Origin of the sequence: Pseudomonas sp. F8002 (assembly GCF_013385495.1) — a bacterium.
Lineage (GTDB): Bacteria > Pseudomonadota > Gammaproteobacteria > Pseudomonadales > Pseudomonadaceae > Aquipseudomonas.
In genome coordinates this window covers 1-115,343 of the sequence record NZ_JACAPW010000025.1, presented here as the reverse complement: position 1 = coordinate 115,343, position 115,343 = coordinate 1, and the positions used below count along the sequence as shown (strand labels likewise).

At 58.6% G+C, this 115,343-nt stretch carries 108 protein-coding genes, 3 tRNA genes, 1 other RNA gene and 1 pseudogene (1 of these 113 running past the window's edge); 81 read left to right on the top strand and 32 right to left on the bottom strand.

What is annotated here, in order from left to right; genetic code table 11:
• The 32 genes from HX811_RS19660 to HX811_RS19510 all read left to right on the top strand — a co-directional run.
• Positions 1-883, top strand: partial view of a replicative DNA helicase gene (locus HX811_RS19660; protein ID WP_177046984.1) — the 3' portion only. It extends 491 nt beyond the left edge of the window; only the last 883 of its 1,374 coding nucleotides appear in the window; its start codon lies off the left edge, out of view; it ends in the stop codon at positions 881-883.
• Positions 880-1,278: a hypothetical protein gene (locus HX811_RS19655; RefSeq protein WP_177046982.1), complete on the top strand. Its 399-nt coding sequence runs from the start codon at positions 880-882 to the stop codon at positions 1,276-1,278. Before HX811_RS19660 ends, HX811_RS19655 begins: the two co-directional genes overlap by 4 nt.
• The gene (locus HX811_RS19650) at positions 1,275-1,886 is read left to right on the top strand and encodes a hypothetical protein (RefSeq protein WP_177046981.1); all 612 of its coding nucleotides are present in this window, start codon (positions 1,275-1,277) and stop codon (positions 1,884-1,886) included. Before HX811_RS19655 ends, HX811_RS19650 begins: the two co-directional genes overlap by 4 nt.
• 138 nt (positions 1,887-2,024) lie before the next feature.
• Positions 2,025-2,516 carry a hypothetical protein gene (locus tag HX811_RS19645; protein WP_177046979.1) on the top strand — a complete coding sequence of 164 codons (492 nt, stop codon included), beginning with the start codon at positions 2,025-2,027 and terminating at the stop codon, positions 2,514-2,516.
• On the top strand, positions 2,503-2,637 hold the full coding sequence (locus HX811_RS32040) for a hypothetical protein (protein ID WP_256344447.1): 135 nt from the start codon (positions 2,503-2,505) through the stop codon (positions 2,635-2,637). Before HX811_RS19645 ends, HX811_RS32040 begins: the two co-directional genes overlap by 14 nt.
• A gap of 1,290 nt (positions 2,638-3,927) precedes the next feature.
• Positions 3,928-4,013: transfer RNA gene (locus tag HX811_RS19640), tRNA-Ser, on the top strand.
• Between the two features lie 20 nt (positions 4,014-4,033).
• Positions 4,034-4,225: a hypothetical protein gene (locus tag HX811_RS19635; protein ID WP_177046978.1), complete on the top strand. Its 192-nt coding sequence runs from the start codon at positions 4,034-4,036 to the stop codon at positions 4,223-4,225.
• A 4-nt stretch (positions 4,226-4,229) separates the two neighbouring features.
• Positions 4,230-4,445, top strand: coding sequence for a hypothetical protein (locus HX811_RS19630; protein WP_177046977.1), 216 nt, complete (start codon positions 4,230-4,232; stop codon positions 4,443-4,445).
• A 220-nt stretch (positions 4,446-4,665) separates the two neighbouring features.
• A complete protein-coding gene (locus HX811_RS19625) occupies positions 4,666-5,037 on the top strand; it encodes a chemotaxis protein (protein ID WP_025856073.1) in 372 nt (123 codons plus the stop codon).
• Entirely contained in the window at positions 5,037-5,354 is a 318-nt protein-coding gene (locus HX811_RS19620; protein ID WP_102368948.1) for a hypothetical protein, read from the top strand. The genes HX811_RS19625 and HX811_RS19620 overlap by 1 nt, the downstream gene beginning before the upstream one ends.
• Positions 5,355-5,408: 54 nt before the next feature.
• Positions 5,409-5,654 (top strand): hypothetical protein, encoded by a 246-nt coding sequence (locus HX811_RS19615; protein WP_177046976.1) that lies wholly within the window; start codon positions 5,409-5,411, stop codon positions 5,652-5,654.
• Positions 5,655-5,721: 67 nt separating this feature from the next.
• Positions 5,722-6,171: a proteasome subunit beta gene (locus tag HX811_RS19610; protein ID WP_177046975.1), complete on the top strand. Its 450-nt coding sequence runs from the start codon at positions 5,722-5,724 to the stop codon at positions 6,169-6,171.
• Between the two features lie 5 nt (positions 6,172-6,176).
• Positions 6,177-6,623 (top strand): structural protein P5, encoded by a 447-nt coding sequence (locus HX811_RS19605; protein WP_177047057.1) that lies wholly within the window; start codon positions 6,177-6,179, stop codon positions 6,621-6,623.
• Positions 6,620-7,075: a lysis system i-spanin subunit Rz gene (locus HX811_RS19600; protein WP_177046974.1), complete on the top strand. Its 456-nt coding sequence runs from the start codon at positions 6,620-6,622 to the stop codon at positions 7,073-7,075. Before HX811_RS19605 ends, HX811_RS19600 begins: the two co-directional genes overlap by 4 nt.
• Positions 7,076-7,115: 40 nt before the next feature.
• A complete protein-coding gene (locus tag HX811_RS19595; protein ID WP_177046973.1) occupies positions 7,116-7,679 on the top strand; it encodes a hypothetical protein in 564 nt (187 codons plus the stop codon).
• On the top strand, positions 7,669-9,351 hold the full coding sequence (locus tag HX811_RS19590; protein WP_177046971.1) for a terminase: 1,683 nt from the start codon (positions 7,669-7,671) through the stop codon (positions 9,349-9,351). Before HX811_RS19595 ends, HX811_RS19590 begins: the two co-directional genes overlap by 11 nt.
• Positions 9,348-9,701 carry a hypothetical protein gene (locus HX811_RS19585; RefSeq protein WP_177046969.1) on the top strand — a complete coding sequence of 118 codons (354 nt, stop codon included), beginning with the start codon at positions 9,348-9,350 and terminating at the stop codon, positions 9,699-9,701. The genes HX811_RS19590 and HX811_RS19585 overlap by 4 nt, the downstream gene beginning before the upstream one ends.
• Entirely contained in the window at positions 9,694-12,027 is a 2,334-nt protein-coding gene (locus HX811_RS19580) for a hypothetical protein (protein WP_177046968.1), read from the top strand. Before HX811_RS19585 ends, HX811_RS19580 begins: the two co-directional genes overlap by 8 nt.
• Before the next feature lie 189 nt (positions 12,028-12,216).
• A complete protein-coding gene (locus HX811_RS19575) occupies positions 12,217-13,158 on the top strand; it encodes a hypothetical protein (protein ID WP_177046967.1) in 942 nt (313 codons plus the stop codon).
• 47 nt (positions 13,159-13,205) lie between these two features.
• The gene (locus tag HX811_RS19570; protein WP_177046966.1) at positions 13,206-14,144 is read left to right on the top strand and encodes a hypothetical protein; all 939 of its coding nucleotides are present in this window, start codon (positions 13,206-13,208) and stop codon (positions 14,142-14,144) included.
• Between the two features lie 63 nt (positions 14,145-14,207).
• On the top strand, positions 14,208-14,882 hold the full coding sequence (locus tag HX811_RS19565) for a hypothetical protein (protein WP_177046965.1): 675 nt from the start codon (positions 14,208-14,210) through the stop codon (positions 14,880-14,882).
• Positions 14,883-14,885: 3 nt separating this feature from the next.
• Positions 14,886-15,584, top strand: coding sequence for a DUF6682 family protein (locus tag HX811_RS19560; protein WP_177046964.1), 699 nt, complete (start codon positions 14,886-14,888; stop codon positions 15,582-15,584).
• Positions 15,581-16,126 carry a hypothetical protein gene (locus HX811_RS19555; RefSeq protein WP_177046963.1) on the top strand — a complete coding sequence of 182 codons (546 nt, stop codon included), beginning with the start codon at positions 15,581-15,583 and terminating at the stop codon, positions 16,124-16,126. The genes HX811_RS19560 and HX811_RS19555 overlap by 4 nt, the downstream gene beginning before the upstream one ends.
• Positions 16,123-17,739 carry a hypothetical protein gene (locus tag HX811_RS19550; RefSeq protein ID WP_177046961.1) on the top strand — a complete coding sequence of 539 codons (1,617 nt, stop codon included), beginning with the start codon at positions 16,123-16,125 and terminating at the stop codon, positions 17,737-17,739. Before HX811_RS19555 ends, HX811_RS19550 begins: the two co-directional genes overlap by 4 nt.
• Positions 17,739-19,502 carry a DUF1983 domain-containing protein gene (locus HX811_RS19545; RefSeq protein WP_177046960.1) on the top strand — a complete coding sequence of 588 codons (1,764 nt, stop codon included), beginning with the start codon at positions 17,739-17,741 and terminating at the stop codon, positions 19,500-19,502. Before HX811_RS19550 ends, HX811_RS19545 begins: the two co-directional genes overlap by 1 nt.
• A complete protein-coding gene (locus tag HX811_RS19540) occupies positions 19,499-19,774 on the top strand; it encodes a hypothetical protein (RefSeq protein ID WP_177046959.1) in 276 nt (91 codons plus the stop codon). The genes HX811_RS19545 and HX811_RS19540 overlap by 4 nt, the downstream gene beginning before the upstream one ends.
• A complete protein-coding gene (locus HX811_RS19535) occupies positions 19,771-20,604 on the top strand; it encodes a hypothetical protein (RefSeq protein WP_177046958.1) in 834 nt (277 codons plus the stop codon). The genes HX811_RS19540 and HX811_RS19535 overlap by 4 nt, the downstream gene beginning before the upstream one ends.
• A gap of 18 nt (positions 20,605-20,622) precedes the next feature.
• Positions 20,623-22,434 (top strand): SGNH/GDSL hydrolase family protein, encoded by a 1,812-nt coding sequence (locus tag HX811_RS19530; protein WP_177046957.1) that lies wholly within the window; start codon positions 20,623-20,625, stop codon positions 22,432-22,434.
• A 10-nt stretch (positions 22,435-22,444) separates the two neighbouring features.
• Entirely contained in the window at positions 22,445-22,909 is a 465-nt protein-coding gene (locus HX811_RS19525; RefSeq protein ID WP_177046956.1) for a hypothetical protein, read from the top strand.
• Positions 22,906-23,595, top strand: coding sequence for a hypothetical protein (locus HX811_RS19520; RefSeq protein WP_177046955.1), 690 nt, complete (start codon positions 22,906-22,908; stop codon positions 23,593-23,595). Before HX811_RS19525 ends, HX811_RS19520 begins: the two co-directional genes overlap by 4 nt.
• Positions 23,595-24,011: a hypothetical protein gene (locus tag HX811_RS19515; protein WP_177046953.1), complete on the top strand. Its 417-nt coding sequence runs from the start codon at positions 23,595-23,597 to the stop codon at positions 24,009-24,011. The genes HX811_RS19520 and HX811_RS19515 overlap by 1 nt, the downstream gene beginning before the upstream one ends.
• Before the next feature lie 4 nt (positions 24,012-24,015).
• Positions 24,016-24,264: a bacteriocin gene (locus tag HX811_RS19510; protein ID WP_177046951.1), complete on the top strand. Its 249-nt coding sequence runs from the start codon at positions 24,016-24,018 to the stop codon at positions 24,262-24,264.
• Here HX811_RS19510 and HX811_RS19505 read toward each other — a convergent pair.
• Positions 24,257-24,670: a hypothetical protein gene (locus HX811_RS19505; protein WP_177046949.1), complete on the bottom strand. Its 414-nt coding sequence runs from the start codon at positions 24,668-24,670 to the stop codon at positions 24,257-24,259. The genes HX811_RS19510 and HX811_RS19505 overlap by 8 nt on opposite strands.
• A 118-nt stretch (positions 24,671-24,788) precedes the next feature.
• Between HX811_RS19505 and HX811_RS19500 the strand changes: the two genes are divergently transcribed.
• From HX811_RS19500 to HX811_RS19485, 4 genes are all read left to right on the top strand, one after another.
• The gene (locus HX811_RS19500) at positions 24,789-26,378 is read left to right on the top strand and encodes a hypothetical protein (RefSeq protein WP_177046947.1); all 1,590 of its coding nucleotides are present in this window, start codon (positions 24,789-24,791) and stop codon (positions 26,376-26,378) included.
• On the top strand, positions 26,378-29,536 hold the full coding sequence (locus HX811_RS32035; protein WP_256344446.1) for a hypothetical protein: 3,159 nt from the start codon (positions 26,378-26,380) through the stop codon (positions 29,534-29,536). The genes HX811_RS19500 and HX811_RS32035 overlap by 1 nt, the downstream gene beginning before the upstream one ends.
• Positions 29,537-29,618: 82 nt before the next feature.
• Positions 29,619-30,335: a hypothetical protein gene (locus HX811_RS19490; protein WP_177046945.1), complete on the top strand. Its 717-nt coding sequence runs from the start codon at positions 29,619-29,621 to the stop codon at positions 30,333-30,335.
• Positions 30,336-30,432: 97 nt separating this feature from the next.
• Positions 30,433-31,200, top strand: a complete 768-nt coding sequence (locus tag HX811_RS19485; protein ID WP_177046943.1) for a DNA adenine methylase — start codon at positions 30,433-30,435, stop codon at positions 31,198-31,200.
• Positions 31,201-31,381: 181 nt separating this feature from the next.
• On the opposite strand, the gene HX811_RS19480 is transcribed toward HX811_RS19485, so the two are convergent.
• A complete protein-coding gene (locus HX811_RS19480) occupies positions 31,382-31,813 on the bottom strand; it encodes a VOC family protein (RefSeq protein ID WP_177046941.1) in 432 nt (143 codons plus the stop codon).
• A gap of 267 nt (positions 31,814-32,080) precedes the next feature.
• Here HX811_RS19480 and HX811_RS19475 point away from each other — a divergent pair, with 267 nt between their 5' ends.
• Positions 32,081-32,650, top strand: a complete 570-nt coding sequence (locus tag HX811_RS19475) for a TetR/AcrR family transcriptional regulator (protein WP_177046939.1) — start codon at positions 32,081-32,083, stop codon at positions 32,648-32,650.
• Between the two features lie 434 nt (positions 32,651-33,084).
• On the opposite strand, the gene HX811_RS19470 is transcribed toward HX811_RS19475, so the two are convergent.
• From HX811_RS19470 to hchA, 3 genes and pseudogenes are all read right to left on the bottom strand, one after another.
• Positions 33,085-33,816: a hypothetical protein gene (locus HX811_RS19470; RefSeq protein ID WP_177046937.1), complete on the bottom strand. Its 732-nt coding sequence runs from the start codon at positions 33,814-33,816 to the stop codon at positions 33,085-33,087.
• 321 nt (positions 33,817-34,137) lie between these two features.
• Positions 34,138-34,789 (bottom strand): annotated as a pseudogene (locus HX811_RS19465) (SOS response-associated peptidase).
• Positions 34,790-35,139: 350 nt separating this feature from the next.
• On the bottom strand, positions 35,140-36,018 hold the full coding sequence (hchA, locus tag HX811_RS19460; RefSeq protein ID WP_177046935.1) for a glyoxalase III HchA: 879 nt from the start codon (positions 36,016-36,018) through the stop codon (positions 35,140-35,142).
• 167 nt (positions 36,019-36,185) lie between these two features.
• Here hchA and HX811_RS19455 point away from each other — a divergent pair, with 167 nt between their 5' ends.
• The gene (locus tag HX811_RS19455) at positions 36,186-36,917 is read left to right on the top strand and encodes a PA1136 family autoinducer-binding transcriptional regulator (protein ID WP_177046933.1); all 732 of its coding nucleotides are present in this window, start codon (positions 36,186-36,188) and stop codon (positions 36,915-36,917) included.
• A gap of 187 nt (positions 36,918-37,104) precedes the next feature.
• Positions 37,105-38,007, top strand: coding sequence for an acetoacetate decarboxylase (locus tag HX811_RS19450; protein WP_177046931.1), 903 nt, complete (start codon positions 37,105-37,107; stop codon positions 38,005-38,007).
• Positions 38,008-38,191: 184 nt separating this feature from the next.
• Here the strand turns inward: HX811_RS19450 and HX811_RS19445 are convergent, their stop codons facing one another.
• The 5 genes from HX811_RS19445 to HX811_RS19425 all read right to left on the bottom strand — a co-directional run bounded on the left by HX811_RS19445 (position 38,192) and on the right by HX811_RS19425 (position 44,690).
• A complete protein-coding gene (locus tag HX811_RS19445) occupies positions 38,192-39,028 on the bottom strand; it encodes a hypothetical protein (RefSeq protein ID WP_177046929.1) in 837 nt (278 codons plus the stop codon).
• Positions 39,029-39,147: 119 nt separating this feature from the next.
• Positions 39,148-39,541: a transfer-messenger RNA gene (gene ssrA, locus HX811_RS19440) on the bottom strand.
• A gap of 102 nt (positions 39,542-39,643) precedes the next feature.
• Positions 39,644-39,928, bottom strand: coding sequence for a hypothetical protein (locus HX811_RS19435; protein ID WP_003212250.1), 285 nt, complete (start codon positions 39,926-39,928; stop codon positions 39,644-39,646).
• A 186-nt stretch (positions 39,929-40,114) separates the two neighbouring features.
• Positions 40,115-42,925, bottom strand: a complete 2,811-nt coding sequence (locus HX811_RS19430; RefSeq protein ID WP_177046927.1) for an FAD-binding and (Fe-S)-binding domain-containing protein — start codon at positions 42,923-42,925, stop codon at positions 40,115-40,117.
• 70 nt (positions 42,926-42,995) lie between these two features.
• Entirely contained in the window at positions 42,996-44,690 is a 1,695-nt protein-coding gene (locus HX811_RS19425) for a lactate permease LctP family transporter (RefSeq protein WP_003212243.1), read from the bottom strand.
• A 261-nt stretch (positions 44,691-44,951) separates the two neighbouring features.
• Here HX811_RS19425 and HX811_RS19420 point away from each other — a divergent pair, with 261 nt between their 5' ends.
• Positions 44,952-45,719, top strand: coding sequence for an FCD domain-containing protein (locus tag HX811_RS19420; RefSeq protein ID WP_003212240.1), 768 nt, complete (start codon positions 44,952-44,954; stop codon positions 45,717-45,719).
• A 55-nt stretch (positions 45,720-45,774) separates the two neighbouring features.
• Here the strand turns inward: HX811_RS19420 and smpB are convergent, their stop codons facing one another.
• Positions 45,775-46,257: an SsrA-binding protein SmpB gene (gene smpB / locus HX811_RS19415; RefSeq protein ID WP_003212238.1), complete on the bottom strand. Its 483-nt coding sequence runs from the start codon at positions 46,255-46,257 to the stop codon at positions 45,775-45,777.
• 168 nt (positions 46,258-46,425) lie between these two features.
• Here smpB and HX811_RS19410 point away from each other — a divergent pair, with 168 nt between their 5' ends.
• Both HX811_RS19410 and HX811_RS19405 read left to right on the top strand, forming a co-directional pair.
• The gene (locus tag HX811_RS19410; RefSeq protein WP_003212236.1) at positions 46,426-46,860 is read left to right on the top strand and encodes a type II toxin-antitoxin system RatA family toxin; all 435 of its coding nucleotides are present in this window, start codon (positions 46,426-46,428) and stop codon (positions 46,858-46,860) included.
• Entirely contained in the window at positions 46,853-47,167 is a 315-nt protein-coding gene (locus HX811_RS19405; RefSeq protein WP_003212234.1) for an RnfH family protein, read from the top strand. Before HX811_RS19410 ends, HX811_RS19405 begins: the two co-directional genes overlap by 8 nt.
• A gap of 62 nt (positions 47,168-47,229) precedes the next feature.
• Here the strand turns inward: HX811_RS19405 and HX811_RS19400 are convergent, their stop codons facing one another.
• Complete coding sequence (locus HX811_RS19400; RefSeq protein WP_003212232.1) at positions 47,230-47,757, bottom strand: outer membrane protein assembly factor BamE; 528 nt, start codon at positions 47,755-47,757, stop codon at positions 47,230-47,232.
• 98 nt (positions 47,758-47,855) lie between these two features.
• Here HX811_RS19400 and fur point away from each other — a divergent pair, with 98 nt between their 5' ends.
• A complete protein-coding gene (gene fur, locus HX811_RS19395) occupies positions 47,856-48,260 on the top strand; it encodes a ferric iron uptake transcriptional regulator (protein WP_003212228.1) in 405 nt (134 codons plus the stop codon).
• Positions 48,261-48,356: 96 nt separating this feature from the next.
• Here the strand turns inward: fur and recN are convergent, their stop codons facing one another.
• Positions 48,357-50,030: a DNA repair protein RecN gene (recN, locus tag HX811_RS19390; protein WP_008436836.1), complete on the bottom strand. Its 1,674-nt coding sequence runs from the start codon at positions 50,028-50,030 to the stop codon at positions 48,357-48,359.
• A 253-nt stretch (positions 50,031-50,283) separates the two neighbouring features.
• Here recN and grpE point away from each other — a divergent pair, with 253 nt between their 5' ends.
• The 8 genes from grpE to HX811_RS19350 all read left to right on the top strand — a co-directional run bounded on the left by grpE (position 50,284) and on the right by HX811_RS19350 (position 60,750).
• A complete protein-coding gene (gene grpE / locus HX811_RS19385) occupies positions 50,284-50,844 on the top strand; it encodes a nucleotide exchange factor GrpE (RefSeq protein WP_003212224.1) in 561 nt (186 codons plus the stop codon).
• A gap of 102 nt (positions 50,845-50,946) precedes the next feature.
• Positions 50,947-52,863 carry a molecular chaperone DnaK gene (dnaK, locus tag HX811_RS19380; RefSeq protein WP_003212222.1) on the top strand — a complete coding sequence of 639 codons (1,917 nt, stop codon included), beginning with the start codon at positions 50,947-50,949 and terminating at the stop codon, positions 52,861-52,863.
• A 316-nt stretch (positions 52,864-53,179) separates the two neighbouring features.
• Positions 53,180-54,304, top strand: a complete 1,125-nt coding sequence (gene dnaJ / locus HX811_RS19375) for a molecular chaperone DnaJ (RefSeq protein WP_003212219.1) — start codon at positions 53,180-53,182, stop codon at positions 54,302-54,304.
• Between the two features lie 10 nt (positions 54,305-54,314).
• Positions 54,315-55,121, top strand: a complete 807-nt coding sequence (gene dapB, locus HX811_RS19370) for a 4-hydroxy-tetrahydrodipicolinate reductase (protein ID WP_003212216.1) — start codon at positions 54,315-54,317, stop codon at positions 55,119-55,121.
• Positions 55,122-55,380: 259 nt separating this feature from the next.
• A complete protein-coding gene (gene carA / locus HX811_RS19365) occupies positions 55,381-56,517 on the top strand; it encodes a glutamine-hydrolyzing carbamoyl-phosphate synthase small subunit (RefSeq protein ID WP_177046926.1) in 1,137 nt (378 codons plus the stop codon).
• A 105-nt stretch (positions 56,518-56,622) separates the two neighbouring features.
• Complete coding sequence (gene carB, locus HX811_RS19360) at positions 56,623-59,844, top strand: carbamoyl-phosphate synthase large subunit (protein WP_003212212.1); 3,222 nt, start codon at positions 56,623-56,625, stop codon at positions 59,842-59,844.
• Positions 59,841-60,317 (top strand): transcription elongation factor GreA, encoded by a 477-nt coding sequence (greA, locus tag HX811_RS19355; protein WP_003212209.1) that lies wholly within the window; start codon positions 59,841-59,843, stop codon positions 60,315-60,317. The genes carB and greA overlap by 4 nt, the downstream gene beginning before the upstream one ends.
• A 28-nt stretch (positions 60,318-60,345) precedes the next feature.
• A complete protein-coding gene (locus tag HX811_RS19350) occupies positions 60,346-60,750 on the top strand; it encodes a hypothetical protein (protein WP_003212207.1) in 405 nt (134 codons plus the stop codon).
• Positions 60,751-60,758: 8 nt separating this feature from the next.
• Here HX811_RS19350 and yhbY read toward each other — a convergent pair whose 3' ends face one another.
• Entirely contained in the window at positions 60,759-61,067 is a 309-nt protein-coding gene (yhbY, locus tag HX811_RS19345) for a ribosome assembly RNA-binding protein YhbY (protein ID WP_003212205.1), read from the bottom strand.
• A 105-nt stretch (positions 61,068-61,172) separates the two neighbouring features.
• Here yhbY and rlmE point away from each other — a divergent pair, with 105 nt between their 5' ends.
• From rlmE to HX811_RS19265, 16 genes are all read left to right on the top strand, one after another.
• Positions 61,173-61,823 carry a 23S rRNA (uridine(2552)-2'-O)-methyltransferase RlmE gene (rlmE, locus tag HX811_RS19340; RefSeq protein WP_003212203.1) on the top strand — a complete coding sequence of 217 codons (651 nt, stop codon included), beginning with the start codon at positions 61,173-61,175 and terminating at the stop codon, positions 61,821-61,823.
• A gap of 200 nt (positions 61,824-62,023) precedes the next feature.
• A complete protein-coding gene (gene ftsH / locus HX811_RS19335) occupies positions 62,024-63,934 on the top strand; it encodes an ATP-dependent zinc metalloprotease FtsH (protein WP_008436840.1) in 1,911 nt (636 codons plus the stop codon).
• Positions 63,935-63,942: 8 nt separating this feature from the next.
• Positions 63,943-64,794, top strand: coding sequence for a dihydropteroate synthase (gene folP, locus HX811_RS19330; RefSeq protein ID WP_177046921.1), 852 nt, complete (start codon positions 63,943-63,945; stop codon positions 64,792-64,794).
• 16 nt (positions 64,795-64,810) lie between these two features.
• Positions 64,811-66,148 (top strand): phosphoglucosamine mutase, encoded by a 1,338-nt coding sequence (gene glmM / locus HX811_RS19325; RefSeq protein ID WP_177046918.1) that lies wholly within the window; start codon positions 64,811-64,813, stop codon positions 66,146-66,148.
• Between the two features lie 66 nt (positions 66,149-66,214).
• Positions 66,215-66,970, top strand: a complete 756-nt coding sequence (gene tpiA, locus HX811_RS19320) for a triose-phosphate isomerase (protein WP_008436843.1) — start codon at positions 66,215-66,217, stop codon at positions 66,968-66,970.
• A 4-nt stretch (positions 66,971-66,974) separates the two neighbouring features.
• Positions 66,975-67,358: a preprotein translocase subunit SecG gene (gene secG / locus HX811_RS19315; protein ID WP_026078118.1), complete on the top strand. Its 384-nt coding sequence runs from the start codon at positions 66,975-66,977 to the stop codon at positions 67,356-67,358.
• A gap of 21 nt (positions 67,359-67,379) precedes the next feature.
• Positions 67,380-67,465: transfer RNA gene (locus HX811_RS19310), tRNA-Leu, on the top strand.
• Between the two features lie 96 nt (positions 67,466-67,561).
• Positions 67,562-67,638: transfer RNA gene (locus HX811_RS19305), tRNA-Met, on the top strand.
• Positions 67,639-67,778: 140 nt separating this feature from the next.
• Positions 67,779-68,237 (top strand): ribosome maturation factor RimP, encoded by a 459-nt coding sequence (gene rimP / locus HX811_RS19300; RefSeq protein ID WP_003235029.1) that lies wholly within the window; start codon positions 67,779-67,781, stop codon positions 68,235-68,237.
• A gap of 47 nt (positions 68,238-68,284) precedes the next feature.
• Positions 68,285-69,766, top strand: a complete 1,482-nt coding sequence (gene nusA / locus HX811_RS19295; protein ID WP_003212187.1) for a transcription termination factor NusA — start codon at positions 68,285-68,287, stop codon at positions 69,764-69,766.
• A 27-nt stretch (positions 69,767-69,793) separates the two neighbouring features.
• Complete coding sequence (gene infB / locus HX811_RS19290) at positions 69,794-72,316, top strand: translation initiation factor IF-2 (RefSeq protein ID WP_003212186.1); 2,523 nt, start codon at positions 69,794-69,796, stop codon at positions 72,314-72,316.
• Between the two features lie 159 nt (positions 72,317-72,475).
• The gene (gene rbfA / locus HX811_RS19285; RefSeq protein ID WP_003212184.1) at positions 72,476-72,877 is read left to right on the top strand and encodes a 30S ribosome-binding factor RbfA; all 402 of its coding nucleotides are present in this window, start codon (positions 72,476-72,478) and stop codon (positions 72,875-72,877) included.
• Positions 72,878-72,880: 3 nt separating this feature from the next.
• Positions 72,881-73,798, top strand: a complete 918-nt coding sequence (gene truB / locus HX811_RS19280) for a tRNA pseudouridine(55) synthase TruB (RefSeq protein ID WP_003212182.1) — start codon at positions 72,881-72,883, stop codon at positions 73,796-73,798.
• A 159-nt stretch (positions 73,799-73,957) separates the two neighbouring features.
• On the top strand, positions 73,958-74,227 hold the full coding sequence (gene rpsO / locus HX811_RS19275) for a 30S ribosomal protein S15 (RefSeq protein ID WP_003177875.1): 270 nt from the start codon (positions 73,958-73,960) through the stop codon (positions 74,225-74,227).
• A 194-nt stretch (positions 74,228-74,421) separates the two neighbouring features.
• Entirely contained in the window at positions 74,422-76,527 is a 2,106-nt protein-coding gene (gene pnp, locus HX811_RS19270; protein WP_003212180.1) for a polyribonucleotide nucleotidyltransferase, read from the top strand.
• Between the two features lie 295 nt (positions 76,528-76,822).
• Positions 76,823-77,443: a BON domain-containing protein gene (locus HX811_RS19265; RefSeq protein WP_003212178.1), complete on the top strand. Its 621-nt coding sequence runs from the start codon at positions 76,823-76,825 to the stop codon at positions 77,441-77,443.
• 331 nt (positions 77,444-77,774) lie between these two features.
• Here HX811_RS19265 and HX811_RS19260 read toward each other — a convergent pair whose 3' ends face one another.
• The 14 genes from HX811_RS19260 to dksA all read right to left on the bottom strand — a co-directional run bounded on the left by HX811_RS19260 (position 77,775) and on the right by dksA (position 97,227).
• Positions 77,775-80,714: a DUF748 domain-containing protein gene (locus HX811_RS19260; RefSeq protein ID WP_177046916.1), complete on the bottom strand. Its 2,940-nt coding sequence runs from the start codon at positions 80,712-80,714 to the stop codon at positions 77,775-77,777.
• Between the two features lie 108 nt (positions 80,715-80,822).
• Positions 80,823-81,839: a class I SAM-dependent rRNA methyltransferase gene (locus tag HX811_RS19255; protein WP_177046914.1), complete on the bottom strand. Its 1,017-nt coding sequence runs from the start codon at positions 81,837-81,839 to the stop codon at positions 80,823-80,825.
• Between the two features lie 43 nt (positions 81,840-81,882).
• Positions 81,883-82,758, bottom strand: a complete 876-nt coding sequence (locus HX811_RS19250; protein WP_177046912.1) for an oxygenase MpaB family protein — start codon at positions 82,756-82,758, stop codon at positions 81,883-81,885.
• 6 nt (positions 82,759-82,764) lie between these two features.
• A complete protein-coding gene (acs, locus tag HX811_RS19245; RefSeq protein ID WP_177046910.1) occupies positions 82,765-84,702 on the bottom strand; it encodes an acetate--CoA ligase in 1,938 nt (645 codons plus the stop codon).
• A 105-nt stretch (positions 84,703-84,807) separates the two neighbouring features.
• Positions 84,808-86,472: a glucose-6-phosphate isomerase gene (pgi, locus tag HX811_RS19240; RefSeq protein ID WP_003212168.1), complete on the bottom strand. Its 1,665-nt coding sequence runs from the start codon at positions 86,470-86,472 to the stop codon at positions 84,808-84,810.
• Between the two features lie 225 nt (positions 86,473-86,697).
• On the bottom strand, positions 86,698-87,549 hold the full coding sequence (gene panC / locus HX811_RS19235; RefSeq protein WP_177046908.1) for a pantoate--beta-alanine ligase: 852 nt from the start codon (positions 87,547-87,549) through the stop codon (positions 86,698-86,700).
• Complete coding sequence (gene panB / locus HX811_RS19230) at positions 87,546-88,346, bottom strand: 3-methyl-2-oxobutanoate hydroxymethyltransferase (protein ID WP_008436874.1); 801 nt, start codon at positions 88,344-88,346, stop codon at positions 87,546-87,548. Before panB ends, panC begins: the two co-directional genes overlap by 4 nt.
• Positions 88,347-88,561: 215 nt before the next feature.
• Positions 88,562-89,059: a 2-amino-4-hydroxy-6-hydroxymethyldihydropteridine diphosphokinase gene (gene folK, locus HX811_RS19225; protein WP_177046906.1), complete on the bottom strand. Its 498-nt coding sequence runs from the start codon at positions 89,057-89,059 to the stop codon at positions 88,562-88,564.
• Positions 89,060-89,063: 4 nt separating this feature from the next.
• Positions 89,064-90,470 carry a polynucleotide adenylyltransferase PcnB gene (locus tag HX811_RS19220; RefSeq protein WP_003212161.1) on the bottom strand — a complete coding sequence of 469 codons (1,407 nt, stop codon included), beginning with the start codon at positions 90,468-90,470 and terminating at the stop codon, positions 89,064-89,066.
• A gap of 711 nt (positions 90,471-91,181) precedes the next feature.
• Positions 91,182-92,621 carry a sigma-54 dependent transcriptional regulator gene (locus tag HX811_RS19215; RefSeq protein WP_003212159.1) on the bottom strand — a complete coding sequence of 480 codons (1,440 nt, stop codon included), beginning with the start codon at positions 92,619-92,621 and terminating at the stop codon, positions 91,182-91,184.
• A 22-nt stretch (positions 92,622-92,643) separates the two neighbouring features.
• Positions 92,644-95,598 (bottom strand): sensor histidine kinase, encoded by a 2,955-nt coding sequence (locus tag HX811_RS19210; protein ID WP_023659379.1) that lies wholly within the window; start codon positions 95,596-95,598, stop codon positions 92,644-92,646.
• Complete coding sequence (locus HX811_RS19205) at positions 95,582-95,758, bottom strand: hypothetical protein (protein ID WP_003176118.1); 177 nt, start codon at positions 95,756-95,758, stop codon at positions 95,582-95,584. The genes HX811_RS19210 and HX811_RS19205 overlap by 17 nt, the downstream gene beginning before the upstream one ends.
• A gap of 62 nt (positions 95,759-95,820) precedes the next feature.
• Positions 95,821-96,708, bottom strand: coding sequence for a tRNA glutamyl-Q(34) synthetase GluQRS (gene gluQRS, locus HX811_RS19200; protein ID WP_177037051.1), 888 nt, complete (start codon positions 96,706-96,708; stop codon positions 95,821-95,823).
• Positions 96,709-96,792: 84 nt separating this feature from the next.
• Complete coding sequence (gene dksA / locus HX811_RS19195; RefSeq protein WP_003212154.1) at positions 96,793-97,227, bottom strand: RNA polymerase-binding protein DksA; 435 nt, start codon at positions 97,225-97,227, stop codon at positions 96,793-96,795.
• Positions 97,228-97,548: 321 nt separating this feature from the next.
• On the opposite strand from dksA, the gene HX811_RS19190 reads away from it, so the two are divergent.
• Both HX811_RS19190 and sfsA read left to right on the top strand, forming a co-directional pair.
• Complete coding sequence (locus tag HX811_RS19190) at positions 97,549-98,721, top strand: pyridoxal phosphate-dependent aminotransferase (RefSeq protein ID WP_008436881.1); 1,173 nt, start codon at positions 97,549-97,551, stop codon at positions 98,719-98,721.
• On the top strand, positions 98,721-99,434 hold the full coding sequence (sfsA, locus tag HX811_RS19185) for a DNA/RNA nuclease SfsA (RefSeq protein WP_003212151.1): 714 nt from the start codon (positions 98,721-98,723) through the stop codon (positions 99,432-99,434). The genes HX811_RS19190 and sfsA overlap by 1 nt, the downstream gene beginning before the upstream one ends.
• Here the strand turns inward: sfsA and HX811_RS19180 are convergent.
• Entirely contained in the window at positions 99,431-99,748 is a 318-nt protein-coding gene (locus tag HX811_RS19180) for a Rieske (2Fe-2S) protein (RefSeq protein WP_003212149.1), read from the bottom strand. The two genes, sfsA and HX811_RS19180, sit on opposite strands and share 4 nt — an antisense overlap.
• Before the next feature lie 207 nt (positions 99,749-99,955).
• Here HX811_RS19180 and HX811_RS19175 point away from each other — a divergent pair, with 207 nt between their 5' ends.
• Genes HX811_RS19175 through HX811_RS19165 form a run of 3 tightly spaced genes read left to right on the top strand, consistent with a single transcriptional unit; the run spans position 99,956 to position 102,635 of the window.
• Complete coding sequence (locus HX811_RS19175) at positions 99,956-100,834, top strand: hemin ABC transporter substrate-binding protein (protein WP_177046905.1); 879 nt, start codon at positions 99,956-99,958, stop codon at positions 100,832-100,834.
• Positions 100,831-101,868 (top strand): iron ABC transporter permease, encoded by a 1,038-nt coding sequence (locus HX811_RS19170; protein ID WP_003212144.1) that lies wholly within the window; start codon positions 100,831-100,833, stop codon positions 101,866-101,868. The genes HX811_RS19175 and HX811_RS19170 overlap by 4 nt, the downstream gene beginning before the upstream one ends.
• The gene (locus HX811_RS19165) at positions 101,868-102,635 is read left to right on the top strand and encodes a heme ABC transporter ATP-binding protein (RefSeq protein WP_177046903.1); all 768 of its coding nucleotides are present in this window, start codon (positions 101,868-101,870) and stop codon (positions 102,633-102,635) included. The genes HX811_RS19170 and HX811_RS19165 overlap by 1 nt, the downstream gene beginning before the upstream one ends.
• Positions 102,636-102,884: 249 nt before the next feature.
• Here the strand turns inward: HX811_RS19165 and HX811_RS19160 are convergent, their stop codons facing one another.
• The 3 genes from HX811_RS19160 to HX811_RS19150 form a co-directional block, all read right to left on the bottom strand.
• Positions 102,885-103,157, bottom strand: coding sequence for a TfoX/Sxy family protein (locus tag HX811_RS19160; protein WP_003212140.1), 273 nt, complete (start codon positions 103,155-103,157; stop codon positions 102,885-102,887).
• 200 nt (positions 103,158-103,357) lie between these two features.
• Complete coding sequence (locus tag HX811_RS19155) at positions 103,358-103,702, bottom strand: pentapeptide repeat-containing protein (RefSeq protein ID WP_008436884.1); 345 nt, start codon at positions 103,700-103,702, stop codon at positions 103,358-103,360.
• A gap of 94 nt (positions 103,703-103,796) precedes the next feature.
• Positions 103,797-105,353, bottom strand: a complete 1,557-nt coding sequence (locus tag HX811_RS19150; RefSeq protein WP_003212136.1) for a bifunctional aminoglycoside phosphotransferase/ATP-binding protein — start codon at positions 105,351-105,353, stop codon at positions 103,797-103,799.
• A gap of 118 nt (positions 105,354-105,471) precedes the next feature.
• Here HX811_RS19150 and mrcB point away from each other — a divergent pair, with 118 nt between their 5' ends.
• From mrcB to msrQ, 9 genes are all read left to right on the top strand, one after another.
• Entirely contained in the window at positions 105,472-107,796 is a 2,325-nt protein-coding gene (gene mrcB / locus HX811_RS19145) for a penicillin-binding protein 1B (RefSeq protein ID WP_102604517.1), read from the top strand.
• A gap of 16 nt (positions 107,797-107,812) precedes the next feature.
• Positions 107,813-108,553 (top strand): M48 family metallopeptidase, encoded by a 741-nt coding sequence (locus HX811_RS19140; RefSeq protein ID WP_008436887.1) that lies wholly within the window; start codon positions 107,813-107,815, stop codon positions 108,551-108,553.
• Positions 108,553-108,882 (top strand): YqcC family protein, encoded by a 330-nt coding sequence (locus tag HX811_RS19135; RefSeq protein ID WP_003212129.1) that lies wholly within the window; start codon positions 108,553-108,555, stop codon positions 108,880-108,882. The genes HX811_RS19140 and HX811_RS19135 overlap by 1 nt, the downstream gene beginning before the upstream one ends.
• A 431-nt stretch (positions 108,883-109,313) precedes the next feature.
• The gene (locus tag HX811_RS19130) at positions 109,314-111,038 is read left to right on the top strand and encodes an acetolactate synthase 3 large subunit (RefSeq protein ID WP_008436892.1); all 1,725 of its coding nucleotides are present in this window, start codon (positions 109,314-109,316) and stop codon (positions 111,036-111,038) included.
• A gap of 2 nt (positions 111,039-111,040) precedes the next feature.
• On the top strand, positions 111,041-111,532 hold the full coding sequence (gene ilvN / locus HX811_RS19125) for an acetolactate synthase small subunit (RefSeq protein ID WP_003176102.1): 492 nt from the start codon (positions 111,041-111,043) through the stop codon (positions 111,530-111,532).
• A gap of 50 nt (positions 111,533-111,582) precedes the next feature.
• Positions 111,583-112,599 carry a ketol-acid reductoisomerase gene (gene ilvC, locus HX811_RS19120; protein ID WP_003212125.1) on the top strand — a complete coding sequence of 339 codons (1,017 nt, stop codon included), beginning with the start codon at positions 111,583-111,585 and terminating at the stop codon, positions 112,597-112,599.
• Positions 112,600-112,743: 144 nt separating this feature from the next.
• Positions 112,744-113,601: a CDP-diacylglycerol--serine O-phosphatidyltransferase gene (gene pssA / locus HX811_RS19115; protein WP_003212123.1), complete on the top strand. Its 858-nt coding sequence runs from the start codon at positions 112,744-112,746 to the stop codon at positions 113,599-113,601.
• A 63-nt stretch (positions 113,602-113,664) separates the two neighbouring features.
• A complete protein-coding gene (gene msrP / locus HX811_RS19110; RefSeq protein WP_003212121.1) occupies positions 113,665-114,678 on the top strand; it encodes a protein-methionine-sulfoxide reductase catalytic subunit MsrP in 1,014 nt (337 codons plus the stop codon).
• Positions 114,678-115,298, top strand: a complete 621-nt coding sequence (gene msrQ / locus HX811_RS19105) for a protein-methionine-sulfoxide reductase heme-binding subunit MsrQ (protein WP_177046901.1) — start codon at positions 114,678-114,680, stop codon at positions 115,296-115,298. The genes msrP and msrQ overlap by 1 nt, the downstream gene beginning before the upstream one ends.
• Positions 115,299-115,343 lie beyond the last annotated feature (45 nt).

Below are 115,343 nucleotides of genomic sequence, written 5' to 3'. Positions count from 1 at the left end.
CGACATCATCGATGCCAAGTTCAACGGCGCCGTTCAGTCGGGGCTCTCCACTGGCCTGGTAGATCTGGACAAGTTAATCCGCGGTCTGCGCAAAAAAACCGTGACCATCGTCGCCGGCCTGCCTGGGAGCGGTAAGACCACGCTCGGCCTGCAGATCGCCCAGCACATTGCCTGCTCGGGGCTTGGCGTTGGCATGGTGTTCTCATTGGAGATGCCCGAGGAAGAACTGGCGAACCGCGCACTGGCTTCCCTGGGCAGCGTAGATCTGCAGGTTCTCGATAACGGCCAACTGCAGGATGACGACTGGCCGCGCCTGACCTCGGCAGTCAACAAGATCCTCGATAGGCCTCTGTACGTCAGCGACAAGTCGGGCCTTACCGTTGCGCGGATCAGGAGCATCTGCCGCCAGGTCAAGCGCAAACACGGCCTCGACGTGGTGGTGATCGACTACATCGGCCTTATCGGATCAGATGGCAAGGCGTTCAACCGTACCGCCGAGCTCGGCAAGATATCGACCGGGATCGTCAACATCGCCAAGGAACTGGAGGTGCCGGTGATCCTGTTGGCCCAGCTAAACCGTGACTCGACCAAGCGGCCGGGCAAGAAACCGATCGCTTCCGACCTGCGCGACTCCGGACAGATCGAGGCTGATGCCCACTGCATCATCCTTGTCCATCGGGACATGGACGACGAGCAGGGCCAGAACGGTGTCACCGAGTTGATCATGCCCAAGTGCAGACACGCACCTGTTGGATCGTGTGTTGTTCAGCAGCAGGGCAAGTTCGCCCGTTTCGTAAATTTCGTGGGCCGCGAGCCCAGCCAGGAAGAGGTTGAAATCAGTCGCCCCTTCGCCAGTCAATACAGGGGGAGAACGAACGCATGAGTACCGCCAACGCAAGGCCGAGCCTTAACGGACCGCGTGAAATGCCGTCCACCCTCGCCGAGTGCGAGATTCTCGACGAGGAATTGAGCCGCGACTCAATCCGACTTGAATGCCAGCTGGGAGTTGTGAAAGGGAAGTCTCAAGCCGATGGCGAATACGCTGATCCGGTTTGGTACCACCGGGCCAATGCCGCGCTAAAGCACATCAGGCGCGATCGCCAGCGGCTACTGGTGCACATGAAGCAACTCAGGACGGAGGCGCGCCGCACCGACCCGTACTGGCAGAGCCGCGAGCAGATGCTGATCCGGGCTCTACGAAACGAATTGCCAGAAGGCCGTTTTGACCAAATCGTCGAAGAGGTCGAACAGATTATCGAAGCGGGGATACCTCAATGAGTAACGTCACTGCGGCATCGCCGCGCAAGATGCTTGCGGATTACAGTCCCGCGATCTACCGGAACGTAATGTCGGCAATCGTCCGGGTACTGGCAGCCGACAACATCGACAACAGTACTAAACAGAGTTGGCAGAAGCTGATCGACTCGGGACCGCGTAATGGCGGTTTCAGGGCGCTACTCTCGGCGCGTGACCAATTTGATTACGACTGCTGTCTTCACGCACTGCTTCACCGGGAGCTAAATACGGCTCACTGGGACCTACTGGTTGGGAAGTACTCGACCAGCAAAGGCAACAGGGTTGGGGCTATTTCCAGGACCATCCCGCGTATTGGTTCTCCTGCGCCGGCACTCTTCATCTACAAGGCAACCACGGTCTGGTTCATCCCCAAGATGAAGGGCAAACAGGGTAAGCGATCTACTGATGTGGCGATCCTCCCTGATGAGTTCTACGACATAAATACCTGGGACACCGAGGCACGGCCGGATTCAACCCGGGGTCGCTGGCGGCTCGGTATTCACAAGTGCCTGGCTGCGATGGAGGAGGCCGCAGTGGTGCATGTCACAGAGATATTGGATCGTGAACAGTTGCTGGATGAAGTCGCTTGACACTGGTGGGTAAATGAGCGAAATTGCCATCCATCATCTGATCCCTGCGCGTTAACGGGATCGAAGAAAAAGCCCGGCCACTGAGTCGGGCTTTTTATCGTAGGCATTTGGCCTCAAAAGGACATGTTGAGGCTCTGAATGGCTGCGTTACGGTTGGATGAATCTTTTGAGGAGGTTCCGCTCCTCGATGAACATTGTGCTATTTTGCACACTATAAGCGTTGATCATTTTGAGTACGGAATCTGGTACCTGCCCTTGTCAGCCGGTCTTTCAGCACACAAAGAGCGCATAGAGGACCAGCTGGGTCGTAAACTTCCCCGAAATTGCTGGGAAATAAAGTTTGCCCTAAAGCGGGACTTTGTGCTTGGAGTGCCAAGCTTTACAGAGCCTGGAACCCATGAAGATCTTGGGTGTCTTAATTACAGGCAGATGATGACGTTAGGTGCAGGGATTTTCCAGTCTTCCTGGATGCTGAGACGACATCGTGAGGTCAAGGGGTTTGTTGCGATTGCCCTTGAAGATCGCCCAAAGCTTGGTCCATACTATGGGCGACTGCTAAATAGCTACCGAGATCAGCTCGGTTACAGTATCTATCCAGTATTAGAGGGATCCGGTTATGCGATCTTCTGAAGTCAAAGAAAAAGCACATATCAGCAAGGCCGAGCGCCTCAATGCTGCGTTGGCTTTGTACAAAGCTGCCAAGGATGCTGGCACGGTTCGTCGCGTACCAATCGGCGCACAACCAGCTTAATCTAATGCTGTGAGAGAAAGCCCGGCCACTGAGTCGGGCTTTTTTATGCCTGTGCCCCATGTCATATTGCTCACTCATGGATCTGAAAGGGTGAGCGCTATGCCTGGCCAAATAGTTAAGCTTGAAGGTGATGCTCTTGGGTACCACCTAAAAGAGGGGAAGGGGTGGCAAGAGGGATATGTGGTCATTCTTAACCTAGCGATGCTCCATAGGATTTTTGCTACTCGGGAAGAGGCTCAGGAATTTGCAAACTCCCTACCTGCCGGGTGGGAGCCTGAGTGGAAAATATCTACCGAAGAGATACCGAAGTAAGTCATGTTCAAGAGCCCAGCCACCGAGTTGGGTTTTTTTATGTCCTGACTTTGTGCGCGACACCATAGCCAGGGTGGGCCTTCGGGCGGGCCTGGACGCGGTACCGCCGGTAGTCACGCGTTACGAAAGAACACCGGCAGCCAATGCACCTATTACCTCCAGTTGATGCTGGGTGATGTTGGCGGGCAGCGTGGGAAAACACGCATTTTTTATGCAGATGAGTCGCAGGCTGAGGCGCTAACGATGCGTGACGATGCCAGGTCGTGGCACGCAAAGCACGGCGGGTTCGGTGACTTGATCGCCGAGGTTCAACCCATCTGGCAGATTGGGGACCACGTCGAAAACCGGAGATCAGTGCCGGCCATCTGCGCCTATTCATGGCGTCAGCACTTGCTGAGGCACAGTTTGACCCCGTGCGAATCGCGCATGGGCGCCGTTTTCATCGGGGTTGATCTACGGGGTTCGGTCCCTCGGGGTCGGGAAACGGTTCACAGTCCGTCCTGGCCCGTAATGGTGACGATCAACCCCCGATGCAGATGCACAAAGCCCGGCCGGCAGCAGTGACGGCGCAGGGGGAACAGTCAGCGTGGGGACTGGGGGGAAGCGCCACGACAGCGATCTGACAGGGTCGCCATCTATATCAACGCACATTGAGCCAGGGTGCGCAGTTCTGCGCAGTCAGTGCGCACCTGCGCAGCTTGCGCAAAAACAGACGCTGCGCGGGTTGTGTGAATGTTTCAGGGGATTGGAATTGCGCATATTGCGCAGCTAATGCCCGATTGTTTTATGCAGGTTATCGCCCAGGCAGCTGGGCTAAGTTGGTAGAGGCGTCGTCTAATCCCGTGCGGACAATGGGCGGCTACGCGATGAGAGGGCAGGGTGCGCGACCCGGCGATCTGCCCCACCAGAGCTGGAGAGTTGCACCAGCCACCTGCACCCATTCAAGAGCCCCGCCAGTGTGCGGGGTTTTGCGTTACTGGAAGGCGGCGCCAAGTGGTAGGCAAACCGGTTTGAACCCGGTGCTGCTGGAAACGGTAAGGGTTCGACTCCTTCGCCTTCCGCCAAACAACAGTCATGTGGGTGAATGCACAAGGATGAGCAATGGCCGGATCAGCAGCATGGATCGCGTCCGGTTGCCCGCGCCTATTACGACCTGGAGATCAGCGCCAATGGCCAGATCGCGCTCGTGATGGCCGCAGAGCCGCCATTCGTTTTGCACGCTGACACATGCCTCATCAACGGCCGATTGATTGCGGGCAGCCAACCAGACAGGTGACACCATGCCTTACGTAGTAATCCCTCAGCCCTTCCCGAAGTCGCCACTGCAAACGCAGTTCGACACAGAGGATGAGGCGAACGCCCGCGCTCAAGCGATGATCGAGCAGGCGCCGCAGCAAGCCGTTTATGTCGCTGAGTTGAAGACGCTGTACCAGGGCCAGGTGACTGTCACCACGGCCCCAGCGGTCACTCAGCCAAAGAATCCCGAGCAGGGGTGATTGCACCGCCACGCCGTGAGGCGTTGCAGCGACGTGCCGTATCGTCGAGATGACGACACTTAAGCACAAACCGCCAGGGTTCGCCCTGGCACTTATTCAGGGCCTCAGCACATGCTGGGGCCTTTTCGTTTTCGGCCCCGCCACACCCTTCGCACTGAGCAGGGAGTGCCGCCGGGGCTGACCTATTGCTGGCGAAGGCCAATTTCTTCATGGAGTGACGATGGATCCTACTGACCTCGGCCCAGGCACAGCTACCTGGCTGGGCGGTAGCGCCACCGTTGTACTGGGCGGCCTGCTTTGGCTGCGCCGGTTCCTTTCCAAGGACGCGACCGACCGGGCAATGGACAGCGCCGATATCGGCACCCTGAAGCGCCTGAACGAGCTACTGAACCAGGAGCGCGCCGCGCGCAAAGAAGCCGAGGCCCGCGCCGATCAGTTCGCGAAAGAGCGGAATGACCTAGCGGCCGCCGTTGGGCGCATGGAAGGCAAGATCGAAGCGCTGACCAGCCAGGTCGCTCAACTTACTGACCGCGTGACGCAGCAGAGCGACGAGATTACTCGCCTGCGCACCAAGCTGGGAGGAATCGCCTGATGGACAGATGCGCATTGGAATTTATCGCACGCCGTTGGTGGCGCCGGGCCGAGGTCTGGGCCATTGCAGTCGTGCTGGTGGGTGGTGGTGCCGTTCTGGGTTACCAGGCTGCCTACTGGTCGCTAGCCGAGAGCCAGAGCAATCAGGTCAAGGGCATCCGCGAGGCGTACGACACCGCGATGACTGAGCGTGATAAACGCCTGGAAGAGCTGACCCGCAAGACCGGTACCGCCGCCGACAAAGCCACGAAGGCTGCAACGACAGCGGCCCAGGCTGCCGACAAAGCGGACGAAGCCCTCAATCGGGTATCGCAGTAATCCGCGCCACGTTTTCGAATGCGCCAAATCGTGGCGCGCAACTGGAGAGAATCCATGACCCCCGAGCAATTTGCATACTGGCTGCAAGGCTTCACCGAGCTGAACCCAGACATGGGTCAGCCCACCCCGACGCAGTGGAAGGCCATCAAGGACCACCTGGCCATCGTGTTCAACAAGGTCACGCCTACGGGCGAAAGACGCTGGCGGCGCCCCCTAAATCCGAGCGCTGACCCGGCCGCCCCAGGCTTTCTGCTCCTCCAGGCGCACCTCAATGGCCAGCCTCCAACTGTCACCTGCTAGGGCGTGGTGAAGAACACCAGACCCTGACGGCGCCTTCCTGCTCACAGACCCACATCACGGTAATTCAATGACGACCATTGCCTACAAAGACGGCGTTATCGCCTATGACGGCCGCCAGGTCCGTAACGATCGAGTCGTTTCCGACAGCGCACAGAAGTGCCAGGTTGTAGATGGTGTCAGCTTCTTTCTGTCGGGCGCCGTGTGCGACGAAAAGGCTTTGATCGCCGCTTACTTCGGCACTCCCTCGCCATTGCCTGTGGAGTGCTCTGGTTATGTCGTCGACGGCGGCAAGCTGCTGATGATCGGTCACGACGACACGACCGGGATATGGAAACAGGATCTTGACCCGTCGAACCCGGACGCCATCGGCAGCGGTGCGCCTTACGCTTTGGCCGCAATGGATATGGGTGCAAGCGCGGAGGAGGCGGTGCGCGCTGCGATGAAGCGGGATATCTACACGGGCGGCACGGTCCGCACTGTCACCATAGCTCCAGGGGAGCCGAGGGCTACGCCATGACCACGATCACAACGCCTCGCGGCGTGCGCAACAACAACCCCGGTAACATCGACTACAACCCGCGCAATGTCTGGCAAGGGCAGCTTGGGCTAGAAGTTGGCGTGCCATCCCCACGGTTTGCACGCTTTGACAGACCTGAGAACGGTATCCGCGCCCTGGGCAAGCTGCTGATCAACTACCGAGGCAAAGACGGAATGCCTGGCGTGGGCGGCCCTGGCATCGACACCGTGCGCGAAACCATCACCAGGTGGGCGCCAGGCAACGAGAACAACACTGAGGCCTACATCGCGGCCGTGGCCCGCCGCCTGGGCGTGAGCGCCAATGACGTGATCGACGTCAGGAAACCCGCCATCTTGGTCCTGATGGTGAGCGGCATCATTGCCCATGAATGCGCGGGGTTTGCTTATCCGGAAACAGTGTTAGCGGAAGGGCTCCGCCGAGCATTGTCATGATCCGATACCTCATCGCTGCCCTGGCTGGCTGCCTGATTCTGATTTATGGCGGCTGGCAGCAGATTCAATCCCAGGCCAAGGATCTGGCCACCGCAACCTATCTGGTCAAAACGTTGAACAAGGCCGCCGAATCCCGGCGCAACACTCAGCGCCTGATCGCCCAGTTCGACACCGACCAAACAAAGGCGCTGACCGATGCTCAGAACACTATCAAGCAGCTGCGCGCTGATGTCGCTTCTGGCGCTCGCCGGTTGTCAGTCCCAGCCAAGTGTCCCGTTGTGCGAGCCACCACCACCGCCGCCGGCCTGGATGATGCAGAAACGCGAGCCGAACTTGACCCCGCGGCTGCTGCACGAATTATCGCCATCTCAGCCGACGGCGACGAGGCCATTCACGCCCTGACCGGCCTGCAGGACTACGTCACAAAGTTCTGTCTGGGCGCCGGGTCGTAACGCGGCACCACCCCGATTTTTAAGCAAAGGAAGCGCTCTCATGGCTGCTAAATGTGATTGGGCAGCCGTCGAAAGGGATTACCGGACGGGCTGCTTTACGAACCGCGAACTGGGCCGTCGGCACAACGTATCGGAAAGCTCAATCCGTAATCGTGCCGATAAGCACGAGTGGCAGAAAGACCTGTCCGAGATGATCCGCCAGCGCGTCCGTGAGAAGACCGGGCGCGCCGCCGCTGCTGCTGTAACAGAGGCAACGAACGACGCCGAGATCGTCGAGCAAGCTGCCGAGGCTGGTGCCCAGTTGGTACGCGGCCACCAGGTGGTGATCGCCAGAACCCGCGACATCACTCAGCAGTATGTCGAGCGCATTCACGAGCAGGTCGCCGCCGGCAAGATCACCGTCATGACCCAGAAGGGTGAGCCGGTCGAGATCGATATTCCGCTGGACTACGTCGGCAAGAGCATCGGCCACGCCACGCAGTCCTTGGAGCGGCTGATCAAGCTGGAACGCCAAGCCCACGGCTTGGACACTGATAAAGAACGGGAAAGCACAGGCAAATCCCTTGAGGATCTGCTGGCTGAGGCAGCTGGTGATGGGGAATGAAACCGACCGCCAACGGCTGATGCGAGAGGGCGACGAGTTCATCGCCCTGCACCGCGCCAAGCAGCTCAAGGGCAACGCTTTGCTGCTGAAAGCCCTGAGCAACAAGTGGTACAGGCTCAACTCCCTGTACAAGATCAAGGACAAGAACGGCAAGGTTCAGCGCTTCAAGCCTAACCAGCAGCAGCGCGAGCGATTCCTCAACGAACATAACCGCGACATCATCCTCAAGGCTCGGCAGTTGGGCTTCACCACCTTCGAGATGATCGACGCGCTCGACGATTGCCTGTTCACCAGGAACTACAGCGCCGGCTGCATCTGCCACACGTTGCCGGACGCCAAAGAGATCTACCGTAACAAGATCAGGTTCGCCTACGAAAAGCTGTCAGGCGACCCCGCATGGACTGCGATCTTCAAGCTGATCGGTATGCGTTTGCCGGTACCGCGCAGCGATAAGGATCAGGGCTACATCTTCGACAACGGCTCCAGCATCCAGGTGTCGACCTCGTTCCGGGGCGGTACCCTCCAGCGCTTGCATGTGTCGGAGTTCGGCAAGATCTGCAAACTGAGCCCGGACAAGGCCCAGGAGATCGTCACCGGTGCTTTCGAGGCGGTGGGCCTGGGCAACCGGGTGACAATCGAAAGCACGGCAGAGGGCCGCGAAGGCTACTTTTTCACGTATTGCGAGTTGGCCAGGGCCATCAAGGACGCCGGCCGCACACCTACGGTGATGGACTGGAAGTTTCACTTCTTTCCTTGGTTCAAAGATCCCACGTACCGCTTGGAGGCATTTGACCAGGTGGTGGTGCCGCAATGGCTGCAGGAGTACTTCGCCGAGCTGTCTGCCAAGCATGGCATCCGCCTCGATCGCGCCCAGCAAGCCTGGTACGCCAAAAAGGCCGAAGCGCTGCACGACGACATGAAACGCGAATATCCGGCCACGCCGGATGAAGCGTTTGATCAGGGCATCAAAGGCGCTTATTACCTCACGCAGATGCGATTCCTGCGGCAACAGGGCCGAATCACCAAGGCGGTGACTCGCAACCCTACGCTGCCGGTATTCACGGCCTGGGACTTGGGTATGGGGGACGCTATGTCCATCGTGCTGTTCCAGGTGGTGGGCCGCCAGGTGCACATCATCGATTACATCGAGCATTCCGGCGAGGGCATGGAGTACTACGGCGATCTGCTCAAAAAGCTGGGGTATTCCTACGGCGCCCACTACGCCCCGCACGACATCGTGGTGCGCGAGATCGGCACAGGGAAATCCCGAATCGACGTGGCAAAGCAGTACGGGATCACGTTTCAGATCGTCCCGCGCGTCTCCCGCAACAGCGAGGGCGTGCAGGCGGTGCGTAACTTCCTGCCGCTGTGCTGGTTCGCTGAGGATGAGCAAGACACCCGGGCGTCGACTGGCGATGCCGATACAGGCAGGCCAAGGACCGCCGGCGTGTCGAGGCTGATCGACTGCATCGACAACTACCGCAAGGAGTGGGATCTGAGGCTGGGCGTGTACAAGGATCAGCCGAGACACGACTGGGCAAGCCACGGTGCCAAGGCTTTTGAAACCCTGGCCCGCTGCGGGGTTTTCGAGGCTACGGGCGGGACTATCCCGGCGCCATCAACGACATCAAACACAGATCGAGCCCGACGCAGCTGGAGCGCGCACACATGACCACTATGTTTATTGAATGGAAGCAGGTCGCCGACGTCATAGCCCGCCTGGTTGCACCGCTCACCGTCCAGAGCTTCCAGCTGCGCCGTGATATTGGCTTGGTCCAGGTCGACGCGGTTGAAATCAAGGAGCCGGACGGTGGGCACCCGGCAGTTCGGGTGCAATTCGAGATGGCTCACGATCTGGGCGTGACACTCAACGTCAAATTGGCCGAGTTTGCGGCTGACCCCGTCAACTACATGCAGGATCTGCTGGCCAACCTGCGGAGGCTCGAGCACAGCGCGAAACTGCGCCGATCCGGCCGGCAGGCTGAAATCAACAACGTACACGAGGCAATGACCCATGGCTGAATTCGGTTTGCTGCAATACAGGAGCGCCGCAGACCTGCATGCCGATGACCTCGCCACTGAAGAGCAGGCGCTGCAAAGTCGACGTGCTCAGCAGGTTCAGTCGTCACTGGCGGCGCACATACGCCGGTGTTTCGAGTCTGCCAAAAATGCCAAGCGTGAGATTGACGACAGGCTGCTCGACTGCGCGCGACGCCAGAAAGGCAAGCACGAGGAGGCGAAACTCCAGGCGATCCGCGAGGCAGGTGGCAGCGAGATCTACCCCAAGCTGACCACCACCAAGTGCCGTGCGGGCGCTTCCTGGATTCGAGACATCCTTATTCCGGTCAACGGTCACCCCTGGGGGCTCGATCCAACGCCGGTGGCAGATATCCCGCCAGAGTTTCTTGCTGCATTTCAGCAGAAGCTCGCCCAACAAATGATGCAAGCCCAGCAAGTCCAGCAGGGTCAACAGGAGCAGGACGCGCCTCCACAGACGATGCCTGACCCGGCTGAGCTTGCGGTCAAGCTGCGCGAGTTGATCCAGGAGAAGGCCAAGGAAGCAAGCGAGGCACATGAAACGCTGATTGCCGACCAGTTGGCCGAGGGTGGATGGGAAACCGCGCTCGAGGAGTTCATCGACGACTTCACGATTTACCCGGCCGCATTCGTCAAAGGTCCCTTGCTTCAACGTGTGCCACAGATTGCCTGGGGCCAAAATTGGCAGATGATCGAAACAGAGGAGATTCAGCCCCTGTTTCACCGGGTTTCGCCCTTCGACATCTACCCGTCGCCAGACTCGACGAACACCGACGACGGCGCGTTCATCATTGAGCGCGAGCGCTACACTCGGTCGCGCCTCAATGCACTGACAGGGGTACCAGGGTATAGCGATGACGCGGTTCGTGCCGTTCTTGCTGAGCACGGTCAGGGCGGTCTGCGCGAATGGCTTGCAACGGATTCGCAGCGGGCACGTCTTGAGGACAAGGCCGGCGACTGGATGATCAATAACGGGGAGACCATCGAGGGCCTGCACTATTGGGGCGGTGCCCAAGGGCTGATGCTCTTGCAGTGGGGCATTGATCCATCCCAAGTGCCAGACGTGCTTGATGAGTACCAGGTCGATGCGATTCTGATCGGAAATCACGTTATCCGCTGTGTGTTCAACCGCAACCCTTTGGGCGGCCGGCCATATCACAAGGCGTCGTTCCAGATCGTGCCTGGCTCGTTCTGGGGTATGTCGATTCCTGAGCTGATGAGCGATGTGCAGGACTTCTGCGGCTCAACAGCCCGCGCGCAGGCCAACAACATGGCATTTGCCAGCGGTCCACAGGTGGAAGTGGATGAAGACCGTTTGCAGCCAGGTGAAAACCCTAACGAGATGTACCCGCTGAAGCGCTGGCGGGTGAAAAGCGGCCAGACGCCAGGGATGCAGGGTGGGGCGACGTCACCGGTGATTCGCTTTTATCAGCCGGTCAGCATGGCTGGTGAGTTGCAGGCGGTCTATGACTCCTGGGAGAAGCGCGCGGACGACGCGACGAATATCCCGCGATACATCTACGGCGCGGAAAAGATCGGCGGTGCTGGTAACACGGCCAGCGGCCTGTCGATGCTCATGGAATCGGCCAACAAAGGGATCAAGGACGCGATCCGCCATATTGACCGCGGAGTGGTTCGCCGCGTCATCGAAGCGTTGTGGTTGTTCAACATGCGGTATTCCGATGACAACGCCATCAAGGGTGACTGCAAGGTTGTGGCCCGGGGCGCAAACGCGATGTTACAGCGTGAGCAAACGCTGAACGCGCGTACGCAGTTCCTGGGTTTCACAAACAATCCGACCGACATGCAAATCCTCGGCCTTGAGGGCAGGGCCGCGATCTTGCGCAAGGTTGCTGAAAGCTTGGATATGCCAGGCCTGATCCCGACGAAAGCCGAGATGAAGGCCCAGCAGGAGGAGCAGCAGGCGCAGCAGGCCCAACAGCAACAACAGCAAGCCGCGGCGGTGGGGCAGCAGGTCGAAGCAGAAACCGAGAAAACCGCTGCCCTAACAGCTGAACTGACCGCGAAGGCCGAGAAAACCCGTGCTGAGGCCCAGCGCCTCGGCATGAGCAACGGTGCCGTGGTTGCCCAACTTCAACATGCAGGTGGCGGAGCCAATGAAACCCAGCAACCAACAGTGGCAAGCCCTGGTCAACCTGACCAACAGCCCGGAATGGAAGCACCTCAAGGAAATACTGAGCAGCCATTTGACGGAAGCGCAGCAGAACCTGGAGGGGGTGAACTGCCTGGAAGCTTTATTCAGAGCCCAGGGCCGGGCGAGCCTGGCCAGGGAGCTGATCAAGTCGTTTGAAGAATCCCGCGAGATGCTTGAGCGAATCCAGGCAAGTGCCTCGCGGCCCACCCAGTAGCTACAGAAAAAGCCGCCCAACTTGAGGCGGTTTTTTTGTGGCCACTCTCCGGTCATTCGGCCAAATGCTCGGAACCAGTAGCACACCCAGAAGCCCGGACCTGCCGGCTCTACCCAAGGAGAATACGATCAATGAGCACGCTACCCCGCAACGTACAGGCGCAGATCGATGAAGCAACGGCGATTCAGGAAGCACTGAACAAGCCGGCCGAGAACCCCGCACCAGATGCGGCTCCGGCAGCAAATCCCGATGCGCCGGTGATCTCAGACCAACAAGCACCCGCCAAACCGGAGCCGGCCCCCGCCGCCCGCAACGATGGGGCTGACTACTGGGAGCAACGCTTCAAGGTCATGCAAGGGAAGTACAACGCCGAGGTACCTGCGCTTCAACAGGAGGTATCCCGACTGACCGCAGAAATGGCAAAGGCGAAACAACCCGCAGGCAATGCCGTGCAGCGCGCCGTGTCGGATCTGACCCCCGAGGAGATCGAGGACTACGGGCCTGATCTCATCGCGATTATCCAGCGCGTGGCTGGCGGGCAGGCATCTGCCGCTAATCCCGCGGAGCTGGAAACGCTGAAAACCGAAATCGAGGGGTTGAAGCAGAACAACCAGCGTAGCGAACAGGAAAAAGCTGAGCAGGCCCGGGAGGATTTCTTCCGGCAGTTGCTCCAGCGAATCCCCGACGCTGTTGAGATCAACGGATTGCCCGCGTTCCATGAATGGCTGAGCCACATGGACACGTTCAGCGGCAAAGAGCGGCAGCAACTTCTGATCGAGGCCCAAACCGCCAACGACGCATTTCGCGCCGCTGCGCTGTTCCAGGCCTTCAAAGACGCGCAGCCCGCTTCGGCAGCACCGAACCCAGATCGCACCATTCCACCGGAAAACGTTCAGCCACGCTCCACTCGCACCGATCCCACGCCTCCGGCGGAGGGCAAGTGGTGGAGCAATACTGAAATCAACGAGTTCTATAAGGATGTGGCGCTGGGCAAGCGGTACACCAAAGCCGAAGCGACTGCGATTGAACAGGACATCTCAGACGCGGTAGCAAAAGGTCGCATTTCGCGATAGCACGCGCTCTGTAACGCCGCGAGGCGTCAAGAAATAGGAGCTACACCATGGCAGGTCCAGCACGCGCCGTAGGGCACCCAAACTACAGCTCCACCAGTGCATCGGGCTTCATCCCGGCGCTCTGGTCGGGCAAGTTGGTACAGAAGCTGTACGCCGCAACCGTATTCGGTGAAATCGCCAACACCGACTACGAAGGCGAAATCAAAAATCAGGGCGACACCATCAACATCCGCACTGTGCCGTCGATTGTCATCAAGGACTACATTATCGGCGGTGGCGTCACCTACGAGAAGCCGGTCAGCGACAAGGTCCAACTGCAAATCGACCAGGGCAAGTACTTCGCGTTCGAGGTGAACGACGTTGATGCATACCAGGCTGATATCAAACTCATGGACGAGTTCAGCACCGACGGTGGCGAACAGATGAAGATCGCTATCGACACTCAGCTGCTCAACCGTCACTACGCCGACGCCGCTGCGGCAAACCGTGGCGACAATGCCGGCGCCAAGTCGGGTGGCATCAACCTGGGCAAAGCCGGCGCGCCCGTGCAGATCACCAAAGACAACATCCTGGATGTGTTGGTGGACTGCGGCACCGTTCTCGACGAGCAAAACGTACCCGAGCAAGGCCGCTGGGTGGTTCTTCCGGCTTGGATGAACGGCATGCTGAAAAAGTCCGATTTGCGCGATGCCAGCATCATGGGCGATGCAACCTCGGTCTTCCGTAACGGCAAGGTCGGCATGCTCGACCGCTTCACCGTGTTCATCAGCAACAACACGACGGCAGTGGATGACGTCGCGGCAGCCAAAAAGGCCAGCAACGTCATGTTTGGCCACAAGAAGGGTCTCACCTTCGCCAGTCAGATGACCCAGATGGAAACCCTGCCGAACCCTAACGACTTCGGCAAACTCGTTCGTGGTTTGAACGTGTTCGGTTCCGGCGTCATCGACCCGAAAGCGATCGGCAACCTGTACTGCAGCCGCTGATCACCCATATCTCCAACCCATAAGCGGCCCTCCGGCCGCTTTTTGCATTTCTCGGAGAAAAACATGATTCGCGAATTGATTGAAAAGGCAAAAACCGCCGACAAACCGGGCTTGATCGAGATGTTGTCCGATCTGGGGGTTAAGGCAGACAACCGCAAAAGCGAGGACACGCTCCGCGCCGAGTTGCTCGAAGGGTTTGAGAAGGCTCTGGCCGATGAGGCAGACGACGAAGAAGTGCCGAACCCTGATCCGGAGCCGGGTAACGCCGGCACTGCCGGCCTCGCTGACCCGAAGACCACCGGCGATCCTGGTGCCGGTACTGACTCGGATGCGCACGTAGCACCTGAAGGCGCCGATCAGGGCCTGGGTACCGACCAGCGCGCCGAGGAAAGCACTGACCGTCAAAGTGCTGCTCTCGAAACCGTGCAGGTCGCTGCCAACCCAGGCCCAGGGCGTCACGTTGGGCCTATCTCCGTGAACGGCGAAGACGGCCAGGTGTACATCCCGCAGGCACTTGTCGATGAGATGAGCATCCCCGGCATCAACATGAAGTTGGTGGCAGGCGATCCACCGAAAGCCCAGCCCGAAGCTCATGCGCCGGACCTCGAAGACGTTGACGATGAGCAGGAGCGTTCGGTGCCCGTCACCGGCAATCGCCTGCTGCGCAACACCAGAACCGGCTGTGAGTTCGTATGGACCACCGAGCTGGCGAAACTTTCCTACATGCAAGAGGTGTAAACCGTGGCCGTGACGACTGTAGGCAACATCCTGACCCGAGCCAAAAAGATCCTGCAGGAAGTCACTTCCAACGGCACCCGGTGGGCAAACACCGAGCTGCTGGACTGGCTGAACGAAGCGTATGCGGCGATCTGCAACATCAAGCCCAACGCAAGTTCTGTCACGGCCGAAATTACTTGTTCCCCGGGCACCAGGCAATCCATTCCCGAGGGCGGTCTGCGCCTGCTGGAGGTGGTGCGAAACATCACCCCCGCGGGCGGTGGGCTGAGCGTGATTCTCACGACCCGGGGTGCCATCGACTCAACCAGGCGGCGGTGGCACGCCGAGCAGCAGGTTGAGGAGATTGAGCAGTACATCTTCGATGAGGCGGCGCCGAGACAGTTCTACGTCTACCCGCCGGCGATGGCCACCAGCAAGCTGGAGATCATTTACTCGTCGGTGCCAGACCCGCACACCCAGGCAATGGCGACCGATTCAGCCGCTGAGAAAATTCGCCTGGACGATTCGTTTGCGCCGGTGTTGGTGGATTACATCCTCTCCAGGGCCTACGCGAAAGACGCCGAACACGCGGCAAACCTCAACCGCGCAACGATGCACTTTCAGATGTTCCAGACTGCCCTGGGCATGAAGGTGCAGACGGATCGCATGCTTGGCCCTCTGCCGGTCGCCGCCACATCTCAGCAACAGGTACCGCAGCAATGAACGTGAGCCAGCTGGTCGACCAGATCCTGCCGAACTTGCCGGGGGTGGTAATCGCCTCCATCCGCGATGGTGTGGCCTGGGCGTTGCGCGAGCTGTGTACGGAGGTGCCGGCCTGGAAGGTCAGAATCCAGCTGTCCGATGGTGAGCAGCAGATCACCGCCGGGCCAGGCCTGGAGCCTATCCGCATCCAGGCGCTGTATCAGGATGGTCGGCCTGCATATTGCCAGGTGTTCCAGCCTTCGCCGGACACGGTCATTGTCACCGGCGGCACTCCGGGGCTGACCGCTGATGTGGTTGTGCGACCCACGTTTGGTTCCTCCGTAGCTGTGCCCCCGGACTGGCTGCTGGATCGTTATTGCGAGGCGCTGACGCTCGGCACCCAGTACTGGCTACGCAAGATGCCCGAGAAGCCGTGGTCCGACATGCAGCGCGCCTTGATGGACCAGGCGGCGTTCTATGCCCTCTGCACCAATGCCCGATCTGAGGCGCTGGCCGGTCACCAGTACGGCAGCACAAGGATGAAAACACCGAGGTTCCCATGACATCGATTGCGATCACGTCTTTCAAGGGCGAGTTGCCAGCACTGACTCCGCGTCTTTTGCAGCCGACCAACGCCCAGGCGGCCCGCAACGTAAATCTGCGCAAGGGTTCACTGCGGGCTGAAAATGCGCCGCTGCCCGTGCTTGGAATTGGCGGTGTGATCAATCCGTCATCTATCTACCGGTACCCATTCGGTAACAATGGCGCCGGGTTCTGGTTTGCCTGGGGCGCTGGCCAGCAGGTCAATGCAGCCAAAAGCCCGCTGGCGAAGGATGCTTGGTCGCGGGTTTATTGGACTGGCGACTCATTTCCAAAAATGGCACCGATTGGTGTCGCAACTCAGGGGGCTGGACCTTACCCGTCAGGCTTTTACCGCCTTGGAGTTCCAGCCCCAGACGGCGCGCCGCTGGTGACCGAGGCCGGCGACAGCGGTACTGCCCCGGCCACAGTGGTCAATGCAACGTACATCGTTACCTATGTCACGGCGTACGGCGAGGAAGGGCCTCCCAGTTCAGCATCGAACATCATCACGCGCTGGGATGGCGCCGAAGGTCAGTTGCCTGGCAAGGTCAACGTTCAGTTGCCGGCGGCTCCGGCAGGCCCTTACAACATCGTCACGAAGCGCCTCTACCGGTCAGAAAGTGGTGGCGAGTTCCTATATCTCGCTGACTTTCCCGTGGCCCAAAATAGTTGGGTGGACGATATCAACAGTGACGAACTTGGCATCGCGTGCCCGTCGCTCACTTGGGATATGCCAGACGCCACGATGGTAGGTTTGGTGGAAATGCCGAACGGCATCTTCGCCGGTTTTTTTGACAATACGCTGTGTTTTTGCGAGCCGTACTATCCTCACGCCTGGCCCGTCGACTACCAGATATCGTTTCCCGACAAGATCGTGGGAATTGGTGTGACCACTGCCGGGTTGGTGGTGGCCACCACTGGGCGGCCTCGGCTCGTTACTGGGACTACGCCGGCCGCAATGACGGCCTCAGACCCTGATGCCGACCGCGTATGCATCTCCAGGGGATCAGTGGTGGATATGGGGGAGTATGTCGTCTATGCCTCAACGGAGGGGCTGGTGGCGGTATCTGGAGGCGAGCCCCAGCTGATCACTGACGGAGTTCTAACACCTGAGCAATGGCAGGCGCTCAATCCATCCTCAATCCACGCCTGCCGGTATGAGGGGCGATACCTGGCCTTCTACAGTGGCGGTTGTTTCGCCCTGGCTCCGGGAGAAGGCATTGAGTTCATCGATGCGGCCGCCGCCAATTCCTACTACGACATTGCTGCATCGTCGCTGTACCTCATCCAAGGCAGCAGCATTTCCAAGTGGCGCGGCGGGCCGCCGATGCAGTATCGATGGAGGTCGAAGATCTTCGAGTTTCCACCTGGAGCTGCAAACTTCAACTGCGGAAAGGTGATTGCCGACGCTTACCCAGTTCAATTTCGGGTGTTTGCGGACAAAGCGCTGGTGCTTGATATGCCAATTGAAGCTGGCGGAATGTTTCGGCTGCCTGCTGGGTACGCGGAGGCGCGTGAGTGGCAGGTCGAGGCGGCAGGCTCTAACGAAGTTTTCTCAATCCAAATCGCGAATACGCCCTCTGAGTTGACCTAATGACGACCAAACGCTCAAGCCTTCCTGCACCAAGCAGCAAGGTTTCGGCGGAGTTGCGCCCGTTTTTCAGTGCTCTCACCGAGATCATCGAAACGGGCGAGGGGAATCGCGGGAACGGCCTCGACAAGAAGCTGACCTTCCGGGATCTGCTGGAAAGCGGGGCGTTCACGCTCCGACCAGGCTGGAAGCCAGGTGGTACCGGTGGTTTGGTTCCAACGCCTGGCATTCCAGATCGCGCAGTACCGCCGGCCCCTGTCGGGTTTCAAGCGGTCGGCGTCTTCGGCATGAACACGCTGACCTGGGAAAACCCCTACAAGCTCTACCGCAACCACTCGCTGACCAACATCTACCGCAGCGAAACCGACAACTTCGGCCAGGCCACGCTGATCAGTCGTGCCACCGGCATGATTTACAGCGATCCGATTCGCGGTGATGCGGTAGATCCTGATGACCCGAAGAAAGGCATCAGCTATTACTACTGGATCACCTGGGTTTCGACTTCAAACGTAGAGGGGCCGCCTAACAGCCCTGACGGCACTTACGTTGAGTCTATGCTTGATATCGACTACCTGCTGGAGCTGATAACAAAGGAGACGAGTCAGAGCGAGCTGGCGAAGGCACTGGCCAAGGCCATCGACCTCGAAGGATTGGACCAGACGATAGCGATGCTTGGTGCAGCCGCCCAGTCCGCGAAATTGATGACTTCGGCCGAGCGCTATCTGCGCGATGATGAGAACGTGCAGATCCGGCGCCAGGTATCAGATCTGCGGGTGCAGACTGGAAAAGACATCACTGCCGCTATCACTCAACTGCAGGAGGTGATTACCTCCGACCAGCAGGCTATCGCGCACCAGATTGACCTGATGCAAGCCAGCATCGGCGAGAACTCCGCAGACATCGTCTCTGAGCGTACCGCGCGGATTAATCTGCAAGAGGCCGCCACTGAGGCGCTGAGCAGCATGTCCTCGCGCCTTGAGGGCGCTGAGGCTGTGCTGACTCAGTACAGCGAAACCTTTGCCAGCGCGATCGAGGCCCAGGCCAGAAATCTGGAAGGACTGGTATCGCGGATGGATAACACCGCGGCCCAGTACCTCAGTGACCAGCAGACCATCGCCAATGAGTTTGAGGCGACGGCGAATTCGATCACCTCACTGCAAAGTAGCGTGAATGAGCAATCTGCGGCCATCCAGCAAACGCTGAGTACGCACACCACGGCGCTTGAGGGGCTTTCCGCTCAATACACGCTGAGGCTCGACGTAAACGGGCTGATCAGTGGTTTCGGTGCGTACAACGACGGCACGGTTGCCGACTTTGCAATCCTGGCCAACCGCTTCTGGATTGCAACGCCAGGCGTGCACGGACCGAACTATGTGAATCCCTTCACCATCGATGGGGAGAAGGTCTACATCAACACGCTGCTGGTGAAAGAGGCATCCATCCAGCAAGCCCAGATTGGACCGATCAGTATCGGCAAGCTCACGGCAAACGATGGTGTAACACCGGTGACAACGGTCGGTGGTCAGCTGCGTGCTGAGGCAATCGACGTTGCCAACATCACTATCGGGTTCGGGCAGGTGTACGGGCAACTCAAAAGCTCGCAGGTCGGCGCCGGTGGCCTGCCGAGGTTCGTGATTGATCCGCAGGCGGGGATTTTCATGAACGGCCTCCTTGGCGGCACCAGAATGGTGATGACCGACAGCTATCAGCGCTGGTACGACCCCGCCGGCGACTTGCGAATTGAAATTGGGGAGTTGCTGCTATGACATCGATCATCCGATGCCGCGACAAAAACAAGCAGGTCACCTTCGACAGTTCGGTGAGGACTATTCGCAAAATGGAGTCGGTCAGAACTCAGAGCAACGCCGCCGGCAGCCTGGATCTGACCCCCTACGCCGGATTGAAGTTGGACATCAGCCTCATGCCCGCCGAAAACGTCGGCCTCTCGCCGGTTCCGCTGGTGGTGGTCAATGGCAACTTGCTTACCTGGTCGGCTGCGCCTGTGTCGTGTTTTCTGATTTTAGGGATTTCGTCATGAGTACCGGTTTCAGGGTGAAAAACGACTGGGGAAACCTTTCGGTCGATGAAAATAACCCCATCTTTGTAGCTGTGGGCGATGGTGCCGGACATATTGATAACGGCGGATGGACAGACGTTCGTCTTTACAAAGAACGGGACGGCATTCCTCCTGTAGCCATATTTTTTGAGTACAGTTTTTTCGGGGTTTCAACCAGCCCGACACCACCTTTAGTGTTCGCACGGCCACGCAACATTGCTTCTCAGGTTGCGACAGTAATCGGGTACATCGCGCCCAAAGGCGCCCCTGGCGCTTGGACGGGCGTAATAGTGGCCTTCACCATCGTTAACTTGCCCGGAAACCCTCAAAACCACGCTCAGCTTTATCCGCTTATGCGCGCTTATATGTGCGAGTTCATGGTCATTGCATCCGGTGGATACATCAGCGGAGAAACCCATGGGATTCGGGTATGGGCGCCTGGTTCTGTAGTCGTGTTTGACTCGGGCAATAACGCGGTCAGCTACAAACGCTCCAGTGGCGTGTGGAACTACAGCAGCAGGGACCAGGTAGAGCCAGACCAATACGTCGAGTTTTGGCAGGGCTCTGATACGTTCGGCGCTCGCAATGAGTGGATGCTCGTCAGCTCCATCGGTACCGGCTATTTCATGCGCTACAACGGTGAAGTGGCTGGCAGCCGACTTTATGTGCCCGGCCTCATCGGCGAGATCATTCCCCGAGTCATCCTGACAGGGCGCTCTGGAACGCTGATTCACATGCCGTTTTTGTTCATCGAAACCAGAAGGCCAGTCGATCAAGGGATCATCCTCCCGGTCGGCCCCGGTCCCGCGTAATCCATCTCAGGAAAACTTATGGCTACCCATATCTACCGCGCCGGAACGGTCTCTATTGCTGCGGGCGCAGTAATTGCGACCGGCGCCGGCACTTCATGGTTATCGAATGCCGTGCGCGGCGACGTTTTGGTGGTGCCTAGTGGTCAGTGCTTCGAGCTGGTCACTGTGGAGACCGACACCCGCGTGACGCTGGACGCCTCACCCAATGCGGAAATAACGAACGTCCCATATGTGTTACTTCGCTTTGTCACAAACCAAGGCATCCGAGATCTGCTGGAAAAGATCGAGGAGTTCCTGAAGGATCGTCAGGTCAATTTGGCTGAGTTCGCCGACTGGACTACCGGAACCGCCGCCGGCGGGCCAAACCACGACGGCAAATACCCGCTCACCGACCGCTATGGGACAGTTACGCTTGCCGAGTGTCCAGCCAAGCTGGCGGCAATCGCTGGACAGGGTGGCGGTGGTGGCGGCTCGGGCACAGTCAAGCAGCTGAACGATGTGCTGCCCAATCCCGAAGGTAAGCTGACGGTAACTGCTGGAGATATCGGCGCCGCCACGGCTGAGCAAGGTTCCAAGGCTGATAGTGCGGTGCAAAAGGCCCAGGCGATGCTTTACCGGCCGTTGCTGACCGATGTGCTGGTGCTGGGCGATAGCCGCGCCTTTCAGTGCACCAAGGGCAACGTGGGCTTCGCTGACTGGGCTGTCTCCGAAACGGGTGGCCTTGCCGCTTTTCCGCTGACCCTCAACAAAGGGATCGACGGCAACACCACTTCTCAAATGGTGGCCCGCCTGCAAGCTGATGTGATTGCCAACAGCAACGCCTTCGACGTAATGGTGCACTTCGGTACGGGCAACGACCGACTGAACGGGATGAGCCTGGAGCAGACGATCCGCAATCTGGAGTACCTGTATGCCGCGCTAATCAAGCGTGGAAAGGTGGTTATTGCCATTGCGGAAACCCCAGTGATCGGGGCAAACGTTGGACTACCTATTCAGCAGACGGCGAACCACTTCGCGGTGCACAACTGGTACTTGAACGTTGCACCGAGCTTGGGTGTCATCGTAGTTAACCCGTGGGATGAGATGGTCGATCCTGCGTCTGGCACGAGCTACTGGCCCAAAGAGGGTATGACGGGAGACGGCCTGCACCCGACACCAATGGGCGCTCGAATCATCGGCCGTAAGGTGGGTGAAGCGTTGAAGCGGCTGTTCACCTTTCCGGCGATCCTTCCAACATCGAGCGTGCTTTACGACGCTGCAGTGGTGCCCGGGGGCAGCCTGATCCCCAACGCGCTGCTGACCGGCACCAACGGCACGCTGGGCGCAGGGAGCAACGCTACGGGCCAATTGGCGACGTCCTGCACCTTGCAGGGCACAAACCTCAATGGTTTGGCTGTGACGGCGTCGAAAGAGGCAGCAGACATCGGGGAAAAGCAGGTTTTGCGTATTACTGGCATGCCAAGCGCAGCAACCCCGACGCTTACCCTCGAGCAGTCTGTGGACGTCTCCAAAGTTGCTGTTGGCCAGCGCTTGCGCGCTATTGCCGGCTGGGAGTTCTCAAGCGTCAACACCAGCGTGCTGCAGGTTGCCCTGCAAGTCGTGGCGGTGAGCGCAAGCGGTACGACCATTGCTCAGATCGGGCAGAACCAGGAGCTCAATAACGCGATGCCAATCGGCAACATTGCCGGAACCCTGGTGACCCAGATTTTGGCGCTGGCCCAGGCGCCCACAAGCCTGAAATTCAGGCTTTCCATCATTTTCAAAACCGGCACCGGCCAAGACGCAACGATAAAACTGCGCCAGGCCGATCTGACCCGTATTTTCGCGTGAGGGCTAATCGATGAGTGAAACACAAGAGCAGCTACTTGCCCGGGTTCTTAAGGGTGACCCTAACGCCATTACGTTTTGCGAAACGCTTTTCGCGATATCGCAGACGCTCGACGACATCGTCGACGGTGACAAAGCTCTCACCACGAACGACATTTACCATGCCTTCTGGCTGGCACTTATCGAGCTGCCGATCAACCCGTTTTACCGCCATTTTGAGAATTTTGTTCGCCCGTTGATGGCGGCTGCGCTTCAAGATTGGCGCGACAGTGTCACGCTTGAGTTGGACGGCGACCATCATGGACGCAGCCTGGCTTTTGTCCTCAGGGACCAGCTTACCGGCCTGGTGGTGCAGTGTGCGTACCTGATTGGAGGTACCGCCTGGATGGCAGAAGTATCTGCCAGCATTCGCCGACACTTTCACGATGAGACCTTTTCTGCCTACAACCAAGACCTGATCAAGCGAGGCGAATTATGAGCGGCGGAAGCAAGACCGATAACTCAATCCAGGATACGCCGGAGCAAAAGTATGCCGCGCAAGTGGCGGCTGAAAAGTGGAACTATGCCCAGGAGCGCCTGGCTCCGGTTGAAAATGCGTACATGAAGCGTGTTGACGACATGGATTCCGAAGGGAGCATGGCGTACGTCCGCGGCAAGACCAACGCCGGGACGCAAAAGGCGCTCAGCTCCGGAATGGAGCAACTGAACCAGGGTGTCACCCAGCAATATGGGCTGAATCCGAATAGTGGTCGCTTCACCTCTGCCCAGGGCGATCTGGCAACAAGTGTAGGGACGGCCGGCGGCGACACTATGGCGCGCGCGCAGTTTGAACAAAAAAGCCAAAAAATCGCCGGGCTCAGCAATGTCGCAGCAATTGGTCAGGGACAATCATCCCAGGCACAGGCCGGCCTGAACACCGTTGCAAGCCAGGCGGCTCAGGATGCCCAAGGGGCGGCCTTCACCAACTTCAACCGTAAGTCAGCGAACCTACAACTCGCTGGCACGGCGCTTGGTGCTGTCGCAGGTGGAGTCTCCTACGGTCTCAACAATATGGCTCCAGCAAGGACAACCGCGGCCAATTCCACCGTTCTCAATCCATCAGGTACCAGCGGCAAGCTTTATGACAATGTCGCAGGCGGTGCCAACTTCGCGGGCTACGCATAATGACCTACTACGTTGATCCGAGCGCCGCGTTTGCCGGCAAACAAGGAGCCTCCAATGTTCTTGGGCAGCTCAGCCGAGCTCAATGGGACGACTGGAAGGCGCGCTTTCAGCCATACGTCGACAAGCTGGCGAACATCGCAACCAGCGATTCTTTTGCCGGCGAACAAGCAGCGACCGCCACCGAGTCGGTGAACAAATCTTTCGATAGCGCGAATCAAGGGCTCCAGCTACAGCAGCAGGGGATGGGCCTCGTCCTGTCACCTACCCAACAGGCCGCGCAAGACCGGAAAATGCAGCTTGGTCGAGCCTCGGCTTCAGTGGATGCGAGCAATAACGCGCGAATCTCCGCGCGTGACCTGCAGGAGCAAATCATGGCTGGCGGCATGGGCCTCAGCGGCCTGAAGCAGGGAGGGTAAGGCTATGGCATACGGATTGGTTGGACTGAAGCAAGAAATGCAGGGTGAGGCGATGCAAGGCCTCTCCCAGCTGTCACAACAGCAGCAACAGGCAAAGCTGGCCGAGGACCAGATGAATCAGCAGGCGAAGGCTAACAAGCAATCTAGCCAAGTAGGCATGGCAACCACCGGTGCAATGGTGGGGTCTGCGTTTGGCCCAATTGGCACTGCGATCGGCGCGGGCGTAGGGTACATCGCCGGCTCATTTATGTAGCTGCACAGCCAGTCTTTGCATTCCCGATGTAAAAAGATGCCTTATTTCGCGATCCAGCACCGGACCTTGCTTGCGTCATGTACGCCTTGCCAGCGTTGGCGTCGATCGACCAAGTTTCAATTACCGCTTGGTCGTTCGGGTACGCATAAAGGAGCGTGCTTTCGTTGATTTTCATCAGTTCGCCGCCTGCGTAAGAAGCCTTGGCGCCGTTCACGGCGATCGAGGGGCTGTGCTCGCTGATGTTCAACCAAAACACGGTGTTGCCGATCTTGTCATCGGTCACTGAGTAGTTGTCGCTGGCGAAGGCTGCTTTCCCCTTCAGGTCCGTGATAATCCAGCAACTGTCGGCAAAAGCCTGGCAGGAGATGAGGGCCGTAGCCCCCAACAAAGCATGCATCCATTTCATGAAGGTGTTCCCCTTTTGGGCCATCTTTTTGGCCTGAACTCATGCAGCTTATGCAATTATTTCCGCACAGACGAATTATCTACGCGGCACCTCAGAAATTATTGTCGGGAGACAACAAATGGCAGGCGGATTAGATACCCGTGGCGGAATGGATGGTTTCGCCCAAGGCTTTGGCCTGGTGACCAACCTGCTCGCGCAGAAGGATCAGAAAGAAATTCAGCGCGCCCAGCTCGCCCAACACGCCGAGGATCGGCAATATGGCCGAGAAATCCAGCAGCAGGAGATGGGGCTGCGAAAGGATGATCTCGCATACCGTCGGGAGACGGATCAACGAAATTATGCTGACACACAGGACCAGCGCCAATACCTTCGGCAGCGTGATGCCGATAACGCTTCACGCCAAGATCGGCAGTTTCAGGCGTCCTATGGTCTCCAGGCGGCGGGTCAGCAGCAAGCAGCAGCACGCATGCAGCGGGAAGATCAGCGCTTCGACATGCAACAACAGCAGTTCAGCCGGCGAATCGACCAGCAAGACAAAGCGCAACAGCAGAAACAGGACGCCTTAATCGCAAAGTCCGCGTACGCGAAGATCGCGGCGGGTGGTGACCTCGACGAAAGCGACCTGCAAGTGTTCAAGCGCAACCCGTGGATGGACCCCCGACACGTCCTTTCTCCACAAATGAAAAGTGACGTTGATACCGCTGGGCGTGTATTTGCGGGCGACCTGAACTCAAATGCGCCGGAGGCCCTGGACGCGGTCAATCGTGTGTTCGGCCCGGATATCCAGAAGGGTGGTGGTGGCCAAAAGAAAATCGTGCAGGTGCTTCCTGGGCAAACCAAGGGCACTGTTGTTTTCGAGCTTGAAGTAACTGGTGAGGATGGCCAGAAATACAATGCACCGATGACCAAGAATCGCGGGACCACAACCGACGGTGATGAGGATGTGTTGGAGGTCCCGATCGAAAAACTGGTCGATCGCGTGTCTGGTTACAAGCTCCTCAACGGTGCTTTCAATACTCCTGAAAACCGTCATGCGGCTTTGCGGTACGGCCAGCAGATGGGTTTGGCGCCTGTGGATGCATCAAGTAAACCACTGGCCGCTCCAATCCAGAAAGCCGAGGACGGCGATCTAGACGCCATCGCCAACGCTCAAACGATGAACCAGTCACTCAGCCGCATCAGCAAGCAGATCTCTGACGGGAAGCTCAATCTTGGCCCGATTGCCAACAGGGTATCCGAAGTGCGCAACTCGACCGGTACCAGCACCGAGGAGTCGCGCAACTATGGCTCGCTGAACGCAACTCTCGAGCGACTGCGAAATGACAGCTTGCGTCTGAATGCGGGCGTGCAAACCGATGGGGATGCCCAGCGTGCCTGGAACGAGCTGGTTACAAACCTCAACGATCCGAAACTGGTCCAGCAGCGCCTTGACGAGATATCGTCCCTGAACGAAAAGGCTATTCAGCTCAAGACGAACATGATCCAGCAGCGCCGCCAAAACGCCCGCGCTGAACCCTTGGACATCGGTACCGTAATTCCGCAGGCGGGTTCGGCTCAGCAGCGGGGCTTGCAATTGCCGCAGGCAACTGCGCCGGCCCGGCAGCAGAGTGCCGCTGCGCCGAGCATCGCGACTGACGATGACTACAACCGCTTGCCGTCTGGCACGGTGTTCATCGATCCGAATGGAAAACAAAGGGTGAAACCATAATGGCCGCTTGGGAAGATGCCCCGCTCTATGACGCGGGTGCCGGCGCAACGGGTGCCGGCAATGTCGCAAAACCGGAAACCGCCTCTACAAGGCCGGCTTGGGAGGCTGCACCGCTCGCAGACAAGGAAGAGCCCCGGGAGCGCGGCTTTATCCAGGGTGTGAAGGAGATGTTCACGGGGTCTGAACGTCAGACGCGCGCCACCAAAGAATTGCCGGAGTTGCAGAACTCTGGACTGTTCAAAGGGCTCGATATCCCAGCTGGACAGCAGGCAGCGCTGTTTGCAGCGCTGCCGACCACAACCGATCCGGGCGAAATTGCAAAAATGCTGCGCTCCAGCTCTCCCTACATCGGTATTTCTCAGGATGAAAAGGGAAACCTGATCGCGGCGAACAACAAGACCGGTGTTCAAGCGGTCATCAACAAGCCAGGTCTAACTGGGCTTGATGTCGCGCAAGCGGTAGGCATTGGCGCTGCATTCACCCCAGCAGGCCGTGTAGCAACATTGGCTGGCGGTGGTCTCGCCCGTCAAGCGGTTGTGTTGGGGGCGGGTTCTGCTGCTACACAGGCGGGGCTCGAGGGCCTGCAAGAAAATGCAGGTGGTAATTTTGACGGCGGTGATATTGCAATTGCTGGCGCGCTCGGCGTGGCAACCCCGTTTGTAGCGAGTGCCGCGGGCGGTGTTGTGGACGCCGGCAAGCGTGCAGTCAGGGCAATGCGAAATCCTGCCCAGGGCGAAAACGCTCAACTTGTTCGAGCTGCCGAGCAGACCAACATCCCATTGATGACTTCCGATGTATTTCCGCCTGAAACATTCATGTCGCGCAGCGCGCAGGTAGCCGGTGAGCGAATTCCATTCGCAGGTACGGCTGGTGCCCGGCAAGCGCAGCGAGAGGCACGGATAGCCGCGGTTGAGGATCTCAATAATCAATACCCGCCGCCCCAGGCTGATCAGATCATGGAAAGCCTTCAGGCAAGGGTGGGACGCCGCCGTAAAGGTGCTGGTAACAGGATTGGCAGGTACGAGGCTGAGCTGGATAAGGTAGGAGTTGTGCCGTATGCCAGAACGACCCAAGCCGCGGATGACGCTCTTGCCGAGCTAAACCGGCCGGGGATTGTAGGAAGCCCGGAGGCGGCGAGCGAAATCCAGCAGTTCATGCAAACGCTGAACGCGGCACCGCAAACATACTCCTCACTCCGGGAGAACCGCACAGCGTTGCGAGACATCGTTAAGTCCTTCGACGGCGCCGCGAGAAGCCAGTTGCCGACAAGGGCTAAGGCATTGCTGACACGATTGCAATCGTCGTTATACGACGATATGAATGATGTTGCGCGGGCGAACCTACCTGCGCAAGACGTGCTCAAGCTTCGCCAGGCAAATGCGATTTATGGCGAGGAGGCCGGGAAAGTCAGCAAGTCCCGCATGAAGTCTGTGCTTGATCGCGGAGATGTCACCCCGGAACTGGCCGAGAGCTTGTTGTTCAGTCGCAAGCCAAGCGAGGTTAGGAACCTTTTCCAGAGCCTCGACACGGAAGGCCGGCAGGCAGCGCGGGCAACCATTATCCAGAGACTTCTCAGAAACTCGCAGGGCGCTGACGGACTGTCTCCCGATCGATTCATCAATAACATGAACAAGATGCCGGCTCAGGCCAACATCTTTTTCAGGGATGCTGACCGTCGGCAGCTTGAAGGGTTGCGGCAGGTTTTAGATGCGACTCGGCGTGCGGGCCAGGCTGGCGTCATGACCAATACAGGGCAGCAAAACTACAGCATCGGAGGTTTTGCCGCTGCGTCCGCTGCCGGTCTCAAGGCGATCCCTATCGCTGGTTCGATCGGTGGGTTTGCACGACTTTACGAGAGCGCGCCAGTGCGAAACGCACTGATTCGTCTCGCAGAGAACCCAAATACTGGGGCGTCCGCTGCATCCGCCCGGGCTCTGGCCGCGAGGTTTTCTCCTTACATCCAGGCCTTACAAGCCGGCGGAGGTGACGAGGACAACTCCGAGGCGACTGAGCCTGTGCAAAGGCCTGCCGCCGACGTGCAGCCCGTGCTGCCAGCATTGCAATCTGCCGATCCGAAGCCGGAGCCGTCAGGAGGAACTGAAGTGCTGCCCAATCAGGGCTTACAGGCGCAAGAGCAAGAACGGCAGGCTGACGATACTGGCTTGCCCGGATCTGGCACAGGTGGCCTGATCACCGCCGGCAACATCGACTTGAACACTAGGCCAACGGTGCGCGATGCGGATGGCTCTATTAGCACTGTGCGCTCTATGTCGATCGGAGTTGACGGTAAGGAGGTTCTAATTCCGACCGTCAGCGATGACGGCAGGATCATGTCTGATGGTGAGGCGATCAGGGCGTATGAGCGAACCGGTAAGCACCTGGGGGTCTTCAAGGATGTACAAAGCGCCGACGACTACGCCCAGAAGCTTCATGAGGACCAGGCGGACCAGTATGGTGACAAGGAAGATACACAGCCGACTGATCTGCTGCCTTCTTCTAAATCCGATCGCGCGAGTTTGCCGCCGGCGGAAGCCTTGGATATTGCTGCGCGTGACGCAGCAACCTCTCCCGACAATGATCTCCCGGAACCCAGCACCGCCCAGAAAGAGGCGGGTAACTACCGGAAAGGCCATATCAACCTGCAAGGGCTGAATATTGCGATCGAGAACCCCCGCGGTTCGGAGCGCAAAGGCGTCGACAAGGACGGCAATGAGTGGTCGCATTCAATGTCAGATCACTACGGTTACATTAAAAGAACCACAGGTGCCGACGGTGACCAGGTCGATGTGTATGTGGGGCCTGAGCCATACAGCCAGCGCGTGTTCGTGGTGGACCAGAAGGACCAGGCCTCTGGGAAGTTTGACGAGCACAAGGTCATGATTGGCTACACAAACCAGGCTGCTGCCGTGAGGGCCTACAAGTCGAACTTTGACAAAGGCTGGAACGTAGGCGATGTAACCGAGATGAAAATGCCAGAATTTAAGGCCTGGCTGAAGTCAGGAGAAACCGCCAAGCCGCTGGCCTCTACTGGCGCGAAGTCATCGACCCAGGCGATAAACGCCAAAATGGCGGCCGTGCGCCTCAGCGGCAAGAGTTCGGCGCAGAAAGACAAAGAGCTGGCCACGCTGACCCAGGAAAAGGAGAAGCTTGCCAGTTGATTGAACCGAGTGGCCTGCCTGTTTCGGGGGGCACTCTTGCCTGACAATCCGGCCGTGAGGCCCTATACCGCAGGTGCTTAATATGCCTGGAAAACCTCCAGAATCCATAACGCCGCCGTTTCAAGACCCTGATCGCATCAGGCCCGGCGAGCCCGAACCAATCGCGAACCTCAAACCTATTCCACTGGCCGGTCAGCAGCTCTGTTCCTGCCGTTGTGGTTGGTTTGGCCCAATGTCTCAGCGCCAGGGGGGCGCATGTCCTGCCTGCACATCAACCAAGGCTCAAAAGCCGAGCAAGGCGTCGGTTCATATCTATGAGGCGATGGTCGGCCTGCTTTGTGCAAAGCAGGACCAGGCGGAGCGCACAAAGGGCGAGTGTCTGTCGCTGCGCTCAATGGTGGATCAATCGGTCAGCAACTGCCGCGCGCTACAGGATGTCCATACCCCACTGATGGAGAAGGCGGCCGCCCTCGACGCGGCAATGCAGCTGATTGGCTTTGCTCCAGATGCGGAGCCCGGCGAGTTGCCCGCTGCAGTGCAATCAATCATGGCTGACCAGCTGCGTTATGCACTGCATCGCGACGTGCTTCGGCTCGACCCGGCGGCCTGGGACAGCATTCAGGACTTCCCGCAACAAAAGGTGTCTGCTGCTGAGTACGACCACGCGACCGATCGTCATATCTCGCGCTGGCGACAAATCCAGCAGCATCAGCAGCGGCTTGAGGCGCTTCGCCAGGAGGAAGCTCGTCAGGCCGAGTTGGCAGAGAGTTTGGGCAATCAGGTGGATGCCGCTACTTAGGTCGAGTAATCACGAGCCAAGGAATTACACCGAAACGGGTCACCGTTTCGGACATTTCGCGTCCAGGAAGGGCGCGTAAACGCAAAGGAGTGCAATGATGGCGAATCCAATCGTTCCATGGATGGGCGGTAAACGGCGACTTTCCAAGCGCCTGCTGGCGCTTTTCCCTGATCACGAATGCTATGTGGAAGTGTTTGCCGGCGGCGCCGCGCTTTACTTCAAGCGCGACCAGCCTGCCCGAGTGGAGGTCCTAAACGACCTCAATGGCGACCTGGTGAACCTATACCGTGTCGTTCAGCACCATCTCGAGGAGTTCGTACGCCAGTTCAAATGGGCACTCAGCTCGCGGCAGATCTTTGAGTGGCAAAAAATGGCGGTGCCGCAAACCCTGACGGATATCCAGAGGGCTGCACGGTTCTTCTATCTTCAGCACCATGCTTTCGGCGCCAAGGCAACCGGACAAACCTTCGGTACAGCTACCACCGGCCGACCCATCAACTTGTTGCGGATCGAGGAGAACCTGTCAGAAGCCTGGCAACGCCTTTCTGGGACGTACGTCGAAAATCTTCCATGGCTCAAGTGTGCGGAGAAATATGACCGACCCCACACGTTCCACTATATGGACCCTCCGTATTGGAAGACCCAGGGCTATGGGGAGGACTTCGGCTTTGAGGAGTACGAGCGAATGGCCGACTTCATGCGGAAGTGCCAGGGCAAGGTGATGATCAGCATCAACGATCATCCAGACGTGCGCCGTGTGTTCGATGGGTTCCGTCTGGAGATGATGGATATCCGCTACAGCACCGCGAATCCAAGGCAGGGGAAAGCTGCGGTCACCGGTGAGCTGGCAATTATGAACTGGTAGATAGGTCGCCTGGGTTGAGTCCTGCTGTTGCCAACACCGCGACCCGCGACCAAGGACTGTTCACGCGACGGCCTGCCAGGGATATATCGGATTGACGCGGATCTGATAGTGGATTGTAAACAGCAGTACCCACCTAAGAGGTGGGTACCGGTGGCGGCTTAGCCTTTCAGTTCCTTAAGGATTAAACCGGCAAACTACCTGTATGACTGGTGTAGAACGTTATGCCATTTCCATCAGGGTCGGTTAATTGGAAGAAATTGTGTCCGAATAATTGATCCTGAGAAATTTCGCCTACGTCTAAACCGCGGCCGACCAAGGTTGATCTGTATTGTTCGAGGTCGCCCTTGGACGAGCCTGCAATCATCAAGTCCAACTGCTCATTGAAGAAGGCGCTTCGCTGGCCCAGGTGGCTCGAACTGATCTTGAAAGGCAGTTCCTCGTGCTTGCTGAAAATCAAGATGTGGGTCCCGCCTCGCAATTCGATAATCGCCACGTCTGGATATTTTGCGAACGGTCGCAGGCCGAGCTTCGTGTAGAACTCGTAGCTGTGATCTATGTTCTCGACTTTGAGAACGAAGTGTCCGATTGCTGCTGCGGGTAAGGTGCTGTTCATTTTTTAGGCTCTAAATACGGTCAATAACGAGTTTGAGTTACGCACTCTTATCCGTGAGTTTTTTTCTGTAGCGACATGGCTTTTGCGATGGTCACCAATAGAGCTTGCCTTCGTTGGGACCTGTCGCCTCGCTCAATGCGGTGTTGAGTCAGCCCTACTCCGAAGGATGAGCAACGCTGATTTGGTACACTCAACCTATCGATGGAACCATCACCTGACGCTAACAGAATAATCCGTCTGGTTAGACGGATAAAAAGAGGCTAGCACGTGACTCGTAAGAAAACAATAGACCCAGATCTCGTTTTAGATGCTGCAAAATCTGTCGTTATTGAGACGGGCGTCCAGCGATTTACGCTTGAGGCGGTCGCGAAACACGCCGGAATAAGCAAAGGCGGTCTGCTTTATATTTTTCCCACCAAGGACCAATTGATTCTCGCGATGCTTGACAGAGAGGTGAGCCGGTTCGGTACCGAAGTGTTGCAGAACGCAAAAAAACACTCGGAAGATCTGCATCCGACTTTGCTTGGCTACATAGACACGGCAAGGAGCGAGGACGTATCAATCGCAAACAAAGCTGCGAATTTGATGGCGGCCTTAATTCACGCCCCAGCAATGCTCGAGCCGGCGCGCTTGTTCTACTTCAAAATGCTTGGGCAATTTGATGCGCCTTCGAGCGCGGGGCGTCGCGGCCGTCTTGCCTATCTAGCCGTCGAAGGGGCGTTTTTTCTGAGGGCTCTGGGGCTGAAGGAAATGACAGAAAAGGAGTGGCTCGAAATTCTGGCAGACGCCCAGGAAATGTACCTTGAGGCAAGGACCCTAACGAAAAGCCCGCAGTGAGCTTATAAGAGTGTCAGGCCTACGTCTGGACTGTTGGGCGCTATCTTTTTCACGTTCTTCGGCTTGAAGGGAAAGGTAGGGGGATGTTCTAAGCCTTTGTTTTCTAATTATTTTATTCGGTGACAAACGGCGCAATGCACAAGTACTGCGGCCTACACGCCTATTCCACGTTTAATACACATTATACCCACAGAGTTATCCACAGGTAGTGCGTTGCCATACCTCTCAAAACGCATTATCTTGTATCTCAATAGCGAAAAATATCTATATGTGGGGTTTTCCTGGAAAACAGTTTCCAGACCATTTTGTTTCGAATTGACGAACAAAACGGATTAACTGAGGGAGGGGGAGTGTATGGAGAAGGTGAAATTGCAGCCTTTTTTAAGGACGAAAAAAAGCCCGGTGATGGCCGGGCTTTTTTTGCGCAATGCGCATCAACCGAAGATCGAGGCCATCGCCGCGTCTAAGCGGGAATTCTCTTCTTCAGTAGGTTCAGCGAACATGGAGTCGCATGGGGCTTGGATTTCTACCGATCCTTCGGCAATTTTCTTCAGCCACTCAGCAACGCGCGGGTCGCTTGCCGCCGCTTGATTAAGCGGTACGGATGCGCTGGTGATTCCTGGTGTGTACATAACCATCCCCTTGTCTAGAAAAGCTTCACTTAGCTTGTCTGCGTTACGGTTGTTTTGCTGATTTCCAACGCCGGTGTCGAGCTCCAAAAATGAAACTGTTCCACCGCTGTAATAATCTCTCGCTTTGGCGCTATCAATTGCACGCTTGCCGCATTTGTTAGCGAACCAACAAACTGCTGCTGGATGGGAACCCGTACCGGCAAAGCTTACGACAGGCTTAGCTTTGCTTGGCAGGGAAATATCCTGCCCATAAGCTTCCACAAATGAGCCAGATCCCATTTTGGCTACAAGCAATGAAATGCCTTTAGCCGACGGTCTCGCGAGCGGTATGCCTGCTTGCGAGGCGCGAATATAGTCTTTCCAAAGCTGGATCACTCCTGCGTTGCCAGCAAAAACGAACGCGTGATCCTTGGATATTTCAATTTTGTCAAAGCCAGTGTCATCTACGTAGATGACCCCAAAATCAGTCAATATGGACCATCGTGAATCACTCGTGATGAGTAGCTTTGATTGGTCATAGACGTTTGTTGTCATCCAGTAATCCCTTACTCTGGCTTCGATAGGGTCGCGAGAATATCAGCGACGCTATCGTTTAGCTATCACTGAGACTACAGCTCGTCGAAAAAAGTCACCAAAAACGTATCTTTTTCGACCAGATTCGCAATTTGCACCTCGCGACCTCTTTCGTGACTGTAGAGGATCCTGACAGAAACTCAATGCCTCCCGAATGAATAATTTGTGTCGTTCCTCTCGTACGTATGAGTCTAAGAGAAGGCGGATGGTTCCGCCTGAATCAAAGCTGAACCTGATTGAGTTCTTTGTAGCAAGTGCCTCAGAGCTCGTACAGGCGTGCCTTTAGGCCTCTATGGGTACGATCAATTCAGCATGGTTGTTCTTCACATTTCCCACTGCCGTATCGACCTTGAACCATTCGAAGGCCTCGGCCGGTTCGCCCTGGTGCAGCACCATATGCTCGGCGCGTTCCTTGGGCGTGGCCGGGTCCAACCATTCCCTGGCCAGGTCCGGCGCCAGCACCACGGGCCGCCGGTCGTGGATGTCCACCATTCCGCCGGCGCTGTCGGCGGTGATGATCACGAAACCGTCATGCTCACCGGGGCCTTCGCCGGCATCGGGCAGGTGGCCTATGGCGGCACACAGCACCGGCGCGCCATCCCGCCGGCGTACCAGGTAGGGCTGCTTCTTCGTCCCGCCTTCGTCCACCCACTCAAACCAGTTATCGATGGGCGTGATTGCCCGGTGTGGCCAGATCGCGCGGAAGAACGGTCCGTGGGCCACCTTCTCGACGCGGGCATTAATAGGCGCTACGCGGTCCTTGGCCCAATCGCCCTGCAGGTGGAGCAGGGCGACTTGGGTTGTCGGGGCGACGTTGTAGCGCTCGAGCGGTGTTTCACCGACGGAGTTCGCCAAGGCATTGTGCATGCTCAGCGCTGCAACGAAGTGCAACGAAGTCGTGAATGCCGCTGTACTGAGAAAGTCTTCCGCACATAATCGTCTCAGCTCGTCGGCCCCAATGAACCGCCAGCAATGGCCAGACTCTACTCGATAGACACTAGACGCGAAAATTTGTTATGCCGATCAACGTCGAACAGATCAACCCAATGGAGGCGTGGTTCCCCAAGGGCAACGATCTTGGCTTCATCTCAGCCACACAGGAGGAGAGCTACTAATCACCCCTCGCCTGGTTGAAGATATGAATGGGCGCGGCGCCCTTCAATATCCAGGCGTTCCGTGCTTGATGTCAAAATCGGGTGTGGAGCATCTGTCTAAGAACCAGTCGCCCCCCGTAAGTCCTGTACACATCAATGACTCTGAGGGGCAGCTCTTATTGTTTAAAAATCACAGGCTAACTTCTTTCAGCAATGCCTCGGCAGCTAGCTTTCCAAGGTTATTGGAAGCAAGGGGGCTATCGCCTGTAAGCAGTTTTCTGTCTTGAAAACACTGTCCAGTAATGCCTTTGTTTAGGATCTCCACGCCGAGTTTTTGCAAGCTTTCGCCAACTAGCCAAGGTAAGGGACCGGGCATATAGCCGATCTCAAGATTTGCTCCTTTATCCAGAGAGTCCGGAAATACGCAAATTTTGTAGCCCTTGAAAAGATAATCTTCTGTTTTTTCATCGACTGCTGCGGAGAGCAGTGAGGCGGGACCATGACACAACGTAATAATGAATTTGTCGTTGTCCATGGCCCATTGAAGTACTTTTTTTACTTCCTTGCTGTGTGGGATTCCAGCCAGAGCGCCGTGGCCGCCGGGAATGAATACAGCGATATATGGGGAGTTTTCTTCGAGACCTTTTGCCAAAATATCCGAGAGCTTTTGTGGTGATTTGAGTTCAGTCAGATATTTCTCGTAGATACTCCTGACGGCTTCGTCTTCACCCGGCATGGCCCACATTTCAAGTTTTACCGGATTGCCGGAAATGGTTGCGACATCGAATTCGAAACCAGCCATGTCGAGGTGGTACATAGGTAACAACATTTCAACCGGGTGATTACCTGTTGAAAACATCGTACCGTTCTGCATCAGGACATACCGTTCGTCGGTAGCGATTACCAAAACTTTCAGCTTTCCTTTGTAAGGATTTGGATAGTTAGCGCCATCGAAGTCGGTCTTTGAAGATGTGTACTGAGTGAGAGAGTAGCTAGAAGGGAAGAATGCGTTCTGCTCTGCCGGATCTGGCGTGGGCTTTTTGCTTGTATCGATACTTTCGGTGTTCATGATTGCTTCCTTTTTTCAGTGGTTGAGGTATCAATGCTTGGGACCCGGATGGGAATTCAGCCCTCAATCAAAACCATATGCGCGCGGGGTAAAATAAGACATGAGGGATTTCCCCTATATGCCTCTGTTCCATACCCATGGATCATAAAAAAAATTCTGGAGGAGCGATGACAGACTTCGCGAAAACCCTGTTCGAAAGCGTAGCACAGGCAAGGAGAGCCCCTGACGCAAAGGCTGTCTGTCAGTGCGTAATCGACTTTTCTGCGAAGTTGGGCTTCGATCGCGTCATTATTTGCGGAATATCGCCAAGGCCGACCGTAGAAAAACTTATCGAGGAGTTGTTCTTCGTGCATGGAGAATGGATTGAGGGGTGCAGTGCAGATGAGCGGGATGCTTACCTCCTGCACTGTCCAATAACCAAGCATATCCTTGAGACGGAAGAGCCATTTTTCTGGTCGAAAAGTCCTTCGCGCAATTCAGACAAAATGACCTATCGCATAGTTAGGGGCGTTCGCGATTTGGGGCGGGTCAACGGGATACAAGTGCCGATCTTTGGTAGGGCAGGTCTGGAAGGTGCTTTTTCGTTCGCCGCTGAGGATATTGACCTGAGTCACGGGGTGAAGTTTAGCGCTCAAGCGTTCTGCAGCATTGCATTTTTGGAGCTAAAACGGCATCGCGGCCCCGGAACGTATAGTGAGATCCAGTCGCTCACCAAGCGTGAGCTCGAGGTATTGCAATGGATTGCACTGGGTAAAAGTCAAGCGCATATAGCAACGATTATGATGATTTCCGAGCGAACAGTGGAAAACCATTTGCGTGCCGCTCGGCACCGTCTAGGCGCATCCTCTACCGCACATGCTGTTGCCCAAGCAATGAAACTGGGGGACATCGAAATTTGAATTGTTAATGACAAAAGTCATAGTCACGCCAGGCTTTCAAACGAACACACAGTTCACGTTTAAATTGCAGGCGATCTAATTAGTATGTGGGCACAGTGTGCGACACCTTTCGTGCCATTTGATTTGCATGGTTTGAATGCAGTTTCTAGTTCATAAAATACATAAAGCCAACCAAGGAGATGTTGATATGAGCAGTCCTATATGCCTTTCCCGCAGAGAGGTACTTGTGACAGCAGGTATCGGCCTTGCTGCAGCGGCGTCACCCCTTCTTGCACAGACCTCGCACGGGGGAACAACTTATGGACGCTCCACGGGAGGCTTATTCCTTCCAAACTTGTCAGCCGGAACGCCGCTAACTTCGGAGAGTATTCGCCAGAAGGCTTTTTCGATGCCGATTCACGCGCCGGCATACGCGCAACCGCCAAGCTGGTTTCTCGACCGGCCCTCGCTAACGATCAGCTATCGAACGGATATCGAGCTCGCACGGGCAATCGTGCCAGAGCCACTTGTCGTAAAGGACGCAATCGTCAGTCTTTCTTTTCTTTCGATGGTTGCGCCAGGAATTGGTGACTATTATGAATTTGCCCAAGGCATCTCGTGCTTCTTGGGTGAGGAAGCGGTTAGCTTCCGTCCTTTGATGGTGGCTGAGAACGTCACCGCAATCATGCTTGGCCGAGAAGTCTGGGGTTTACCGAAGAAGTTCGGACACCCACGTGTTGGTCAGAACAACGAGTCGTATGTCGGAACTCTTGAATACGACGGTGCGCTGGTGGCCCGTGCGAGCATGGCTTACAAATTCAAGGAGGCAGATTTAGCCGAGGCGACGAAGTCAATGCGGGTGCCGGGCGTCGTGCTCAAAATCATTCCAGACGTTGATGGGAAAACGCCACGCATCGCCGAACTGGTTAGGTTCGAGTATTCGACAGTTGATCTCAAAGAGGCTTGGACGGGGGCTGCGAGCTTGGATCTATTCAATCACGAAGCTATACCGATCGCAGCACTACCGATCCTTGAGATCGTTTCTGTACGTCATACGCTCGGCAACTATCTTCTTGAGCCCGGCAAGGTGGTTCACGACTATCTCAAGTAGGTACAGCTAGGACTGTCTAAAACTACCTCAAGCTACCGCGCTTTCATTGACCAAACCCGCAGTTAAATGACGGTAGAGTTTTAGACAGTTGATCTCCGAAAGCCACGAGTAACGTGGCCTATGCACTTCTGCAGCCCATACTGCTGCAATATCGCGGTTTCCACTGCCGGCCGAGCTATCAGCGCTATTCAATCTGAAAAAACGCGTTTATCGCTTTCCACCAAGTTAAGAGAGCGCCAATAACTGTCCCCGTAACTGCGAAGAGTGACACTATCCAATGGCGCTTGATTGAATCGAGGATATAGGCGGGGTGGAGCCCGTTCACATCAAGCCAACTTGCTTCAGTTTTTAGCTTTTTGCGGTGGACGAGCTCAAAGATGCAGCTGAAAATTTCCAGCTTCCTAAGCGTGGATTGTTGCATCTTCAGGTGATCTCCGGATTCAAAAGCTTTCGGCTCGTCATCGCCGCTCAACGCGCCTTTATCACCAATGTTGTTCATCTCGACGAGACTAAAAATCCTTCCCGGTCTGCCGCTTTTCGAGGTGTGGGAGGCGTAATTATCTCCGTAAAGGGTCCAAAGCAACCTGGAGAGATCTACTTTCTGACCATCTCGGACGACAAATGGAACACCGTCCAACGCCCTGTGGCGATGTTCAAGGGCCGAGAATCCGAAATGATCATCTCTCATGTTCCAGTGAACGAAACGACAATCAGGATGCTCATTTAAGAAGCCGAAGAACCCGTCCAGCATTATTTTTTCGAGGCGATTGATATTGGACGGGATTGCGGTAAAGCATCCATCGAGCTCCGCTGATTTGAGAATCGACCACGATTTCGTTTGGCCGTTGTGTAGGTTGCGGATAGCAATCAATACCACTTTGACCGAGCCGGTCGCAGCGTTTTTTTCGAATGACTCGCAAGCATAGTGGATAAAGTAGACTCGGCTAGAGTCCTGATATAAATCCTCAACAGTCTTCCTGCCAGTGGCTCTCGCCCTGATCCGAGCAGCTACCGAATCCATCCTGTCACACCTCTGTATGATGCTGTCATTAAGCTGGCATAACCGAGCCAAAACTACCCATTCAGGCACAAAAAAGGCACTTGCGATAAACGCTAAGTGCCTGATTTGTATAGCTTATTTGGTGGAGCCGGGGGGATTTGAACCCCCGTCCGCCAGTACTCCGCTGTCGGTACTACATGCGTAGCCGTTTCTATTAAGTTAACCCTCAGCGACCCGAAGGGCAGGGTGCTTTGGGCGAGTTGTGTAAGTTTTAGCCGCTTCGTCCACAACGTACTGCACGGCGATTCTGTTCTATATGACAATCACTTTGGGTTTACAGACATCCCCTGATGATTGCTGGACCCGAAGGTACCAGGAGGGAAGGGCTAAGGCTGCTTACGCAGCGAGAGCGTATTCCCCGTAGGTTTCGTCATTGGCAACTATAAGAAGTTGCAACAGTGGATTTACGAGTTCTGTTACCAACTCGGCATGCACCTAAAGTTTCGCAACCGGCGTCGAATCCTAAACGGCCCCGTGCTTGTAACTCGTTGTTTCTTAGTGAGTGACAAGCCTGTGCAGTGTACGTCAATCGGTCACAGAAGGCCAACCCGAAGGTTGGCCTGAGCAATCAGCGAGTTACTGATTGCCGCCTTTGTCCGTGTCTTGCAGGCTTTGCAGGGCCTTGGAGGTGATCTCGATGCATTTCTTGTCATCGCCTGCCGCATGGGCTGCCTTGGCTTGGGAAACGGCGGTGTCGATTTCGCCAGATTTGCCGCTGGTGTCGGTGGCGAGCAACGCTTTACCGTTGTTGATTTTGTCCAGGTTGATTTGGCACAGATCGTCTTTTGTTCCGGCCGCAAACGCGGGGGACGCCAGCATCGCAGCGGTAATGAACAAACCAGCAAGAGCGGAACGCTTCATGGGTATCTCCTTGTGCAAATAGGGCTCGATGCTGCCGGTTTTCCGTGCAGCCAGCGAGGTCACTGATGAGCCTCGTTTGTCGAGGCCTATGCAGATGACTACACCGGCGCGCAGGGGTTCTGTTTTGTCGCTGGATTAGTCGAAAAACCCCGAAATCATTAGGTTTTGCACCCAAAGAGGGCGGCCCTAGTGGGCGCGCGCCTGGGTTACTCGATCCACCAGGTACACCAGGCCGTGGTAATCAATTCCACCGTGTTGTGTCAGGCCAATCTCACACGTACGGCTGGTGGAAATGCCCTCGCTGCAATACTGCACGGCGTCCTTCAGGCTGCGCAGTGAGTGCGCGTTCAGCTCTGGCGTGGTAAAGCCTTTGTCGCCGGCAAACCCGCAGCAATGAATGCCTTCAGGGATCACCACGTTTTTGCTGCAACGCCTGGCCAAGTCGATCAGCGCCTGGCTCTCTCCCAGGTGTTGGGTGCTGCAGGTGACGTGCACGGCGATCGGGGCTTCCTGGGGGGTGAAGTCGAGGCGGTCCATCAGGTGCGTGCGGATAAAGCGTACCGGGTCGTAGAGGTCGAGACGGGTTTCGGCCAGGTCCTGGACCAGGCGCAGGGTGCACGGGCTGGTGTCGCAGTAGATCGGGTCGAGGCCGCCACGGCTGGCGTGGAGCAGGGCGCCGATCAGTTCCTGGCGTTTGTGTTCGGCTTGTTCGGCGTAGCCCTTGGATGCGAATGGTTGGCCGCAGCAGAGGTTGTCCTGATTGTCGGGGAAGACTACCTGGTAACCGGCTTTTTCCAGCAGGCCGCGGGTTTTGTCGTACAGCGACATCTGTTCTTTGTCGCCGGCTGCCGGACCCATCGCACGTGATACGCAGGCGGCGAGGTACACCACGCGGGGGCGCTCATCGCTCACGGCGGGGCTGAAGCGAATGGCCTTTTCCGGTTGCGGCATGGCGTTGGTCCACTGGGGGATTTGCCCCTTGGACAGCCGGGTTACCGTGGCCGAGAGCTTCGCCAGTCGCGGAGCGCCCAGCAGCATGCGCGCACCGTTGGCCACGTGCAGGGTGAAGCGCGCACCTTGCAGTGCCGTGGCGAAGTGCGTCGACAGCCATTCGGCGGTTTTCGTACGGTCGGCGTCGCGGCTGCGCAGCTTTTTCACCAGGTCGCCGGTATTGATGCCTACCGGGCAGCGTTGGGCGCAAAGCCCGGTGGCCGCGCAGGTGTCGATGCCCTGGTATTGATAGGCCGCTTCCAGTTCAGTGGTGTCGATACCGGCGCGTTTCCTGGCCTGGATATCACGCCAGATCACAATGCGCTGGCGCGGGCTCAGGGTCAGTCCTTTCGACGGGCAAACTGGTTCGCAGAAACCGCACTCGATGCACTTATCCACAAGCTCGTCGGCGGCGGGCAGTGGCTTGAGGTGCTTGAGGTGGATTTGCGGGTCTTCGCTGAGCACCACGTCCGGGTTGAGAATGCCATTGGGGTCAAGCAGGCGCTTGAGCTGCCACATCAATTGGTAGGCATCGCTGCCCCATTCCAGTTCGACAAAGGGCGCCATGTTGCGACCGGTACCGTGCTCGGCCTTCAGCGAGCCGCCAAACTCCACGGCCACCAACTGGGCGACGTCGTCCATGAACGCCTGGTAGCGTGCGACTTCTTGCGCGCTGTTGAAGCCTTGGGTGAACACAAAGTGCAGATTGCCTTCCAGGGCGTGTCCGAAAAGGATCGCTTCGTCGTAGTGATGTTTGTCGAACAGCTCGATCAGGCGATTAACGCCAATGGCCAGTTGTTCCACCGGGAAGGTCACGTCTTCGATAATCACGGTGGTGCCGGTTTTACGCACGGCGCCTACGGCGGGGAAGGTGTCTTTGCGGATCGCCCACAGCCGGGCGTTTTCCACCGGGTCTTCAGTGAAGTCGACTTGTTTCTCCACCGGGAAGCTGGCCAGGGAAGCCATGATCAGCGCCAGTTGCTCATGCAGCAGCGAGGGCGAGGCGGCGCGGGATTCGATCAGCAGGGCGCAGGCATTTTCCGATAGCTGCTGTACGAAAGCCGGCATGCCGGGTTTGTCCTGCACCGAACGCATGCTGCGGCGGTCCAGCAGTTCAACCGCTGAAACAGGTTGGGTTTTGAGTACGGTCACCGCGTTGCAGCAGGTTTCCACATCCGGGAACACGATCAGGGCCGAGGCTTTGTTCGGGTGGTCGATCACCGTGTCGTAGGTCACTGCGCTGATAAAGCCCAGGGTGCCTTCGGAGCCGACCAGCAAATGGCTGAGGATATCCAGTGGCTCGTCGAAATCCACCAGGGCGTTGAGTGACAACCCGGTGGTATTTTTCAGACGGTATTTGTGGCGGATTTTTGCAGCCAATTCGGCGTTGGCCCGGGTTTCGCGACCCAGGGTTGCCAGGCGTTCAAGCAGGTCGCCGTGACGTTGGCGAAAGGCCGCAACACTGGCCGGATCTTCCGTGTCCAGGCGGCTGCCGTCGGCCAGCACCAAGCGAATGCCCGCCAGGGTGTGATAGGTATTCTGCGCCGTGCCGCAGCACATGCCGCTGGCATTGTTGGCGACGATGCCGCCAATCTTGCAGGCATTGATCGACGCCGGATCCGGACCGATCTTGCGCCCGAATGGCGCCAGCCAGGCGTTGGCTTGCGCCCCGATCACGCCGGGCTGCAAGCGGATTTGTGTGCCCTGGCCGCGAATCTCGCGCCCGTTCCAATTGTCCCCCAGCACGATCAGTACCGAGTCGCTGATGGCCTGTCCCGAAAGGCTGGTGCCCGCCGCACGAAAGGTCACCGGCACGCGGTCGCGCTGGGCCAGTTGCAGCAGGGCCACCACTTCATCTTCCGATTCAACCCGGATTACCAGTTGTGGGATCAGTCGGTAAAAGCTGGCGTCGGTGCCGAAGGCGAGGGTGGAAAGTGGATCGTCGAAACGACGATCTTTCGGGATCAGTTGTGCGGCGTCGCTCAGAAAAGCAGCAGGCAGGCTCATCGGTCCTCCAGAAATAGCAGACGCCGGAATCGCTGCCCGGCGTCGGTTCTTACCCTATCGCGTGCAGGTCTTAGTGCACCAGCATACCGGTGAACCAGTAAGCCTGGGCCAAGGTGATCAGCCCGACGATCGTCGCGAAAAACAGGCTGTGCTTGAGGGTAAAGCGGAACAGGTCGGATTCCTTGCCCACCAGGCCAGTGGCGGCGCATGCCACGGCGATCGACTGCGGCGAGATCATCTTGCCGGTCACGCCGCCGCTGGTATTCGCCGCTACCAGCAAGGTGTCGTTGACGCCGATCTGGTGCGCGGTAGTGGCTTGCAGCGAGCTGAACAGCGCGTTGGACGAGGTGTCGGAGCCGGTCAGAAACACTCCGAGCCAGCCAAGGAATGGCGAGAAGAACGGGAATGCTGCGCCGGTAGCCGCCAGCACCAGGGCCATGGTTGATGACATGCCCGAATAGTTGGTGACGAAGGCAAAGGCCAGCACCATGCCGATGGAAAGGATCGGCCAGCGCAGCTCATAAAAGGTTTCTTTCAAGGTGGTCAGACCAGTTTTGAAATCGATCTTCAGCACCAGCATCGAAACCAAGGCGGAGAAGAAAATCGCCGTGCCGGTTGCCGAAATCGGATCAAGCTTGAATACCGCGGGGATGGCCGTTGGCGTAGCAACGATGGGCGCAACCTTGATCACCAGTTGATCCAGGTGCGGGATCGCAAAGTTGAATACCGAGCTGTACATCGCGCCGCCGGCGGCAAACATCGCCTTGAACGGCTTGAGGGTCCAGATGGTGACCAGCACGGTCAGGATCAGGAACGGCGACCAGGCCTTGAAAATTTCCCCCAGGCTGTAAGGCGAAGCCAGGGTGTTGCGAGGCAGGCCAAAGCCACCGGCGCTGGCAGTGACGGCAGTGCCGGACGTTGCGCCAACGATTTGCGCGCCGGCACTGCGCTTGGGCTGCCAGACTTTCAGGAACAGGGTCAGGGAAATCAGGCTGGCCAGGGCCGAGGTGATGTCCGGCAGTTCCGGGCCGATGTAGTTCGAGGTGAAGAACTGGGTAACGGCGAAGCTCAGGCCTGCAACCAGTGCGGCTGGCCAGGTTTCCTTGACGCCGCGCAGGCCGTCCATCATGAACACCAGCCAGAACGGCACGAACAGCGACAGCAGCGGCAGCTGGCGACCGGCCATGGCGCCGATCTTGAACGCGTCGATCCCGGTCACTTGCCCGGCCACGATGATCGGAATCCCCAGTGCGCCGAACGCAACCGGGGCGGTGTTGGCAATCAGGCACAGGCCGGCGGCGTACAGCGGGTTGAAACCCAGGCCTACCAGCAGTGCGGCGGTAATCGCCACCGGTGCGCCGAAACCGGCGGCGCCTTCCAGGAACGCGCCGAAGCAGAAGCCGATCAGCAGCACTTGCAGGCGCTGGTCGTCGGTAATCGACAGCACGGAGCTGCGGATGATTTCGAACTGGCCGCTCTTGACCGTCAGTTTGTACAGGAATACGGCGGCGACGATGATCCAGGCGATTGGCCACAGGCCGTAGGCGAAGCCATAACCGGCGGCGGCGAGCGCCATGTCGACCGGCATCTGGAAGGCAAAGATCGCCACCAGGATCGACAGTGCCAGGGTGATGCTGCCCGCAACGTGGCCTTTGAGGCGAAACACCGCCAGGGCCAGGAAGAAAAATACGATGGGAATGACGGCGGCCAGTGCGGACAGGCCGAGGCTGCCGAGCGGGCTGTAGAGCTGTTGCCAGGTTTGCATATGGGGTGGCCCCTAATTGTTGTTGGTCAGGCACTGCTTGGATGATTTGGATAATTGGTATTACCAATTTACAATCACCGTTGGCTAGGTTAAAAGCCTTCTGGGGGATGTGTCAATTTGCCGCTTGTGAATCTTTGGTCGTAGGTCGGGGTTGATGGGTGCTGATTGGCTTAAACGAGGGCGTTCTGATAGGTGCCGGATACGCGGCGATAGGCCAGAATAGGGGCCCCGGCGAGTGGTCGGGATGGTGGAGAGTGAGTTATGGGGTTTGATCAGGTGCGTCAGCGCCGTTTGTCTGACGACATCGTCGAGCAGCTTGAGGGCATGATCCTTGAGGGCACGCTGAAGTCGGGCGAGCGCTTGCCGGCCGAGCGCGCACTGGCCGAGCAGTTCGGGGTGTCGCGTCCGTCGTTGCGTGAGGCGATCCAGAAGCTGGTGGCAAAAGGTTTGCTGATCAGTCGCCAAGGTGGTGGCAATTATGTGGTGGAGTCGCTGGGTTCAACCTTCAGTGATCCGCTGCTGCATCTGCTGGAAAATAATCCGGAGGCTCAGCGTGATCTTCTGGAGTTTCGTCAGACCCTGGAGGCCTCGTGCGCGTATTACGCAGCGTTGCGTGCCACTGAGGTGGACCGCGAGCGGCTAACGGCAGCGTTCGAGGAGTTGCAGGATTGCTACACGCGGTCGGATGAAGTGAGCCGGGCGGAAGAGGGCGCGGCGGATGCGAGGTTTCACCTGGCCATCGCCGAGGCCAGCCACAACGCGGTATTGCTGCACACCATTCGCGGCCTGTTCGACCTGCTCAAGCGTAATGTGGTGACCAATATTGGCGGCATGTACCAGCAGCGTACGGAGACCCGCGACATGCTGATCAATCAGCATCGGGACCTGTACCTGGCGATTATCGAGGGGCGCGCCGAGCAGGCACGGGAAGTCTCAACACGTCACCTGCTGTATGTGCAGGAAGTGCTGGAGGAAGTGCGGCAGGAGGTTCAGCGCATGGCCCGGGCGGAACGGCGCAAAGGGATGTAGCAAATGCTGTGGATGAGGGAGCGGGCTCCGTCATCCACATCAAGTCACAAGAAAGTCAGTCTTCCTTGCCCTTGTTGCGCACGGCACGCTGCAATTCCCGGTTGGAATCGCGCTCGCGCTCGGTATCACGCTTGTCGTATTCCTTCTTGCCCTTGCCCAGTGCGATCTCGCACTTGACCAGGTGCTTGCTCCAGTACCACGACAGGCAGACACAGGCGTAGCCCTTTTGCTGCACGGCGGCGTGGAGCTTTTCAAGCTCGCGGGCATTGAGCAACAGCTTGCGCGTGCGCACCGGGTCGGCGATCACGTGGGTGCTGGCGGTCATCAGCGGCGTGATATGACTGCCGAGCAGCCATGCCTCGCCGTCTTTGAGCAGCACATAACTGTCGACCAGCTGCAGCTTGCTGGCACGCAGACTTTTTACTTCCCAGCCGGCCAGGACCAGACCAGCCTCGAAACGATGTTCGATGAAGTAATCGTGTCGCGCCTTTTTATTTTGCGCGATGGTCCCTGTTGGGTGTTTCTTTTGTTTAGCCATAGGGGCGGCATTATAGGGAGTTGCGAGCGCGTCGGCTACGGTCAACCTGCGTGCTTGAGCGTGTTGAATGAATCCCGGACAATGCAGGCTGGTTTTTGATTTTTTTCTTTCGCGAATCCTGTTGTCCTTTCGCGATGTTTGCCGCTCAGCTGTGGAAATAACGCTCACATGACGACGCATATTCAACGTTCGGCCCTGCTGCCTTATCCGGCACAGGCGCTCTATGACCTGGTCAACGACGTGGCGCGTTACCCGGAGTTCCTGCCTTGGTGTTCGACTGCCGAGGTGTTGGAGAGCAGTGATGAGCACATGGTTGCCAGCGTGGGGGTGGCAAAGGGCGGCTTGAGCCAGCACTTTGTCACGCGCAACACGCTGGTGCCCGGGCAGTCCATCGAGATGAATCTCGAAGAAGGTCCGTTCACTCAGTTGCACGGTGTGTGGGTGTTCAAGGCGTTGAACGAGAAAGCCTGCAAGATCAGCCTGGACCTGTCGTTCGACTATGCCGGCCCTATCGTGCGTGCCACCCTGGGGCCACTGTTCAATCAGGCGGCCAATACTCTGGTGGACGCGTTTTGCCAGCGCGCCAAGCAAATGCATGGCTGAGCCATTGGTTGAAATCGAGGTGGTGTACGCCGCGGTGGATCGCCAGGTGTTGATGAGCCTGGCAGTAGCGCCGGGCTCAACCCTCAGGGCTGCAGCGTTGGGCTCGGGGATGGCTGCGCAATTTCCGGAGCTGAATCTGCAGGATTGCCCCTTGGGGATTTTCGGCAAGGTGGTGGCAGACGCTGACGTGCGTGTGGTGCAGGCTGGAGACCGAATCGAGATCTATCGGCCATTGCTCGCAGATCCGATGGAGATACGTCGCTTGCGTGCGGCCAAGGCTGCCAAGGCAAAGCAGCAGAATTCATAGCTTGCGAAACAGCAGGCAACAAAAAGCCCGGCATGCCGGGCTTTTTATCGAGCGCTGCAAACTTATTGCGGGCTGGCATCCAGGGGTTCTGGAGTCGGCACCGGAACGGTTTGTACGCCGTCGACGCCCTTCTGGATCTCGTCCAGCAAGGAGCCGGGCTTGGCCGGTACCTCGGACTTGGGCTTCTCCTCGTTCTGCGCGGGCGCAGGAGCGGTGGTGCCGTTGTCCTTGCCCAGCAAGGCTTCATCGCGGCTTACGCCCGGTTTGAAGTCCCCCGACAGGCTGACGAGCTGGTCATTGCCATTGAAGATGACACTGACCCGCTCCTGCTGGCGTTCACCGCCACCAGGTTGGATGCTATAGAGATAATCCCAGCGATCGGCATGGAATGTGTCGGTCAGCAGGGGATTGCCCATGATAAACCGTACTTGCCGTCGGGTCATTCCCGGGCGTAACTGGTCTATCATGTCCTGCGTGACGACATTGCCCTGCTGGATGTCGATTTTGTAAACCCCGGGGAATGAACAACCGGCGAGTGCGAGCAGTCCCACAAAGGTGAAACTGGTTAGCAAGAGCTTGGTGTTTTGCATCGGTGGGCGACTTCCACTATCTTGGCTGGGACAACGTAAACGCCGATCATACCCGTATTAAGAGAAGCTGCGAAGCAGCATCCGCGAGAAAGCTAACCATGGTTGAAAATAGCGAACTACGCAAAGCCGGTCTTAAAGTGACTCTGCCACGAGTCAAGATTCTACAAATGCTCGATTCTGCTGAGCAGCGCCACATGAGTGCCGAGGATGTATACAAGGCGCTGATGGAGTCTAACGAGGACGTCGGCCTGGCCACGGTTTACCGTGTTCTGACCCAGTTTGAAGCAGCAGGACTGGTGGTTCGTCATAATTTCGACGGCGGTCATGCAGTGTTCGAACTGGCCGACGGCGGTCATCACGACCACATGGTTGACCTGGATACCAATGAGGTTATCGAGTTCACCAGTCCGGAAATCGAGAAGCTCCAGCACATGATCGCTGAGCAGCATGGATTCGATTTGGTGGACCACAATCTGGTTCTCTACATACGTAAGAAAAAGTAAGAAAGCTACGCAGATTCGCTCTGCGAAACGATCGAAGGCGACCCTAGGGTCGCCTTCGTGCTTTCTATAGAAAGAAAATACTCAGTAAGCCAGGCTTCAGGCCTTCGCGGTTACCACCATTTTCTTCGCGTGAGCCAAGGACTCCTTGGTCAAGTCGATGCCGCCGAGCATCCGCGCCACTTCTTCTACCCGTTCGGTCTTGTTCAGCTTGGACACGGCGGTATGGGTCGCATCGCTGCCTCGCACCTTGTGCACGAACAAGTGCTGATGCCCTTGGGCAGCTACTTGTGGCAAGTGGGTAACGGTCAGTACCTGGCCGCGATCGCCCAGCCGGCGCAGCAACTGGCCCACGATCTCGGCAGTCGGGCCGCCGATCCCTACGTCCACTTCATCGAATACCAGTGTTGGCACGCGAGAGGTCTGGGCGGTGATCACCTGAATCGCCAGGCTGATCCGCGACAGCTCGCCGCCGGAAGCTACCTTTGCCAGTGCCTTGAGTGGCTGGCCCGGGTTCGCGCTGACCAGCAGTTCTACCTGTTCAAGGCCGTTGGGCAGCAGTTCATTGCTGGTGTTAGTGTGCAACTCGATGGTGAAGCGCCCGCCGGGCATGCCCAGGCGCTGGATTTCCTGCTCCACCGCGCTGGCCAGGCCGGTCGCTGCCTGATGGCGCAGGTCGCTGAGTTCTCGGGCTTTCTCGTGATAATGGCGAGCAAAGGACGCCAGCTCTTCACCCAGTCGCTCGATGGATTCGTCGTTGGCGTTCAGGGTTTCAATTTCATCCAGCAGCTTTTGCTGCATGGTTGCGACTTCGGTCGGCTGGATCCGGTGTTTGCGCGCCAGGGTGTAGATGGTGTCCAGGCGCTCTTCTATATCCTGCAGGCGGGCTGGGTCGGCATCGAAGTGATCGAGGAAACGGTTCAGTTCGCCCACGGCTTCTTCTACCTGGATTTGCGCGCTGGTCAGCAAGGTGGTGGCTTCGTTCAGCGAGCCTGATGCGTTATTCACGCTGGACAGTCGGTTCAGGCTGGCAGTCAGGGCGTTGAGCACATTGCCGGAATCACTTTCGCTGCACTGCTCCACCACTTGCCGGCAGATACCCAGCAGGGTTTCGGCGTTGGTCAGGTTCTTGTGTTCCTGTTCCAGTTGCTCCAGTTCCGTCTCGCCGAGCCCCAGGCTTTCCAGTTCTTCCAGTTGGTAGCTGAGTAACTGGTGACGGGCGCGCTGCTCGTCGCCGGAGTTGGAGAGGCGCTCCAGCTCCTGGCGGGTCTGGCGCCAGCGTTGCGCGGCCAGTTGCACTTGGCGCGCAAGGTCCGTGGCGCCGGCGTACTCGTCGAGGAGTCGGCGATGGGTGTCGGTTTTCAGCAGGGACTGGTGTTCATGCTGGCTGTGGATATCGATCAGCAGTTCGCCGAGGGCTTTCAGGTCGCCGAGCGGGCAGGGCGTGCCATTTATATAGCCGCGGGAGCGCCCTTCGGCCGTGATCACCCGGCGCAGGATGCACGGGCCTTCATTGTTAAGGTCGCGCTCGGCAAGCCAGGCCTCGGCTTCCGGGATATCGGCCAGGTCAAAGGTGGCGAGGATGTCGGCCTTGTCGGCGCCCGGGCGTACCACCCCGCTGTCGGCGCGATCACCCAGGGTCAGGCCCAGGGCGTCGAGCATGATCGACTTGCCGGCGCCGGTTTCGCCTGTGATTACGCTCATCCCGCGATCCAGTTCAAGATCCAGATGTTCAACGATGGCGTAGTTATGTACGGACAGGTGCACCAGCATGACGGCCGCTCCCAGGCTTTAGGTCTGGTTATTTATACAGTGTTTTGTTTGGAGGTGACAATCCTGATGCTTAGTCCGATTTGCTTGAATAAATCGCTTTTTAAGCGCAACAGGGAATGATTGATAAGAATTGATCCAGGACAAGTGAAAGACTTTTGGTAACGCCTCAACCCTTGAACCTGAAAATTGTGGCCCCATATACCGGAACAGAAGCGCGAGTCGAGTTCGCGCATGATTTTGAAAGGAGAAATCTATGGCTGACGAACAGACGCAGGATACGCAAAATCCAGACGCCAACCAGGCCGCAGGTGAAGACCTGGCCGCTCGTGTGCAAGTGCTCGAAGAGCAATTGGCAGGCGCACAGGATCAATCGTTGCGTGTTGCCGCCGATCTGCAGAACGTCCGCCGCCGCGCCGAGCAGGATGTAGAAAAAGCTCACAAATTCGCCCTGGAAAAATTTGCCGGTGATCTGTTGCCGATCATCGACAGCCTGGAGCGTGGCCTTGAGCTGTCCAACCCGGACGACGAAAACATCCGCCCAATGCGCGAAGGGATCGAACTGACCCTGAAAATGTTCCAGGACACCCTGAAGCGTTATCAGCTGGAAGCCATCGATCCGCAAGGCGGCGAGCCGTTCAATGCCGAGCATCACCAGGCAATGGCGATGCAGGAAAACGCTGATCTTGAGCCGAACAGCGTATTGAAGGTGTTCCAGAAGGGTTACCAGCTCAATGGTCGCTTGCTGCGCCCGGCAATGGTTGTGGTGAGCAAGGCTCCTGCACCGGTTGCACCTTCTATTGATGAGCAGGCTTGAAATAAGTCGTAACGGCCCCATCTATAAGTCAAGCGTTTAAGTACTGCCGCAGTTAGCCACCACTGCTGCGGCAAAAAAATCTAAGTTTCGGGAGAGTAAATCATGGGCAAAATTATCGGTATCGACCTGGGGACTACCAACTCCTGCGTCTCCGTGCTGGAAAACGGCGTATCCAAAGTTATTGAAAACGCCGAAGGCGCACGCACTACTCCGTCCATCGTGGCTTATGCCAACGACGGCGAAATCCTGGTGGGCCAGTCCGCCAAGCGTCAAGCTGTGACCAATCCGCATAACACCCTGTACGCGGTGAAGCGTCTGATCGGTCGTAAGTTCGACGAAGAAGTCGTACAGAAAGACATCAAGATGGTCCCGTACAAAATCGCCAAGGCTGACAACGGTGACGCCTGGGTTGAAGTGAACGGCCAGAAAATGTCGCCGCCACAAATCTCGGCTGAAATCTTGAAAAAGATGAAGAAAACCGCCGAAGACTACCTCGGTGAAGCCGTGACTGAAGCGGTGATCACCGTTCCGGCCTACTTCAACGACAGCCAGCGCCAGGCGACCAAAGACGCCGGCCGTATTGCTGGCCTGGACGTGAAACGTATCATCAACGAACCAACCGCAGCCGCTCTGGCCTACGGTATGGACAAGGCCAAGGGCGACCACACTGTGATCGTTTACGACCTGGGTGGCGGTACCTTCGACGTTTCCGTAATCGAAATCGCTGAAGTCGATGGCGAGCACCAGTTCGAAGTGTTGGCCACCAACGGTGACACGTTCCTGGGCGGTGAAGACTTTGACATTCGTCTGATCGACTACCTCGTTGACGAATTCAAGAAAGAAAGCGGCATGAACCTCAAGGGTGACCCGCTGGCCATGCAGCGCCTGAAAGAAGCCGCTGAGAAAGCCAAGATCGAACTGTCTTCGAGCAATTCGACCGACGTGAACCTGCCGTACATCACTGCAGACGCTACCGGTCCTAAGCACTTGAACGTGAAAATCTCCCGCGCCAAGCTGGAAGCGCTGGTAGAAGACCTGGTTCAACGCACCATCGAGCCTTGCCGCATTGCGCTGAAAGACTCGGGTATCGACGTTGGCGCGATCAACGACGTGATCCTGGTGGGCGGTCAGACCCGTATGCCACTGGTTCAGAAGCTGGTGACCGAGTTCTTCGGTAAAGAAGCGCGTAAAGACGTGAACCCGGACGAAGCAGTTGCCATGGGTGCTGCCATCCAGGGCGCGGTATTGGCCGGCGACGTGAAAGACGTTCTGCTGCTGGACGTAAGCCCGCTGACCCTGGGTATCGAAACCATGGGCGGCGTGATGACTGCGCTGATCGAGAAAAACACCACGATTCCTACCAAGAAATCGCAAGTGTTCTCGACTGCCGACGACAACCAGGGCGCCGTGACCATTCACGTGCTGCAAGGTGAGCGTAAGCAAGCCGGTCAGAACAAGTCCCTGGGCAAGTTCGACCTGGCCGAGATTCCACCAGCACCACGTGGCGTGCCACAAATTGAAGTGACCTTCGACATCGACGCCAACGGCATTCTGCACGTAGGCGCCAAAGACAAGGCCACCGGCAAGACTCAGTCGATCGTGATCAAGGCTAACTCGGGTCTGTCCGAGGAAGAAATCCAGCAGATGATCCGTGACGCTGAAGCCAACGCTGACGAGGACCGCAAGTTCGAAGAACTGGCCGCTGCCCGTAACCAGGGTGATGCACTGGTTCACTCGACTCGCAAAATGATCGCTGATGCTGGCGACAAAGTGACTGCCGAAGAGAAAACTGCAATCGAAGCTGCAGTGGTCGCTCTGGAAGCCGCCGTTAAAGGCGACGACAAGGCTGCCATCGAAGCCAAGGTTGAGGAGCTGTCGAAGGTCTCCGCACCAGTCGCTCAGAAAATGTACGCCGAACAAGGCCAGCCGGCTGATGGTGCTGCACACCAGGCAGAACCTGAAGCCAAGCACGACGATGTTGTCGATGCCGAGTTCGAAGAAGTCAAAGACCAGAAGTAACTTGGTCGCCCGGTTGACCGCTCACAAGCGGTGACTGGTAGGATGTCGCCGCGCGGGAGCTTGCTCCCGCGTTGGCGTGTCTGGGGTACGCGAATTTTTACAGCATGCGACAACGCTCGGATGCTGGCGGTGTGATCGGGAATGCTCCTGCTTTCCGGACGACAGTCACCGCGTTTTTGGCCGGTTTCCGGTTGAAAGCAGTAACGACCAGGATCGTTGAATTGACGTGAGTTGGGTCCGGGCCTGTATTGGGGCTCAACGAGTTTGGCAAGGCTCAGGAGGGTTTTGCCGGACGTCCTTAAGAGTGCAAAGACTTATGGCAAAGCGTGACTATTACGAAGTGTTGGGTGTGGAGCGCGGCTCCAGCGAAGCGGACCTGAAAAAGGCTTACCGTCGTCTGGCAATGAAGCACCACCCGGACCGTAATCCGGATAGCAAAGAATCCGAAGAGCTGTTCAAAGAGGCCAATGAGGCCTACGAATGCCTGTGTGATCCGAACAAGCGCGCCGCTTACGATCAGTATGGCCATGCCGGTGTCGACCCAAGCATGGGTGGCGGCGGTGCCGGTTTCGGTGGGCAGAACTTCTCCGATATTTTCGGCGACGTGTTCAGCGACTTCTTTGGCGGCGGCCGCGGTGGCCAGCGTGGCGGTGCCCAGCGTGGCAGCGACCTGCGCTACACCCTAGAGCTGAACCTGGAAGAAGCGGTGCGCGGCACCAGCGTCAATATCCGTGTTCCGACGCTGGTCAACTGCAAGCCGTGCGACGGTTCGGGCGCCAAGAAAGGCTCCTCGCCGATCACTTGCCCGACTTGCGGCGGTATCGGCCAGGTACGCATGCAGCAAGGCTTCTTCTCGGTGCAGCAAACCTGCCCGCGCTGCCACGGCCAGGGCAAGATCATTTCCGATCCGTGCGACTCGTGCCACGGCGAAGGGCGTGTCGAAGAGTACAAGACCCTCTCGGTGAAAGTGCCGGCGGGTGTTGATACCGGCGACCGCATTCGTCTGTCGGGCGAAGGCGAGGCGGGCACTCAGGGCGGCCCGACGGGCGACCTGTACGTGGTGATCAATGTGCGCGAGCACTCGATCTTCCAGCGCGACGGCAAGCATTTGTTCTGTGAAGTGCCGATCAGCTTTGTCGATGCGGCCCTGGGTGGCGAGCTTGAGATTCCGACGCTGGACGGTCGGGTCAAGCTGAAGATCCCTGAGGGTACGCAGACCGGCAAGCAATTCCGTATCCGTGGCAAAGGCGTTGCGCCGGTGCGCGGTGGCGGTGCTGGTGACCTGATGTGCCGTGTGGCGGTAGAGACGCCGGTGAACCTGGGGCGTCGTCAGCGCGAACTGCTGGAAGAGTTCCGCAGCTCCCTGGCCGGCGATGACACTCATTCGCCAAAGACCACCGGCTGGTTCGAAGGCGTGAAGCGCTTCTTCGGCGACCTGTAAGGAAGTGAGTATGCGACGTATCGCGGTGATGGGCGCTGCCGGGCGCATGGGCAAGACCCTGGTCGAGGCCGTGCAGGCGCGCTCGCCGGCCTCCGGGCTGACGGCGGCGATTGTTCGTCCCGGCAGCACCTTGATTGGTGCGGACGCCGGTGAGTTGGCGTCCCTGGGGCGGATCGGCGTTTCGTTGTCCGGCAATCTGGAGCAGGTTGCCGACGAGTTCGACGTGCTGATCGATTTCACCCTGCCGGACGTGATGCTGAAAAACCTGGCGTTCTGCCGCAAGGCGGGCAAGGCCATGGTGATCGGCACAACGGGCCTGAGCGCCGAGCAAAAGCAGCTGCTGGTGGAGGCGGGCAAGGATATTCCAATCGTGTTCGCGGCCAATTTCAGCGTTGGCGTCAATCTGTCGCTGAAGCTGCTCGACATGGCGGCGCGCGTGATGGGTGATGAGGCTGACATCGAGATCATCGAGACTCATCACCGGCACAAGATCGATGCGCCGTCCGGTACGGCATTGCGTATGGGCGAGGCGATTGCCGATGCTCTCGGGCGGGACCTGTCGAAGGTGGCGGTGTACGGTCGCGAAGGTCACACCGGTGCCCGCGCTCACGACACCATCGGTTTTGCCACCGTTCGCGGCGGTGATGTGGTGGGCGATCACACGGTGTTGTTCGCAACCGAGGGTGAGCGTCTTGAGATCACCCACAAGGCCTCGAGCCGCATGACGTTCGCCAAGGGTGCCGTACGTGCGGCGCTGTGGCTGGAGGGTCGTGCGCCGGCCCTGTACGACATGCGCGACGTGCTGGACCTGCATTAAGAAGTAGCTAAAACGGGGTCTCAGGAATATGCTGAGGCCCCGTTTTTACCCGCTAGGCGACGTCCTGTCGCATTCCCCTGCCTTTAAGGCTCATTAGCGGTGGACCAAAAAAGCCTTTTTCTGTAAGCTACAGCTTTAGTGTGTCCACTAAAAGCGCGCAGAATAATTCAGTGAAGAAGCGGGGTGACGTGTCCATACGTCACTCCGCTTTTTTACAACCTGCGATCGCCCTTTCAGGCTTTATTTACGGGAGGTCTTCTTGACTAAGCCAGCCATACTCGCCCTTGCTGATGGCAGCATTTTTCGCGGCGAAGCCATTGGAGCCGACGGTCAGACCGTTGGAGAGGTGGTGTTCAACACCGCCATGACCGGCTATCAGGAAATCCTTACTGATCCTTCCTACGCCCAACAGATCGTTACCCTGACCTATCCGCACATCGGCAACACCGGTACTACACCGGAAGACGCCGAGTCTGATCGTGTCTGGTCGGCTGGCCTGGTCATTCGTGACCTGCCACTGGTAGCGAGCAACTGGCGTAACACGATGTCCCTGTCCGATTACCTGAAAGCCAACAACGTTGTGGCGATCGCCGGTATCGATACGCGTCGCCTGACACGCATCCTGCGTGAAAAAGGCTCGCAGAACGGCTGCATCATGGCCGGTGACAACATCTCCGAAGAAGCAGCGATTGCAGCGGCCCAAGGTTTCGCTGGCCTGAAAGGCATGGATCTGGCGAAAGTCGTCAGCACCAAGGAAACGTACGAGTGGCGCTCCACCGTCTGGGACTTGAAGACCGACAGCCACGCGACCATCGAAGCTTCCGAACTGCCGTACCACGTCGTGGCCTACGACTACGGTATCAAGCACAACATCCTGCGCATGCTGGTCGAGCGCGGTTGCCGCGTGACCGTGGTGCCTGCGCAGACCCCGGCCAACGACGTACTGGCCCTGCAGCCGGACGGCGTGTTCCTGTCCAACGGCCCGGGTGACCCGGAGCCTTGCGACTACGCCATCAAGGCGATCAAGGAAGTGCTGGAAACCGAGATCCCGGTATTCGGCATCTGCCTCGGCCACCAGTTGCTGGCCCTGGCTTCCGGCGCCAAGACCCTGAAAATGGGTCACGGCCACCACGGTGCCAACCACCCGGTGCAAGACCTGGACACTGGCGTCGTGATGATCACCAGCCAGAACCACGGTTTTGCGGTGGATGAAGCGACGCTGCCGGGCAACGTCCGGGCGATTCACAAGTCGCTGTTCGACGGTTCCCTGCAAGGTATCGAGCGCACCGACAAGAGCGCGTTCAGCTTCCAGGGCCACCCTGAAGCAAGCCCGGGCCCGAACGACGTAGCGCCGCTGTTCGACCGTTTCATCAATGAGATGGCCAAGCGACGCTAACTGAGCGGCCTGAGGGCGGCCCGGGAAACCGGCGGCCCCCTCGGGCTCTTCAAAGATTGTTCAAGACGGCTTGCCGACTGACCTGCGGATTTGAGTGACAAACCCATGCCAAAACGTACAGACATAAAAAGCATCCTGATTCTCGGCGCTGGCCCGATCGTGATCGGCCAGGCCTGCGAATTCGACTACTCCGGCGCCCAGGCCTGTAAAGCCCTGCGCGAAGAGGGCTACCGCGTCATCCTGGTGAACTCCAACCCGGCCACCATCATGACCGACCCGGACATGGCCGACGCCACCTACATCGAGCCGATCAAGTGGCAGACCGTTGCCAAGATCATCGAGAAAGAGCGTCCGGACGCCCTGCTGCCAACCATGGGTGGCCAGACCGCCCTGAACTGCGCACTGGACCTGGAGCGCGAAGGCGTCCTGGAGAAGTTCGGCGTAGAGATGATCGGCGCCAATGCCGACACCATCGACAAGGCTGAAGACCGTTCGCGTTTCGACAAGGCCATGAAGTCCATCGGCCTTGATTGCCCGCGTTCCGGTATCGCCCACAGCATGGAAGAGGCCAACGCGGTCCTGGAGCGCCTGGGCTTCCCGTGCATCATCCGTCCGTCCTTCACCATGGGCGGCACCGGCGGCGGTATCGCTTACAACCGTGAAGAGTTCGAAGAAATCTGCGCCCGCGGCCTGGACCTGTCTCCGACCAAAGAGCTGCTGATCGACGAATCCCTGATCGGCTGGAAAGAATATGAGATGGAGGTTGTCCGCGATAAGAAGGACAACTGCATCATCGTCTGCTCGATCGAAAACTTCGACCCGATGGGCGTGCACACCGGTGACTCGATCACCGTTGCGCCGGCACAGACCCTGACGGACAAGGAATACCAGATCATGCGTAACGCCTCGTTGGCGGTATTGCGTGAGATCGGCGTGGAAACCGGTGGCTCCAACGTCCAGTTCGGCATCTGCCCGGACACTGGCCGCATGGTTGTGATCGAGATGAACCCGCGTGTATCGCGTTCTTCGGCGCTGGCATCGAAAGCTACCGGCTTCCCGATTGCGCGCATCGCCGCCAAGCTGGCGATCGGTTACACCCTGGACGAGCTGCAGAACGAAATCACCGGCGGCGCAACACCGGCTTCCTTCGAGCCGTCGATCGATTACGTCGTCACCAAGCTGCCACGCTTCGCTTTCGAGAAATTCCCGAAAGCCGACGCCCGCCTGACCACTCAGATGAAGTCGGTTGGTGAAGTCATGGCCATCGGCCGGACCTTCCAGGAGTCCCTGCAGAAAGCCCTGCGCGGCCTGGAAGTGGGCGTTTGCGGTCTGGACGAGAAGCTCGACCTGAGCAACCCGGAAAGCATGAGCGTGCTCAAGCGCGAGCTGACCGTGCCGGGTGCCGAGCGTATCTGGTACGTGGCCGATGCTTTCCGCGCCGGCATGACCGTCGAAGACATCTTCGGCATGAACATGATCGACCCATGGTTCCTGGTACAGATCGAAGATCTGATCAAGGAAGAAGAGAAGGTCAAGACCCTCGGTCTGTCCTCCATCGACCGCGACCTGATGTTCCGCCTCAAGCGCAAAGGCTTCTCCGACATGCGTTTGGCCAAGCTGCTGGGCGTGACCGAGAAGAACCTGCGCACCCATCGCCACAAGCTGGACATCTTCCCGGTCTACAAGCGCGTTGATACCTGTGCGGCCGAGTTCGCCACCGACACTGCATACATGTACTCCACCTACGAGGAAGAGTGCGAAGCCGCGCCGTCGGGCCGCGACAAGATCATGATCCTGGGCGGCGGTCCAAACCGTATCGGCCAAGGCATCGAGTTCGATTATTGCTGCGTACACGCCGCTCTCGCCCTGCGCGAAGACGGGTACGAGACCATCATGGTCAACTGCAACCCGGAAACTGTTTCTACTGACTACGACACTTCCGACCGTCTGTACTTCGAGCCGGTAACCCTGGAAGACGTACTGGAAATCTGCCGTGTCGAGAAGCCAAAAGGCGTGATCGTCCAGTACGGCGGCCAAACCCCGTTGAAACTGGCTCGCGCACTTGAAGCTGCTGGCGTGCCGATCATCGGTACCAGCCCTGACGCTATCGACCGTGCCGAAGACCGTGAGCGCTTCCAGCAGATGGTTGAGCGCCTGAACCTGCGTCAGCCGCCAAACGCCACTGTGCGCAGCGAAGACGAAGCGATCCGCGCGGCCAGCAAGATTGGTTACCCGCTGGTGGTGCGTCCGTCCTACGTACTGGGTGGCCGGGCGATGGAAATCGTCTACGAAGAAGACGAACTCAAGCGTTACCTGCGTGATGCGGTGAAAGTGTCCAACGACAGCCCGGTGCTGCTGGACCACTTCCTCAACTGCGCTATCGAGATGGACGTGGATGCGGTCTGCGACGGCACCGACGTGGTGATCGGCGCGATCATGCAGCACATCGAACAGGCTGGCGTTCACTCCGGTGACTCCGCTTGCTCGCTGCCGCCATACTCGCTGCCTGCACACATCCAGGACGAGATGCGCGAACAGGTCAAGAAAATGGCCCTGGAGCTGGGCGTGGTCGGCCTGATGAACGTACAGTTGGCGCTGCAAGGCGAAGACATCTACGTCATCGAAGTCAACCCGCGCGCCTCGCGTACCGTGCCGTTTGTTTCCAAGTGCATCGGTGTTTCCCTGGCAATGATTGCTGCCCGTGTGATGGCCGGTAAGACCTTGAAGGAAATCGGCTTCACCAAGGAAATCATTCCGAACTTCTACAGTGTGAAAGAGGCGGTGTTCCCATTCGCCAAATTCCCTGGTGTGGACCCGATCCTGGGCCCGGAGATGAAGTCCACCGGTGAAGTGATGGGCGTGGGCGATACCTTCGGTGAAGCATTCGCCAAAGCCCAGATGGGCGCCAGCGAAGTGCTGCCTACCGGCGGTACTGCGTTCATCAGCGTGCGCGATGATGACAAGCCGCTGGTTGCAGGCGTGGCCCGTGATCTGATCAACTTGGGCTTCGAAGTCGTGGCCACTGCCGGGACCGCCAAGCTGATCGAGGCTGCCGGCCTGAAAGTGCGTCGCGTGAACAAGGTGACGGAAGGCCGTCCGCACGTGGTCGACATGATCAAGAATGACGAAGTCACCCTGATCATCAACACCACCGAAGGTCGCCAGTCGATCGCGGACTCCTACTCCATTCGTCGTAACGCCTTGCAGCACAAGATCTACTGCACCACCACCATTGCTGCTGGCGAAGCTATCTGCGAAGCGCTGAAGTTCGGTCCTGAAAAAACCGTGCGTCGCTTGCAGGATCTACACGCAGGATTGAAGGCATGATCAAATACCCAATGACCGTCCAGGGCGCAAAAGCCCTGGAAGAAGAGCACGCCCACCTGACCAAGGTCGTCCGTCCAAAGCTGAGCCAGGACATCGGTACGGCCCGGGAATTGGGTGACCTGAAGGAAAACGCTGAATACCATGCTGCCCGCGAGCAGCAAGGTATGGTCGAGGCGCGGATCCGTGACATCGAAGGCCGCCTGCAGAATTCGGTGGTTATCGACGTCACGACTATCCCGCATACCGGCAAGGTGATTTTCGGCACCACCGTGGAAATCGCCAACGTCGAGACTGACGAAAGCGTGGTGTACCACATCGTGGGTGAAGACGAGGCCGACTTCAAACTCGGCAAGATCTCCGTCGGTTCGCCGCTGGCCCGCGCCTTGATTGCCAAGGAAGAGGGTGACGTGGTGGCCGTCAAGACGCCTGGTGGCGTGATCGAGTACGAGATTGTCGAAGTTCGTCACATCTGAAAGGCGGCGCCCGCTTCGTGCGGGCGCCATGCTTTGGCAGTTTGCCCAGATGCTTTGGGTTGGCGGCCTATGGCTGTTACATATTGGTGTGCTGCCGGCGCTGGGCCTGATTGGCCTGGCACCGTTGCTGATCGATGAGGTCAGCGGATTATTAAGCGCGTTGCTGGTAGGTTTTGCAGCGGCGTGCGTGACGCTTCAGGCGCTGGTGCTGATCAAGGCCGAAGGCTTGGGGAGTCTGTGGCGGGATATTCGCGGGCAACTGCTGTTGATGGCGCTGTATGCGTGCGCAATGTTTTGCGTGGTGCGCATCTTTCTGCCGGAGGCGTTGCGCTGGCAGCTGTTCAGCTATCTTGTGCTAGGGTTTTCCGGGTTGGTGCTGGTTGTACAGCCGGCGCCAGGATGGAGTGGCAGGGCGTGCGAAGCACGCCCGTGACCCTTGTTTCACTTGAAGCGGTGTACGTTCGACAGTTGCTTGTTGGCGCTGAAGTTCTTGCGATACAGCAGCGCCATCTTGCCGATGACCTGAACCAGGTCCGCTTTGCCAGCCTTGCACAGTTCTGCAATAGCTGCCAGGCGCGCCTCGCGATCAAGGATGCTGACCTTGATCTTGATTAGCTCGTGATCGCCCAATGCGCGTTCAAGTTCGGCTAACACACCTTCAGTCAAACCGTTGTCAGCCACAATCAAAACTGGTTTCAGATGGTGGCCAATGGATTTGTACTGTTTCTTCTGCTCTTGAGTGAGCGGCATAATCTGACCCCTGCGTCTGATCTTGTAAAAAGCGGCGGCCAGTTTACCCGAGCGAGTCCGGGACCGCCCAGTTAATCACGACCCGTTTTATTTTCGAGGTGGCCCGTGGCCCGTTCCAAAACTAGCCTTAAGTGGCTGCAAGAGCATTTCAACGACCCTTACGTCAAAATGGCGCAAAAGGATGGCTACCGTTCCCGGGCCAGCTACAAACTGCTGGAGATCCAGGAGAAGGACAAGTTGATCCGTCCTGGCATGAGCGTTATCGACCTGGGTGCCGCCCCGGGTGGCTGGTCCCAGGTGACCAGTCGTCTGATTGGTGGACAAGGTCGTTTGATCGCTTCCGACATCCTGGAAATGGACAGCATCCCTGACGTGACCTTTGTTCACGGCGATTTTACCCAGGATGAAGTGCTGGCACAGATCCTTGAGGCCGTCGGAAATTCGCAGGTAGACCTTGTGATTTCCGATATGGCCCCCAATATGAGTGGATTACCGGCTGTTGATATGCCGCGAGCCATGTTCCTGTGCGAATTGGCACTGGACCTGGCAGGACGGGTACTGCGTCCGGGTGGTGACTTCCTGGTCAAGGTCTTCCAGGGTGAAGGCTTCGACGAGTATCACAAGAACATCCGCAAACTGTTCGACAAGGTACAGACACGCAAGCCTGACTCTTCCCGGGACAGGTCTCGCGAGCAGTATTTGCTGGGTCGCGGCTTCCGTGGCATTGAAGGCGCTGCCAGTGAAGAGCGTTTTTGAGAAATTTGACGGAGGCGATAGGTTTTTTTATATCGCTTTCGTCATGAAGCTTTACGAATATTGTGTAGTCAAAGTTTCACAAAGGGTTACAGACGGCGCCTGCCAGAGTTGTAGGTAATGTAGTAAGTTAGGCCGGTGAATATCATGCGAAGCACGCGCCAGTAGCGGAGCTTGCTTCAGAGGGTAGTTAATTGAACGATATGGCAAAGAATCTGATCCTGTGGTTGATCATCGCGGCTGTCCTCGTGACGGTGATGAACAACTTCTCCAGCCCTAACGAGCCGCAGACCCTCAACTATTCCGACTTCATCCAGCAAGTTAAGGATGGCAAGGTCGAGCGCGTAGCGGTTGATGGCTACGTGATTACCGGCAAGCGCAACGATGGCGACAGCTTCAAGACCATCCGTCCGGCAATCCAGGACAATGGCCTGATCGGCGACCTGGTGGATAACCACGTGGTTGTTGAAGGCAAGCAGCCTGAGCAGCAGAGCATCTGGACCCAACTCCTGGTGGCCAGCTTCCCGATACTGGTGATTATCGCCGTGTTCATGTTCTTCATGCGCCAGATGCAAGGTGGTGCGGGAGGCAAGGGCGGGCCGATGAGCTTCGGCAAGAGCAAGGCGCGCCTGCTTTCCGAAGATCAGGTGAAAACCACCCTGGCTGACGTTGCCGGTTGCGACGAAGCCAAGGAAGAAGTGGGCGAACTGGTTGAATTCCTGCGCGATCCGGGCAAGTTCCAGCGCCTGGGTGGCCGTATTCCTCGCGGTGTGCTGATGGTTGGCCCGCCAGGTACCGGTAAAACCCTGTTGGCCAAGGCCATTGCCGGCGAAGCCAAAGTACCTTTCTTCACCATTTCCGGTTCCGACTTCGTCGAAATGTTCGTCGGTGTAGGTGCCAGCCGTGTTCGCGATATGTTCGAACAGGCCAAGAAGCACGCTCCGTGCATCATCTTCATCGATGAAATCGACGCCGTTGGTCGCCATCGTGGCGCCGGCATGGGCGGCGGTCATGATGAGCGTGAGCAGACGCTTAACCAGTTGCTGGTTGAGATGGACGGCTTTGAAATGAACGACGGCATCATCGTGATCGCCGCAACCAACCGTCCAGACGTACTCGACCCCGCTTTGCTGCGTCCGGGCCGTTTTGACCGTCAGGTCGTTGTCGGGTTGCCAGACATCCGTGGTCGTGAGCAGATCCTGAAAGTGCACATGCGCAAAGTGCCAATGGGCGACGACGTGGCTCCGGCCGTGATTGCCCGTGGTACTCCAGGCTTCTCCGGTGCCGACCTTGCCAACCTGGTGAACGAGGCGTCGCTGTTTGCCGCCCGTACCGGCAAGCGCATCGTTGAAATGAAGGAGTTCGAGCTGGCGAAAGACAAGATCATGATGGGCGCCGAGCGCAAATCCATGGTCATGTCCGAGAAAGAGAAGCAGAACACCGCTTATCATGAAGCCGGTCACGCCATTGTTGGTCGCGTTGTGCCTGAGCATGACCCGGTCTACAAGGTATCGATCATTCCTCGTGGCCGGGCGCTGGGCGTCACCATGTTCCTGCCGGAAGAGGATCGCTACAGCCTCTCCAAGCGTGCCTTGATCAGCCAGATCTGCTCGCTGTATGGCGGCCGGATCGCCGAAGAGATGACCCTGGGCTTCGATGGTGTTACCACCGGTGCCTCCAACGACATCATGCGTGCCAGCCAGATTGCACGGAACATGGTGACCAAGTGGGGCCTGTCGGAGAAACTCGGTCCTTTGATGTATGCCGAGGAAGAAGGCGAAGTATTCCTGGGTCGCGGTGGTGGTGGTCAAGCTGCCAGCTTCTCCGGCGAGACAGCCAAGCTGATCGACTCCGAGGTGCGCAGCATCATTGACCAGTGCTACGGCACGGCCAAGCAGATCCTCACCGACAACCGCGACAAGCTCGACGCCATGGCTGATGCCCTGATGAAGTACGAGACCATTGATGCCGAGCAGATTGACGACATCATGGCCGGTCGTACGCCTCGCGAGCCTCGCGATTGGGAAGGTGGTTCGGGTACTTCGGGCACGCCGCCAGTGGTACAGAACGAACGCCCTGAAGCCCCGATCGGCGGCCCTGCTGCTGACCATTAAGGTTTGAAATGACTTCTGCGTTGTCCTCGACCCGGTTGCCTTGCGGCAGCCGGGTTCTTGATTTGGCCCATACACACGTTATGGGCATTCTTAATGTAACCCCTGATTCCTTTTCCGATGGTGGTCGCTTCAGTCAGCTTGATGCTGCGTTGCGCCATGCGGAAGCGATGGTGGCTGCCGGTGCGACTCTGATTGACGTCGGTGGCGAATCAACCCGGCCCGGCGCGCGCGCAGTTTCTCCCCTGGAGGAACTGGAACGGGTTGCTCCGATTGTCGAGCGCATCCATCAAGAGCTGGACGTCATCATCTCTGTCGACACCTCAACCCCTGCCGTTATGCGCGAAACTGCGCGGCTGGGTGCAGGGTTGATCAACGATGTGCGCTCTTTGCAGCGCGATGGCGCTCTGGATGCGGCCGCCGCGACGGGGCTGCCGGTTTGCCTGATGCATATGCTTGGCGAGCCGGGCACGATGCAGGACAACCCGCATTACGACAATCTGGTCGGTGAAGTGAAAGGTTTTCTTGCCGAGCGCATGGCTCAATGCGCGGCAGTGGGGATTGCTCCCGAGCGGATAATCCTCGACCCGGGATTTGGCTTTGCCAAGACCTTGCAGCACAATTTAAGCCTGTTCAAGCATATGGAATCCCTGCATGCCCTTGGTCGCCCCTTGTTGGTCGGGGTTTCGCGCAAGAGCATGATAGGTCTGGCGTTGAATCGTCCCGTGGGTGAGCGGCTGCATGGCGGCCTGGCACTTGCGGCACTTGCCGTGGTCAAGGGTGCGCGCATCTTGCGCGTGCATGACGTGGCCGAGACGATAGATGTAGTGCGGATGATCGCAGCGGTTGAATCAGCCGAATAAGAATGATGGAGCACTTATGACTAAAAAGTATTTTGGCACCGATGGCATTCGCGGTCGGGTCGGCGAATTCCCGATTACTCCCGATTTCATGCTCAAGCTGGGCTGGGCCGCCGGCATGGCGTTCCGCAGCATGGGGGCCTGCCGTATCCTGGTGGGTAAGGACACGCGTATCTCGGGTTATATGTTTGAGTCTGCGCTGGAGGCAGGTCTGTCTGCTGCCGGCGCTGATGTGATGCTGTTGGGGCCGATGCCTACGCCGGCGATCGCTTACCTGACGCGTACCTTTCATGCTGAAGCCGGTATCGTGATCAGCGCTTCGCACAATCCCCACGATGACAACGGCATCAAGTTCTTCTCGGGCCAGGGCACCAAGCTGCCGGATGAGATCGAGCACATGATCGAAGAGTTGCTGGATGCGCCGATGACCGTCGTCGAATCGAGCAAGCTGGGCAAGGTTTCGCGGATTAACGACGCTTCCGGCCGTTACATCGAGTTCTGCAAAAGCAGCGTGCCAAGCAGCACCAATTTTGCCGGGTTGAAGGTCGTCATCGACTGCGCCCACGGCGCGACGTACAAAGTCGCACCGAGTGTGTTCAAGGAGCTTGGCGGAGACGTTACTGTACTGTCGGCGCAGCCGAACGGCCTGAACATCAACGACAACTGCGGCTCAACCCACATGGGTCAGTTGCAGGCGGCTGTCCTGGCTGAGCATGCCGACTTGGGCATCGCGTTCGATGGTGATGGCGACCGCGTATTGATGGTCGATCACACTGGCGCGATCGTCGATGGCGACGACCTGTTGTTCATCATCGCCCGTGACCTGCATGAGCGTAACAAGCTGCAAGGCGGCGTCGTCGGTACCTTGATGAGCAATCTTGGCCTGGAGCTGGCCCTGGCAGATCTGGGGATCCCGTTTGTGCGCGCCAATGTCGGTGACCGCTACGTGATTGCCGACCTGCTGGAGCGTAATTGGCAGGTGGGTGGCGAAAATTCCGGTCATATCGTCTGCTTCCAGCACACGACTACCGGGGATGCGATCATTGCGGCGCTGCAGGTGCTGCTGGCGCTGCGTCGCCGTGAAGAAAGCCTGGCCCAGGCGCGGCAGGCGTTGCGCAAGTGCCCGCAAGTGCTGCTCAACGTGCGCTTTGCAGGCGGTGACAACCCTATCGAGCATCCGGCTGTCAAAGAGGCCAGTGAGCGCGTGACTGCCGCCATGGCGGGGCGTGGCCGGGTCTTGCTGCGCAAGTCGGGTACCGAGCCTTTGGTGCGTGTAATGGTCGAGGGCGAGGACGAAACACAGGTTCGCGGCTATGCCGAAGAGCTGGCAAAACTGGTAACTGAAGTTTGCGCCTGAATTCGGCTTGCCAGTGATGATGTGGTTGGGTAACATCTGCGCCCACTTTGACCGACGAGGTACAGCATGCGTCGCACTATGGTAGCTGGTAACTGGAAGATGCACGGTACCCGCGCCAGTGTCGCTGAGCTGATCAATGGCCTTCGTCATTTGGCCTTGCCTGGCGGTGTTGATGTCGCGGTATTCCCGCCTTGCTTGTATATCAATCAAGTGATTGATGGCTTGAAAGGCAAGTCGATCCAGGTCGGCGCGCAGAACTCTGCGGTGGAATCCATGCAAGGTGCGTTGACCGGTGAGATTGCACCGAGTCAGCTGGTTGATGCGGGTTGTTCCCTGGTGCTTGTTGGGCACTCCGAGCGCCGCCAGATCATGGGCGAGCGTGATGGGACACTCAATCGCAAATTCGCGGCGGCACAGGCTTGCGGCTTGGTTCCGGTGTTGTGCATAGGGGAGACCCTTGAGCAGCGTGAGTCCGGTAAAACTCTTGAGGTTGTCGGGCGTCAGCTGGGCAGCATCATCGAGGAGCTGGGAGTCGGTGCCTTTGCAAATGCAGTAATTGCTTACGAGCCGGTCTGGGCCATTGGCACCGGGCTGACTGCTTCGCCGCAACAGGCGCAGGATGTGCACGCAGCCATCCGCGCGCAGTTGGCGGCAGAGAATTCTGAGGTCGCACGAGGTGTGCGGCTTCTATACGGCGGCAGCGTGAAGGCGGCCAATGCGGTCGAACTGTTCGGCATGCCGGATATCGATGGGGGGCTCATTGGTGGGGCTTCCCTGAATGCAGATGAGTTCGGTGCGATTTGTCGCGCCGCGGGAAACTGAAAAAATGCTGGAAACAGTCATCGTTGTTTTTCATCTGCTGGGTGCACTGGGCGTAGTTGCTCTGGTTTTGCTGCAGCAGGGTAAAGGTGCGGACGCTGGTGCGTCTTTCGGGGCAGGTGCTTCAAATACTGTGTTCGGAAGCCAAGGTTCCTCTACCTTTCTTAGTAAGTTTACTGCTATACTTGCCGCCGGTTTCTTCATAACCAGCTTGGGGTTAGGTTACTTTGCTAAAGAGAAAGCTCATGTGCTGACTCAAGTAGGTCTCCCAAACCCGGCAGTGTTGGAAGTACCAAAAGCAAAACCGGCTTCTGATGATGTCCCGGTGCTTCAAGAGCAAAAGTCGGCTACTCCAGCGACTGACGTACCTCCAGCTCAAGAGCAGAAGTAAGAAGGTTGTAAACGCTGTATTGCCGAGGTGGTGGAATTGGTAGACACGCAACCTTGAGGTGGTTGTGCCCATAGGGTGTAGGGGTTCGAGTCCCCTTCTCGGTACCAATTATCAGGAGAGCCCGCTGTTGCGGGCTTTCTTGTAGGTGGAAGGTTACATTGACCCTGTAAGGGATCGGTCGTATACTTCCGCCCCAGCTTTGTCGCGGGGTGGAGCAGTCTGGTAGCTCGTCGGGCTCATAACCCGAAGGTCGTCGGTTCAAATCCGGCCCCCGCAACCAGTTTTAGCGGAGCCCCTTTTAAGGGGCTTTTTGTTAGCTGGACACTTTCAACGCCGCTGTTCGACGGCGTTTCAAGGATGGGCGTTTCGCCCATTTTTTTATTTTGCACAGCATGCACATACATGCACGAGGGGGTTCAGGTGTCGAGCAAGCTAGAAGAGTTGCAGGCCTTGTTGGCCCCGGTGGTCGTGGCCCTAGGCTATGAATGCTGGGGTATTGAGTTTTCGGCTCAAGGTCGCCACTCAATGTTGCGCGTTTATATCGATAAAGAGGGCGGCGTGCTGGTGGACGATTGTGCCATTGTCAGCCGTCAGATCAGCGGTGTCCTGGATGTTGAAGATCCGATCTCCGTTGAATACACCCTCGAAGTTTCCTCGCCTGGCATGGAACGCCCACTGTTCACTATTGATCAGTTTGCAAAATTTGCCGGTGAACAAGTGAAGATCAAGCTGCGCTCTCCCTTTGAAGGGCGACGCAACTTTCAGGGCCTTCTGCGCGGTGTAGAAGAGCAGGACGTCGTGGTGCAGGTAGAAGACCATGAGTTCCTGTTGCCGATCGATATGATCGACAAGGCCAACATTATTCCCAGTTTTGACTGAGACGCGGATCCCGCGGATCCAATGGCTTGCGAAAGGCGAGGCGTACGATGAGCAAAGAAGTACTGCTGGTTGTTGAGTCGGTATCCAATGAAAAGGGCGTACCGGCAAACGTGATTTTTGAAGCGCTGGAGCTGGCCCTGGCCACTGCTACCAAAAAGCGTTTTGAAGACGAAGTTGATCTGCGTGTGGAAATCAACCGCCACACCGGTGCCTACGAGACTTTCCGTCGCTGGACGGTCGTCGAAGAAGCCGATCTTGATGATCCGGCCATCGAAACCTGGCCGAGCAAGGTTGCTGAAACGCATCCGGGCGCCCAGGTCGGTGATGTCGTCGAAGAAAAGATCGAATCCATCGAGTTCGGCCGCATCGCTGCACAGACTGCCAAGCAAGTCATCGTGCAGAAGGTCCGCGAAGCCGAGCGCGCTCAAGTCGTTGACGCTTACCGCGAGCGCCTGGGGGAAATCATCTCCGGCACCGTGAAAAAAGTCACCCGCGACAACGTGATCGTCGACCTGGGTAACAACGCTGAAGCGTTGCTGGCCCGCGAAGACATCATTTCCCGCGAAACTTTCCGGGTTGGCGTGCGCTTGCGTGCGCTGCTCAAGGAAATCCGCACCGAGAACCGCGGCCCTCAGTTGATCCTGTCGCGTACCGCGCCGGAAATGCTGATCGAGCTGTTCCGCATCGAAGTGCCGGAAATTGCCGAAGGCCTGATCGAAGTCATGGCTGCGTCCCGCGATCCGGGTTCGCGCGCCAAGATCGCGGTCCGCTCCAAGGACAAACGCATCGACCCGCAAGGTGCTTGCATTGGTATGCGCGGTTCGCGCGTCCAGGCAGTGTCGGGCGAATTGGGTGGTGAGCGTGTGGACATCGTCCTGTGGGACGATAACCCGGCGCAGTTCGTGATCAACGCAATGTCGCCTGCTGAAGTGGCGGCAATTATCGTTGACGAGGATGCCCATGCAATGGACATCGCCGTTGGCGCAGACAATCTGGCTCAGGCCATCGGTCGCGGTGGTCAGAACGTACGTTTGGCCAGCCAGTTGACCGGCTGGACCCTGAACGTGATGACCGAATCGGACATCCAGGCTAAGCAGCAAGCAGAAACCGGTGACATCCTGCGCAACTTCATCGACGAGCTGGAAGTCGACGAAGACCTGGCACAGGTGCTGGTAGATGAAGGCTTCACCAGCCTGGAAGAGATTGCCTACGTACCGTTGGAAGAAATGCTCAACATCGACGGCTTTGACGAAGACACCGTCAACGAGCTTCGCGCTCGGGCCAAGGATCGTTTGTTGACTAAAGCCATCGCTACTGAGGAAAAGCTGGCAGACGCCCATCCGGCCGAAGACCTGCTCTCGCTTGAGGGTATGGACAAGGATTTGGCGATGGAACTGGCGGTGCGCGGCGTAATTACCCGCGAAGACCTGGCCGAGCAGTCTATTGACGACCTGCTCGACATCGACGGCATTGACGATGATCGTGCCGGCAAGTTGATCATGGCCGCCCGAGCCCATTGGTTCGAGTAATTAGGCGCGGCCTGAGGAGAGAAGTGCATGACGCAAGTCACGGTGAAACAACTGGCCGATGAGGTCAAAACACCGGTAGAGCGCCTGTTGCAGCAGATGCGTGAGGCAGGTCTGCCGCACACCGCCGCCGACGAAGGTGTGAGCGATAGTGAGAAGCAGTCTTTGCTGACTCACTTGAAGAGCAGCCACAAGGCGAAAGTGGAAGAACCGCGCAAGATTACATTGCAGCGCAAAACCACCAGCACCCTGCGTGTTGCTGGCAGCAAGAGCATCAGCGTTGAAGTACGCAAGAAGAAAGTCTTCGTACAGCGCAGCCCGGAAGAAATCGAAGCCGAGCGCAAACGCGAACTGGAAGAACGTCGCGCAGTAGAAAATGCTGCTCGTCAGAAGGCTGAAGAAGAAGCCAAGCGTCGCGCCGAAGAAGAAGCGCGTCGCCAGCCTGCTGCTGCGCAACCTGCTAACACTGAGGCCGTTGCTGCGCCTAGCGCGCCTGTTGAAGCTGTTCGTGAGGCCGCTCCGGTTGCCGCCGCGCCAGCTCCTGCAGCCGACGCTCGCAAACGCGAAGAACCTCGCCGCCCGGACAAACCACGTGCCGACGATAACAATCGTCGTGGCAGTGGCGATGGTGAGCGCAAAAACGCTCCACATCGTGCTTCGGTCAAAGAGAAGGCGCCAGCGCCACGCGTTGCCCCACGTACTACCGACGAAGAAAGCGACAGCTTCCGTCGCGGTGGTCGCGGCAAGGCCAAGCTGAAGAAGCGCAACGCCCACGGTTTCCAGAGCCCAACCGGCCCTGTCGTGCGTGATGTGCAGATCGGCGAGACCATCACTGTTGGCGATCTTGCCAATCAGATGTCGGTCAAGGCTGCTGAAATCATCAAGTTCATGTTCAAACTGGGTACCCCAGCGACCATCAACCAGGTACTGGACCAGGAAACTGCCCAACTGGTTGCTGAAGAGCTGGGCCACAAAGTGACCCTGGTCAGCGACACCGCCCTGGAAGATTCCCTGGCTGAGTCCCTGAAGTTTGAAGGCGAGACTTTCTCCCGTGCGCCAGTCGTGACCGTAATGGGCCACGTTGACCATGGTAAGACCTCGCTGCTCGACTATATCCGTCGTGCCAAGGTAGCTGCAGGCGAGGCCGGCGGCATCACCCAGCACATCGGTGCATACCACGTTGAAACCGAACGCGGCATGGTCACCTTCCTCGACACCCCTGGTCACGCCGCGTTTACCGCCATGCGTGCCCGTGGTGCCAAGGCGACTGACATCGTGATCCTGGTAGTTGCAGCGGACGACGGCGTAATGCCGCAGACCATTGAAGCTGTCCAGCACGCTAAAGCCGCTGGTGTTCCTCTGGTTGTTGCAGTGAACAAAATCGACAAGCCGGGCGCCGATCTCGATCGCATCCGTAGCGAACTGTCGGTTCACGGCGTGACTTCCGAAGAGTGGGGCGGTGATACGCCATTCGTTTCGGTTTCGGCGAAAGTCGGTACCGGTGTAGACGAACTGCTCGAAGCTGTCCTGCTGCAAGCCGAAGTTCTTGAACTGAAAGCAACTCCATCGGCCCCGGGTCGTGGTGTTGTGGTTGAATCGCGTCTCGACAAGGGTCGTGGCCCGGTTGCAACCGTTCTGGTTCAAGACGGTACCCTGCGCCAAGGCGACATGGTTCTGGTCGGTTCGAACTATGGCCGTGTACGTGCCATGCTCGACGAGAACGGCAAGCCAATCAAGGAAGCCGGTCCTTCCATCCCTGTCGAGATCCTCGGCCTGGACGGTACCCCGGACGCTGGCGACGAGATGAGCGTGCTGTCGGACGAGAAGAAAGCCCGTGAAGTGGCTCTGTTCCGTCAAGGCAAGTTCCGCGAAGTCAAGCTGGCCCGTGCTCACGCCGGCAAGCTGGAAAACATCTTCGAGAACATGGGCCAGGCAGAGAAGAAGACGCTTAACATCGTCCTCAAATCTGACGTTCGTGGTTCCCTCGAAGCGTTGAACGGCGCCTTGAATGGCCTGGGTAACGACGAAGTGCAAGTGCGTGTGGTCGGCGGCGGTGTCGGTGGTATCACCGAATCCGATGCCAACCTGGCGCTGGCCTCCAACGCTGTACTGTTCGGCTTCAACGTGCGTGCCGATGCTGGCGCACGGAAGATCGTCGAGCAGGAAGGCCTGGACATGCGTTACTACAACGTCATTTACGACATCATCGAAGACGTCAAGAAAGCCCTCACCGGCATGCTTGGCAGCGACGTCCGGGAGAACATCCTGGGTGTGGCCGAGGTGCGTGACGTGTTCCGCTCGCCGAAATTCGGCGCGATCGCCGGTTGCATGGTTATCGAAGGTGTTGTGCACCGTAACCGTCCAATCCGTGTACTGCGTGAAGACATCGTTATCTTCGAAGGCGAGCTGGAATCCCTGCGCCGCTTCAAGGATGACGCTTCCGAAGTACGTGCCGGCATGGAATGCGGTATTGGCGTCAAGAGCTACAACGACGTCAAGGCGGGTGACAAGATCGAAGTCTACGAGAAGGTCCAGGTTGCTCGCAGCCTCTAACTCGCGTACTTCAAGGGCCACGCAGCGCCCGGGCATGCAAATGCCTGGCGCTGTGTCCGGACTCTAAACGCAACGCCCGGTCTGGCTTTTGTCAGGCCGGGCGTTTGCCGCTTTCAGACCCCACGGGTTTCACCGTGTGGCAGCAACAGGTAACAAGACATGGCAAAAGAATACAGCCGTACCCAACGTATCGGCGATCAGATGCAGCGTGAGCTGGCACAGCTGATCCGTCGTGAAGTAAAAGACCCACGTGTTGGCCTAGTCACCATCACCGCCGTTGAAGTCAGCCGTGACGTTGGTCACGCCAAGATCTTCATCACCGTGATGGGCCAGGACAACAGCGAAGAAATCGCGCAAAGCATCAAGGTGCTCAACTCCGCCGCAGGTTTCCTGCGTATGCAGTTGGCCCGTGAAATGAAGCTGCGCAGCGTTCCTCAGTTGCACTTCCACTACGACGAAAGTGTCGTGCGTGGCGCGCACCTGTCGGCACTGATCGAGCGGGCCGTGGCTGAAGACAATCAGCACCCGGAATCCGCCACGCCTGAAGACGCCAAGGAGTAATCGGTGGCTCAGGTCAAACGTATCCGTCGTAATGTCAGCGGCATCATTCTGCTCGACAAGCCCATTGGCTTTACCTCCAATGCGGCGTTGCAGAAGGTTCGCTGGCTGCTCAATGCCGAGAAGGCAGGGCACACCGGCAGCCTCGACCCCTTGGCCACCGGCGTGTTGCCGTTGTGCTTCGGCGAGGCCACCAAGTTTTCGCAATACCTGCTCGATTCCGACAAGGGCTACGAGACCCTGATGCAACTGGGCAAGACCACCACCACGGCAGACGCCGAAGGTGATGTTTTGCAGGTTCGCGAGGTGACCGTTGGTCGTGCTGATATCGAAGCTGCCTTACCTGCTTTTCGTGGGCAAATCAGTCAGATACCGCCGATGTACTCGGCTCTCAAGCGTGATGGCCAGCCTCTTTACAAGCTGGCACGTGCAGGGGAAGTGGTGGAGCGCGAACCGCGTTCTGTTACTATTGCGCGCTTGGAATTGCTCGCCGCTGAAGGCGACACTGCCCGGTTGGCGGTGGACTGCAGCAAAGGCACCTATATCCGCACCCTCGTGGAAGATATCGGTGAGCAACTAGGCTGTGGCGCATACGTTGCAGAACTGCGACGCACCCAGGCAGGCCCTTTCACCCTGGCCCAGACGGTCACGCTAGAAGAGCTGGAAGCAGTGCATGCCGAAGGCGGCAACGAAGCGGTTGATCGCTTCCTGATGCCATCGGACAGCGGTTTACTGGATTGGCCATTGCTGCACTTCTCGGAGCACAGCGCGTTCTACTGGCTTAACGGCCAGCCGGTACGTGCACCGGATGCCCCGAAGTTCGGCATGGTGCGGGTACAAGATCACAACGGTCGCTTTATCGGTATCGGTGAAGTGAGCGAAGACGGGCGCATCGCGCCGCGTCGACTGATTCGGTCAGAATGACCGAAACCAGTTTGTGGTAAAAGCGCAGTAGCTTTTACTCAAACTGGAACGAGGGTGGCTGTTAGCAGGCATGGTCACTACTCATTTTTAGATACAGGGATTTGTCCCTGGCCTGTTGAAACTGCCCTTTGGGTGGTTTCCTGAAAAAAGGATTGCCTCATGGCTCTCGACGTTCAAGAAAAAGCACAAATCGTTGCTGACTATCAGCAAGCTGTTGGTGACACTGGTTCGCCAGAAGTGCAAGTTGCACTGCTGACCCACAACATCAACAAGCTGCAAGGTCACTTCAAGGCCAACGGTAAAGATCACCACTCCCGTCGTGGTCTGATCCGCATGGTAAACCAGCGCCGTAAGCTGCTGGACTACCTGAAAGGCAAGGATCTGGGTCGTTATCAGACTCTGATCGGTCGCCTGGGTCTGCGTCGCTAATAAGCGATTGCGCTAGAGGTTGGTTGGCTGTCGTGTGTCAGTGGGTTTCCCGCTGGCCCATGGCAGGCTTCCAGCCTCAAGTTTTATCTGGATACACGTTTTACCCTGGACAGGCGTTGGGCCGATTCCCGACATTGCCCAAGAATTTCGCAAGAAGACAAGTTCCCCAAGAGCCACAAAGAAGGTAGGACACCGTGAACCCGGTTATCAAAAAATTCCAGTTCGGTCAGTCGACCGTTACCCTCGAGACAGGCCGTATCGCCCGTCAAGCCTCCGGCGCAGTGCTGGTTACCGTTGACGACGACGTCACCGTATTGGTGACCGTTGTAGGCGCCAAGACCGCTGACCCAAGCAAAGGCTTCTTCCCTCTTTCCGTTCACTACCAGGAAAAGACTTACGCTGCCGGTAAGATCCCTGGTGGTTTCTTCAAGCGTGAAGGCCGTCCTTCCGAGAAAGAAACCCTGACTTCCCGACTGATCGACCGTCCGATCCGTCCGCTGTTCCCAGAAGGCTTCATGAACGAAGTGCAGGTTGTCTGCACCGTCGTTTCCACCAGCAAGAAGACCGATCCGGACATCGCTGCGATGATCGGTACCTCGGCGGCCCTGGCCATCTCCGGTATTCCTTTCGATGGCCCGATCGGCGCTGCCCGTGTTGCATTCCACGAAAGCACCGGCTACCTGCTGAACCCGACTTACGAACAACAGAAAGCTTCGAGCCTGGACATGGTCGTTGCCGGTACTTCGGAAGCCGTGTTGATGGTTGAATCGGAAGCCAAAGAGCTGACCGAAGACCAGATGCTGGGCGCTGTACTGTTTGCTCACGACGAGTTCCAGGTTGTGATCAACGCTGTCAAGGAACTGGCCGCTGAAGCCGCCAAGCCAACCTGGACCTGGGCTCCTCAGCCAGAAGCTACCGCACTGCTGGGCGCTATCCGCTCCGAGTTCGGCACCGCTATCTCCGACGCCTACACCATCACCATCAAGGCCGACCGTTACGCTCGCCTGGGTGAACTGAAGGACCAGGTTGTTGCCAAGCTGTCCGGTGAAGAAGGCCAGCCTTCTTCCAGCGAAGTCAAAGCAGCCTTCGGCGAAATCGAATACCGCACCGTTCGCGAAAACATCGTTAACGGCAAGCCACGTATCGACGGCCGCGACACCCGCACCGTACGTCCGCTGAACATCGAAGTCGGCGTTCTGCCAAAAACCCACGGTTCGGCCCTGTTCACCCGTGGTGAAACCCAGGCCCTGGTTGTTGCAACACTGGGTACTGCCCGTGACGCACAGCTGCTGGACACCCTGGAAGGCGAGAAAAAAGACCCGTTCATGCTGCACTACAACTTCCCTCCGTTCTCGGTAGGTGAGTGTGGTCGCATGGGTGGTGCTGGTCGTCGCGAAATTGGTCACGGCCGTCTGGCCCGTCGTTCGATTGCAGCCATGTTGCCTGCCGCCGACGTGTTCCCGTACACCATTCGTGTTGTGTCGGAAATCACCGAGTCCAACGGTTCCAGCTCCATGGCTTCGGTCTGCGGCGCTTCCCTGGCTCTGATGGATGCCGGCGTTCCGATGAAGGCACCGGTTGCCGGTATCGCCATGGGCCTGGTTAAAGAAGGCGAGAAGTTCGCCATCCTGACCGACATCCTGGGCGACGAAGACCACCTGGGCGACATGGACTTCAAAGTAGCCGGTACCGCCAAAGGTGTTACCGCGCTGCAGATGGACATCAAGATCAAGGGCATCACCGAAGAAATCATGGAAATCGCTCTGGGCCAAGCCCTGGAAGCGCGCCTGAACATCCTCGGTCAGATGAACCAGATCATTGGCCAGTCCCGTACCGAACTGTCGGAAAATGCTCCGACCATGATCGCGATGAAAATCGACACCGACAAAATCCGTGATGTTATCGGTAAAGGCGGCGCGACCATTCGTGCGATCTGTGAAGAGACCAAGGCTTCGATCGACATCGAAGACGACGGCTCGATCAAGATCTTCGGCGAAACCAAGGAAGCGGCTGAAGCGGCACGTCAGCGCGTCCTGGGTATCACTGCTGAAGCCGAGATCGGCAAGATCTACGTCGGTAAGGTTGAGCGCATCGTCGACTTCGGCGCATTCGTCAACATCCTGCCGGGCAAGGACGGTCTGGTTCACATCTCCATGCTGAGCGATGCTCGCGTTGAGAAAGTGACCGACATCCTGAAAGAAGGCCAGGAAGTGGAAGTGCTGGTACTGGACGTGGACAACCGCGGCCGTATCAAGCTGTCCATCAAGGACGTAGCAGCAGCCAAGGCTTCGGGCGTTTAATCACCCCGTCGCTGCAAGCTGAAAAAGGACTCTTCGGAGTCCTTTTTTTATGCCTGCGGGAAAGTGTCGCGAAATCAGGCGTTTAGCCATACCCCAAAAGCCGCAACTTGCATGCAGGCACGTTCGTCTTCATGCAAGTTGCACGATTCCGAAAATCACCTGTTTTCATAACGTATTGTTTTATAAGGATTTAATTGGTCGCATCGAGTTGGCACACTGTCTGCAATATCCCTGTTAACGCTGCAGCATCAAGGTTTACGTACTGCAGACTTTTAATAAAACAGGAGTTACTCGTATGAAGAAGTTCGCTCTCGCTACTGCTACCGCTCTGACCCTGGCCATGGGTGCTAACGTAGCCTTTGCTCAGACTTCCCAAGCCCCTATGACGCTGGCGGCCGGTGAAGTCACCAAGGCTAAAGAGTCCACTTCGGATACCTGGATCACCACCAAAGTCAAAGCTGACCTGCTGACCGAGAAAGGTATTCCTGGTTCGGACATTAAGGTTGAGACCAACAAAGGTGTGGTTTCCCTGTCCTCGACAGTTGCTATCTCCGACGCTCAGAAAGCTACTGCTGTAGCGATCACCAAGAAAATCAAAGGCGTAACCGCAGTTTCGGCTGACGGCCTGATGGCTGGCGGCGCTACCAAGGCTGATAACGTCGACAAAACCAAAAGCGCAGCTGCTGGTGCCAAAGAGTCCACCTCGGACACTTGGATCACCACCAAAGTGAAAGCTGACCTGGTAACCGAGAAAGGTATTCCTGGCACCGACATCAAAGTCGAAACCAACAAAGGTGTAGTTTCCCTGTCGTCGACCGTCGCAGTGACTGAAGCGCAGAAAACTACCGCGGTGAATATCACCAAGAAAATCAAAGGCGTTAAAGCTGTATCGGCCGACGGCCTGAAAGCAGAGTAACGCTTAACGAATCGCCTGAGCTAGGCGGAGGCGGCCACGAGCGAGTCTAGTTATCCGCTCAATGCACCTCACAGGTTCATGCGACCGACCACACGGATGTGGTCATTACAGGCCCCGGCACTTGTGTCGGGGCCTGTTCTATTGTGGGTAGAAAAGTGGGGAGGTCAGCGAGGCTCTTGTGGCGAGGGGGCTTGCCCCCGTTGGGCTGCGTAGCGGCCCCTTGGTATGACGACGGTGATCCGCCTGAATGACCGCGACGCCCTCATTGGGGCCGCTACGCAGCCCAACGGGGGACAAGCCCCCTCGCCACAGGTGCTCAGCGGGTGCCGGTTTATTCGGCATCCAGATGCATCGGTGTTACCACCCGACCATCTTTCTCCGCTTCCCCAAGGTTTGCATCGATAAAGTAAACCCGCTCATCTTCCAGCTGCGCCTTGTCTACCAGGTAGTCCTTGATCGCGCTGGCGCGGTCCTGGCCCAGTTGGCGCAGCAACACGTCACTGCCACTCCAGAACTTGATCACACCGTCCCGCAGCTTGGCGGTGCGCTCGTCATTGCTCAGGTCTTTCCATTCGGCCGGAGGCTGTTGTTTCAGGCGGGTGCGGTAGATGCCTTCCAGCAGCGGCGCCTTTTCCTTTTCCGGTACTTCAAGCAGCGACGCCTGGGCCGGCACCTTGTCGCCACGGCGCTGGAGGATCTTGTAGTAGTTGTACTGGTATTCGCGTTCCAGCCGTTGTGCGGCCAAAAGCGGGCCGTCACTGCTGGCAGCGGCGGTGCCTTCGATCTCCAGGCGCAGCGCAGGGCGCTCCTTGAGGGCTTTGGCCAGGCTGTCGAGGGCCGACTGGGAATCTTTGCTCAGCTCGCTCGAGCCTGCCGCAAACGACACGTTGCCAAGGTCTTGGGCACCACCACCGCTGATCAGGCCGCCAATGAACTTGAATGGCGCCGTGGCCGCACGTACTACCAGGTTGCGCAGGGTCTGCCAGACAATCGGCATGACGCTGAACTGCGGGTTGTTCAAGTCGCCGGTCACCGGCAGTTCGATCGAGATCTTGCCGTCGGAGTCCTTGAGCAGGGCTATCGCCAGGCGAATCGGCAGGTCCACGGCGTCGGCGCTGTCGACCTTCTCACCCAGTTGCAGTTGCTCGACTACCACCTTGTTTTCGGCCTTCAACTGGCCCTTGGTGATGACGTAATGCAGGTCCAGGTTGAGCCGACCCTTGCGGATGCGGAACCCGGCAAACTTGCCCGAGTATGGCGTCAGGGTGGTCAGTTCGACGCGTTTGAAGCTGGTGGCGATATCCAGTGCGGCCATCGGGTCAAACGGATTCACGCTGCCCTTGATGGTGACCGGTGCATAACGGTCAACCTTGCCCTTGACGTCGACGCTCGCCGGTTTGGCCTGGCGACTGTCAATGGTGCCGATCTGGCCGTTGAGCTGCTGGATGGCCGTGGCGAAGTTCGGGGTCAGGCTGAAGTCGGCGAAGTTGGCCGAGCCGTCGTTGATCGCAATTTGACCAATATGAATGCCCAGGGGCTTCTCTTTGCTGGCCGCAGGTTTCGCCGCGGACTTGCCGGGGCTGTTGGCCGGCTGCGGGATCAGCAGGTCATCGATGTTGGTGGTGCGGTCATCGTTGATCATGAAGCGCGCATAGGGCTGCAACAGGTTGACCTTGTCGATCGACAGGCTGTCGCCATGTTGATAATTCACGCCTTCCAGCACCAGGCGCTGCCACTTGAGGAAGTCGCGGGTCTTCATGGTGTCCAGGGTGTGCAACTGGTCGACCTGGGCCCGGCCGGTCACCTGGAATGCCAGGGGGGCGGTGCTTTTCAGGTTCACGTCGAGGTTGCTGCCGAGCATGCCGCTACGCAGTTCCAGGCGGATAAACGGGCTGATATAGGACTGGGCGACGCGCAGGTCGATGTCTTTGGTGTCCACTTTCAGCTTGGCGCTGACCGGGCTCAGGTTGACCTGGCCGGTCGCCTCGAGCTTGCCTTGTTTGCCTACGCCGGTATCGAGCTTGAGGGTAAACGGGCTCTGGTTAAGGCTGTCGAAACCCTGCAGGTCAAGGTTCAGCGGCCCGACTTCCAGGGCGACTGCCGGTTTGGCCGAGCGGTCAGCCAGATGCACTTGATAGTCGCGCAGTTGCACGTCCTTGAGCAGCACTTGCCAAGGCTTGCTCGGCGCTGCCGGCGCAGGTTTTGGCGAATCGGCGGTAGCGGGTGCGGTGGCTGGCTCGGTTGCGGGTGCAGTTGCAGGTTTGCTTGGTTGGCTGGCAAACAGCTTCTGCCAGTCCAGCTGGCCGTCGGCTTCAAGGGCGGCCCAGGTTTCGAGTTTATTACTGCGGATCTTGCCGACGATCACTTGCTGTTTGGCCAGGTCCACGGTGGTTTCGCTGACGTCCAGCTTCTGCAGGCGCGCGAGCGGCCGGCCATCCGGTGCCTTGATCGCAAACGGCGCGACACTCAGGGCAACGTTGGTCAGGTTCAGCTCGGTTTCCTTGGCCAGGCTCATCTTGTAGTCGGTGCTGAAGTTGAGGATGCCGTCTTCCAGAACCAGCGGCACCGCATCACGCACATACGGCCACCAGACTTTCATCTTGCCGTCGGTAACCTTGAGTTTGCCCTCGGAGGCGATCGGGATCAGGCTGAAGTTACCGGTCCAGTCGATCTGGCCGCCTTCAGGGCCGGCTGCCACAAGGGTCATGTCGGCGTTGTCATCGGGCAGCGTGCTGAGGTTTTTCAGCTCGAAATCGAGTTTGTCGTAGAGAAACTCGATCGGCTCGCTCGGGCGCAAATCCTGGAAGTGCACATAGCCGCCTGCCAGCTTGATTTTATCGATGCGCAGCGGGAATGGCTTGGCGTTCGGATCGGTTGGTGTCGGTTCGCTGGCCGGGAGTTTGAACAGCTGCGCCAGGTTGAGCTGGCCGGATTTGTCGAACAGCAGCTCGGTCTTGGGCTTGTCGAGTTGTACGTCCGCCAGGTGCAGGGCGCGGGTCCACAGGCTGTCGATCTGCAGGTTGGCATAGAGGCGTTCAAAGGCCACTTGCTCCTTGCCCGGCTCACCGATATTCAGGCCCCACACGGTCAGTTCGAGGCTGAACGGGTTGAGTTCGATACGCTCGACACGCGCCGGCACCGTGGCGTAGTTGGCCAACTGTTGATTGGCCACGCGAAGGGCAATGCCGGGGAGAATCAGGAAGCCCAGCAAGCTGTACAGGGCAAGGGCGGTCAGCAAGGCGCCAGCGGCGCGAATCAATCCTTTGGGCATATGTGACGCCATCTATGTCAATCAAGAGTGCCTTGGAGTATGGCACGGGTTTACGGTTCCGAAGAGCCGGGCCTTTATTACTGCGCCCTGACCCTTTTGGGACAAGTCCTACAGTTGCAGGATCAGGGTCTTCAGCGGTGGTTGCTGGTCGTGGGACGGGAAGTCTGCGCCGGGTGTCATGACCTGCCAGTCGCGCACCGGGCGCCCGGCCTTTTCCGCACAGCGCAGGACCTGGTCACGCCAGTCGTCCATACCGACTTTCGCCAGGTTGTTGCAGCAGATCAGCACGCCGTTGTCGGCCGTGGCCAGCAGCGCCGGCTTGAGCAGGCTCTGGTAGTCGCGCAGCAGGTCGACGGTACCGAAGGCGCTCTTGGCCCAGGCGGGTGGGTCGAGCAGTACCAGATCGTATTGACGCTGCTCCAGGCGCGGGTAACTCGGCAGCTTCTGCCCCCGACGCTGGCTGATGGGCAGGCCGGCCAGCTGGCGGATTGCCGGGAAGTAGTCGGACTGGATGAATTCCATCGTCGGCAATTGCGGGTTGAGTTGACCGTTTTCGCGACCGACCGCCAGGTTGCCCTCGGCAAAGTCCAGGTTGCACACCTCACGAGCGCCACCGGCAGCAGCACTCAGGCCTACGCCGCAGGTGTAGGCAAACAGGTTCAGCACGCTTTTGCCGGCGCTGTGTGCCTTGACCCAGCCACGGGTGTTGCGCAGGTCCAGGAACAACAGCGGGTCTTGCCCGGCATGGCGGCCGCGCACGCGGTAATTGAGGCCCCATTCGTGGCCGACCAGGTCTTCCAGGGCTGCGGGCTCGGCACGGTAAACCGTGTCTTCACGGTCGATGCGCGAGTTGCCCCGGGAGCGGTCGTTGTAGACCAGCAGCAGTTCAAGCCCCAGGTGCTGGTTGATTGCTTGATGCAGGTGCAACAGGTCGTCGCTTTCCAGCGACTGGTGAAAACTCTGCACCAGCAGTTGCGGGCCGTAGCGGTCGATCGTCAGGCCACCGGCGCCTTCCTGGCTGCCGTGGAACAGGCGATGGCAATCGGTACCTTGTGCATGCAGCTCGGCGAGCAGGTCCTGGCGATGATCGAGGGCGGCGCGCAGCGCCTGATTCAAGGAAGACATAGTGCGCGCCTTGCAGAGTAATTGGGGCGCGGGAGTTTAACAGTTATGGCTCCAGCAGGCCCATTCGCCTGTGGGCCCGCTGCACCGAACCATTGCGCATGGCCCAGCGCAACAACGGCGCGCTGCGCCTGATCCCGGCACGAATCATCTGGCGCTGGATCGGGCTTTGCTTCTGCCCGAGCATGTCGCTGGCCCAGTCCGGCAGCAGGTCGATACCGGCCTGCATCATCAGCGAGCCAAACGGCTTGGCCAGGGTGCTGGGAGACGGCGCGTTGAGCAGCAGGCGCAGGACTTCGTGGCTGCGCTGGTCACACAGCAGTTGCGGGCGGATACGCTCAAGGTAATCGGAAATTTCCTGGCGCGAACGCGGCACGTGACGCGCGCCCAATTGCTCGGCCACCAGGGCGATTTCGCTGTAGTACCGGTCTTGATCCCTCGCAGATAAATCCGGGTTGCGATAACGCAGGTGGGCCGCGAGAAAGTTGCTGACCTCCGCCACATGCACCCAGGTCAGCAACTCGGGATCGCTGGCGGCATACGGTCGGCCGTCCGGTGCATGGCCGACCACTTGCAGGTGAATGGTGCGCACTTTCTCGATCAGCCATTCGGCGTCACGCCGCGAACCAAACGTGGTGCCGGAAATGAACTGCGAGGTGCGTCGTAACCGCCCCAGCATGTCCTGCCGAAAGTTCGAGTGGTCCCACACGCCGGCCAACGCCAGCGGGTGCAATGCCTGCAACATCAACGCGCTGATGCCGCCGATCAACATGCTGCTGAAGTCGCCATGGACCTTCCAGCTCACCGAGTTCGGCCCAAAGAGACCCGGATCGCCCTTGGGGTTCTCCAGGTCGAGTTGGCCCAGCGACAAGCCGGTCAGGCTCATCAGCTGGTTTTCGATGCGGCTGCGAATGAATTCCATGGGTTCCTAGCGGTTGAGGCGCTTGTCGATCAGGCCGTCCACCACGCTCGGGTCGGCCAGTGTGGATGTATCTCCCAGGCTGTCCAGCTCGTTGCAGGCAATCTTGCGCAGGATCCGCCGCATGATCTTGCCTGAGCGGGTTTTCGGCAAGGCCGGCGCCCATTGAATCAGTTCGGGCTTGGCGAAGCTGCCGATTTCCTTGCTGACCAGGTCCAGCAGGTGCTTTTTCAGCGCGTCGTCGGGCTCGACGCCATTCATGGGCGTGACGAAGGCATAGATGCCCTGGCCTTTTACGTCGTGTGGATAACCGACCACCGCGGCTTCTGCGACCTGATCATGCAGCACCAGGGCGCTTTCGACTTCGGCGGTGCCGATGCGGTGCCCGGAAACGTTGATCACGTCGTCGATGCGGCCGGTGATCCAGTAGTCACCGTCCTCGTCGCGTCGCGCGCCGTCGCCGGTAAAGTAGTAGCCGGGATAGGGTTTGAAATAGGTGTCGATCATCCGCTGAGGGTCGCCGTACACGCTGCGGATCTGCCCCGGCCAGCTGGATTTGATCGCCAGCACGCCGCTGCCGGCGCCACTGATTTCCTTGCCTTGCTCATCAAGCAGCACCGGCACTACGCCAAACATCGGCTGGGTAGCGCAGCCGGGCTTGATGCGCTGGGCGCTGACCAGCGGGCTGAGCATGATGCCGCCGGTTTCGGTCTGCCACCAGGTGTCGACAATCGGGCAGCGTTGTTCGCCGACCGCGTTGAAGTACCAGTCCCAGGCCTCCGGGTTGATTGGCTCGCCGACACTGCCCAGCAGGCGCAGGCTGGCGCGGGAAGTGTTTTCCAGTGGCCCGTGGCCTTCCCGCATCAGCGCGCGTAACGCGGTCGGCGCGGTGTAGAAGATGTTGACCTTGTGTTTGTCGATCACCTGCCAGAACCGCGAGCTGTCCGGGTAGCTCGGCACGCCTTCGAACATCAGCGAGGTCGCACCATTGGCCAGTGGCCCGTACACGATATAGCTGTGGCCGGTGACCCAGCCGACATCGGCGGTGCACCAGAACACTTCGCCTTCGCGGTAATCGAGCACGTACTTGAAGGTCATCGCAGCCTGCAGCAGGTAACCGCCGGTGGTGTGCAATACACCTTTGGGTTTGCCGGTGCTGCCGGAGGTGTAGAGGATAAACAGCGGGTCTTCCGCATCCATCGGCTCGGGCGGGCAGTCGTCGCTGGCTGCATCCAGGGCCTGTTGATACTTGAGGTCGCGCCCTTCAGTCCAATTGACTGCCGCGCCAGTGCGCTGCACCACCAGTACCGTGCTGACACCCGGGCAACTGGCCAGAGCCTTGTCGACATTCTGTTTCAGCGCCACCGGCTTGCCGCCACGCACGCCTTCATCGGCGGTGATCACCGTGTGGCAATCGGCGTCGAGAATGCGGTCGCGCAGGGCGTCCGGCGAGAATCCGCCAAACACCACCGAATGCACCGCACCAATCCGCGTACAGGCCAGCATCGCGTAGGCCGCCTCGGGAATCATCGGCATGTAGATGCACACCCGGTCGCCTTTCTTCACGCCACGGCTTTTCAGCACGTTGGCCAGGCGGCTGACGTTTTGGTGGAGCTGGCGGTAGGTAATTTTGGAAGACGTCGCGGGATCATCGCCCTCCCAGATGAAGGCCGGCTGATCAGCGCGTTGCGCGAGGTGACGGTCGATGCAGTTGTAACTGACGTTCAGTTGACCTCCGGCAAACCATTGGGCGGCGTCGGTCTTGATGTCGGATTTCTGGACGGTCTGCCAGGGCGTGGTCCAGTCGAGAAAACGCTTGGCCTGTTCGGCCCAGAACGTATCGGGTTGCTCGACGGATTGGCGGTAGAGGCGCTGGTAGTCCTCTTGACTGAGTTGCGCAGCCCGGCGGACGGCATCGGCGGTGGGGAACGTGCTGATATCGAACATGAGGGATCCTTATTCTTGTTTTTGCGACAAGCAATAAAGATGCACCCTGTGGCAGGCGGGTTCAAGGCCAACGTCCAAACAGACGTTGGCCTTGCGGGCACTGCATCAACCGCGGTGACGGCCGCGGAAGTAGTTGATCAACCCCTGGGTGGACGCATCGTCCGCAGGCTGTTCTTCGGTGCCGGTCAGGCGGTTGTAGACGCCTTTGCCCAGCTCCTTGCCCAGCTCCACGCCCCACTGGTCGAACGCGTTGATGCCCCAGATGACGCTTTGCACGAACACTTTGTGTTCATACATCGCCACCAGTGCGCCAAGACGGCGAGGGCTGATGCGTTCAACCACAATGGTGTTGCTCGGACGGTTGCCCGGGATCACCTTGTGTGGTGCCAGCTTTTGCACTTCGGCTTCGTCCATGCCCTTGTCGCGCAGTTCGGCTTCAGCCTCGGCGCGGGTCTTGCCGAGCATCAGGGCCTGGCTCTGGGACAGGCAGTTGGCGTACAGCCACTGATGGTGGTCGGAGACCGGGTTGAAGCTGACGATCGGCACGATGAAGTCGGCCGGGATCAGTTGGGTGCCCTGGTGCAGCAGCTGGTGGTAAGCATGCTGACCGTTGCAGCCTACGCCGCCCCAGATAACCGGGCCGGTGTCGGTGGAAACCGGCGTACCGTCCTGGCGCACGCTCTTGCCGTTGGATTCCATATCCAGCTGTTGCAAGTGCTTGGTGATGTTGCGCAGGTAGTGGTCGTACGGCAGGATCGCGTGGCTCTGCGCGCCCCAGAAGTTGCCGTACCACACGCCCAGCAGGCCGAGCAGCACCGGCATGTTCGCCTCGAATGGAGCGGTCTGGAAATGCTGGTCCATGGTGTAGGCGCCGGACAGCAGTTCCTTGAAGTTGGACATGCCGATGGCCAGCGCGATGGGCAGGCCGATGGCCGACCACAGCGAGTAACGACCGCCCACCCAGTCCCACATCGGGAAAATGTTCTCTTCGCGAATACCGAAGGCCACGGCCGCCGCGTTGTTGCTCGATACGGCGATGAAGTGGCGATACAGCTCGGCTTCCGAGCCACCCTGAGCCAGGTACCAGGCGCGGGCGGCCTGGGCGTTTTTCAGGGTTTCGAGGGTGTTGAAGGATTTTGACGAGACGATGAACAGCGTGGTCTCGGCGCGCAGCTTCATGGTCAGCTCGTGGAACTCGCTGCCGTCGATGTTTGCCAGGTAATGGCAGCGCACGCCTTTGTGGGCGTAGGACAACAGCGCTTCAGACACCAGCTCCGGGCCGAGGAACGAGCCACCGATACCGATGTTCACCACGTCGGTGATCGGCTTCTCGGTGTAGCCACGCCACAGGCCGTCGTGGATGCGGCCGACCAGGTCAGTGATCTGGTTCAGCACCTTGTGCACGTCCGGCATGATGTTCACGCCGTTGACCGACAGCTTGTCACCCACCGGGCGACGCAATGCGGTGTGCAGCGCCGGGCGGCCTTCGGAAGAGTTGACCGGCTCGCCGTTGAATAGCGACTTGATCGCGCCCTGAAGGTCGACTTCCTTGGCCAGGCCTACCAGCAGGTCGCGGGTTTCGCTGGTGATCAGGTTTTTCGAGTAATCGAGGAAAAGTCCGCAGCTGCTCAAGGTGAACTGGGTAAAGCGCTGGGGATCGGCATTAAAGGCTTCGCGCATGCTGAAATCCTGCATGGCTTGGCGATGTTGATTGAGCGCTTGCCAGGCGGGCAGAGCGGTAACGTCATGAGGAGTGCGGTAGTACGCCATCGCTGCGGGTTTCCTTTTTATTGCTGGGACTGCTTTTAGGACACTTGAAAGCCGGGAATGTCCTGTCTTTGTGAAGATGACAGGCTCCGGTCAACGCCAACGAAGAGCGTAGGGCGAATACATTAAACCTAGCGTGTCGATCTGTCTTGGCTTTGTCTGCGCTGTGGCCGGTACTTTTTTATACCGGCCGATCAGGCAGTGCAACAGGCGGGGTGTGCGGCGGGGTCAGTTCAGGTGCAGATGCAGGTTGTCGATCAGCCGGGTGGCGCCCAGGTAGGCGGCGACCAGGATCACCAGGTCCTTGTCTTCGGCGGTGGCCGGACGCAGGTGCAGGCCCTGGCGAACCTCCAGGTAGTCCATGCGAAAACCTGCCGCTTCGATCTGCTGGACCTGTGCGGCGCGCAGTTTGGCGAAGTCGCGGTCGCCCGCTTCAATGGCGGTGGCGATCTGGCTGAGGCTGCGGTACAGCACCGGTGCGATCGCGCGCTGTTCGTCGGTGAGGTAACCATTGCGCGACGACAGCGCGAGGCCGTCGTCGGCGCGCACGGTCGGCTCGCCGATAATCTGGATCGGCATGTTCAGGTCATGGACCATGGCGCGAATCACCGCCAGTTGCTGGTAGTCCTTCTGGCCAAAGATCGCCAGGTCCGGCTGGACCATGTTGAACAGCTTGCTGACCACCGTGGCCACGCCTTCAAAATGCCCGGGCCGGCTGGCGCCGCACAGGCCTTCGGACAGTTGCGGCACGCTGACGCGAGTCTGGCCGGCCATGCCGTCGGGGTACATCTCCTCGACGGTCGGGGCGAACAGCAGGTTGCAACCGGCTTGCAAGAGCTTCTCCTGGTCGGCCGCCAGGGTGCGCGGGTATTTGTCCAGGTCTTCGCCGGCGCCAAATTGCAGCGGGTTGACGAAAATGCTCGCCACCACGAAGTCGGCTTGTTGCGCAGCCTTGGTGACCAGCGTGGCATGGCCGCTGTGCAGGTTGCCCATGGTGGGCACGAAGCCGATGCGTTTGCCCGCGCTGCGGGCATGGGTGACGGCGGCGCGCAGTTCGCGCACGGTCTTGACGGTGTTCATGCGGAGAATCCGTGTTCGGCGCCCGGGAAGGTGACGGCTTTGACTTCGCTGACGTAGGCGGCGAGGGCTGATTGGATGCTGTCCTGGCCCGCCATGAAGTTCTTCACGAACTTGGGCACGCGGCCGGTAAGGGACAGGCCCAGCATGTCATGCAGTACCAATACCTGGCCGTCTGTGGCAGAACCGGCGCCGATACCGATCACCGGTACTTTAACGGCCTGGGTGATTTCCGCTGCCAGCTCGCTTGGCACGCACTCCAGCAGAATCATGCACGCACCGGCCTGTTCAAGGGCAATGGCGTCAGCCCGCATCTGGCGCGCCTGGGCTTCGCCGCGGCCTTGTACCTTGTAGCCGCCGAGGATATTCACTGACTGTGGCGTCAGGCCCATGTGCGCGCAAACCGGCACGCCGCGTTCAGCCAGCAAACGAATCGACTCGGCGAGCCAGGCGGCACCTTCAACCTTGATCATGTGTGCACCGGCACGCATCAGTTGAGCACTGTTGGTCAGGGTCTGTTCGATGGTGGCATCGGCCATGAAGGGCAGGTCGGCAATGATGAAGGCGCCTTCGTTGCCGCGTTTGACGCAGGCCGTGTGGTAGGCGATTTCATCGTTGGTCACGGGCAGGGTGCTGTCATTCCCTTGTAGAACCATGCCCAGGGAGTCCCCCACCAGCAACACTTCAACTCCTGCCTGGCTGCTGGCCTGGGCAAAAGTGGCGTCGTAGCAGGTCAGCATGGTGATCTTTTCACCTTTGAGCTTGAGGCTCTGCAAGGTGCTCAGGGTAACGTTTGGCATGAAAAGGGTCCTCATTCAGGCGCTTGGAAACAGCGAGTAACGCGCGTGAGTCTTCGTTTATACAGGCGCACTTTCTTAAGGATCAGTGCTTATAAGGCCTGGATTGCGCCCTTTAGCGCCGGGTAGGCGGCAGCGGGACGCCTATAGTCGTGAGGAGGACTCTGGAAGTCAATTGGATGTGTTACCGCATTGTTACGGCGGTGGTGTTACCGCTGTTACTGATGCGATTCAGCAGGCGCCAGGCGTTCCAGGCCGACAAACGGGCAGGCATCCAGCAGGTCGCCGAGCAGGCGGCCATCGGCCAGTTGCAGGCTGGCCGGGGCCAGTTCTGCCAGCGGGTAAAGCACGAACGCCCGCAGGTGCATTTGATAGTGCGGCACCTTCAGGCGCGGCTCATCGATCAGCCGGTCGCCAAACACCAGGACATCCAGGTCCAGGGTGCGCGGGCCCCAACGCTCAAGACGCTCGCGGCCCTGGTCATTCTCGATGGCTTGCAGCGCATCGAGCAGTTCCAGTGGTGCCAGGGCGCTGTCCAGGGCCGCGACCGCATTGGTATAGCGCGGCTGGCCCGGGAGCAGGGAATCACTTTGATAGAAGGCGGAGACGCCCGCCAGCATGGTGTCCGGCAATTGCGCGAGGGCCTCGATGGCGTCGCGCAATTGTTGCTCAGGGGCAGCCAGGTTGCTGCCCATGCCGACGTAGATACGTTCCACGTGCTTACTCGCCCGACGCGCTCGATGAATCGCCAGCGCTGCGTTTGCGCTTGCTGCCACTGCTGCGGCGACGTTTTTTCGGACCATCGCCGGTGGCTTCGCCTTTGCTGCTGAGCTCTTTGATCATCTCGCGGCGCTGGCTGTCGTTGGCGTCCTGGTAGTCGGTCCACCATTCGCCCAGGCCGTCGGTCTGCTCGCCGGCGCTTTCGCGCAGCAGCAGGAAGTCATAGCCGGCACGGAAGCGCGGGTTGTCCAGCAGCAGATCGGCGCGTTTGCCGCTGCGGCGTGGCAGGCGCTCCTGCATGTCCCAGATCTCGCGGATCGGCATGGTGAAGCGTTTCGGGATGGCGATGCGCTGGCATTGCTCGGCGATCAGCTCGTGAGCGGCTTCCTGCATGGCCGGAATTGCCGGCATGCCACGGTCTTGCAAGCGCATGACGCGTTTTGGAAGCGCTGGCCACAACAGGGCGGCGAACAGGAACGCCGGGGTTACCGGTTTGTTCTGCTTGATGCGCAGGTCGGTGTTGATCAAGGCTTCGCTGATCAGCGTGTGGGTGTAGGTCGGGTTGTACTCCAGTGCTTCGGCGCTGGCCGGGAACAGTGGGTCGAACAACTGCAGGTCTACCAGCATTTCGAAGGTGTCGGCAGCATAGCCGGAGAGGAACAGCTTGAGCACCTCTTCGAACAACCGGGCCGAGGGAATTTCCCGCAGCATCGGCGCCAGGTCGCGAATCGGCGCGGCCGTGTGCTTCTCGATGCCGAAGTTCAGCTTGGCGGCGAAACGCACGGCCCGCAGCATGCGCACCGGGTCTTCCTGGTAGCGTTGCGTCGGGTCGCCGATCAGGCGCAGCAGGTTGTTGCGGATGTCGTGTACGCCATTGGCGTAATCGAGGATGCGCTCACTGACCGGGTCGTAATACAGGGCATTGATGGTGAAGTCGCGGCGCTGCGCGTCTTCTTCCAGGGTGCCATAGACGTTGTCCCGCAGGATGCGCCCGCTTTCGTTGCGGGAAGACTGGTTAGTGTCTTCTTCTTCATCGTTTTGCGGATGGTTGGCGCGGAAGGTCGCGACCTCGATGATCTCGCGACCAAAGTGGATGTGCACCAACTTGAAGCGCCGGCCGATGATCCGCGCATTGCGGAATTCGGCACGCACTTGTTCCGGCGTGGCGCTGGTGGCGACGTCGAAATCCTTGGGAGTGATATTGAGCAACATGTCGCGCACGCAACCGCCAACCAGGTAGGCCTGGTAGCCGGCGTTCTGCAAACGTTCGACGATGTTCACCGCATAACGGCTGAACTGGGCGCGTTGCAGCGAATGCTGGCTGCTATTGAGCACTTCAGGCGTGCTGCGTTTGTGTTGCGTACGACGCAAGGGAGAACGGAATGACTGGAACAACTTCTTCAGCATGGGATGCACTGTTTGAAGGAATGTTCGGCCATAACGAAGAATGACCGCATGATGGGCCGGGATTCTAGCATTTAGTCAGGGGATGGTGTAGGAACTAGCTGCAAGGCTTGAGCCAGAAGCTTAAAAGAAGGGTGGCAGGTGCCAAATCGCGGAAACTACAAGGGGAGCCGAAGCTCCCCCAGAAGTAGTTGCGTGCTCTATTTTTATTATTGGTTTCGGGCTTCTTGTTTTTGTTGATCGCCCTCGCCATGAAGCTTCACCTTCATGACACTCCCAATCGGGAGCCAAGAGCAAACGGATTGCTTTGGTCGCTGTGTTGCTGATCTACGATCCAACCAGTTCAGGCTCTGCCTTAGGGCAGTTTTTGTTGTTCTCGGCCTGGTTGCGGGGCAAGCCCCAAATGCAACGCCTCTCCAAAAGAATCAGTTAGCTGCGCCTCCGCCGTGTTGTTTTTGTTATGCGTGAGTCGATTCGTCTTATTTTTATTGTCTTGTACATTTGCTTGTTATTGTTTTTGTACTAAGCATATAGCAGGGTGCGTGCCAACTTTTGCGAGGCCCAGCAAAATAAGGGGTTCGGGGCGTTTTCGGGTTTTTTGTAGGCGAAAAAAAGCCGGGGCTTCGTTACCGTAAGCCCCGGCTTTTGTTACGTGAAAAATCAGCGGTAACAGTTTTTTCACATCTGCGGGTGTTACCTATGGGGGCGACCCACTCAGCTTTCGCTGGCAACCCCGGTCTTGCGCCGCGGGATACCCAGGCGCTGGCGCCGTTCCCACAGGCATTTACGGCTGACGCCCAGTTTGCGCGCCAGTTCGGTCTCGGTCATGTGGTCCTGGTGCTCCAGCACGAAATGCTGGAAGTAATCTTCCAGTGACAAATCTTCCGTCGGCTCGTGGCTGTTGTTACTGCCGCCACCTTGCTGTGGTGGCAAACCGATGAAGTCATCATCATCCAGGTCGCTGAGCTCGATATCGATCCCCAGCAGCTCGGCGGAAATTTCCGGGCTCTCCGACAGAATCACCGCACGCTCTACCGCGTTTTCCAGCTCCCGCACGTTACCCGGCCAGGAGTAGTGACGAATCGCCTGCTCGGCATCGGCAGCAAACTTCAGGTCGGTACGGTTGATGCGCGCACTCTGGCGCGCCAGGAAGGCCGTGGCGATTTCGTTGACGTCAGCGCCGCGCTCACGCAGGGCCGGCAGTTTGAGAGCGATCACGTGCAGGCGGTAATAAAGGTCTTCACGGAACTGGCCAATCTTGGCCAAGCTCTTCAGGTCACGGTGAGTGGCCGCAATCAGGCGTACGTCGACCTTTTGCGACTGTACCGAACCGACGCGGCGTATTTCGCCTTCCTGGAGTACCCGCAGCAAGCGTGCCTGGGCTTCCAGCGGCAGTTCGCCAATCTCGTCGAGGAACAGCGTGCCGCCGTCGGCGGCTTCAACCAAACCCGCACGGCCAGCACTGGCGCCGGTAAAGGCGCCTTTTTCATGGCCGAACAATTCGGATTCGATCAGGGATTCGGGGATCGCCGCGCAGTTCACCGAGATCATCGGTGCCTTGGCGCGCTTGGACAGGTTGTGCAGGGCACGGGCCACCAGTTCTTTACCGGTACCGGACTCGCCCTGGATCAGTACATTGGAGTCGGTTGGCGCTACTTTGCGGATCTTGCTGTAAAGGTCCTGCATGGGTGGGCAGGAGCCGATGATGCCGATTTCGCCGTTACTGTTGTCAATACCGGGTTTTTCAGAACCATTGGCGGCCTTGCCCGCTGCCGGGCGTTCAGCCGGTGCGCTGCTGGCCGATTGACGGTCACGCAGGATGCGCGCTACGGCCTGGAGCATTTCGTCGTGGTCGAAGGGCTTGGCGATGTAGTCCACCGCGCCCATCTTCATGGAGTCCACGGCCGAGCGCAGGCTGGCGTAGCTGGTCATGATCAGCACCGGAGTGCCTTGGCCGAGCTTGATCAGCTCGGTGCCGGGGGCGCCTGGCAAACGCAGGTCACTGACGATCAGGTCGAACGTGGGAATGCTGAAACGCTCTTGGGCTTCCTGCACCGAGCCGGCTTCGCTGACCTGGTATTGATTACGTTCAAGCAGGCGACGCAAGGCAGAGCGGATAATGGTTTCGTCTTCGACGATCAAAATGTGCGGCATTGATTCAACTCTCTCGACGGTCTCAGTTCACAGCGGACGTCGCTTCGACATGACGCGGCAAGGTCACCCGAATACGGGTGCCGCGTTGGCTTTCGGTGTCAGCCGGGCTGTCGATGGTGATTTGTCCATAATGCTCTTCAACGATGGAATAGACCAGTGCAAGGCCCAGACCGGTACCTTCACCCGGATCCTTGGTGGTGAAGAAGGGTTCGAACAATCGATCCATGATGTTCTGTGGAATGCCGCTGCCTTCGTCCTCGACGATCAGATCGACCGTGTGCTCGAAAGCCTCGCTCTTGACCCGTACTGCGCTGCCGGCCGGCGATGCGTCGCGGGCGTTGGACAGCAGGTTGATCAGCACTTGGGCCAGGCGTTGTGAATCACCGTCGACCCAGTGTTCCGGGTCGCACAGGTTGAAGAACTGTACTTCGAAATTGCGCCGGTTCAAGGCCAGCAGCCCAATGGCATCCTGGGCCACTTCGGCCAGGCACACCGCTTCGTCGTGATTCTGATGGGCGCCCGCGTGGGCAAAGCTCATCAGCGACTGCACGATGCGCGAAACACGCTTGGTCTGCTCGAGAATCTGCCCGCTGATTTCGATGATTTCGCCGTCTTCTTCGCGCTCTTCCCGCAGGTTTTGCGCGAGGCAGGCGATACCGGTGATCGGATTGCCGATTTCATGGGCCACACCCGCGGCCAGGCGCCCGATGCTGGCCAGGCGCTCGGAGTGCACCAGCTTGTCTTCGAGCATCTGGGTTTCGGTCAGGTCTTCCACCAGCAGCACCAGGCCGCTGTTGCCGGGCGCCAGTGGCTCGTCGATGGCGGCCTTGTGCAGGTTGAGCCAGCGGGTCTGGCCATCCAGCGCCAGGTGCTGTTTGTGCAAGTGTTCGTCGGGCAGGTTGATGAAGCCCTGGAGCAATTCTTTCCACGGGTCGCCAATGGTGTTCAGGCGCGAGCCCACCACACGTTGGGCGGCGATGCCGGTGAGCTCTTCCATGGCCTTGTTCCACATCAGGATCTCTTGATCCTTGGCCAGGGAGCAGACGCCCATCGGCAGTTCCTGCAACGTCTGGCGGTGATAGCGGCGCAGGGCGTCGAGTTCGGCGGCAAGGCCAGTGAGGCGGGAGTGGTAATCCTCCAGCCGGCTCTCGATGAAGTGGATGTCTTCGGTCACGTAGTTTTCGCCGCCGGCCTTGTAGGGCAGGAAGGTCTCGACCATGTCCTGGGACACGCTCGGGCCCATCAGGCCGGAAAGGTTGGCTTCTATACGGTCCCGCAGGCGGCGCAGGGCATAAGGCCGGCGCTCGTCGAACGGCAGGTAGAGATCGCGCAGGGCCTGCTCGACCTCCTTTTGTGCGGCCTTGGCGCCCAGCGGCTTGGCCAGTTGCGTGGCGAATTCCTGGGGTGAGGCGGCGTGCAGTTCGCGGCGTTGCGGGCGACGGACGTTGTCCACTGCGCAGGCTTCGGCGGCGCTGGTTTCTTCGGGGCTGGCGTTGGTGAACAGCGAGATCAGGGTGAACATCAGCACGTTGGCCGCCAGCGAGGCGATTGCCGCCATGTGCCAACTGGTGTCATCCAGCACGTAGATCATGTTCAGCAGCGGGATGTAGAAGCCCTGCAGGTTGCCCACCAGCGGCAGCAGCATGGTCACGGTCCACACCAGGATCCCGGCGAGCAAACCGGCGATAAAGCCTCGGCGGTTGGCGGTCGGCCAGTACAGCACCGACAGCACGCCCGGCAGGAACTGCAAGGTGGCAACGAAGGCAACGATGCCCAGGTTGGCCAGGTCCTGTTCTGCACCCAGCAACAGGTAGAAGCCATAGCCGGCCATGATGATCGCGACGATCAGGGCCCGGCGGGTCCATTTCAGCCAGCGGTAGATATTGCCTTCGGCCGGCGGCTGGTAGAGCGGCAGCACCAGGTGATTCAGCGCCATCCCCGACAGCGCCAGGGTACTGACGATGATCAGCCCGCTGGAGGCCGATAATCCGCCGACATAGGCCAGCAATGCGAGGGATTTGCTGTTGGCGGCAATACCCACGCCCAGCGTGAAGTATTCGGGATTGGTGGTGGCGCCAAGTTTCAGGCCGGCCCACAGGATCAGCGGCACCGCCAGGCTCATCAACAGCAGGAACAGCGGCAAGCCCCAGCTGGCGCTGACCAGCGAGCGCGGGTTGAGGTTTTCGGTGAAGGTCATGTGGTACATGTGCGGCATCACAATCGCCGAGGCGAAGAACACCAAAAGCAGCGTGCGCCATGGGCCTTCCTGCAACGGCGTGTGCAGTGCGGCCAGGGCGGTCTGGTTTTGCAGCAGCCACAGTTCCAGCTGTTGCGGGCCGTCGAATACGCCATACAACGCATACAGACCGACACCGCCGATGGCGATCAGCTTGATCACCGATTCAAACGCAATCGCAAACACCAGTCCTTCATGTTTCTCACGGGTGGCGATATGCCGTGAGCCGAAGAAAATCGTGAACAGAGTGATCAGCGCGCAGAAGCTCAATGCCACGCGGTGTTGCACCGGTTCGCGGGTCAGGATGCTGATGGAGTCAGCCACGGCCTGGATCTGCAATGCCAGCAACGGCAGCACGCCGATCAGCATGAAAATCGTGGTCAGCGCACCGGCCCAGGTACTGCGAAAACGGAACGCAAACAGGTCGGCCAGGGACGACAACTGATAGGTGCGGGTGATTTTCAGGATCGGATACAACAGCACCGGCGCCAGCAAAAACGCGCCGGACACCCCGAGATAACTGGACAGAAAGCCGTAACCGTACTGATAGGCCAGGCCCACGGTGCCATAAAACGCCCAGGCACTCGCGTACACGCCCAAGGACAAGGTGTAGGTCAACGGATGGCGAATGATCGCCCGCGGAATCATCCCGCGTTCACTGATCCAGGCTACCCCGAACAACGCGGCCAGGTAGGCGGCGCTGATCAGCAGCATCTCGGTCAGGCTAAAGCTCATCGGCATCTTTTTGGCTCTGCAGGATGAAAGTCACGACGATCAGAATCAGCCAAAGCAGATAGGGCCGGTACCAGGCGCCTGTGGCGTCGATCCACCAATCCATGATGGCGGGAGAAAACAGGTAGATCCCGACGACCAGCAGCAGGACCAATCGATAGATGTACATGTTGGCCTCTGATTGAAAAACTGCGGCGATGGTAACGGATGGCTCGCAAGCTGCAAGCGCCTTCAGCGCAATTGCGCTTCGGCCAGCGTGAGTGTGCGCGGGATCTGTGTGGCATCCCAGTGTTGAATGCCCCAATCCAGCAGTTCCCGTGGGCTGGCGTGGTGCAGTTCGTCGCCCGCCGGCTGGCCCAGGGCGCGCAGTGCTCTTAACAGCAAAGGCGTGGCCTGATCAGTGGTCAAGGGCGGTGAGCGGTAGGATTTGCCCAGCTTGTTACCGTCCGGCTGGATGATCAACGGCACATGCAGGTAACGCGGTTGGCGCAGGCCCAGCAGTTCTTGCAGATACAGTTGGCGCGGCGTGGAGTCGAGCAGGTCGGCGCCACGCACGATGTCAGTCACACCTTGCCAGGCATCATCGAGGACTACCGCCAGTTGGTAGGCATACAGGCCGTCGCGACGGCGGATGATGAAGTCGCCTACGTCGCGACCCAGATGCTGTCGGAATTCGCCTTGTACACGGTCGGTAAAGTGGTACTCCAACTCCGGCACCCGCAGACGAATGGCAGCATCTTGCTGGTCATGCCCGGCATTGCGGCACAGGCCGGGATAAATCCCGTTGTAGGGTTCCAGTTGTTTGCGCGAACAGGTGCAGGCGTAGGCCAGGCCGTGATTGAACAGGCGGTTGAGCACGTCAGCGTAGGCATCGTGCCGCTCGCTTTGTCGGACCAACTCCCCGTCCCATTCAAAACCATAGCGTTCCAGGGCATTCAGGATGGCGGCCTGGGCGCCGGGCTCTTCCCGTGGCGGATCGAGGTCTTCCATGCGCATCAGCCAGCGGCCTTGGTTGGCACGGGCGTCGAGGTAGGAGGCGAGGGCGGCGACCAGGGAACCGAAGTGCAGGTGTCCGCTGGGCGTGGGGGCGAAACGCCCGATATAGGAGGAGGCTGTCATGGGCCGGATATTACTGGAAAACCAGCAAACGCCAGAAACAAAAATGGGGCGTTCGCACGCCCCATTTGTCCAGCCCGGCAGTGATTACTTGCCGACCTGTTTTTCCTTGATTTCAGCCAAGGTCTTGCAGTCCACGCACAGGTCGGCGGTAGGACGCGCTTCCAGGCGGCGAATACCGATCTCGACGCCGCAGGACTCGCACCAGCCGTACTCTTCGTCTTCGATGAGTTGCAGGGTCTTGTCGATCTTCTTGATCAGCTTGCGCTCGCGATCACGGGCGCGCAGTTCAAGGGCGAACTCTTCTTCCTGGCTGGCACGGTCTGCCGGGTCCGGGAAGTTGGCCGCTTCGTCCTTCATATGGTCAACGGTACGGTCAACCTCTTGCATCAAGTCCTGTTTCCACTGCTTCAGGATCTTGGAGAAGTGTTCGCGCATGGGCTTGCCCATGTATTCCTCACCCTTCGCCTCGACGTAGGGTTGGAAGCCGCTGATGCTCTGTTGCTTTGCTTGGGTGGGCATGAATGGACCGCCTCTCACTCTTCTAATCCATTGCGCAGGATTGCAACATCACCGACACCTGCCGGCCCTGCGGCTGCAAGCGGGCGAACTTACCAGATAGATTCGGGGTGCGCCACTCCCGGTTGTCGAGGCACCGTCTCCTGAGGCTTGCAAACCGCCGCAGGCCCCAGCAGGGCGGGCTTGTACGGTCTCGAATGTTGATTTTAGCTGTTTTGCAGGTAGTTGCTTGCCGTGCTTGCTACATGTCTTGGGGCAATAGAGCAGGTTTTGCGCGGCGGGTTGGGTAGAATCGGGGTTTGTCCTCAGAGTTAAGGAAGGCTAATGGCTCAGCCCTACAGTGCGCGCAGCCGCGCTATCGAACCTTTCCATGTCATGGCGTTGCTGGCGCGGGCCAATGAATTGCAGGCCGCCGGTCACGACGTGATTCACCTGGAAATCGGCGAGCCGGACTTCACCACCGCCGAGCCCATCATCAAGGCCGGGCAGGCGGCGCTGGCCAATGGCAAGACCCGCTATACCGCGGCCCGCGGGCTACCGGAGTTGCGGCAAGCCATCAGCGGTTTCTACCAGCAGCGCTACGGGTTGAGCATCGATCCCGAGCGAATCCTGATTACACCCGGCGGCTCGGGAGCCTTGTTGCTGGCGAGCAGCCTGCTGGTGGATCCCGGCAAGCACTGGCTGCTGGCAGACCCAGGCTACCCCTGCAACCGCCACTTCCTGCGGCTGGTGGAGGGCGCGGCCCAACTGGTCCCGGTGGGCCCCGAGGTGCGTTATCAACTGACCGCCGACCTGGTGGCGCGCCATTGGGATCAGGACAGCGTGGGCGCGTTGGTCGCGTCGCCTGCCAACCCTACCGGTACCATCCTGACGCGGGACGAGTTGGCGGGGTTGTCGAGCGCCATCAAGGCGCGCAATGGGCATTTGGTGGTGGATGAGATCTACCACGGCCTGACCTACGGCACCGATGCCGCCAGCGTGCTGGAAGTCGACGATGAAGCCTTCGTCTTAAATAGTTTTTCGAAGTATTTCGGAATGACCGGCTGGCGCCTGGGCTGGCTGGTGGCGCCGCCTGCTGCGGTGGGTGAGCTGGAGAAGCTGGCGCAGAATCTCTACATCAGCGCGCCGAGCATGGCCCAGCATGCGGCCCTGGCCTGCTTTACCCCGCAAACATTGAACATTCTTGAAGACCGCCGGGCCGAGTTTGGCCGGCGTCGCGACTTCCTGCTGCCAGCGCTGCGCGAATTGGGTTTCGGTATTGCCGTGGAGCCGGAAGGCGCGTTCTACCTGTATGCCGATATCAGCGCATTTGGCGGCGATGCCTTCGCGTTCTGCCGGCACTTCCTCGAAACCGAGCACGTTGCGTTCACGCCGGGCCTGGATTTCGGCCGTTATCAAGCCGGTCACCATGTGCGTTTTGCCTATACGCAAAACCTTGATCGCCTACAGCAAGCCGTTGAACGGATAGCTCGCGGCCTGCGGAGTTGGCAAGGCTGATGCGCTTTAATCCTCCCCTCGAAGAAGGCCGGCTGATCCGCCGCTACAAGCGTTTTCTCGCCGATATCGAAACCGTTACCGGCGAGTTGTTGACCATTCACTGCCCGAACACCGGCTCGATGTTCAACTGCATGGTGGAAGGTGGCCAGGTCTGGTTCAGCCGCTCCAATGACCCCAAGCGCAAGCTGCCAGGCACCTGGGAAATCAGCGAAACCCCACAAGGGCGCCTGGCGTGTGTGAACACGGCGCGGGCCAATCAGTTGGTTGAAGAAGCGCTGCGCGCGGGGGTTATCACCGAGCTCAATGGCTTTACTGCCTTGAAACGCGAAGTCGCCTACGGCCAGGAAAACAGCCGGATCGATTTCCGCCTGGACTACCCGGCGGGCGCGGCGTATGTCGAAGTCAAAAGCGTCACCCTCGGGTTTGACGGGACCTCGACGGCGGCGTTTCCCGATGCCGTGACCCAGCGCGGTGCCAAGCATCTGCGTGAGCTGGCGCATCTGGCGCGTGAGGGTGTACGGGCAGTGCAGTTGTACTGCGTCAACCTCTCGGGGATCGATGCGGTGCGTCCTGCCGAAGAAATTGATGCCGGTTACGCGGCAGCGTTGCGTGAGGCCAAGGCGGCGGGCGTCGAGGTGCTGGCCTATGGCGTGCGAGTAACGTCAGAGGAAATCTGCGTCGATCGCCGGCTGGAAGTATTGCTCGGCGACTAGAGTTGTACCCACAGGCCTTGTTCGTCCTCGCGGCCGGGCAGGGCTGTCAGGCTCTGGCCGGCGCAAGGGCCGGCGACGCACTCACCGCTTTCGATCAGGAACAGCGCGCCATGGGTGGCGCACTGGATCAGGCTGGCGCTGGGGTCGAGGAACTGGTGCGGCTGCCATTCCAGCGGCACCCCGCGATGTGGGCAGCGGTTGATATAGAAGTAGGCAATGCCTTCGCGGCGCACGGCAAACAGCTTGCGGCCGTCGATATCGAAACCGAGGCTGGCGTTGGGTGCGAGTTCGCTGGAGGCGCAGAGAAACTTCATATCGATCCTTAAGTGCCGCCGTTTGCGGGCTGCAAGGCTATCCTGGTTTTTGCCGCAGAGCCCGGTGCTTGACGTGCAAATGCAAACAATTATCAAATGCCGGCTTCGCCCGTAAGCTGACTGGGCGCTCTGTACGATGTCGGGCAGCCTTGATCTGTCACATTGCGAGCGTTTCAGCGGGCTCACCCCTTGGAAGGAAACCCTTTTATGCGCCTGAGTGCCAGTGCTATCGCGCTCGTTGTCGGACTGCTGGTCAACGCTGGGGCCCAGGCCTCTGAACTGCCACAACGCTGGGTCAGCGCCGGTGGTGCGTTGTCGGAATGGGTGACGGCCCTGGGCGGTGAGTCAAAGCTGGTGGGCGTGGATACCACCAGCCAGCATCCGGAATCCCTCAAGGCGTTGCCGAGCATTGGTTACCAGCGTCAGTTGTCGGCGGAAGGCATTCTGAGCCTGCGCCCGCAAATCCTGGTGGGCACCGAGGAAATGGGGCCGCCACCGGTGTTGGCGCAAATCCGCAATGCCGGTGTGAAAGTGGAGCTGTTTTCAGCCGAGCCGGATCTGCCGACGCTGCAGGGCAACCTTCAGCATTTGGGCAAGCTGCTGGGTAACGAAGCGAAGGCTGCAGAACTGTTCAGTGACTATCAGCAACAACTTGACCACCAAAAGAACTGGGTGGCCAAGGCCCAGGCCACTCAAAAGGCGCCTGGAGTGCTGTTGCTGCTGGGACATGCCGGCGGCAAACCGCTGATTGCGGGCAAAGACACGGCGGCTGACTGGATGTTGCAGCAGGCCGGCGGCCATAACCTGGCGACCCACGATGGTTACAAGCCGTTTTCCGTAGAGTCGCTGGCGGGGCTCAATCCTGAGGTGCTGGTGTTTGCCGATCGCGCTTTGACCGGGGATGCGGCCCGCGCCGCGTTGTTCAAGGAAAACCCGATCCTGGCTTCGACGCCAGCGGCCAGGAATGGACGCGTCTATGAACTGGACCCGACGCTGCTGGTTGGCGGGCTTGGGCCACGCTTGCCGCAAAGCCTGGTGAAGCTGTCTGCCGGGTTCTATCCGTCTCAGGCTAATACCGCCCCATGACCACTCTGGTTAAACCGCGAACCCTGTTTATCGGCTTGAGTCTGCTGTGTGTATTGGCGATCTGGTTGTCATTGGCCCTGGGGCCGGTGAGTTTGCCGTTAATGGACACACTGCGGGCAGCCTTACGCTTGATGGGTGTGCCAATCGAGGCCCAAGGCCTGGAGCAGGCGGAGCTGATCCTCGGGCAGATTCGCCTGCCGCGTACGTTGCTGGGATTGGCCGTCGGTGGGGTTCTGGCACTTTCCGGCGTTGCAATGCAGGGGCTGTTTCGCAACCCCTTGGCTGATCCCGGGTTGGTCGGGGTTTCCAGCGGTGCAGCGTTGGGCGCGGCGATTGCGATTGTCGGTGGTTCGTTTTTTGGCGGTTTGCCGGATGCCCTCGGGCCTTATCTGCTGTCGTTGTGTGCCTTCCTCGGCGGTTTGGGGGTAACAGCGCTGGTCTATCGCCTGGGGCGGCGCAACGGCCAAACCAACGTCGCGACCATGTTGCTGGCGGGTATCGCCCTGACGGCGCTCGCCAGTTCGGCGGTGGGCCTGTTCACCTACCTGGCAGATGACGCTACCTTGCGCACCCTGACGTTCTGGAACCTGGGCAGCCTGAATGGCGCCAGCTACTCGCGCTTATGGCCGCTGCTGCTGGTCAGCGCCGGCGTAGCACTGTGGCTGCCGCGCCGGGCCAAGGCGCTGAATGCACTCCTGCTGGGTGAGTCGGAAGCCAGTCACTTGGGCATTGATGTTGAAGGCCTCAAGCGCGAACTGGTGTTCTGCACCGCGCTGGGCGTGGGCGCGGCCGTGGCGGCTGCGGGGATGATCGGCTTTGTCGGGCTGGTGGTGCCGCATCTGGTACGCCTGCTGGCGGGGCCGGATCATCGGGTGCTGCTGCCAGCCTCGGTGCTGGCGGGGGCGAGTTTGCTGTTGTTTGCCGATCTGGTGGCGCGCCTGGCCTTGGCGCCGGCGGAATTACCGATCGGCATTGTTACCGCGTTTATCGGTGCGCCGTTTTTCCTCTACCTGTTGTTACGAGGGCGCGCCTGATGCTGCGAGTAGAAGACCTGCAGATCTGCCGTGGGCGCAAAACTGTGCTGGCGGACATCACCCTGGACCTGCTGCCAGGAGAAGTGCTCGGCGTATTGGGCCCCAACGGTGCGGGAAAAAGTACATTGCTCGGTGCGTTATGCGGCGAGTTGCAGCCCGACCAAGGCCTTGTGTGGCTGGATCAGCGTGAGTTGAAAGACTGGGGCGGAGCGCAGCGTGCCCAGCGGCTGGCGGTGTTGCCGCAGACTTCGACCCTGGACTTTGCCTTTCGCGTCGAAGAGGTGGTGGGCATGGGGCGCTTGCCTCATCAGACGGGCCGGGTGCGTGACGATGAAATCATCAATGCTGCCTTGCAGGCTGCCGACGTTAGCCATTTGAGCGGGCGCAGCTATCTGGCGTTGTCGGGCGGCGAGCGGCAGCGTGTGCATCTCGCACGGGTGTTGGCGCAGCTATGGCCGGGTGAGACGGGGCAGACCTTGTTGCTGGATGAGCCGACGTCAATGCTTGACCCGCTGCACCAGCACACCACCTTGCAGGCGATCCGCCGCTTTGCCGACCGTGGCGCGGCGGTGCTGGTGATCCTTCACGACCTGAACCTGGCGGCGCGCTACTGTGATCGCATCCTGTTACTGGAGGATGGCCGGCCCCATGCGTTGGACACACCGGCACAGGTGTTGCGGCCTGAGCCGCTGAAGGCGGTATTCGGGCTGGATGTGTTGGTGCAGCCGCATCCGGAGCGCGGCCATCCGTTGATCATTGCCCGCTGAAAATCGCCGCAGTTTTTTATGGGCAAAAAAAGACCCGGCAAGAGCCGGGTCAAATAACCGTGATTAGCCTGATGAGGAGATAATCTGAGAGTCCGAACCAATGGTCTTTCAGTTATCGGCTGATCTCGCGACCAGTTGTGATAATCATAACGATTCTCATTTGAGAGTCAACATTTGTTTTTGCGGCCTCTTCGAATTTCCTCAAACTTCTGTTTGGAATCCCCGTAAACACGGGCGCAAGTTGGCGTCTCAATTCTTTTGGCGTGCCGTCAGAGCGTCCAGCTGACGATTTAAAGCTTCCTTGCGTTCAACGGGAATGTCATTCCAGTGCACATCCATCAGCGCGCCTTCAATGGCATACAACAACACTTTGGATGCCCTGAAACCGCGGGTGCGTACGGCACGGTACGCGTCGACTGCCCCCAAGCGGCGTAGGTCGGACGCACTGTGGATGCCCACCGCATGCAGCCATTGCGCCGACGTCTTGCCAAGGTTTTTCAGGTGTTGCAGCTCATCATTCATCAAGCCTCCTTGCGACGGCCGAATGGTTCGGTGGGTATCGTGACCAGGCAAGCCTGAAAGGAGTGTAGCGCTCAGTAGGAAAAGCGTAGTTCTTTGGTCGGCAACGACCTAAAAGCTTCTAAGGCAGGCGGGGGTTTTAGCGTAGGAAAGGGTGAAGCCCCCGGTACGCCCTGTGCGTAGCCGGGAGCCGATGCAGCGGTTTAGCGAGTGCGGTAGCGCAGGCGTGTGCCGAAATTGACGGACATCAGGATCTCATCGGCGCTTAACTCAGGGGGGAAATAAGTGCCGGAGATCTGGGCATGCGCCAGGCTCGCCCCTTCCAGCGGGCAGTCGCGCAAATCCAGGCCGCGCAAGTCGGCGGAGCGGAAATAAGCGTCGGTGAAATCCACGCCCTCGGCATTCAGGTCGCGCAGGTCCAGGCCGCGAAAGTCGCCACCGCGCATATCGATGGTGCCGTCTTTCGGACGCTCCTGGTTGAAGCCGCGGATATCATCTTTATGCAGAAGCGCGTACAGCGGGGTATCAAGTAGCTTCGGCTGGCTCACAATGGCGACTCCCGTGTTGGAATTATGGCGCCATTATAGTGCCACTATTTCTCGGCCGTGAGCCCCGGAAGGCTGCACGACCAAGAAATATTTCTTACAGCCCCGGCAGACGCTGGCGAATATGTGCCACCAATGCGTCCAGGGTCCCGCTTTCATTGGTCTCCACGCGCTTGCTGAGCAGCAACTCCTCGGCGCTGAGCGGGTCACGGGTGGCCTGCTGTTCTTCGATGATGGCCAGGGTGGCGTCGGAAGGGTCGTTCTTGTCCGCCTGACGTTGTGCCAGCCAAGCGGCGATTACCGCCTGTGGCGCATTGCAGTCAAGGATCAGGAATGGCGCGCCGGTGGCCTCGGCGATCTTGGCCGCCGCGTCGCGTTGTTCTCGCTTGAGGAAGGTCGCGTCCAATACCACCGGGAAACCGGCGCGCAGTACGGTGTCGGCGATTTCGTTCAGGCGCGCGTAGGTCGCGGCGCTGGCGTCTGCGGCGTAGATCCCGGCCTGCGGCGTGTTCTCGACCTTCTGCTCGCCGAACAGGCGCTTGCGCTCTACGTCCGAACGCAGGCGAATCGCCCCCAATGCTTCTACGAGGCGCATGGATACATGGCTTTTGCCAACGGCCGATACGCCATGGGTGATGGCCAGGAAGCGCGATGGGATGGTGCTGTAGCTTTCTGCCAGGTTGGCGTAGTTGCGGTACTGGCGCAGGGTGGTAGCGCGCTGCACCGCATCCGCCTCGGAAGGCATGCTGAACAGCGCGATCTTCGCGCGTACCAGGGCGCGGTAGGCTTTATAGAAGTTCAGTACTTCCAGGCCTTGATAGTCGCCGGTCAGCTCCAGGTACTGGCTGATGAAGCGTCGTGCCAGGCTCTTGAGGCCGCGGTCTTCCAGGTCCATCGCCAAAAAGCCGGTGTCGGCATACACGTCGGTGAAGCGGAACGGCTCGTTGAACTCGATGCAGTCGAAGATGACCACGTGGCCATCAATCATCGTGGCGTTGCCCAGGTGGATATCACCGTGGCATTCGCGGGTGAAGCCGTTGAGCTTGCGTTGTTCGAACAGTGGCTTGAGGCGCTCGAAGCTGCTTTCGGCCCAGGCCTGCAAGGCGTCCAGTTGTGCCAGGTCGGCCTTGTCGCTGAGGAACGGACGGATCTGCTCGAAGTTCTGAAGCACCGGTGCCATGACATCGTGCGGCGTGCCAGCAGAGTTAGTGGCCGGGACTTTCGGGGCATTCAGGTGAAAATGCGCGATCTGCCTGGCCATTTCGTCGATGTGCGCGCTGGTCAGTTCGCCGTTGGCCTGCAGAGTGCTGAGCAGTTGGCTTTGCGGGAACTGGCGCATTTTCAGCATGTAGTCGACCACCGGACCGTCGCCGCCCAACTGCGGTGCCTCGGCGCTGCCGGTGATCGGCAACACTTCAAGATACAAATCATCGGTCAGGCGCTGGTTGAGGCGCAGCTCTTCATTGCAGAAGTGTCCGCGGGCTTGCAGGGTGGTGAAATCGAGGAAACCGAAATTCACCGGCTTCTTCATCTTGTAAGCATAGGGCCCAGTGAGCAGGACCCAGGAAATATGGGTCTCGATGACTTGGAACTGATCCACCGGATGGGGAAACAGGGCCGGGTTTTGCAGGGCAGCAATCAGGGACTGGCTCACGGGCGATCCTTCAGAGTCTGGGAAAATTCATGGCGGGCATTATGGCTCCTACAGGCGGTCGTGCAAACCGCTGTCCGGCTCATGTTGGTCATCAATAAAGTGCGTATAATCCGCCGCCATGACTCGTACCCGATCTCCCCGTTCCCGTAAAAAACCTCCTTCCCGCGGCCTGCGCCCTTGGCTGGGCTGGGCGCTTAAGCTCAGCCTGGTAGGGCTTGTCGTGATCGCCGGCTTCGCGGTTTACCTCGATGCCGTGGTCCAGGAGAAGTTCTCCGGCAAGCGCTGGACCATTCCGGCCAAGGTCTACGCGCGCCCGCTGGAACTGTTCAGCGGCCAGAAGCTGAGCAAGGATGACTTCCTCACCGAGCTCGATGCCCTGGGCTATCGCCGCGAACCCGTGAGCAATGGCCCCGGCGCCGCTGCCGTCAGCGGCAACACGGTTGACCTGAACACCCGCGGCTTCCAGTTCTATGAAGGCCTGGAAAAACCCCAGCCGGTGCGCGTGCGTTTCTCTGGCGACTACGTAGCCGAACTGTCCTCGCTCAACGGCTCGAAGTTGCCGGTGGTGCGCCTGGAACCCTTAATGATCGGTGGGATTTATCCGAAAAACCTGGAAGACCGCATCCTGATCAAGATCGATCAGGTGCCGCCTTACCTGCTGGATACCCTGATCGCCGTCGAAGACCGGGATTTCTACAGCCACTGGGGCGTATCACCGAAGTCCATCGCGCGCGCCATCTGGGTCAACACCTCCGGCGGCAAGATGACCCAGGGCGGCAGTACGCTGACACAGCAATTGGTCAAGAACTTCTACCTGACCAACGAGCGCAGCCTGACCCGCAAGCTGACCGAAGCCATGATGGCGATGCTGCTGGAGCTGCACTACAGCAAGCAGGAAATTCTTGAGGCGTACCTCAATGAAGTGTTCGTTGGCCAGGACGGTCAGCGTGCCGTCCACGGTTTTGGTCTGGCCAGCCAGTTCTTCTTCGGCCAGCCGTTGTCCGAGCTGAAGTTGCACCAGGTGGCGCTGCTGGTGGGCATGGTCAAGGGGCCGTCCTACTACAACCCGCGTCGCAACCCGGAGCGGGCGCTGGAGCGCCGTAACCTGGTGCTGGATGTACTTGAGCAGCAAGGTGTCGCCACCCCTGAACAAGTGGCCGCCGCGAAGAAAATGCCACTGGGTGTAACCACCCGCGGCAAGCTCGCCGACAGCTCCTTCCCGGGCTTTATCGACCTGGTCAAACGCCAACTGCGTGAAGACTACCGCGACGAAGACTTGACCGAAGAAGGCCTGCGGATCTTCACCAGTTTCGACCCGATCCTGCAGATGAAGGCCGAAGCGTCGGTCAATGACACGTTCAAACGCCTGACAGGTCGTAAAGGCTCTGACGACGTCGAGGCTGCGATGGTGGTGACCAACCCGGAAACCGGCGAAGTCCAGGCCATGATCGGCAGTCGCCAGGCCAGCTTTGCCGGGTTCAACCGGGCGCTGGACGCGGTGCGGCCGATTGGCTCGCTGGTCAAGCCGGCGGTGTACCTGACCGCGCTGGAAAAACCGAGCAAGTACACGCTGACCAGTTGGCTGTCCGATGACCCGCTGTCGGTCAAAGGGGCTGATGGCCAGATGTGGACGCCGCATAACTTTGATCGTCGCTCCCACGGTACGATTTTCCTGTACCAGGGCTTGGCGCACTCCTACAACATCTCGACTTCCCGCCTCGGCCTTGAGCTGGGCGTGCCGAACGTGCTCAAGACGCTCGGCCGGTTGGGCATCACTCGCGAGTTCCCGGCGTTCCCATCGATGCTGTTGGGTGCGGGTGCGATGAGCCCGATGGAAGTGGCGACCATGTACCAGACCCTGGCCAACGGTGGTTTCAATACGCCGATGCGTGGAATCCGGAGCGTGTTGACGGCCGAAGGCGAACCGCTCAAGCGTTATCCGTTCCAGATTCAGCAACGCTTTGACCCGGCCTCGATCTACCTGATCCAGAACGCCATGCAGCGCGTGATGCGCGAAGGTACCGGGCGCTCGGCCTACAACGTGCTGCCGGCCAACCTGACACTGGCTGGCAAGAGCGGTACCAGTAACGATTCGCGGGACAGCTGGTTCGCAGGGTTCAGCCAGGACCTGCTGGCAGTGGTTTGGCTGGGGCGTGATGACAACGGCAAGACGCCGTTTACCGGTGCCACCGGCGCGTTGCAGGTATGGACCAGTTTCATGAAAAAGGCCGATCCACTGCCGCTGAACATGCCGCAGCCGGACAATATCGTCCAGGCCTGGATCGATCCGCACACCGGCCAGGGTTCCGATGCCAACTGTCCGGGCGCGGTGCAGATGCCGTATATTCGCGGCAGCGAGCCACCACCCGGTGCAGCCTGCGGAGCCAGTGCGCCCGCCAGTGCTGAATCGGTGATGGATTGGGTCAAGGGCTGGATGAATTAAGCAAAGAGGGTTTCACGTGAACAAGTTGTTGATTCCAGCTATTACAGTTTTGGCATTGCTCGGTGGTTGCGCCAGCGTGGAGCGGGGCTCTATTCCGGTGGTGGACTCCAGTACAACGGTGTCCAACAACGACCGGATCTCGGCCAACGGCGGCTTCCGCCAAACCGTTACCAACCGTCCCGCCCAGGCCCGGCCCCAGGCGCAAGCCGTGCCTCAGGACTCCGGTGTAGTGGTGATGATCCCGGGTGGTGGTGCTGCCACCTCGGCTCCGATCAGTACTCAGCCGTGGACCCCAGGCCCAAGTACATCGGGCCCGATCGACGCCACGCCGATTCAAACGGCACCGATCAACCAGGGCACCTACAACATGCCGTCGACGCCGAGTGGAATTCCTTCCGCCAGCAGTGCCGGCGGTCTGTCAGCCGATGAGCAGTTGGATGGCCCGGTGCTGGCGTTGCTCACCACTGCCCAACAGCAGCAGTCGGGTGGCGATTTGAACGGCGCATCGTCGAGCCTCGAGCGCGCCCAGCGCGTGGCACCGCGTGAACCGCAAGTGCTATACCGCCTGGCTCAGGTTCGCATGGCCCAAGGCGATGCCCCACAAGCTGAACAATTTGCCCGCCGCGGCCTGACCCTGGCCAATGGCCGTCCAGACCTGCAGGCCAGCCTGTGGAGCTTGATCGGTGATGCCCGCGAGAAGCAAGGCGATGCTGCCGGCGCCGCCCAGGCTCGGCAAAAAGCCAAGGTAAGCCTCTGATGGATGCACGCTTTCCGGCGATTGCCGAACAGTTGTTGTTGATCGAGCGCGAACTGCGCTTGCAGGGCTGGTGGGACGAAGTGTCCCCCAGTGCTGAAGCCTTGAGCAGTGTTGAGCCTTTTTCCGTCGACACGCTGGACTTTCACCAGTGGCTGCAATGGATTTTCCTGACACGGATGAAGCAAATCCTCGAACAGGACCTGCCATTGCCCAATGCGTCGGGGATTCTGGAGATGGCCGAGATGGTTTACGCCGATCGGCCACTTGAGAGCCTTGGCCTGCGGACTGCGCTGAAAAAGTTCGATCAACTGATCGTCGACGCTCGTTAATTGCCTGGCTGCCGGTTTTTCCGGCAGTCTTGCGCATATTTCTACCGCTTTGCGCCATTCAGGCGAGTTTTATCCCTCCTCAAGCCCCTTTCTTCTACGTTCTCATGCGCTTAGTTGGAAAAAAGCGCAATTATTGCTTGACTTGGAGGGGCTGAAACAGAAGAATCCAAAGTCCGCTGTAGAGGGACTGCCAGAAGCAGACCCACTCAGCAGATCATGAGGCGCATACCCGCGCCGACCTGTTACACCCGCAACGCGTTACCTCGCGCTGGGTGGGAAAATCCCGCAACACTTGGGACGCTCCCAATACTTGCTCAGTCAGTGCTGACGTAGTCGGCGACCACCGTCGCTCATGCTCTGCTGAGAAGTAAACCTATTAAGACCCGTCGGTTTTTAACGGACGGTATTCTGGCGTTTTAGAGGTGAACAACGTGGAGCTTTTATCTGGCGGTGAGATGCTCGTCCGCTTTTTGCGTGACGAAGGCGTCGACTATATCTACGGGTACCCAGGTGGTGCTCTGCTGCATGTCTACGACGCACTGTTCAAGGAACCGGCTGTTACCCACATCCTGGTTCGCCACGAACAAGCTGCTACCCATATGGCTGACGGTTACGCCCGTGCCACCGGTAAAGCCGGTGTGGTACTGGTGACTTCCGGCCCTGGCGCGACCAATGCCATTACCGGCATCGCGACGGCCTATATGGACTCCATCCCGATGGTGATCATTTCCGGCCAGGTTGCGAGCACCATGGTCGGTACCGATGCATTCCAGGAAACCGACATGATCGGTATTTCCCGGCCGATCGTGAAACACAGCTTCATGATCAAGCATGCCTCGGAAATCCCGGAAGTCATGAAGAAGGCGTTCTACCTCGCACAGTCCGGTCGCCCGGGCCCTGTGGTGGTCGATATCCCGAAAGACATGACCAACCCGGCGGAAAAATTCGAATACATCTTCCCGAAGAAAGCCAAGCTGCGTTCCTACAGCCCGGCCGTTCGCGGGCACTCGGGGCAAATCCGCAAGGCGGCGGAAATGCTGTTGGCGGCCAAGCGTCCGGTGCTCTATTCGGGTGGTGGGGTGATTCTGGGCGGCGGTTCTGCACCGCTGACCGAGCTGGCCAAGCTGCTCAACCTGCCAGTCACCAACACCTTGATGGGCCTCGGCGCGTTCCCGGGTTCGGACCGTCAGTTCGTCGGCATGCTCGGCATGCACGGCAGCTACACCGCCAACCTGGCCATGCACCATGCTGACGTGATCCTCGCCGTCGGTGCGCGGTTCGATGACCGGGTGATCAATGGCGCGAGCAAGTTCTGCCCGAATGCCAAGATCATCCACATCGATATCGACCCGGCATCCATCTCCAAGACCATCAAGGCCGACGTGCCTATCGTTGGTCCTGTGGAAAGCGTGCTGACCGAAATGGTCGCTGCGCTGAAGGAAATCGGCGAAGCCCCGAACAAGGATTCCGTTGCCAGCTGGTGGAAGCAGATCGACGAGTGGCGCGGTGATCGCGGCCTGTTCCCTTACGACAAGGGTGATGGCAGCGTCATCAAGCCACAGACCGTGATCGAAACCCTGTGCGAAGTGACCAAAGGCGATGCCTTTGTGACCTCCGATGTGGGCCAGCACCAGATGTTCGCGGCGCAGTACTACAAGTTCGACAAGCCTAACCGCTGGATCAACTCCGGTGGCCTGGGCACGATGGGCTTTGGTTTCCCTGCGGCCATGGGTGTGAAGCTGAGCTTTCCGGATACTGACGTTGCATGCGTCACCGGCGAAGGCAGTATCCAGATGAACATCCAGGAACTGTCGACGTGCCTGCAGTATGGCTTGCCGGTGAAGATCGTCTGCCTGAACAACGGTGTACTGGGCATGGTTCGTCAGTGGCAGGACATGAGCTACGGCAGCCGTCACTCCCATTCCTACATGGAGTCTCTGCCTGACTTCGTCAAATTGGTTGAAGCCTATGGCCATGTCGGCATGCGCATCACCGATCTGAAGGATTTGAAGCCGATGATGGAAGAGGCGTTCGCCATGAAGGACCGCCTGGTGTTCCTCGATATTCAGGTCGACACCAGCGAGCACGTCTACCCGATGCAGATCAAAGACGGCTCCATGCGCGATATGTGGCTGAACAAGACGGAGCGTACCTAATCATGCGGCACATTATCTCCCTGCTTCTGGAGAACGAACCGGGCGCTCTGTCACGTGTGGTCGGACTGTTTTCGCAACGCAACTACAACATCGAAAGCCTGACCGTGGCGCCGACCGAAGACCCGACCTTGTCGCGTCTGACGCTGACCACCGTTGGCCATGATGAGGTGATCGAGCAGATCACCAAGAACCTCAACAAGCTGATCGAAGTGGTCAAGCTGGTCGACTTGTCGGAGAGTGCCCACATCGAGCGTGAGCTGATGCTGGTCAAGGTCAAGGCCACGGGTGCACAACGGGCCGAGATCAAGCGCACGACCGACATTTATCGCGGGCAGATCGTCGATGTGAGCGCCAGCGTTTATACCGTTCAACTGACCGGTACAAGCGACAAGCTGGACAGCTTCATCCAGTCGATCGGGACGGCCTCGATTCTGGAAACTGTACGCAGTGGCGTCACCGGGATTGCTCGTGGCGACAAAGTACTCAGCATCTAACTCAAATTTAGCGAATGGCCTTAAACGGCCTGGATATATAGAGGAACCTCATGAAAGTTTATTACGATAAAGATTGTGACCTGTCGATCATCCAGGGCAAAAAAGTCGCCATCATCGGCTACGGTTCCCAGGGCCACGCCCAAGCGTGCAACCTGAAAGATTCCGGCGTTGACGTGACTGTTGGCCTGCGCAAAGGCTCGGCCACTGTTGCCAAGGCTGAAGCCCACGGCCTGAAAGTGACTGACGTTGCTTCTGCTGTTGCGGCTGCCGACCTGGTCATGATCCTGACCCCGGACGAGTTCCAGTCCGCGCTGTACAAGAACGAAATCGAGCCGAACATCAAGAAGGGCGCCACCCTGGCCTTCTCCCACGGCTTCGCGATCCACTACAACCAGGTTGTGCCGCGCGCCGACCTCGACGTGATCATGATCGCGCCGAAAGCACCGGGCCACACCGTGCGCTCCGAGTTCGTCAAAGGCGGCGGTATCCCTGACCTGATCGCGATCTACCAGGACGCCTCGGGCAACGCCAAGAACGTCGCACTGTCCTACGCTGCTGGCGTGGGTGGCGGTCGTACCGGCATCATCGAAACCACCTTCAAGGACGAGACTGAAACCGACCTGTTCGGCGAACAAGCCGTTCTGTGCGGCGGTACCGTTGAGCTGGTCAAGGCCGGTTTCGAAACCCTGGTTGAAGCTGGCTACGCGCCGGAAATGGCCTATTTCGAATGCTTGCACGAACTGAAGCTGATCGTTGACCTCATGTACGAAGGCGGTATCGCCAACATGAACTACTCGATCTCCAACAACGCCGAATACGGCGAGTACGTGACTGGCCCGGAAGTGATCAACGCCGAGTCCCGTCAGGCCATGCGCAACGCCCTGAAACGTATTCAGGACGGCGAATACGCCAAAATGTTCATCAGCGAAGGTGCAACCGGCTACCCTTCGATGACCGCCAAGCGTCGTAACAACGCCGCTCACGGTATCGAGATCATCGGCGAGCAACTGCGCTCCATGATGCCGTGGATCGGTGCCAACAAGATCGTCGACAAAGCCAAAAACTAAGTCGTACGGATCAAGGGAAAACGCGGCTTAGGCCGCGTTTTTTCGTTTGCGGGGCAGGTTCTGGTATAAAGCTGCATCGTTTGCGGGCGAACACTCGCCGCAAGTTTCTGTCGAAATTTTTCACACCGTTGCAAGGTAAAGTCCATGAGCGAACGTCCCGAAGAGCCAAACCAGGCCTCTGACGCCGAAAGCCTGCTACCGATCGATGAACATGTCGAAGAAGGGCACGATGCTGAAGGCCGTAAAGTCCGGCATCGTGGCATCTATCTTCTGCCCAATCTGTTCACCACTGCGAACCTGTTCGCGGGGTTCTACTCCATCATCAATTCCATGAGTGCCCAGAGTGCGTTGGCGGCCGGCGATGCGGCCGGGGCCAGCAAGTACTTTGGTTTTGCTGCGATTGCGATCTTCGTCGCCATGGTCCTTGATGGCCTGGATGGCCGGGTTGCGCGGATGACCAACACCCAGAGTGCCTTCGGCGCCGAGTATGACTCGCTGTCGGACATGGTTGCCTTTGGTGTGGCGCCGGCGCTGCTGGCATTTGCCTGGGCGCTGGGTGATATGGGCAAGGTTGGCTGGATGGTTGCCTTCATCTATGTGGCGGGCGCGGCATTGCGTCTGGCGCGGTTCAATACCCAGGTGGGGACTGCCGACAAGCGCTACTTCATTGGCTTGGCCAGCCCGGCTGCGGCGGGTGTGGTAGCCGGTATTGTCTGGGCATTCAGCGACTACGGTATCCAGGGTTCCAAGATGTCGTTCCTGGTGGCCTTGATGGTTGCGGCGGCCGGCATGCTGATGGTCAGCAATATCAAGTACAACAGCTTCAAGGAGCTGGATCTCAAAGGGCGTGTGCCGTTTGTCGCTATCCTGGCAGTGGTGCTGGTGTTTGCCGTGGTCTTCAGTGATCCGCCGCGAATCCTGCTGCTGGCTTTCCTTGTGTATGCCGCGTCCGGCCCGGTGCAGTACCTTCTGCATCTTCGTCAGCGCAAAACGTTGCCTTAATGTAATTTCCCCCATACTCCGCAGTCTATTGGTGCATCTGTCCTCCAAAGCTGCGGAGTTGCCATGTTAATCAAGTTTCCCAAAGCGTCTGATTGCCAAGAATCGGATGTCACGCCTGAATCCCTCTATTTCTCTCGCCGCAGCTTGCTCGGTGGTGCGCTTGCCGGCCTGGCTGCCAGCAGCCTGCCGCGTTGGGCCAGTGCGGATGATGCGGCACGTTATGCCGATGTCGAGCCGGGCAATGCACCTGGCTGGTTTGCCGAAAAGCTGCCGGGTACCAAATGGCAGGCGATTACCGTCAAGGACGAGGCCATCACCCCTTTCAAGGACGCAACCCACTACAACAACTTCTATGAGTTCGGTACGGACAAGGGCGACCCTGCAGCCAATGCCGGATCTCTGAAGACTGAGCCGTGGAGTGTGGTGATAGATGGTGAGGTCGCCAAACCTGGGCGCTATGCGCTTGAAGACTTCATGAAGCCCTATCAGTTGGAAGAGCGAATCTATCGACTGCGCTGTGTAGAGGCGTGGTCGATGGTCATTCCGTGGATAGGGTTCCCTATATCGGAACTGCTCAAGCACGTCGAACCGACCTCGAACGCCAAGTACATCCGTTTTGAAACCCTGCAGGATCCCAAGAGCATGCCGGGGCAGCGGTCCAACTTCGCCTTGATCGACTGGCCTTATGTAGAAGGGCTGCGATTGGATGAGGCGATGAATCCCCTGGCGATCCTTGCGGTGGGCATGTATGGGCGGGAGCTGCCGAACCAGAACGGCGCGCCGTTGCGGTTGGTGGTGCCGTGGAAGTACGGATTCAAGAGCGTCAAGTCGATCGTGCGCATCAGCCTGGTCAGCGAGCAGCCGAAAACCACCTGGCAAAGTATTGCCGCGAGTGAGTATGGGTTTTACGCAAATGTGAATCCTACCGTCGACCATCCGCGTTGGACCCAGGCGCGGGAGCGGCGGTTGCCCAGCGGGCTGTTCAGTCCCAATGTGCGTGAGACACAAATGTTCAACGGCTACGCCGATGAAGTCGCTTCTCTTTATACGGGCCTCGATCTGCGGAAGAACTATTGATGCGCTATCCGATCTGGCGCATCGGCGTCTTTATAGCAGCGGCGGTGTGGCCGCTGTTCTGGCTGTACGAGGCCTGGAGCTTTGCGCTGGGACCTGACCCGGGCAAGGTGCTGATGGATCGGCTCGGGCTTGGCACCTTGATTCTGTTGTTAATAACCCTGGGTATGACACCGTTGCAGAAGCTCAGTGGTTGGGCGGGGTGGATCGCCGTGCGACGGCAACTGGGATTGTGGTGCTTTGCCTATGTGGTTTTGCATCTCGCTGCTTACTGCGTGTTTATCCTTGGGTTGGATTGGTCGCAGTTGGGGGTTGAGCTACGGAAGCGGCCTTACATTATTGTGGGTACCTTGGGATTCCTTTCTCTATTGGTGCTGGCAGTCACCTCCAACCGATACAGTCAGCGTCGCCTTGGTGCGCGCTGGAAGAAACTGCATCGTTTGGTTTACGTGATTCTCGGGCTTGGTTTGCTGCATATGTTGTGGATCGTGCGGGCAGATCTGAAGGAGTGGGCTATCTATGCATCTATAGGGGTGGTGCTTCTGGTCCTGCGTATACCACCGGTGACGCGCCGAATTCCCCGTCTTATTGCTAAAAAACCATCTTCTGCAACAAAAGCGTAATTAACCCTTGACGGCAGATTCTTGAAGTCTATAATTCGCCCCACT

Coding starts and splice junctions, on each gene's coding strand:
- HX811_RS19625 (WP_025856073.1), top strand. CDS start 4,666: ATGGATCCTACTGACCTCGGCCCAGGCACAGCTACCTGGCTGGGCGGT.
- HX811_RS19500 (WP_177046947.1), top strand. CDS start 24,789: ATGGCAGGCGGATTAGATACCCGTGGCGGAATGGATGGTTTCGCCCAA.
- sfsA (WP_003212151.1), top strand. CDS start 98,721: ATGCGCTTTAATCCTCCCCTCGAAGAAGGCCGGCTGATCCGCCGCTAC.
- HX811_RS19405 (WP_003212234.1), top strand. CDS start 46,853: ATGGCTGAGCCATTGGTTGAAATCGAGGTGGTGTACGCCGCGGTGGAT.
- recN (WP_008436836.1), bottom strand. CDS start 50,030: ATGCTGGTGCACCTGTCCGTACATAACTACGCCATCGTTGAACATCTG.
- ftsH (WP_008436840.1), top strand. CDS start 62,024: ATGGCAAAGAATCTGATCCTGTGGTTGATCATCGCGGCTGTCCTCGTG.
- yhbY (WP_003212205.1), bottom strand. CDS start 61,067: ATGCCGCTCACTCAAGAGCAGAAGAAACAGTACAAATCCATTGGCCAC.
- HX811_RS19565 (WP_177046965.1), top strand. CDS start 14,208: ATGATTCGCGAATTGATTGAAAAGGCAAAAACCGCCGACAAACCGGGC.
- folP (WP_177046921.1), top strand. CDS start 63,943: ATGACTTCTGCGTTGTCCTCGACCCGGTTGCCTTGCGGCAGCCGGGTT.
- HX811_RS19255 (WP_177046914.1), bottom strand. CDS start 81,839: ATGTCTTCCTTGAATCAGGCGCTGCGCGCCGCCCTCGATCATCGCCAG.
- panB (WP_008436874.1), bottom strand. CDS start 88,346: ATGCCAAACGTTACCCTGAGCACCTTGCAGAGCCTCAAGCTCAAAGGT.
- pgi (WP_003212168.1), bottom strand. CDS start 86,472: ATGGCGTACTACCGCACTCCTCATGACGTTACCGCTCTGCCCGCCTGG.
- HX811_RS19615 (WP_177046976.1), top strand. CDS start 5,409: ATGACCCCCGAGCAATTTGCATACTGGCTGCAAGGCTTCACCGAGCTG.
- HX811_RS19635 (WP_177046978.1), top strand. CDS start 4,034: ATGCACAAGGATGAGCAATGGCCGGATCAGCAGCATGGATCGCGTCCG.
- HX811_RS19265 (WP_003212178.1), top strand. CDS start 76,823: ATGAAGAAGTTCGCTCTCGCTACTGCTACCGCTCTGACCCTGGCCATG.
- HX811_RS19600 (WP_177046974.1), top strand. CDS start 6,620: ATGATCCGATACCTCATCGCTGCCCTGGCTGGCTGCCTGATTCTGATT.
- fur (WP_003212228.1), top strand. CDS start 47,856: ATGGTTGAAAATAGCGAACTACGCAAAGCCGGTCTTAAAGTGACTCTG.
- HX811_RS19545 (WP_177046960.1), top strand. CDS start 17,739: ATGACGACCAAACGCTCAAGCCTTCCTGCACCAAGCAGCAAGGTTTCG.
- HX811_RS19645 (WP_177046979.1), top strand. CDS start 2,025: ATGGCTGCGTTACGGTTGGATGAATCTTTTGAGGAGGTTCCGCTCCTC.
- HX811_RS19610 (WP_177046975.1), top strand. CDS start 5,722: ATGACGACCATTGCCTACAAAGACGGCGTTATCGCCTATGACGGCCGC.
- HX811_RS19250 (WP_177046912.1), bottom strand. CDS start 82,758: ATGGAATTCATTCGCAGCCGCATCGAAAACCAGCTGATGAGCCTGACC.
- panC (WP_177046908.1), bottom strand. CDS start 87,549: ATGAACACCGTCAAGACCGTGCGCGAACTGCGCGCCGCCGTCACCCAT.
- HX811_RS32035 (WP_256344446.1), top strand. CDS start 26,378: ATGGCCGCTTGGGAAGATGCCCCGCTCTATGACGCGGGTGCCGGCGCA.
- HX811_RS19525 (WP_177046956.1), top strand. CDS start 22,445: ATGAGTGAAACACAAGAGCAGCTACTTGCCCGGGTTCTTAAGGGTGAC.
- secG (WP_026078118.1), top strand. CDS start 66,975: ATGCTGGAAACAGTCATCGTTGTTTTTCATCTGCTGGGTGCACTGGGC.
- HX811_RS19505 (WP_177046949.1), bottom strand. CDS start 24,670: ATGAAATGGATGCATGCTTTGTTGGGGGCTACGGCCCTCATCTCCTGC.
- HX811_RS19220 (WP_003212161.1), bottom strand. CDS start 90,470: ATGCTGAAGAAGTTGTTCCAGTCATTCCGTTCTCCCTTGCGTCGTACG.
- HX811_RS19530 (WP_177046957.1), top strand. CDS start 20,623: ATGGCTACCCATATCTACCGCGCCGGAACGGTCTCTATTGCTGCGGGC.
- HX811_RS32040 (WP_256344447.1), top strand. CDS start 2,503: ATGCGATCTTCTGAAGTCAAAGAAAAAGCACATATCAGCAAGGCCGAG.
- infB (WP_003212186.1), top strand. CDS start 69,794: ATGACGCAAGTCACGGTGAAACAACTGGCCGATGAGGTCAAAACACCG.
- HX811_RS19445 (WP_177046929.1), bottom strand. CDS start 39,028: ATGGATTCGGTAGCTGCTCGGATCAGGGCGAGAGCCACTGGCAGGAAG.
- mrcB (WP_102604517.1), top strand. CDS start 105,472: ATGACTCGTACCCGATCTCCCCGTTCCCGTAAAAAACCTCCTTCCCGC.
- HX811_RS19595 (WP_177046973.1), top strand. CDS start 7,116: ATGGCTGCTAAATGTGATTGGGCAGCCGTCGAAAGGGATTACCGGACG.
- HX811_RS19630 (WP_177046977.1), top strand. CDS start 4,230: ATGCCTTACGTAGTAATCCCTCAGCCCTTCCCGAAGTCGCCACTGCAA.
- glmM (WP_177046918.1), top strand. CDS start 64,811: ATGACTAAAAAGTATTTTGGCACCGATGGCATTCGCGGTCGGGTCGGC.
- HX811_RS19485 (WP_177046943.1), top strand. CDS start 30,433: ATGGCGAATCCAATCGTTCCATGGATGGGCGGTAAACGGCGACTTTCC.
- acs (WP_177046910.1), bottom strand. CDS start 84,702: ATGTTCGATATCAGCACGTTCCCCACCGCCGATGCCGTCCGCCGGGCT.
- dnaK (WP_003212222.1), top strand. CDS start 50,947: ATGGGCAAAATTATCGGTATCGACCTGGGGACTACCAACTCCTGCGTC.
- carB (WP_003212212.1), top strand. CDS start 56,623: ATGCCAAAACGTACAGACATAAAAAGCATCCTGATTCTCGGCGCTGGC.
- HX811_RS19590 (WP_177046971.1), top strand. CDS start 7,669: ATGGGGAATGAAACCGACCGCCAACGGCTGATGCGAGAGGGCGACGAG.
- HX811_RS19135 (WP_003212129.1), top strand. CDS start 108,553: ATGGATGCACGCTTTCCGGCGATTGCCGAACAGTTGTTGTTGATCGAG.
- HX811_RS19480 (WP_177046941.1), bottom strand. CDS start 31,813: ATGAACAGCACCTTACCCGCAGCAGCAATCGGACACTTCGTTCTCAAA.
- HX811_RS19450 (WP_177046931.1), top strand. CDS start 37,105: ATGAGCAGTCCTATATGCCTTTCCCGCAGAGAGGTACTTGTGACAGCA.
- HX811_RS19650 (WP_177046981.1), top strand. CDS start 1,275: ATGAGTAACGTCACTGCGGCATCGCCGCGCAAGATGCTTGCGGATTAC.
- HX811_RS19535 (WP_177046958.1), top strand. CDS start 19,771: ATGAGTACCGGTTTCAGGGTGAAAAACGACTGGGGAAACCTTTCGGTC.
- smpB (WP_003212238.1), bottom strand. CDS start 46,257: ATGGCTAAACAAAAGAAACACCCAACAGGGACCATCGCGCAAAATAAA.
- HX811_RS19350 (WP_003212207.1), top strand. CDS start 60,346: ATGCTTTGGCAGTTTGCCCAGATGCTTTGGGTTGGCGGCCTATGGCTG.
- rpsO (WP_003177875.1), top strand. CDS start 73,958: ATGGCTCTCGACGTTCAAGAAAAAGCACAAATCGTTGCTGACTATCAG.
- HX811_RS19425 (WP_003212243.1), bottom strand. CDS start 44,690: ATGCAAACCTGGCAACAGCTCTACAGCCCGCTCGGCAGCCTCGGCCTG.
- msrP (WP_003212121.1), top strand. CDS start 113,665: ATGTTAATCAAGTTTCCCAAAGCGTCTGATTGCCAAGAATCGGATGTC.
- msrQ (WP_177046901.1), top strand. CDS start 114,678: ATGCGCTATCCGATCTGGCGCATCGGCGTCTTTATAGCAGCGGCGGTG.
- HX811_RS19260 (WP_177046916.1), bottom strand. CDS start 80,714: ATGCCCAAAGGATTGATTCGCGCCGCTGGCGCCTTGCTGACCGCCCTT.
- HX811_RS19165 (WP_177046903.1), top strand. CDS start 101,868: ATGCTGCGAGTAGAAGACCTGCAGATCTGCCGTGGGCGCAAAACTGTG.
- HX811_RS19585 (WP_177046969.1), top strand. CDS start 9,348: ATGACCACTATGTTTATTGAATGGAAGCAGGTCGCCGACGTCATAGCC.
- HX811_RS19435 (WP_003212250.1), bottom strand. CDS start 39,928: ATGAAGCGTTCCGCTCTTGCTGGTTTGTTCATTACCGCTGCGATGCTG.
- greA (WP_003212209.1), top strand. CDS start 59,841: ATGATCAAATACCCAATGACCGTCCAGGGCGCAAAAGCCCTGGAAGAA.
- HX811_RS19620 (WP_102368948.1), top strand. CDS start 5,037: ATGGACAGATGCGCATTGGAATTTATCGCACGCCGTTGGTGGCGCCGG.
- HX811_RS19430 (WP_177046927.1), bottom strand. CDS start 42,925: ATGAGCCTGCCTGCTGCTTTTCTGAGCGACGCCGCACAACTGATCCCG.
- HX811_RS19180 (WP_003212149.1), bottom strand. CDS start 99,748: ATGAAGTTTCTCTGCGCCTCCAGCGAACTCGCACCCAACGCCAGCCTC.
- HX811_RS19540 (WP_177046959.1), top strand. CDS start 19,499: ATGACATCGATCATCCGATGCCGCGACAAAAACAAGCAGGTCACCTTC.
- HX811_RS19575 (WP_177046967.1), top strand. CDS start 12,217: ATGAGCACGCTACCCCGCAACGTACAGGCGCAGATCGATGAAGCAACG.
- HX811_RS19170 (WP_003212144.1), top strand. CDS start 100,831: ATGACCACTCTGGTTAAACCGCGAACCCTGTTTATCGGCTTGAGTCTG.
- HX811_RS19510 (WP_177046951.1), top strand. CDS start 24,016: ATGGCATACGGATTGGTTGGACTGAAGCAAGAAATGCAGGGTGAGGCG.
- hchA (WP_177046935.1), bottom strand. CDS start 36,018: ATGAACACCGAAAGTATCGATACAAGCAAAAAGCCCACGCCAGATCCG.
- dnaJ (WP_003212219.1), top strand. CDS start 53,180: ATGGCAAAGCGTGACTATTACGAAGTGTTGGGTGTGGAGCGCGGCTCC.
- gluQRS (WP_177037051.1), bottom strand. CDS start 96,708: ATGACAGCCTCCTCCTATATCGGGCGTTTCGCCCCCACGCCCAGCGGA.
- HX811_RS19215 (WP_003212159.1), bottom strand. CDS start 92,621: ATGCCGCACATTTTGATCGTCGAAGACGAAACCATTATCCGCTCTGCC.
- HX811_RS19410 (WP_003212236.1), top strand. CDS start 46,426: ATGACGACGCATATTCAACGTTCGGCCCTGCTGCCTTATCCGGCACAG.
- HX811_RS19555 (WP_177046963.1), top strand. CDS start 15,581: ATGAACGTGAGCCAGCTGGTCGACCAGATCCTGCCGAACTTGCCGGGG.
- HX811_RS19420 (WP_003212240.1), top strand. CDS start 44,952: ATGGGGTTTGATCAGGTGCGTCAGCGCCGTTTGTCTGACGACATCGTC.
- HX811_RS19550 (WP_177046961.1), top strand. CDS start 16,123: ATGACATCGATTGCGATCACGTCTTTCAAGGGCGAGTTGCCAGCACTG.
- HX811_RS19455 (WP_177046933.1), top strand. CDS start 36,186: ATGACAGACTTCGCGAAAACCCTGTTCGAAAGCGTAGCACAGGCAAGG.
- HX811_RS19470 (WP_177046937.1), bottom strand. CDS start 33,816: ATGACAACAAACGTCTATGACCAATCAAAGCTACTCATCACGAGTGAT.
- nusA (WP_003212187.1), top strand. CDS start 68,285: ATGAGCAAAGAAGTACTGCTGGTTGTTGAGTCGGTATCCAATGAAAAG.
- HX811_RS19160 (WP_003212140.1), bottom strand. CDS start 103,157: ATGAATGATGAGCTGCAACACCTGAAAAACCTTGGCAAGACGTCGGCG.
- HX811_RS19520 (WP_177046955.1), top strand. CDS start 22,906: ATGAGCGGCGGAAGCAAGACCGATAACTCAATCCAGGATACGCCGGAG.
- HX811_RS19655 (WP_177046982.1), top strand. CDS start 880: ATGAGTACCGCCAACGCAAGGCCGAGCCTTAACGGACCGCGTGAAATG.
- dksA (WP_003212154.1), bottom strand. CDS start 97,227: ATGCCCACCCAAGCAAAGCAACAGAGCATCAGCGGCTTCCAACCCTAC.
- HX811_RS19190 (WP_008436881.1), top strand. CDS start 97,549: ATGGCTCAGCCCTACAGTGCGCGCAGCCGCGCTATCGAACCTTTCCAT.
- ilvN (WP_003176102.1), top strand. CDS start 111,041: ATGCGGCACATTATCTCCCTGCTTCTGGAGAACGAACCGGGCGCTCTG.
- HX811_RS19490 (WP_177046945.1), top strand. CDS start 29,619: ATGCCTGGAAAACCTCCAGAATCCATAACGCCGCCGTTTCAAGACCCT.
- pssA (WP_003212123.1), top strand. CDS start 112,744: ATGAGCGAACGTCCCGAAGAGCCAAACCAGGCCTCTGACGCCGAAAGC.
- HX811_RS19400 (WP_003212232.1), bottom strand. CDS start 47,757: ATGCAAAACACCAAGCTCTTGCTAACCAGTTTCACCTTTGTGGGACTG.
- HX811_RS19570 (WP_177046966.1), top strand. CDS start 13,206: ATGGCAGGTCCAGCACGCGCCGTAGGGCACCCAAACTACAGCTCCACC.
- grpE (WP_003212224.1), top strand. CDS start 50,284: ATGGCTGACGAACAGACGCAGGATACGCAAAATCCAGACGCCAACCAG.
- HX811_RS19175 (WP_177046905.1), top strand. CDS start 99,956: ATGCGCCTGAGTGCCAGTGCTATCGCGCTCGTTGTCGGACTGCTGGTC.
- dapB (WP_003212216.1), top strand. CDS start 54,315: ATGCGACGTATCGCGGTGATGGGCGCTGCCGGGCGCATGGGCAAGACC.
- HX811_RS19580 (WP_177046968.1), top strand. CDS start 9,694: ATGGCTGAATTCGGTTTGCTGCAATACAGGAGCGCCGCAGACCTGCAT.
- rbfA (WP_003212184.1), top strand. CDS start 72,476: ATGGCAAAAGAATACAGCCGTACCCAACGTATCGGCGATCAGATGCAG.
- ilvC (WP_003212125.1), top strand. CDS start 111,583: ATGAAAGTTTATTACGATAAAGATTGTGACCTGTCGATCATCCAGGGC.
- HX811_RS19515 (WP_177046953.1), top strand. CDS start 23,595: ATGACCTACTACGTTGATCCGAGCGCCGCGTTTGCCGGCAAACAAGGA.
- HX811_RS19205 (WP_003176118.1), bottom strand. CDS start 95,758: ATGTACATCTATCGATTGGTCCTGCTGCTGGTCGTCGGGATCTACCTG.
- tpiA (WP_008436843.1), top strand. CDS start 66,215: ATGCGTCGCACTATGGTAGCTGGTAACTGGAAGATGCACGGTACCCGC.
- HX811_RS19210 (WP_023659379.1), bottom strand. CDS start 95,598: ATGCCGATGAGCTTTAGCCTGACCGAGATGCTGCTGATCAGCGCCGCC.